The sequence below is a fragment of the Proteus sp. G2675 genome (genome assembly GCF_963886535.1).
Lineage (GTDB): Bacteria > Pseudomonadota > Gammaproteobacteria > Enterobacterales > Enterobacteriaceae > Proteus > Proteus mirabilis.
Map to the genome: position 1 here is coordinate 57,672 of NZ_CAWPCB010000009.1, position 115,343 is coordinate 173,014.

Annotated in this window: 107 protein-coding genes (1 of these 107 only partly in view); 63 read left to right on the top strand and 44 right to left on the bottom strand. The window is 38.7% G+C overall.

Annotated features, from left to right (window positions below):
- A protein-coding gene (locus AACQ49_RS01910; protein ID WP_004246679.1) for a PTS transporter subunit EIIC crosses the window boundary here: on the top strand, positions 1-362 show its 3' portion. It extends 1,195 nt beyond the left edge of the window; only the last 362 of its 1,557 coding nucleotides appear in the window; its start codon lies off the left edge, out of view; its stop codon occupies positions 360-362.
- A 13-nt stretch (positions 363-375) separates the two neighbouring features.
- The gene (locus AACQ49_RS01915; RefSeq protein ID WP_004246680.1) at positions 376-1,746 is read left to right on the top strand and encodes a class-II fumarase/aspartase family protein; all 1,371 of its coding nucleotides are present in this window, start codon (positions 376-378) and stop codon (positions 1,744-1,746) included.
- Between the two features lie 89 nt (positions 1,747-1,835).
- Here the strand turns inward: AACQ49_RS01915 and AACQ49_RS01920 are convergent, their stop codons facing one another.
- Positions 1,836-3,152, bottom strand: coding sequence for a sodium-dependent transporter (locus tag AACQ49_RS01920; protein WP_004246681.1), 1,317 nt, complete (start codon positions 3,150-3,152; stop codon positions 1,836-1,838).
- Between the two features lie 560 nt (positions 3,153-3,712).
- Here AACQ49_RS01920 and fdhF point away from each other — a divergent pair.
- From fdhF to AACQ49_RS01965, 9 genes are all read left to right on the top strand, one after another.
- On the top strand, positions 3,713-5,881 hold the full coding sequence (gene fdhF / locus AACQ49_RS01925; RefSeq protein ID WP_004249015.1) for a formate dehydrogenase subunit alpha: 2,169 nt from the start codon (positions 3,713-3,715) through the stop codon (positions 5,879-5,881).
- Between the two features lie 204 nt (positions 5,882-6,085).
- Positions 6,086-6,784 (top strand): N-acetylmannosamine-6-phosphate 2-epimerase, encoded by a 699-nt coding sequence (locus AACQ49_RS01930; protein ID WP_088206973.1) that lies wholly within the window; start codon positions 6,086-6,088, stop codon positions 6,782-6,784.
- Positions 6,781-7,650: an N-acetylmannosamine kinase gene (gene nanK, locus AACQ49_RS01935; RefSeq protein ID WP_161778864.1), complete on the top strand. Its 870-nt coding sequence runs from the start codon at positions 6,781-6,783 to the stop codon at positions 7,648-7,650. Before AACQ49_RS01930 ends, nanK begins: the two co-directional genes overlap by 4 nt.
- Positions 7,651-7,701: 51 nt before the next feature.
- The gene (locus tag AACQ49_RS01940; RefSeq protein WP_004246686.1) at positions 7,702-9,192 is read left to right on the top strand and encodes a sodium:solute symporter; all 1,491 of its coding nucleotides are present in this window, start codon (positions 7,702-7,704) and stop codon (positions 9,190-9,192) included.
- Positions 9,193-9,205: 13 nt separating this feature from the next.
- The gene (gene nanQ / locus AACQ49_RS01945) at positions 9,206-9,679 is read left to right on the top strand and encodes an N-acetylneuraminate anomerase (RefSeq protein WP_143475461.1); all 474 of its coding nucleotides are present in this window, start codon (positions 9,206-9,208) and stop codon (positions 9,677-9,679) included.
- A 190-nt stretch (positions 9,680-9,869) separates the two neighbouring features.
- The gene (locus AACQ49_RS01950; RefSeq protein ID WP_004246688.1) at positions 9,870-10,757 is read left to right on the top strand and encodes a MurR/RpiR family transcriptional regulator; all 888 of its coding nucleotides are present in this window, start codon (positions 9,870-9,872) and stop codon (positions 10,755-10,757) included.
- Positions 10,758-10,930: 173 nt separating this feature from the next.
- Positions 10,931-11,824, top strand: a complete 894-nt coding sequence (locus tag AACQ49_RS01955) for a dihydrodipicolinate synthase family protein (protein WP_020946439.1) — start codon at positions 10,931-10,933, stop codon at positions 11,822-11,824.
- 178 nt (positions 11,825-12,002) lie between these two features.
- Positions 12,003-12,698 (top strand): hypothetical protein, encoded by a 696-nt coding sequence (locus AACQ49_RS01960; protein WP_049213251.1) that lies wholly within the window; start codon positions 12,003-12,005, stop codon positions 12,696-12,698.
- A gap of 161 nt (positions 12,699-12,859) precedes the next feature.
- Entirely contained in the window at positions 12,860-13,804 is a 945-nt protein-coding gene (locus AACQ49_RS01965; protein WP_017827142.1) for a DUF3427 domain-containing protein, read from the top strand.
- A 104-nt stretch (positions 13,805-13,908) separates the two neighbouring features.
- Here AACQ49_RS01965 and AACQ49_RS01970 read toward each other — a convergent pair whose 3' ends face one another.
- The 3 genes from AACQ49_RS01970 to AACQ49_RS01980 are packed head-to-tail and all read right to left on the bottom strand — an operon-like array spanning position 13,909 to position 16,743.
- Positions 13,909-14,622, bottom strand: coding sequence for an MgtC/SapB family protein (locus tag AACQ49_RS01970; RefSeq protein WP_004246695.1), 714 nt, complete (start codon positions 14,620-14,622; stop codon positions 13,909-13,911).
- Between the two features lie 38 nt (positions 14,623-14,660).
- On the bottom strand, positions 14,661-15,908 hold the full coding sequence (locus AACQ49_RS01975; protein WP_004250018.1) for an MFS transporter: 1,248 nt from the start codon (positions 15,906-15,908) through the stop codon (positions 14,661-14,663).
- Between the two features lie 13 nt (positions 15,909-15,921).
- Positions 15,922-16,743: an MBL fold metallo-hydrolase gene (locus AACQ49_RS01980; protein WP_017827140.1), complete on the bottom strand. Its 822-nt coding sequence runs from the start codon at positions 16,741-16,743 to the stop codon at positions 15,922-15,924.
- A 344-nt stretch (positions 16,744-17,087) separates the two neighbouring features.
- On the opposite strand from AACQ49_RS01980, the gene AACQ49_RS01985 reads away from it, so the two are divergent.
- Positions 17,088-19,289: an extracellular solute-binding protein gene (locus tag AACQ49_RS01985; protein WP_017827139.1), complete on the top strand. Its 2,202-nt coding sequence runs from the start codon at positions 17,088-17,090 to the stop codon at positions 19,287-19,289.
- Positions 19,290-19,360: 71 nt separating this feature from the next.
- Here the strand turns inward: AACQ49_RS01985 and AACQ49_RS01990 are convergent, their stop codons facing one another.
- From AACQ49_RS01990 to AACQ49_RS02000, 3 genes are read right to left on the bottom strand one after another with little or no spacing between them, the layout of a single operon-like run.
- Positions 19,361-20,260 carry a dimethyl sulfoxide reductase anchor subunit family protein gene (locus AACQ49_RS01990; protein ID WP_012368569.1) on the bottom strand — a complete coding sequence of 300 codons (900 nt, stop codon included), beginning with the start codon at positions 20,258-20,260 and terminating at the stop codon, positions 19,361-19,363.
- Positions 20,257-20,898, bottom strand: a complete 642-nt coding sequence (locus tag AACQ49_RS01995) for a DMSO/selenate family reductase complex B subunit (RefSeq protein WP_017827138.1) — start codon at positions 20,896-20,898, stop codon at positions 20,257-20,259. Before AACQ49_RS01995 ends, AACQ49_RS01990 begins: the two co-directional genes overlap by 4 nt.
- Positions 20,895-23,312 carry a DMSO/selenate family reductase complex A subunit gene (locus tag AACQ49_RS02000; protein WP_049201747.1) on the bottom strand — a complete coding sequence of 806 codons (2,418 nt, stop codon included), beginning with the start codon at positions 23,310-23,312 and terminating at the stop codon, positions 20,895-20,897. The genes AACQ49_RS01995 and AACQ49_RS02000 overlap by 4 nt, the downstream gene beginning before the upstream one ends.
- A gap of 376 nt (positions 23,313-23,688) precedes the next feature.
- Between AACQ49_RS02000 and AACQ49_RS02005 the strand changes: the two genes are divergently transcribed.
- A complete protein-coding gene (locus AACQ49_RS02005) occupies positions 23,689-24,459 on the top strand; it encodes an AraC family transcriptional regulator (RefSeq protein WP_004246707.1) in 771 nt (256 codons plus the stop codon).
- Positions 24,460-24,483: 24 nt separating this feature from the next.
- On the opposite strand, the gene AACQ49_RS02010 is transcribed toward AACQ49_RS02005, so the two are convergent.
- Positions 24,484-25,983: an MFS transporter gene (locus AACQ49_RS02010; protein ID WP_004246708.1), complete on the bottom strand. Its 1,500-nt coding sequence runs from the start codon at positions 25,981-25,983 to the stop codon at positions 24,484-24,486.
- A 91-nt stretch (positions 25,984-26,074) separates the two neighbouring features.
- Here AACQ49_RS02010 and AACQ49_RS02015 point away from each other — a divergent pair, with 91 nt between their 5' ends.
- Positions 26,075-26,617 carry a TetR/AcrR family transcriptional regulator gene (locus AACQ49_RS02015; protein ID WP_161778865.1) on the top strand — a complete coding sequence of 181 codons (543 nt, stop codon included), beginning with the start codon at positions 26,075-26,077 and terminating at the stop codon, positions 26,615-26,617.
- 72 nt (positions 26,618-26,689) lie between these two features.
- On the opposite strand, the gene AACQ49_RS02020 is transcribed toward AACQ49_RS02015, so the two are convergent.
- The 4 genes from AACQ49_RS02020 to AACQ49_RS02035 are packed head-to-tail and all read right to left on the bottom strand — an operon-like array spanning position 26,690 to position 30,372.
- Positions 26,690-27,445 (bottom strand): iron ABC transporter ATP-binding protein, encoded by a 756-nt coding sequence (locus AACQ49_RS02020; protein ID WP_004246710.1) that lies wholly within the window; start codon positions 27,443-27,445, stop codon positions 26,690-26,692.
- Position 27,446: 1 nt separating this feature from the next.
- Positions 27,447-28,454: an iron chelate uptake ABC transporter family permease subunit gene (locus tag AACQ49_RS02025; protein ID WP_004249038.1), complete on the bottom strand. Its 1,008-nt coding sequence runs from the start codon at positions 28,452-28,454 to the stop codon at positions 27,447-27,449.
- Positions 28,441-29,403: an ABC transporter permease gene (locus AACQ49_RS02030; protein ID WP_004246712.1), complete on the bottom strand. Its 963-nt coding sequence runs from the start codon at positions 29,401-29,403 to the stop codon at positions 28,441-28,443. The genes AACQ49_RS02025 and AACQ49_RS02030 overlap by 14 nt, the downstream gene beginning before the upstream one ends.
- Positions 29,404-29,412: 9 nt before the next feature.
- Positions 29,413-30,372, bottom strand: a complete 960-nt coding sequence (locus tag AACQ49_RS02035; protein WP_004249039.1) for a siderophore ABC transporter substrate-binding protein — start codon at positions 30,370-30,372, stop codon at positions 29,413-29,415.
- Positions 30,373-30,825: 453 nt separating this feature from the next.
- Here AACQ49_RS02035 and AACQ49_RS02040 point away from each other — a divergent pair, with 453 nt between their 5' ends.
- From AACQ49_RS02040 to chbG, 6 genes are all read left to right on the top strand, one after another.
- Positions 30,826-31,152, top strand: a complete 327-nt coding sequence (locus AACQ49_RS02040; RefSeq protein ID WP_004246718.1) for a PTS sugar transporter subunit IIB — start codon at positions 30,826-30,828, stop codon at positions 31,150-31,152.
- A gap of 89 nt (positions 31,153-31,241) precedes the next feature.
- Positions 31,242-32,600: a PTS N,N'-diacetylchitobiose transporter subunit IIC gene (gene chbC / locus AACQ49_RS02045; protein WP_004250024.1), complete on the top strand. Its 1,359-nt coding sequence runs from the start codon at positions 31,242-31,244 to the stop codon at positions 32,598-32,600.
- A gap of 61 nt (positions 32,601-32,661) precedes the next feature.
- Complete coding sequence (chbA, locus tag AACQ49_RS02050; RefSeq protein ID WP_161778883.1) at positions 32,662-33,009, top strand: PTS N,N'-diacetylchitobiose transporter subunit IIA; 348 nt, start codon at positions 32,662-32,664, stop codon at positions 33,007-33,009.
- 8 nt (positions 33,010-33,017) lie between these two features.
- Positions 33,018-33,866 (top strand): transcriptional regulator ChbR, encoded by an 849-nt coding sequence (gene chbR / locus AACQ49_RS02055; protein WP_004246722.1) that lies wholly within the window; start codon positions 33,018-33,020, stop codon positions 33,864-33,866.
- A gap of 160 nt (positions 33,867-34,026) precedes the next feature.
- Positions 34,027-35,379, top strand: coding sequence for a 6-phospho-beta-glucosidase (locus AACQ49_RS02060; protein WP_004246723.1), 1,353 nt, complete (start codon positions 34,027-34,029; stop codon positions 35,377-35,379).
- A 37-nt stretch (positions 35,380-35,416) separates the two neighbouring features.
- The gene (gene chbG / locus AACQ49_RS02065) at positions 35,417-36,178 is read left to right on the top strand and encodes a chitin disaccharide deacetylase (RefSeq protein ID WP_161778866.1); all 762 of its coding nucleotides are present in this window, start codon (positions 35,417-35,419) and stop codon (positions 36,176-36,178) included.
- A 108-nt stretch (positions 36,179-36,286) separates the two neighbouring features.
- Here the strand turns inward: chbG and AACQ49_RS02070 are convergent, their stop codons facing one another.
- Both AACQ49_RS02070 and AACQ49_RS02075 read right to left on the bottom strand, forming a co-directional pair.
- Positions 36,287-36,853, bottom strand: coding sequence for an Ail/Lom family outer membrane beta-barrel protein (locus AACQ49_RS02070; protein WP_004246725.1), 567 nt, complete (start codon positions 36,851-36,853; stop codon positions 36,287-36,289).
- A 201-nt stretch (positions 36,854-37,054) separates the two neighbouring features.
- Positions 37,055-37,777: a hypothetical protein gene (locus tag AACQ49_RS02075; protein WP_109024018.1), complete on the bottom strand. Its 723-nt coding sequence runs from the start codon at positions 37,775-37,777 to the stop codon at positions 37,055-37,057.
- 434 nt (positions 37,778-38,211) lie between these two features.
- Here AACQ49_RS02075 and AACQ49_RS02080 point away from each other — a divergent pair, with 434 nt between their 5' ends.
- The 6 genes from AACQ49_RS02080 (at position 38,212) to AACQ49_RS02105 (ending at position 44,027) form a co-directional block, all read left to right on the top strand.
- Positions 38,212-38,991, top strand: coding sequence for a class I SAM-dependent methyltransferase (locus AACQ49_RS02080; protein ID WP_004249044.1), 780 nt, complete (start codon positions 38,212-38,214; stop codon positions 38,989-38,991).
- A 21-nt stretch (positions 38,992-39,012) separates the two neighbouring features.
- Positions 39,013-40,590, top strand: coding sequence for a nickel ABC transporter substrate-binding protein (gene nikA, locus AACQ49_RS02085; RefSeq protein WP_004246728.1), 1,578 nt, complete (start codon positions 39,013-39,015; stop codon positions 40,588-40,590).
- Between the two features lie 62 nt (positions 40,591-40,652).
- Positions 40,653-41,579 carry a nickel/cobalt ABC transporter permease gene (gene opp1B / locus AACQ49_RS02090; protein WP_004246729.1) on the top strand — a complete coding sequence of 309 codons (927 nt, stop codon included), beginning with the start codon at positions 40,653-40,655 and terminating at the stop codon, positions 41,577-41,579.
- A 2-nt stretch (positions 41,580-41,581) separates the two neighbouring features.
- A complete protein-coding gene (gene opp1C / locus AACQ49_RS02095; protein WP_004246730.1) occupies positions 41,582-42,451 on the top strand; it encodes a nickel/cobalt ABC transporter permease in 870 nt (289 codons plus the stop codon).
- Positions 42,429-43,238, top strand: coding sequence for an ABC transporter ATP-binding protein (locus tag AACQ49_RS02100; protein ID WP_004246731.1), 810 nt, complete (start codon positions 42,429-42,431; stop codon positions 43,236-43,238). Before opp1C ends, AACQ49_RS02100 begins: the two co-directional genes overlap by 23 nt.
- Before the next feature lie 36 nt (positions 43,239-43,274).
- A complete protein-coding gene (locus AACQ49_RS02105; protein WP_004246732.1) occupies positions 43,275-44,027 on the top strand; it encodes an ABC transporter ATP-binding protein in 753 nt (250 codons plus the stop codon).
- Positions 44,028-44,078: 51 nt separating this feature from the next.
- On the opposite strand, the gene AACQ49_RS02110 is transcribed toward AACQ49_RS02105, so the two are convergent.
- Positions 44,079-44,507 (bottom strand): hypothetical protein, encoded by a 429-nt coding sequence (locus AACQ49_RS02110; RefSeq protein ID WP_004249048.1) that lies wholly within the window; start codon positions 44,505-44,507, stop codon positions 44,079-44,081.
- Between the two features lie 435 nt (positions 44,508-44,942).
- Between AACQ49_RS02110 and AACQ49_RS02115 the strand changes: the two genes are divergently transcribed.
- The 9 genes from AACQ49_RS02115 to AACQ49_RS02155 all read left to right on the top strand — a co-directional run bounded on the left by AACQ49_RS02115 (position 44,943) and on the right by AACQ49_RS02155 (position 55,636).
- Positions 44,943-46,529, top strand: a complete 1,587-nt coding sequence (locus tag AACQ49_RS02115) for an FGGY-family carbohydrate kinase (RefSeq protein WP_017628631.1) — start codon at positions 44,943-44,945, stop codon at positions 46,527-46,529.
- Positions 46,530-46,579: 50 nt separating this feature from the next.
- Positions 46,580-48,226, top strand: coding sequence for a signal transduction protein (locus AACQ49_RS02120; protein WP_161778867.1), 1,647 nt, complete (start codon positions 46,580-46,582; stop codon positions 48,224-48,226).
- A 10-nt stretch (positions 48,227-48,236) separates the two neighbouring features.
- Complete coding sequence (locus AACQ49_RS02125) at positions 48,237-49,166, top strand: dihydrodipicolinate synthase family protein (protein ID WP_004249052.1); 930 nt, start codon at positions 48,237-48,239, stop codon at positions 49,164-49,166.
- A gap of 22 nt (positions 49,167-49,188) precedes the next feature.
- Positions 49,189-50,241 (top strand): sialidase family protein, encoded by a 1,053-nt coding sequence (locus AACQ49_RS02130; protein ID WP_004246737.1) that lies wholly within the window; start codon positions 49,189-49,191, stop codon positions 50,239-50,241.
- A gap of 20 nt (positions 50,242-50,261) precedes the next feature.
- Positions 50,262-51,236, top strand: coding sequence for a tripartite tricarboxylate transporter substrate binding protein (locus tag AACQ49_RS02135; protein ID WP_223293382.1), 975 nt, complete (start codon positions 50,262-50,264; stop codon positions 51,234-51,236).
- 57 nt (positions 51,237-51,293) lie between these two features.
- Positions 51,294-51,755 (top strand): tripartite tricarboxylate transporter TctB family protein, encoded by a 462-nt coding sequence (locus tag AACQ49_RS02140; protein WP_049218471.1) that lies wholly within the window; start codon positions 51,294-51,296, stop codon positions 51,753-51,755.
- Positions 51,756-51,774: 19 nt separating this feature from the next.
- Entirely contained in the window at positions 51,775-53,289 is a 1,515-nt protein-coding gene (locus tag AACQ49_RS02145) for a tripartite tricarboxylate transporter permease (RefSeq protein WP_004246740.1), read from the top strand.
- Between the two features lie 60 nt (positions 53,290-53,349).
- A complete protein-coding gene (locus AACQ49_RS02150) occupies positions 53,350-54,354 on the top strand; it encodes a LacI family DNA-binding transcriptional regulator (protein ID WP_004249055.1) in 1,005 nt (334 codons plus the stop codon).
- Between the two features lie 691 nt (positions 54,355-55,045).
- Entirely contained in the window at positions 55,046-55,636 is a 591-nt protein-coding gene (locus AACQ49_RS02155; RefSeq protein ID WP_004246743.1) for a DUF4291 domain-containing protein, read from the top strand.
- A 48-nt stretch (positions 55,637-55,684) separates the two neighbouring features.
- Here the strand turns inward: AACQ49_RS02155 and metF are convergent, their stop codons facing one another.
- The gene (gene metF / locus AACQ49_RS02160) at positions 55,685-56,584 is read right to left on the bottom strand and encodes a methylenetetrahydrofolate reductase (RefSeq protein ID WP_074923996.1); all 900 of its coding nucleotides are present in this window, start codon (positions 56,582-56,584) and stop codon (positions 55,685-55,687) included.
- A 287-nt stretch (positions 56,585-56,871) separates the two neighbouring features.
- Here metF and AACQ49_RS02165 point away from each other — a divergent pair, with 287 nt between their 5' ends.
- On the top strand, positions 56,872-57,228 hold the full coding sequence (locus AACQ49_RS02165) for a DUF488 domain-containing protein (RefSeq protein WP_004249056.1): 357 nt from the start codon (positions 56,872-56,874) through the stop codon (positions 57,226-57,228).
- A 133-nt stretch (positions 57,229-57,361) separates the two neighbouring features.
- On the opposite strand, the gene glpD is transcribed toward AACQ49_RS02165, so the two are convergent.
- The 6 genes from glpD to AACQ49_RS02195 all read right to left on the bottom strand — a co-directional run bounded on the left by glpD (position 57,362) and on the right by AACQ49_RS02195 (position 62,646).
- Positions 57,362-58,855 (bottom strand): glycerol-3-phosphate dehydrogenase, encoded by a 1,494-nt coding sequence (gene glpD, locus AACQ49_RS02170; RefSeq protein WP_004246748.1) that lies wholly within the window; start codon positions 58,853-58,855, stop codon positions 57,362-57,364.
- Positions 58,856-59,152: 297 nt separating this feature from the next.
- The gene (locus AACQ49_RS02175; RefSeq protein ID WP_004246753.1) at positions 59,153-59,911 is read right to left on the bottom strand and encodes a DeoR/GlpR family transcriptional regulator; all 759 of its coding nucleotides are present in this window, start codon (positions 59,909-59,911) and stop codon (positions 59,153-59,155) included.
- Between the two features lie 38 nt (positions 59,912-59,949).
- Positions 59,950-60,789 carry a rhomboid family intramembrane serine protease GlpG gene (gene glpG, locus AACQ49_RS02180; RefSeq protein ID WP_161778868.1) on the bottom strand — a complete coding sequence of 280 codons (840 nt, stop codon included), beginning with the start codon at positions 60,787-60,789 and terminating at the stop codon, positions 59,950-59,952.
- An 18-nt stretch (positions 60,790-60,807) separates the two neighbouring features.
- The gene (gene glpE / locus AACQ49_RS02185) at positions 60,808-61,134 is read right to left on the bottom strand and encodes a thiosulfate sulfurtransferase GlpE (RefSeq protein ID WP_004249057.1); all 327 of its coding nucleotides are present in this window, start codon (positions 61,132-61,134) and stop codon (positions 60,808-60,810) included.
- Between the two features lie 180 nt (positions 61,135-61,314).
- The gene (gene nfuA / locus AACQ49_RS02190) at positions 61,315-61,893 is read right to left on the bottom strand and encodes a Fe-S biogenesis protein NfuA (protein ID WP_004246756.1); all 579 of its coding nucleotides are present in this window, start codon (positions 61,891-61,893) and stop codon (positions 61,315-61,317) included.
- 60 nt (positions 61,894-61,953) lie between these two features.
- Positions 61,954-62,646: a DNA utilization protein GntX gene (locus AACQ49_RS02195; RefSeq protein WP_017827133.1), complete on the bottom strand. Its 693-nt coding sequence runs from the start codon at positions 62,644-62,646 to the stop codon at positions 61,954-61,956.
- A 39-nt stretch (positions 62,647-62,685) separates the two neighbouring features.
- Here AACQ49_RS02195 and bioH point away from each other — a divergent pair, with 39 nt between their 5' ends.
- Complete coding sequence (bioH, locus tag AACQ49_RS02200; protein WP_036919306.1) at positions 62,686-63,471, top strand: pimeloyl-ACP methyl ester esterase BioH; 786 nt, start codon at positions 62,686-62,688, stop codon at positions 63,469-63,471.
- A 25-nt stretch (positions 63,472-63,496) separates the two neighbouring features.
- Here the strand turns inward: bioH and AACQ49_RS02205 are convergent, their stop codons facing one another.
- From AACQ49_RS02205 to yihI, 6 genes are all read right to left on the bottom strand, one after another.
- Positions 63,497-63,943: an OsmC family protein gene (locus AACQ49_RS02205; RefSeq protein ID WP_004246759.1), complete on the bottom strand. Its 447-nt coding sequence runs from the start codon at positions 63,941-63,943 to the stop codon at positions 63,497-63,499.
- 217 nt (positions 63,944-64,160) lie between these two features.
- Positions 64,161-64,394 (bottom strand): FeoC-like transcriptional regulator, encoded by a 234-nt coding sequence (locus AACQ49_RS02210; protein WP_004246761.1) that lies wholly within the window; start codon positions 64,392-64,394, stop codon positions 64,161-64,163.
- A 20-nt stretch (positions 64,395-64,414) separates the two neighbouring features.
- Positions 64,415-66,745, bottom strand: a complete 2,331-nt coding sequence (gene feoB / locus AACQ49_RS02215; RefSeq protein WP_012368551.1) for a Fe(2+) transporter permease subunit FeoB — start codon at positions 66,743-66,745, stop codon at positions 64,415-64,417.
- Positions 66,746-66,794: 49 nt separating this feature from the next.
- Positions 66,795-67,031 carry a ferrous iron transporter A gene (gene feoA, locus AACQ49_RS02220; protein ID WP_004246763.1) on the bottom strand — a complete coding sequence of 79 codons (237 nt, stop codon included), beginning with the start codon at positions 67,029-67,031 and terminating at the stop codon, positions 66,795-66,797.
- A 392-nt stretch (positions 67,032-67,423) separates the two neighbouring features.
- A complete protein-coding gene (locus AACQ49_RS02225) occupies positions 67,424-68,872 on the bottom strand; it encodes a DUF4026 domain-containing protein (RefSeq protein ID WP_004249059.1) in 1,449 nt (482 codons plus the stop codon).
- 213 nt (positions 68,873-69,085) lie between these two features.
- Positions 69,086-69,586, bottom strand: a complete 501-nt coding sequence (gene yihI, locus AACQ49_RS02230; protein ID WP_004246765.1) for a Der GTPase-activating protein YihI — start codon at positions 69,584-69,586, stop codon at positions 69,086-69,088.
- Positions 69,587-69,775: 189 nt separating this feature from the next.
- Between yihI and AACQ49_RS02235 the strand changes: the two genes are divergently transcribed.
- A complete protein-coding gene (locus AACQ49_RS02235) occupies positions 69,776-71,251 on the top strand; it encodes a glycosyltransferase family 39 protein (RefSeq protein ID WP_004246766.1) in 1,476 nt (491 codons plus the stop codon).
- A 1-nt stretch (position 71,252) separates the two neighbouring features.
- Positions 71,253-71,801, top strand: coding sequence for a GNAT family N-acetyltransferase (locus AACQ49_RS02240; RefSeq protein WP_004246767.1), 549 nt, complete (start codon positions 71,253-71,255; stop codon positions 71,799-71,801).
- A 76-nt stretch (positions 71,802-71,877) separates the two neighbouring features.
- Here the strand turns inward: AACQ49_RS02240 and AACQ49_RS02245 are convergent, their stop codons facing one another.
- Positions 71,878-73,236, bottom strand: coding sequence for an NCS2 family permease (locus AACQ49_RS02245; protein ID WP_004249062.1), 1,359 nt, complete (start codon positions 73,234-73,236; stop codon positions 71,878-71,880).
- Positions 73,237-73,686: 450 nt separating this feature from the next.
- Here AACQ49_RS02245 and AACQ49_RS02250 point away from each other — a divergent pair, with 450 nt between their 5' ends.
- The 14 genes from AACQ49_RS02250 (at position 73,687) to AACQ49_RS02315 (ending at position 89,053) form a co-directional block, all read left to right on the top strand.
- Complete coding sequence (locus AACQ49_RS02250) at positions 73,687-76,203, top strand: two-partner secretion domain-containing protein (RefSeq protein ID WP_004246769.1); 2,517 nt, start codon at positions 73,687-73,689, stop codon at positions 76,201-76,203.
- 74 nt (positions 76,204-76,277) lie between these two features.
- The gene (gene acpS / locus AACQ49_RS02255; protein WP_004246770.1) at positions 76,278-76,646 is read left to right on the top strand and encodes a holo-ACP synthase; all 369 of its coding nucleotides are present in this window, start codon (positions 76,278-76,280) and stop codon (positions 76,644-76,646) included.
- Between the two features lie 21 nt (positions 76,647-76,667).
- Positions 76,668-77,423 carry an SDR family oxidoreductase gene (locus AACQ49_RS02260; protein ID WP_004246771.1) on the top strand — a complete coding sequence of 252 codons (756 nt, stop codon included), beginning with the start codon at positions 76,668-76,670 and terminating at the stop codon, positions 77,421-77,423.
- Between the two features lie 12 nt (positions 77,424-77,435).
- Positions 77,436-78,014: a 3-hydroxyacyl-ACP dehydratase FabZ family protein gene (locus tag AACQ49_RS02265; protein WP_012368547.1), complete on the top strand. Its 579-nt coding sequence runs from the start codon at positions 77,436-77,438 to the stop codon at positions 78,012-78,014.
- Positions 78,015-78,026: 12 nt separating this feature from the next.
- On the top strand, positions 78,027-78,347 hold the full coding sequence (locus tag AACQ49_RS02270) for an acyl carrier protein (RefSeq protein WP_004246773.1): 321 nt from the start codon (positions 78,027-78,029) through the stop codon (positions 78,345-78,347).
- A gap of 30 nt (positions 78,348-78,377) precedes the next feature.
- Complete coding sequence (locus AACQ49_RS02275; RefSeq protein ID WP_017827127.1) at positions 78,378-79,526, top strand: aminomethyltransferase family protein; 1,149 nt, start codon at positions 78,378-78,380, stop codon at positions 79,524-79,526.
- A gap of 63 nt (positions 79,527-79,589) precedes the next feature.
- Complete coding sequence (locus tag AACQ49_RS02280) at positions 79,590-82,151, top strand: beta-ketoacyl-[acyl-carrier-protein] synthase family protein (protein ID WP_004249066.1); 2,562 nt, start codon at positions 79,590-79,592, stop codon at positions 82,149-82,151.
- On the top strand, positions 82,148-83,365 hold the full coding sequence (locus AACQ49_RS02285; protein WP_161778869.1) for a beta-ketoacyl synthase N-terminal-like domain-containing protein: 1,218 nt from the start codon (positions 82,148-82,150) through the stop codon (positions 83,363-83,365). Before AACQ49_RS02280 ends, AACQ49_RS02285 begins: the two co-directional genes overlap by 4 nt.
- Entirely contained in the window at positions 83,362-84,396 is a 1,035-nt protein-coding gene (locus AACQ49_RS02290; RefSeq protein WP_161778870.1) for an ATP-binding protein, read from the top strand. The genes AACQ49_RS02285 and AACQ49_RS02290 overlap by 4 nt, the downstream gene beginning before the upstream one ends.
- A gap of 11 nt (positions 84,397-84,407) precedes the next feature.
- The gene (locus AACQ49_RS02295; RefSeq protein ID WP_012368543.1) at positions 84,408-85,115 is read left to right on the top strand and encodes an ATP-binding cassette domain-containing protein; all 708 of its coding nucleotides are present in this window, start codon (positions 84,408-84,410) and stop codon (positions 85,113-85,115) included.
- Positions 85,096-85,764 (top strand): hypothetical protein, encoded by a 669-nt coding sequence (locus tag AACQ49_RS02300; protein ID WP_036972138.1) that lies wholly within the window; start codon positions 85,096-85,098, stop codon positions 85,762-85,764. The genes AACQ49_RS02295 and AACQ49_RS02300 overlap by 20 nt, the downstream gene beginning before the upstream one ends.
- Positions 85,764-87,071 carry a hypothetical protein gene (locus AACQ49_RS02305; protein ID WP_161778871.1) on the top strand — a complete coding sequence of 436 codons (1,308 nt, stop codon included), beginning with the start codon at positions 85,764-85,766 and terminating at the stop codon, positions 87,069-87,071. The genes AACQ49_RS02300 and AACQ49_RS02305 overlap by 1 nt, the downstream gene beginning before the upstream one ends.
- An 11-nt stretch (positions 87,072-87,082) precedes the next feature.
- Complete coding sequence (locus AACQ49_RS02310) at positions 87,083-88,021, top strand: ACP S-malonyltransferase (RefSeq protein WP_049199762.1); 939 nt, start codon at positions 87,083-87,085, stop codon at positions 88,019-88,021.
- 153 nt (positions 88,022-88,174) lie between these two features.
- Positions 88,175-89,053 carry a hypothetical protein gene (locus AACQ49_RS02315; protein WP_237612793.1) on the top strand — a complete coding sequence of 293 codons (879 nt, stop codon included), beginning with the start codon at positions 88,175-88,177 and terminating at the stop codon, positions 89,051-89,053.
- 57 nt (positions 89,054-89,110) lie between these two features.
- Here AACQ49_RS02315 and AACQ49_RS02320 read toward each other — a convergent pair whose 3' ends face one another.
- The 11 genes from AACQ49_RS02320 to greB all read right to left on the bottom strand — a co-directional run bounded on the left by AACQ49_RS02320 (position 89,111) and on the right by greB (position 99,168).
- Positions 89,111-89,860 (bottom strand): amino acid ABC transporter permease, encoded by a 750-nt coding sequence (locus tag AACQ49_RS02320; RefSeq protein WP_004246783.1) that lies wholly within the window; start codon positions 89,858-89,860, stop codon positions 89,111-89,113.
- A gap of 1 nt (position 89,861) precedes the next feature.
- Positions 89,862-90,599, bottom strand: a complete 738-nt coding sequence (locus tag AACQ49_RS02325; protein ID WP_049199765.1) for an amino acid ABC transporter permease — start codon at positions 90,597-90,599, stop codon at positions 89,862-89,864.
- Positions 90,600-90,696: 97 nt separating this feature from the next.
- Positions 90,697-91,536 carry an ABC transporter substrate-binding protein gene (locus AACQ49_RS02330; RefSeq protein ID WP_004249074.1) on the bottom strand — a complete coding sequence of 280 codons (840 nt, stop codon included), beginning with the start codon at positions 91,534-91,536 and terminating at the stop codon, positions 90,697-90,699.
- 203 nt (positions 91,537-91,739) lie between these two features.
- The gene (phoU, locus tag AACQ49_RS02335) at positions 91,740-92,474 is read right to left on the bottom strand and encodes a phosphate signaling complex protein PhoU (RefSeq protein ID WP_017628646.1); all 735 of its coding nucleotides are present in this window, start codon (positions 92,472-92,474) and stop codon (positions 91,740-91,742) included.
- Positions 92,475-92,488: 14 nt separating this feature from the next.
- Positions 92,489-93,265, bottom strand: a complete 777-nt coding sequence (gene pstB, locus AACQ49_RS02340; RefSeq protein ID WP_004246787.1) for a phosphate ABC transporter ATP-binding protein PstB — start codon at positions 93,263-93,265, stop codon at positions 92,489-92,491.
- Positions 93,266-93,295: 30 nt separating this feature from the next.
- Complete coding sequence (gene pstA / locus AACQ49_RS02345) at positions 93,296-94,198, bottom strand: phosphate ABC transporter permease PstA (protein ID WP_161778873.1); 903 nt, start codon at positions 94,196-94,198, stop codon at positions 93,296-93,298.
- A gap of 1 nt (position 94,199) precedes the next feature.
- The gene (gene pstC, locus AACQ49_RS02350; RefSeq protein WP_004246789.1) at positions 94,200-95,159 is read right to left on the bottom strand and encodes a phosphate ABC transporter permease PstC; all 960 of its coding nucleotides are present in this window, start codon (positions 95,157-95,159) and stop codon (positions 94,200-94,202) included.
- A gap of 75 nt (positions 95,160-95,234) precedes the next feature.
- Positions 95,235-96,275, bottom strand: coding sequence for a phosphate ABC transporter substrate-binding protein PstS (pstS, locus tag AACQ49_RS02355; RefSeq protein ID WP_004246790.1), 1,041 nt, complete (start codon positions 96,273-96,275; stop codon positions 95,235-95,237).
- A 202-nt stretch (positions 96,276-96,477) separates the two neighbouring features.
- Entirely contained in the window at positions 96,478-97,818 is a 1,341-nt protein-coding gene (envZ, locus tag AACQ49_RS02360) for a two-component system sensor histidine kinase EnvZ (protein ID WP_004246791.1), read from the bottom strand.
- A complete protein-coding gene (ompR, locus tag AACQ49_RS02365; protein WP_004246792.1) occupies positions 97,818-98,540 on the bottom strand; it encodes an osmolarity response regulator transcription factor OmpR in 723 nt (240 codons plus the stop codon). Before ompR ends, envZ begins: the two co-directional genes overlap by 1 nt.
- Positions 98,541-98,688: 148 nt before the next feature.
- Positions 98,689-99,168 carry a transcription elongation factor GreB gene (gene greB / locus AACQ49_RS02370; protein ID WP_004246793.1) on the bottom strand — a complete coding sequence of 160 codons (480 nt, stop codon included), beginning with the start codon at positions 99,166-99,168 and terminating at the stop codon, positions 98,689-98,691.
- Positions 99,169-99,349: 181 nt separating this feature from the next.
- Here greB and AACQ49_RS02375 point away from each other — a divergent pair, with 181 nt between their 5' ends.
- From AACQ49_RS02375 to hemN, 5 genes are all read left to right on the top strand, one after another.
- Positions 99,350-101,683: a Tex family protein gene (locus AACQ49_RS02375; RefSeq protein WP_161778874.1), complete on the top strand. Its 2,334-nt coding sequence runs from the start codon at positions 99,350-99,352 to the stop codon at positions 101,681-101,683.
- 453 nt (positions 101,684-102,136) lie between these two features.
- Positions 102,137-102,817 (top strand): CsgG/HfaB family protein, encoded by a 681-nt coding sequence (locus AACQ49_RS02380; RefSeq protein ID WP_012368537.1) that lies wholly within the window; start codon positions 102,137-102,139, stop codon positions 102,815-102,817.
- A 24-nt stretch (positions 102,818-102,841) separates the two neighbouring features.
- On the top strand, positions 102,842-103,192 hold the full coding sequence (locus AACQ49_RS02385; RefSeq protein ID WP_004246796.1) for a DUF4810 domain-containing protein: 351 nt from the start codon (positions 102,842-102,844) through the stop codon (positions 103,190-103,192).
- A complete protein-coding gene (locus AACQ49_RS02390) occupies positions 103,189-103,845 on the top strand; it encodes a DUF799 domain-containing protein (protein WP_004246797.1) in 657 nt (218 codons plus the stop codon). The genes AACQ49_RS02385 and AACQ49_RS02390 overlap by 4 nt, the downstream gene beginning before the upstream one ends.
- Before the next feature lie 862 nt (positions 103,846-104,707).
- Positions 104,708-106,081 carry an oxygen-independent coproporphyrinogen III oxidase gene (hemN, locus tag AACQ49_RS02395; protein WP_004246798.1) on the top strand — a complete coding sequence of 458 codons (1,374 nt, stop codon included), beginning with the start codon at positions 104,708-104,710 and terminating at the stop codon, positions 106,079-106,081.
- Positions 106,082-106,110: 29 nt separating this feature from the next.
- Here hemN and glnG read toward each other — a convergent pair whose 3' ends face one another.
- From glnG to glnA, 3 genes are all read right to left on the bottom strand, one after another.
- Entirely contained in the window at positions 106,111-107,532 is a 1,422-nt protein-coding gene (glnG, locus tag AACQ49_RS02400) for a nitrogen regulation protein NR(I) (RefSeq protein ID WP_161778875.1), read from the bottom strand.
- 10 nt (positions 107,533-107,542) lie between these two features.
- On the bottom strand, positions 107,543-108,589 hold the full coding sequence (gene glnL / locus AACQ49_RS02405) for a nitrogen regulation protein NR(II) (RefSeq protein WP_161778876.1): 1,047 nt from the start codon (positions 108,587-108,589) through the stop codon (positions 107,543-107,545).
- Between the two features lie 179 nt (positions 108,590-108,768).
- Positions 108,769-110,178: a glutamate--ammonia ligase gene (gene glnA, locus AACQ49_RS02410; RefSeq protein ID WP_161778877.1), complete on the bottom strand. Its 1,410-nt coding sequence runs from the start codon at positions 110,176-110,178 to the stop codon at positions 108,769-108,771.
- Positions 110,179-110,537: 359 nt separating this feature from the next.
- Here glnA and typA point away from each other — a divergent pair, with 359 nt between their 5' ends.
- Complete coding sequence (gene typA / locus AACQ49_RS02415; RefSeq protein ID WP_004246802.1) at positions 110,538-112,373, top strand: ribosome-dependent GTPase TypA; 1,836 nt, start codon at positions 110,538-110,540, stop codon at positions 112,371-112,373.
- 330 nt (positions 112,374-112,703) lie between these two features.
- Here the strand turns inward: typA and AACQ49_RS02420 are convergent, their stop codons facing one another.
- Positions 112,704-112,838 carry a hypothetical protein gene (locus AACQ49_RS02420; protein ID WP_004246803.1) on the bottom strand — a complete coding sequence of 45 codons (135 nt, stop codon included), beginning with the start codon at positions 112,836-112,838 and terminating at the stop codon, positions 112,704-112,706.
- Between the two features lie 285 nt (positions 112,839-113,123).
- Between AACQ49_RS02420 and vapB the strand changes: the two genes are divergently transcribed.
- The 4 genes from vapB (at position 113,124) to AACQ49_RS02440 (ending at position 114,715) form a co-directional block, all read left to right on the top strand.
- Positions 113,124-113,357: a type II toxin-antitoxin system VapB family antitoxin gene (vapB, locus tag AACQ49_RS02425; protein WP_012368535.1), complete on the top strand. Its 234-nt coding sequence runs from the start codon at positions 113,124-113,126 to the stop codon at positions 113,355-113,357.
- Positions 113,354-113,773, top strand: coding sequence for a type II toxin-antitoxin system VapC family toxin (locus AACQ49_RS02430; RefSeq protein WP_049256512.1), 420 nt, complete (start codon positions 113,354-113,356; stop codon positions 113,771-113,773). Before vapB ends, AACQ49_RS02430 begins: the two co-directional genes overlap by 4 nt.
- 224 nt (positions 113,774-113,997) lie before the next feature.
- A complete protein-coding gene (locus AACQ49_RS02435) occupies positions 113,998-114,321 on the top strand; it encodes a hypothetical protein (RefSeq protein WP_049208253.1) in 324 nt (107 codons plus the stop codon).
- The gene (locus AACQ49_RS02440; RefSeq protein ID WP_202611289.1) at positions 114,293-114,715 is read left to right on the top strand and encodes a hypothetical protein; all 423 of its coding nucleotides are present in this window, start codon (positions 114,293-114,295) and stop codon (positions 114,713-114,715) included. Before AACQ49_RS02435 ends, AACQ49_RS02440 begins: the two co-directional genes overlap by 29 nt.
- Positions 114,716-115,343: the final 628 nt, after the last annotated feature.

Below are 115,343 nucleotides of genomic sequence, written 5' to 3' on the forward strand. Positions count from 1 at the left end.
TAGGTCTGGCGGTTGTCACTTACTTCATTTTCTACTGGGCCATTATTAAGTTTGATATCAAAACACCGGGTCGTGAAGAATCAAGCAATATGAAAAATACGCTTATTAAAGAGAAGCGTTATGGCGAAATTGCGGAGATCTTAATTCGCGCTTTAGGCGGAAAACAAAATATTCGTAACGTTGATAACTGTATTACTAGACTCCGTGTCGATATCGGTGAAGTAAATCAAATTGATAAAGAGTTAATGTTGGAATCAGGTTGTACAGCATTCTTTATTCCTGCAGCGAACCATGTCCATATTGTTTATGGGCCAAAAGTTGAGTTTGTTCGCAATGCTGTTGATGAAGCAATGAAGAAATAACAAAGGATACAAAATGAGAGCGTTATACGATTCTAAAAGTAAAACAATCGATGATCGCGGTATTAAAGCGCTGTTATCCAATGAAGCTAAATATTCAACTTGGTTGATGTTTGAGGCGATGCTCGCTCAAGCTCAAGCTGAACACGGTTTTATTCCACAGTCAGCGGCTGATGAAATTAAAGAAAAAGCGGTTATTGAGAATATCGATTTTGAAGAAATGAACCGCATTTACCAAAAAATCGGTCATGGTTTCGTGCCCTTTTTAAAAGTGTTAGTTAAGGCATGTTCCCAAGAGAGTGGTAAATATGTGCACTACGGCATTACCACGCAGAATATTCAGCAAAGTTCACAGCTTTATATGATGAAGACAGTGCACCATAAATTTATGTTGCTACTTGGGGAGATCATCGAAAATTTAGCTAACTTGGCAGAAAAAACCAAACATATGGTTATGCCCGGTAGAACACATGGCCGCCATGCTATTCCTATTACTTACGGCTATAAAGTATCGGTCTGGATCAGTGATTTTATCGACTGTTATCAGCGCATGAGAGAGTGTGAAAAACGCGTCTTTACTATCATGATGGGCGGTGCTGTGGGTGCATTTAACTCAATGCCAGAAGTGGGTATGAAGGTGCAAAAACGTGTGGCTGAATTAGTTGGCATGGAAGCGATGGAGGTGCCTTCTCGTAACCTTAGTACACATAAATTAGAGTATATGGCTAATTTGGCATTGATGGCTAATATCTGCCATAAAATTGGTGAAGAAGTTTATAGTACGACACTTGAGGAAATTGCGGAAGTTTCGGAAGGGTTTACCAAAGGTACAGTTGGCAGTAGCACTATGCCGCATAAAATTAACCCTAAACTGGCTAAAGGGATCATCGCTAACTCACAAAAACTGTATTCTTTACCCAGTGTGGGTATGTATTCTGCGGTAAGACCTTATGAAGGGGATAGTAGCTCCTATATGTTATTTGATGGGTTACTGGAAGAGGCATTAGAGCTGACAACCGAAATTCTATTAAGAACAGAAGAGCTTTCCAGAACAATAGTACCGCATGAAGAGAGAATGCTACATAACGTCATGAGAAATAAAGGATTAGATAATACAGAGTACGTTATGATGAAAATGGCAGAAAAACTAGGCAAAGATAAAGCACACTCTTTATTGTATGAAGAGGCGATCAAAACAGCGGCAGATGGCGAAGATTTCTATACTAACTTGATAAAAAATCCTGTTATCTCTGCGGCATTTAGCCCAGAAGAAATTAAAGCAATGCTTGATCCAAGAGCCTATATCGGTTTATCGGTGGAAATTGCGGAGAAAGAAGCTAAACGCGGGCATGTGGCTAGCCAAGAAATTAAACAAAACTATCAATAAGTCTATTAATAAATAAAGTTATCAAGTATCCAAACATCGGGGATAATTAGTCAGAGAGCTTCTTAAATAAGAAGCTCTCTTTTTGTTTTTTAACCAATCAAACCATGTACCAATATTATACCGATACAGATAGGGCCGATATAACGCCAAACTAATAATAAGCATTGGCGTTTTGCTCCTGTAATATTATCTGGAATAACCGCATTGGCTCTACGTGACCAGCCAAAAATTAAACACATCGCAATACCAAACAGTGGCATTAAGATATTGGAGGTTAAGTAATCCAATAAATCAAAGAGTGTTTTGCCCCCTAAAGTTACATCACTCATAGGACCAAATGATAATGAAACTGGGATACCCATTAACATAATAGAGGCTGTGACCACTAAGCCAGCTCTACGGCGAGTCCACTGAAAACGCATTTGTACATAAGCGACGATATGTTCGAGTAATGAAATTGCAGAGGTTAATGCTGCCATTAATAATAAAACAAAGAAAGTGACCGCCAAGATATTGCCACCAGGCAAGTTAGCAAAATAGACTGGCATGGTCATAAAGGTTAAGCCTGGGCCAGCATTTGGCTCTAATCCAGCAGCAGTTAACGCAGGGAAAATCATTAAGCCTGCTAAAACACACACTAAACAAGAGAGGATCACAACCCACATACTAGAGTTAGCAATAGTCTTATTATCCGCTAAATAGGCGCTATAGGTAATATGAATACCCAAACCGATAGACAGCGAGAAGAAGGCTAATCCCAACGCATCTAACACTCCTTGTGGGGTTAATTTACTAAAATCAGGATATAAGAATAATTTTAAACCTTCTGAAGAGCCGGGTAAGCTAATACCGACAATAATCAAAATAATCATGATAATAAACAGTAATGGCATCATGATCTTGACGGCTTTTTCTAATCCGCGTTGAACACCCGCTAATACGACAAAACATGTTAATCCGGCAAACACCAAGTGAGCAAGAATAGGCCATAAAGGGTCACTGATAAAACGGGTGAAGATCCCCGTTAATTCACTACTATCAGTAATATTTAATTCACCAGTAGCTGCCATAATGGTGTAACCAATGGTCCACCCCCCGACAACACTATAAAAGCTATAGATACACCATGAACTAAATACACCAATGACACCGATAATTACCCAATTACGTCCCATCATCTTTTTGAAGGCATTAACGGCTTCGGCATGGGTGCTACTACCTAAAATATTTTCAGCTAATAAAACAGCTAATCCGATAATAAAGCTAAATAACAGAAAGACGACGAGGAATGCACCACCCCCATTATTGGCGGCGACATAAGAGAACTTCCAAATTGCACCAATACCAATGGCAGAGCCAGCGGCTGCTAAAATATGGCCTACACGAGATGTCCATTGTTGGCTCATTTTGCCTCCGATTTCATTATGTTAATGATAGAAACGGTTGCCGAACAATAGTGTATTGCAAAGGTGTGATAACCCTTAATCCTTGTAGTGGAACGAGACATCATAAAAACTCCCCTAAAAACAGTTCCACCAGCAGGGTTATAAAAAAACCACCTTACTGGTGGCTTTAGCAAAAAATGAACGAGCTTGGCCACCCTAATAAAGTAGGAGTAGATGTAGGCCTAGAAGTCGATTGTTAGTGTTAATGTTCATGTTTTTGCTCTTTATTGAAATGAATTTGGTTTGTTGCACTGATTTATTGAATGCCACTGCTAACAAATAACTATTTTGTTATATCATAAAAACAAATTAATGAAAGCCCTTTTTTAAAAAAACTTGATAACGTTTTGATAACTTTTGCTCAGAAAATCTTGTCGACAAAAATGTCGATATAACCTTGGTAGCCAGTGACAGAAATACTATCTACTTATTTTTACATGGTTTTTTACTTGGCATAAATCGTGCTTAGTTGGATGTTCTTTATGACTCTTTTACTCCCTAGTTAGGGGAAAGGATATCAAATGAACAAAATCAACTCCGTCTGTCCTTATTGTGGCGCTGGCTGCAAAATCAATCTCTGTGTCGAAAATGGTCGAATAATCAAAGCTGAAGGTGCCAATGGTGTCACTAATCAAGGCGAGCTTTGTTTAAAAGGTCTCTATGGATGGGATTTTTTAAATGACAATAAATTACTGACAGCCAGAATTCATCAACCGATGATCCGCCGACAAAAAGGGGCTGATTTTGAAATTGTCAGTTGGGATGAAGCGATTGAGTTTACGGCTAAAAAGTTACTCGCAATTAAAGAGAAATACGGTGCTAAATCTATTATGTGCACCGGCTCCTCTCGGGGTACAGGTAACGAAACCAATTTTGTGATGCAAAAATTTGCTCGTGCTGTACTGGGTAATAATAATGTTGATTGCTGTGCCCGTGTTTGTCATGGCCCTTCTGTTGCTGGTTTACAAGAAACACTAGGCAATGGGGCAATGAGTAATTCCATTGCTGATATTGAAGATTCAGATTGTTTGTTGGTGTTTGGTTATAACTGTGCCGACTCTCACCCTATTGTGGCGCGTCGTGTGGTGAAAGCGAAACAAAAAGGGGCCAAAATTATTGTTTGTGATCCTCGTAAAATAGAAACAGCGAAGATTGCTAATCAATATCTTCCCTTAAAGAATGGCACCAATATGGCGTTAGTTAATGCATTTGCCTATACGCTGATTGATGAAGATCTTTATGACAAAGAATATGTGAGTCGTTACACCGAAGGTTTTGAAGAATATAAAAAACAGCTGGTGGATTATAGCCCTGAAGCAGTAGAACGTATTGTTGGGGTTTCTGCAAGCGAGATCCGCCAAGCTATGCGCACTTATGCAGCCGCAAAAACAGCCACCATTATGTGGGGAATGGGGGTAACACAATTTGGTCAAGCGGTAGATGTTGTGAAAGGGCTAGCGAGTTTAGCGTTATTGACGGGTAATTTAGGCAAACCACATGCAGGGGTTGCTCCTGTTCGCGGGCAAAATAATGTACAAGGTGCTTGTGATATGGGGGTTTTACCCAATATGTTCCCCGGCTATCAAAGTGTGACAGATGAAGGTATTCGTCAAAAATTTGCTCAAGCTTGGCATATTCCGGTTGAAAAACTCGATCCGCAAGTGGGTTATCGCATTACTGAAGTCCCTCATTTAGCCATTGAAGGTAAAGTGAAAGCTTATTACATCATGGGAGAAGATCCACTTCAAACTGAGGCAGATTTAGGTCTGGTTAGAAAAGGTTTTCAAGCGCTCGATTTTATTGTGGTTCAAGATATCTTTATGACGAAAACGGCAGAGCAAGCAGATGTCATTTTACCTTCTACCAGTTGGGGTGAGCACGGTGGTATTTTTACTTGTGCTGATAGAGGTTTTCAACGTTTTGAACAGGCAGTACAAGCACGTGGTAACGTTAAACGTGATTGGGAAATCATTAGTTTATTAGCCACGGCTATGGGCTATCCAATGTCTTATACAGATAATGAAGAAATTTGGCATGAGGTAAGAGCATTATGTCCGCTATTTTTCGGTGCGACCTATGAAAAATTAGCGGGATTAGCCCATATACAATGGCCTTGTCCTGAACTCGATCATCCGGGAACACCCTATTTATATTCAGATAATCGATTTACAACGCCATCAGGTAAAGGGCAGCTTTTTGCTACCGCATGGCGCGCCCCCGCAGAGTTGCCTGATGAAGAGTATCCAATGATTTTATCAACGGTACGTGAGGTAGGGCACTACTCTTGTCGCTCAATGACGGGTAATTGTAAAGCATTAGCATCATTAGCAGATGAACCGGGGTATGTGCAAATTCACCCTGATATTGCTAAAGCGGCAGGTATTGCTGATCAAGAAATTGTTTGGGTTGCATCTCGTCGAGGTAAGGTGTTGTCACGGTGTAATCTAAACGAAACCGTTAATAAACAAGCTATTTATATGACTTATCAATGGTGGATTGGTGCATGTAACGAACTGACACAAGATAATCTCGATCCTGTCTCAAAAACTCCAGAAACTAAATATTGTGCTGCACGAGTGGTGAAGATTGACGATCAAAAATGGGCAGAAAGCCAAGTCGCTCAAGATAATCACGCCATGAGAAGTCGTTTAATTAATTTAGTCGAGCAAGCAAAAACAGCGACACACTAAATTAATCACTCAAGAGAAATATAACAAAATCAATGGAGGCTATTTAGCCTCCATTTTTATTCTGTTTATTTATCATCATGTTATATCAATTTGGTCATTGTTTGATCTTCTTCACAGATCGTAGTTTTTCTGATTGAGAAATAAAACTCCGTAAAATAATATAATTCGGAGTTACATTTCAAAAAAGAGAGCAGTGAGTTCAACATGGCACTAATTGAAAAGATGACTAAAGATATTCAACAAAAAGGTGGGTTAATTGTTTCTTGCCAACCTGTTGATAATAGTCCAATGGATAAACCTGACATTGTAGCCGCAATGGCTCAAGCAGCAGTAAATGCAGGTGCCGTCGCAGTACGTATTGAAGGAATTGATAATTTAAAAGCAACACGTCCTCTTATTGATGTGCCAATTATTGGAATTGTAAAACGTGATTTGCCTGATAGCCCTGTCAGGATCACGCCTTGGTTAAATGATATTGAAGCATTGGCCGCAGCTGGTGCTGATATTATCGCTTTTGATGGTACTGATCGCCTACGCCCAGTTCCCGTGAAAGCATTGCTAGAGCATGTTCATCGTTTAGGAAAACTAGCGATGGCAGATTGTGCCACTTTTAATGAAGGGATGTATTGTCATCAACTCGGTACTGAATTTATTGGCTCAACGATGTCAGGTTATACCGGTGGGGAAATACCAAAATTACCCGATCTTCAACTGGTGACCGCATTAGCAGAGCAAGGATGTCGAGTGATTGCGGAAGGGCGTTATAACACACCAATGATGGCGGCAAGGGGTATGCAAGCGGGAGCTTGGGCTATCACCGTTGGCTCTGCATTAACTCGTCTTGAACATGTCTGTGAGTGGTTTACTCAGGCATTAAAGTGGCAGCAGGAGTTAGATAGATGAATACATTAGCGATTGATATTGGAGGAACCAAAATCTCGGCAGCATTAATTAGCCGAGATAACCAATTGACACAACATCGACAAATAGCAACACCAGCAAGTCCATCTCCAACACAACTTTATGAAGCATTAGTTAGCATTATTACACCATTAAAAAACCATGCCAATAGTGTTGCCGTTGCATCAACAGGGATCATTTGTAATGGCATTTTAACCGCATTAAACCCCGATAATTTAGGTGGATTAAACGATTTTCCTTTAATGGAAACACTATCAACCCTTACCGGATCACCTTGTTGGTTACTTAATGATGCCCAAGCTGCCACATGGGCTGAGTATTATCATCGTCGTGACACTATATCTGATATGGCGTTTATTACGGTCTCAACCGGCGTTGGCGGAGGCATTGTTCAGCAAGGGCAGCTACTAATAGGAAAACGTGGTCTTGCAGGCCATTTAGGTCATACCTTAGCTGATCCTCGAGGCCCTCGTTGTGGATGTGGCCGCTATGGTTGTGTTGAAGCCATCGCATCGGGGCGTGCGATTGCCTCACAGGCCGAAGGGGAACTTGCTGGTAAAGATGCTAAGGCAATTTTCAGCGCTTTTCATCAGGGAAACTTACAGGCTACCACCATTATTAAACGCTCTGCCAACACCATAGCTAATTTGATCACAAATATTAAAGCTACAACAGATGCTGATTGTGTTGTGCTTGGTGGCAGTGTGGGGCTTGCTAACGGCTATCTCGAATTGGTTCAAGTTGCTATGGCACAACAACCATTAGCATTACAAGTGCCGATTGTATCAGCTCACTATCATCATGATGCTGGATTATGGGGCGCAGCCCTATGGTCTAGAGAGCAATAAAAAAACTGTCGTAAAACTTACCTTTTACCCTACATATGGCAGGACTAAAAAATGCAATTACATGATTTTGGTTTTATTAACTATGCAGTGCTGTTTGGCTATTTGGCAGCTATGTTACTCGTGGGTGTTTATTTTTCTAAACGTCAAAAAACTGCGGATGACTATTTCCGTGGTGGAGGGCGAGTTCCTGGGTGGGCCGCTGGAGTGTCTGTATTTGCGACCACATTAAGCTCGATTACATTTATGTCCATTCCTGCTAAAGCTTATACTTCTGATTGGACCTTTATTATTGGACAGTATTTAGCTATTGCAATTTTACCTTTAGTTTTTTATTTCTATATTCCTTTTTTTAGAAAATTAAAAATCACCTCCGCTTATGAATATCTAGAAGCTCGTTTTGATGTTCGTAGTCGTTTATTTGCTAGCCTTTCATTTATGTTATTCCATATTGGGCGTGTTGCTATTATTACTTATTTAACCGTACTAGCTTTACGTCCTTTTATGGGGATTGATCCGGTCGTGTTAATCGTATTAATAAGCTTATTATGCATTATTTATACTTGGATGGGGGGCATTGAAGGCGTTATTTGGACGGATGTTATTCAAGGTTTATTACTTTCTGGTGGTGCTGTACTGATCTTTATTATGATCTGTTTTAAAGTTGATGGTGGTATTAGCGAAATTTTTACTACTACAGCACAAGCAGATAAATTCTTTCCTACCACACAATGGCGCTGGAGTTGGACAGATAGCACTATTCCTGTATTAATGATTGGGTTTTTATTTGCCAATATTCAGCAATTTACTGCTAGTCAGGATGTTGTGCAACGCTATATCGTTACCGATTCTATTAAAGAAACTAAACGTACATTGATAACTAACGCTAAATTAGTGGCTATTATTCCTATTTTCTTTTTTGCCATCGGCTCTGCATTGTTTGTTTACTACCAACAAAACCCAAGCTTATTACCCGCAGGATTTAATACGGGGGGAATTTTACCACTATTTATCGTGACGGAAATGCCTATCGGTATTGCAGGGTTAATTATTGCAGCTATTTTTGCTGCTGCACAATCAAGTATTTCTAGTAGTTTAAATAGTATTTCAAGTTGCTTTAATTCTGATATTTATACTCGTCTTAGTAAATCATCCCCTAGTCCTGAACAAAAAATGAAAGTCGCAAAGTTAGTTATTATTGTGGCAGGAATATTCAGTAGTTTAGCGGCAATTTGGTTAGTTTTATCCGATGAAGCTGAAATTTGGGATGCATTTAATAGCCTTATAGGTCTTATGGGCGGACCAATGACAGGCCTATTTATGCTGGGAATTTTTGTAAAACGTGCTAATGCCGGTAGCGCCGTTGTTGGGATCATCGTGAGTATTATTGCAGTATTGGCTGCACGTTATGGCAGTGATCTTAACTTCTTCTTCTATGGAGTCATTGGTTCAATGTCAGTGGTGATTGCAGGAACCATTACGGCACCACTTTTCGCACCAGCAAAACAGCTTTCCTTAGATGACAGTGAAACATCAGAGAACTAAGAAGGAATAATCTATGTTATTTGGACATTTATCTGATTTGGCGACTATGCCAGAAATGAATCCAGCGTTACGTCATGCAATGGAAAAAGTATTAGCCCTTGATCCCGCGTCACTTGCACCGGGCAGCTATAAAATTGATGGTGAGACGTTGTTTATGAATGTTATGACTTTTGAAACCGTGCCTCGTGAGCAAAAACAAGCCGAATTGCATCAGCGCTATATCGATATTCAGATCTTACTATCAGGTGAAGAGACAATTGATTTTGGAATACAAGGTTCGGCACAAGATGTGACACCTTATAATGAAACGGATGATTATCAGTTGACTGATAACATCATACATCGTCAAACATTATCCCTTACACCAAATATGTTCGCCATTTTTATGCCTTATGAGCCACATAAGCCAGGTATTGCGCAGAAAAATGAGGCCAGTACATTAAAGAAAGTGGTTATTAAACTAGATGTTGCCGCGTTAACTCACTAATCATTATTATTTAATAAAACGCTTTATTTCTCATGTATCAGTTAGTTGGAGTTATAGTGATACTGAGAATAAGGCGTTTTGTTATTATCACATTATTGTCTTAACAAGGCTTTTTTTAACCTGTTGGAATTGGTACTCTTGTGGGCAAAATTCTATTCTCGTGTATTTGCTGCAAGCAAGGATAATGTCCATGACAGAACAGGCAACAACTCGATTAAAGCCGGGTAAAATACTTGATACGCTAGGCGCTATGAAAAATAGCTTAACTCGCGTATCGCAACGTATTGCAGACTATATCCTGTTCCATCCTACGGAAGTGACTCAGTTGTCTATTGCCCAACTCTCTCAAGCAACCAAAGCAGGTGAAGCGACGGTTGTCCGCTTTTGTCGGACATTGGGTTATAAAGGTTTTCAAGACTTTAAAATGGATTTGGCGATTGAAATGGCAACATCAGATAATGATGAATCGCCAATCCTTGATGCAGAAGTCAGTCACCAAGATGATATCCATACTATTGGCCTAAAATTGCAAGCAACAATAAATAATGTGTTATCAGAAACATTAAATTTACTCGATATGCAGCAAGTGCAAGGGGCGGTCAATGCACTATTATCAGCAAACTATGTTTTTATCTGCGGCGTTGGCTCTTCGGGGATCACTGCGGAAGATCTGAAAAATAAACTTATGCGTATTGGTTATCGTGTTGATGCCGTAACTAATAACCACTTTATGTATATGCAAGCCTCATTATTAAAATCTGGTGATGTCGCTATCGGTATTAGTCATTCGGGTAATTCATTAGAAACGGTTCATGCATTGAAATTGGCTAAAGAAGCGGGCGCAAGCACGATTGCATTGACACATAATTTAGGCTCACAAATTATGGAATATGCAGATCATCATTTAATTAATGGTAATCGACAAGGGAAATTACAAGGCGATTCTATTGGCACAAAAACAGCACAACTTTTTGTTTTAGATTTGCTTTATACCTTGTTAGTTCAGGCTAAGCCTGAAACAGTAAAAGAGCAGAAATTACGTACTCTCAATGCGTTAAAACAGACGCATTCAGCATAAGTTTATTGCTATTTTAAAGCATCTTGAGCAGAAAGTAGCTAAAGATCACAGTTTTACCTTTCTCTTTCCTTCAGGGCTATTTTCGTTATTGCGTTATGACTAGTCGCTCTCTAATATAGAGTTAAACTCCATAAGTTAATTAATAAAGAAATTAATCTCCATAGGAAGTGATCATGAACAAACTCTCTGGACTGATTGCCGCGCCTCATACTCCTTTTGCTGCGGACGGTAGTGTTAATTACCCTGTTATTGATGATATTGCTAAGCACCTAATTGCGACTGGGGTAACAGGGGCTTATGTCTTAGGTACTACTGGTGAAGGTATACATTGCTCGGTTGAAGAGCGTAAAAAAGTCGCTGAACGTTGGGTTACAGCGAGTCAGGGACAACTTGATCTTATTATTCATACTGGTGCATTAAGTATTGCTGATACGTTAGAACTTGCTCGTCATGCTGACACATTAGATATTAAAGCCACATCAGTGATTGGCCCTTGCTTCTTTAAACCTAGTCATGTTGATGATTTAGTAGAATATTGTCGTTTAGCAGCGGCAAGTGCACCCTCAAAAGGTTTCTACTATTATCATTCCACCATGTCAGGATTAAGCATTGATATGGAAAAGTTTTTACAAGCAGCAGGTAAAGTGATCCCCAATTTATCTGGCATGAAATTTAACTCCCCTGATATGTATGAATTTCAGCGTTGCTTACGGGTAGAGGGAGGTAAATATGATATTCCATTTGGCGTTGATGAATTTATTCCGGCAGGATTAGCTTGCGGTGCATTAAGCGCTGTAGGTAGCACCTATAACTACGCTGCACCGTTATATCTTGAGTTAATTGAGAAATTTAATCAGGGTGATCACCAAGGTGTGGCAGATTGCATGGATAAAGTTATCGCTATTATTCGAGTTTTAGTCGAATACGGTGGCGTTGCTGCAGGCAAAGTAGCAATGCAATTGCATGGTATTGATGTTGGCGCTCCTCGTCGTCCTTTACGCCCACTGACAGCTGAACAAAAAGCAGATGCATTGGCGAAATTTAAGGCGGCAAATTTCTTATCATAAATTGCGTTTTGCTTAGAGCATGACATTGTAGATAAACCTATCCTTTAACATCTCCCCCATTGGATGTGACAGTGGCTTTCGCTTGAGAGCCACTTTTTTATTATCTACTTTATGACTTGATTTTAAGTACCATTCAATTCAATGTATTAATAACAATCTTCGTTACCGAGGTTTATCGATGGCCTATTCATTTTTAACCCAAGCAACAGTTAAAAAATTATCGCGCAATGAAAAGTGGTTACAACAGATTAATAATGAAGATATTATCGATTTGAGTTTAAATGCGGGGCAGCTCATTATTGATAAACCAAAGGTGGATGAGAATTTTATCCCTTTTAGCCAACAATTAGATGTTTATTGTCAGCAAATTGCTCAGCAATTTCCTTTTATAGCGGTGACTCCACAATTACAACTTCATTGCACTTTGTTGACCATTTTTAATCAACCTATAGCGTTATTTGAGCCTCAGAAATTAATGTTACTGGCTTGGTGTCAAAAAATAACGAATATCTTTAATAAGATAGGAAAGATCGAGATCCTATTTAATGATATTATTTTAACGGCTAATGGAAGCGTGATATTAATAGGTGTATCAAAAACATTAACGCAGTTTAGACAACAGGTTTACCAGCAAATCCCCATTGATCATCATCTGCATAAAAATATTATTCACATTACGCTTGGGCGCTTACAGGAAAGTGTGTCATCAGAAAAAATAACACCACTTTTTCAATTTTTAGCACATAATCGATTATCACTTCCAATCAATATTAAAACCAGCATTAACTATCCTAAATTTGTGGTGAGCAAAGGCTCACTATCATCTGAAATATTGTTGAATAAGACGATAGAGTTTAATCAACAGTGCTTCTAGAGAGCTTGGTATCTTGTATACAAGATTGTGTGATTTAACTTTGATGATGTTGAAATCATAATATATCTAAATTTTCTATAAATGTTTGCGGTCTTATTTGGATAAATAATAGTTTTTAGCTAATATAATTAGCTATGTAATTTAGCGAATAAGGCCTTATGATGAAACGGAAAGATGAAGAATTTAATTACACTAATCTAATTGTTGGAAATTCATATAGTAAAAATGAAGCTTTAGTAACAGCTAATGTAGAACCACTAAAAAATAATAAAGAGATAACAGGAATTACAAGTTTTAAAAATTGTATTGTTCTATTTGTAACTTTAGATAAAAGAAGCAAAGAAGATAGCCATAAATACAATGATGTATTTGTTGATAACGGTAAGAAATTTCATTGGGAATCACAAAATAAGAATACAACGGAAACTTCTCATATAAAAAGAATACTTACTGGTGAGACCGTTATTTTATTTGTTCGAATACATGAAAAAATTAAAAGTAGAAGTCAACCTTTTATTTATGTTGGTCGACTATCTTATATAGAATATAACAGTAACAGACCGGTTCAAGTTTTATATAATGTGCTTGATTATCAGGAGAAACCTAATAAAGAACTAAGTGCCATTTATGCTTGGGAAAAAATAGAGACTTTAGATCTTGATAACAACTTACCTTTGATATTGAAAAAAGAAAAAACAAGCTATCAAGGTCGAGTTACTGACATTAAAAAGAGAAAGGCAATAGAGCTGTATGCAATGAATAAAGCAAAAGAAGATTATAAAAAACAAGGTTTTAAAGTAATTGATACTTCTTCTAATAGTCCTTATGATTTAGAATGCCATAAAAATAATACATTTAGGCGTGTCGAGGTTAAAGGTACGACGACAGAAGGTGATGCGGTTTATGTTACTCGTAATGAGGTTTTATCCGCTCATTCAGCCGAGTGTGAAACTGATTTATATATTGTAAATAACATAGATATTTTTCTACAAAAAGATGGTAATTATTATGCTAATGGTGGTTTAGTTAATATTATTAAAAACTGGAAACCAGAAGAAAAATGTTTAGAAGCGACAGTCTATCGTTACCATCTTAGTAAAAGATAGTTTATGGATAAAATACGGACAACATAAATTAATACGCAAATAGATAAGTAAAATAAAAATAGTGTTGTCATTTAAATTAAAGTGTATTTTTGCTTTTAAATACACTAGTGATCTAGCGAAACAGAATGTACATGCTGTAATTGTTTTAATGAGCAATAAAACTCTGGTAAGGTTATTTTTTGTCGCACAAGTAGTTTTAAGTTAACTTCAACGCGCTCCTTTTTAATATCACGAATAGTCAGGTTTTCAATAACGTTTTTGTTGCTTTTTAAATAGTCAATTAAAAGAGGAACACCACTTTCATGAGTAAATAGCATTCGCACTTTAATTTTACCTAAGCGTTGATTATTCATTTGAAACAGCACTACTTGTGGGCTTAGTTTAATAGCCATAAAAAAGAGGAAAGTCACAACGATAGCATGCCAATAAAAGCCGGAGCCACAGGCGATACCCACTCCCGCAGATGCCCAAACAATGGCCGCAGTCGTTAATCCTGAAATGGCATCATCTCGTCGATGTAAAATAACACCAGCGCCGAGAAAGCCGACCCCACTGATAATTTGTGCAGCTAACCGCATGGGATCACTGCGAATATTGTCAGAAATATTGGCGTAATATTCGGCTGATTGAATAGAGACAATGGTTAATAAACAACTGGCAACAGCAATAATGACACAAGTTTTAAAACCAACTGGTTTTCCCTTTGATTCACGCTCTAAGCCAATAAGACCGCCTAAGATAAAGGCGGCCAGTAATTTAGCAATACTTGATAGTGATAATGGGCCAATAGTGTCAACAAACTGTATTAATGCATCCATGGTTTGCTCCTGACGTTGGCTTATTTTTTATTTTAAAATCAAGGTACTGTAATTCCTCGTGATGTTTCTTTATTTTCACTATTTCTTTTTTTAGAAACATCATCTTTAAAGAAGAAAATAAAGAATAGGGTTACCACCGCCGCTACAATGGCAGGATAGACCCAGAATGTTGACCATTGTGGTAATGCTGCATCACCTGTTTCAGTTACGGTTGTGTTAAAGATTTGACCACAAATAGTGGAAGCAAATAGTAAGCCGAAACCATTAGAGACAATAAAGCGTAGACCTTGTGCTTGTGCACGAATTTCAGGTTTTGCTTTGCGATCGACATAGATATCTCCTGCAGTAAAGAAGAAATCCCAACATAATCCCTGTAGCATTAATCCGATGACGATAAAGTAAAGCTCTGTATTTACTGCAGCATAAGAGAAAAACATAGAGCGTATGATCCAGCTCACGGCTCCTAGCAGTAGTGTAATTTTGAAGCCAAATTTCATTAAGAAGAATGACAAAACAAACATAAACAGAACTTCGCAAGCGATCCCTATTTGCATAATAGAAGCCGCATTATCAAAGCCTAATGCTTTAATAAAGACAGGAATATAAGCAGAATAAGCTGTTTTGGGGATCATTAAAATAAAGATGCTAAACATCAAAATAGCAAAGTAGCGATCTTTAAATAAAGACAATGCATCTAAACATAAAATATCGCGTAGTGAGAAAGGCTGGCCTTTCGCTTTAGGTGGCGTATTAGGTAATGTAAAACAATAGAAACCGAGTAATACACCAACTGCAGAAGCGATATACCAAGTCATTGTGCTACCAGAGAAGCCCATTTCACCCAATATAAAACCAATTGCCATAAAACCAAACGTACCAAATACGCGAATAATTGGGAAATATTTAACCCCATTAATATGGGAGAAACTAATGCTATTAGATAGCGCAGTGGTTGGATAAAACAATAAGCCAATAATAAAAATTAAAAATAATGTCATGCCACTGTTTTGTGCTTCAATAAATTGGGGAACACAGAGAATAACGACGGCATTAATTAAATGAAGTATCCCCATGACTTTTTGTGAAGCAAAGAAACGATCTGCGACCATACCAATAAATAAGGGGGAGATAATTGTCGCGACACCTAATAAGGCATAAGCATTACCGATAATACTTGCCATACCATAACTACTTAATACGAGTCCCATGGTCATATTCCATGCTCCTTGCATGAAATATTGCACAAACATCATAATAAGTAGGCGAGAAGTTATTTTCATATCCATTGTCGTACCCCTCTTAATTGGTTTCTAACGTTAATCCGTCGTAGGCAACACGGATATGATGAGGAGCACAAACCGTTTCTAATTCATGATGCAGTAATTTACCGCTATGTGAGATATGCGAAATGACAATCTGTGTAGCTTGATGTAAACAGCCTTGTTGTTGCAGTTTTTCTTTGGCGGCAAAAACCGTTTCTAAGCTCATATGATTATCTGTACGATCTTTTCCATTTAAGCCATAAGTACACTCAAAAACAACAATATCAAGCGGTTTGTTTTCTAACCATTGCCAAGTTAATTCTGGGAACCAACCCGAATCATGGCCATAGAAAATAGCTTTGCCGTCTTTTTCAATATGATATACATAACAAAGTTCCCATTTCGCATGATTAGCAAGCAGCGGCGTAATTTTATAACCATTTCTTTCGACCGTAACGAAAGGGATTAAGCAATGAAATGCAAATCGCTCTTTCGTATAACCTGGTAATACTTCAATACAGCCATTGATAGCGCGATCGTTACCGAAAATATGTAAAGGATGGTTAATTTCAAAACCATAGCCTTCCATTCTGCTAAATAGTTCACCAACATTAAAATGATCAGGATGAGTATGGGTAAATAGCAAACTTTCAAAATGTGTTGCGTCCATACCATCACGCATCAGTTGGTAACTAAAAGTGGGGGAGACATCGATCAACATAATGTCATCCACAATAGCAGAAGAGTGCGTTCTAATATCTTTACCGGCTAATTTTCTTGCTTTCAGACAGTGTTCACAACGGCAGAAGGGATTCGGTATGCCTTCTGAGGCAGCCGTCCCTAAAAAATGAAGCTTCATAATAAATCCCCTTATCTTATTGTTTATTAGTATTTTATTAATTTTCTGGTGTTGGCTATTTGTAGGTTACAAATAAATTTGAACGTTCCAATAATAAAATGACATGTGTTATTTGCCAATAAATGAAGATCAGATCAGTGATCTTATTCAAATATTATTTACTAATATATTGATTAGTATATATATTTATTTTAATTGGTATTGATAATTATTTATTATCTTTAATTTTTAATAGATTGATTTATCAGCTAATTGTGAGTGGAACGTTCAAATCAATTATCAGTAGTCGTGATAAATAATTCAGGTATGCTAGTGAAGGTGGAAATAGAGGTGAAAGAAGAGAAATGGCGACGATCAAGGACATTGCAAAACTAGCGGGTGTTTCGCATGGTACGGTATCTAACGTATTGAATAAACGTGGAAATGTAAGTGTTGAAAAAATTGAAGCAGTCTATCAAGCTGCTAAACAGATGGGCTATCAATTAAATACACAAGCCCAACTACTAAGAACCAATAGAAGCCATAAAATTGCGATCTTATTACCCCAACTGGTTTCTGAAAAATATGCGATCTTCTTTAATGCTTTTAGACAGTCGATCGTTAATTTCCCAGAGATCAGCTACGATCTTTTTTTAACAGATCTTCTTGAGACCACTGAGCGTGATCTGCTACAAAAAATTGCTGCAGGTGGCTATAAGCAAGTAGTTACCGTAAGTTGTCTTAAAGATGCTAAATACTATTTTGACACGTTAAAACTTCCACCTTCACAAATTATCTTTATTTATCACAAACCCCTCAATGCACAACGTTTTTTTACGTTAGATTTTGCACAAGCGGCGGAGTCAATTTGCCAGCAAGTGTCACAAACAGCTGGCAAGGTAGTGGGGATTTTTGGCGATAATCAAGATGAATTAAATAGTCAGGTTTTTGCTAATCAATTGCAAATACGGCTTTCTCAAACTGCACCCGATAAAAAATGTGTCATACTTAGCGCTTCTGATGAAGAGAGTTATAAAATTGCTTTTGATTTCTTTTCTATGGAGCAAGTCCCCGATATCTTTGTCACACAAGATATTGAGAAAGCTCGCTATTTAACACAAGCAAGCTATTTTGGCAGTTCTTCAGATTGTCCTACTATCTTTGCTCTAAGTGATAATATTCCACCGGTAATAAAAGGGTTATATTGTTTTCCAATGAACTATGCTCAGCTTGGTTTGGAAGTCGCTGAGGCACTATTAATCGCAGAGCCGCATGAGTACAAAAATAATAATGTATCTGTCGCAAATCGAAGTTCATATCTGTATACGGCAACACCAGCAGTAATGAGTGATGATAAATCACAAATTAGTCTTAATTTACTAACGTTGCCAAGCCCTTCAACAACGGCATTAAAAAAACTACTTCCTCATTTTTATCGTCAAACTGGTATCAAGGTGAATTTAGCTATTCATCCTTATGATGAAGTTTATCAAATTTTAAGCCAACTTCATTTACACCCTTATTATGATCTGTTGCGTATTGATATGGCGTGTTTTCCATGGTTTGCTGAGCGAATATTGCGACCATTAGATAAAATTGGTGATGGATTAACTGATTTATTGAGTCACTTTTCCTTACCTACGCAACAAAAATTTGGTTTGGTTAATGATGTCGCTTATGCAATGCCGTTCGATGCTAGCGCTCAATTACTGTTTTATCGTAAAGATCTGTTTGAAGATACTATTTTAAAAAGAATGTATTACGAAAAAACAGGTAATGAATTAACTGTGCCGACAACCTTTGAAGAGTACGATAATGTGACTCAGTTTTTTACTGAGTTGCATCAAGCCGGGCAAGCTCATTGTCCGATGGGAGCTTCAACCACATTAGGAAGTGCGGGATTAATCGCAACTGAATACTTATTACGTTATTACGCTAAAGGTGGGCGTTTAATCGGTAGTGATAATATTCCGCGCTTAGCGATGCCCTTGGCCGCTGAGGTATTAGCAGATTATTTGCATCAGTTGTCGATCACCGAAAATATCAACCATAAATGGTGGAGTGGCTCTGTCAGACAATTTGAGCAAGGTCATCTGGCAATGCTTATCTCTTATATGAATTTATTTAATGATGTCGCACATAGCGATATTTTACCTAAAATTGGTTTTGCTCCCGTTCCGGGTGGTGTACCACAATTAGGGGGTGGGGTACTTGGGGTGTCGCGTTACAGTAGAAAATCATCTTACGCTGAACTGTTTTATCGTTGGCTTTATTCTCCTGTTGTGATGGATCACTTAATTTTATTGGGTGGAAATAGTAACCATGAAAATTTTAGTCATAACCAAGAAATTAGCCACCGTTATCCATGGATGACACTAGCTTATCAGGAAATTAATCAAGGAATACGAGAATCATCAGTGCCGAATGGTAAATTATTTAACTTAAGGCAAGCTGAGATTATTATTGGTCAGGGTATTACTAATGTGATTAATCATATTATGACAATAGAAGAAACGATTGATTATATTAATCAACGTCTATTGATTGATACTCAGGGTGAACGATGATCTTTGATAAAAAATCAGGGGCTAATAATTCCCCTGATAATTGTCATCTTCAATAACTGTCTGATCGTGATTTAGTGAATTGAATAAAACACATAACGCAAAGCAAATTCTGCAATAATTGCCATGATACCGCCATAGACAAAAATGGACTCCGTTGATTTTTGCTGAGTTTGGCCCATCAAATATTTTACTAAACTATAGCCACACACCAATACAGCCAAAGTTGCTAAGATCCAACTGGTCATACGTAATGGGCCAATGGAGTAATAGACTTCAATAGGTGATAACGGAAAGGTTACCGATGTTTGGCTATAGAGCGTACGAGTTAAATAGTGTTCATAAAAAGGTTGATAGAGTAATCGGCCAATTAAACTAAATGCCATGATCCCCCACAATTGCCATTTCCAACGGATAGGGAAAGGGGCTGATGGTATTTCTATCCCTAATTTATTGCCTATACGCTGCAATATCTTTAGCAGCAAAAAGAATATTGTTGCCCCTAATGTGAGCATCGCGCCAAAAAACATCACATAAGTGTTGTTATCCATCCATGTTAAAATGGAAGTATGGCGATAAATGGATGCCATGCAATAAATGTCAAACAGACCAATCAGAAGGCTTGCACCAAATAGCAGCATCGAAAATTTACTGGTACGCCATAGCCATAAAAAGGTGATCCCTAAACATCCTACAAAAATGGCAGTGACAGCAACTTCGCGACTTAACCAAGCTGAAAAGACATTTCTAATGGCATTCGGAGCATTTAACGGCACGCCTAAGTGAGTAATGGAGGCAATAGAGCCTAAACCGGCTAATCCACAAATCACCAATAAGGTTAGTAACATAAAGCGATAATAGCTTTCAGCACTGAGATAATGTGCAAGACGGCGTGCAAAAAGGCCTGTTATGAGTGTTAAGCCAATAGTGGCATTCATCATAAAGGTGAAAATCAATAATGACCATTCATTCATTTTATTTCTCCTTTATTATTTATAGCGTCATTATTTGCCCCTTGGTGAGGGTTAATCACTAGGTTTGGATGGGTTATTTCAGGAGAAGGCAAACCAGTGACATAATTAACTTCACCATAGCGTTCACGTAGTTCATCAATTGGACCAAATTGAATGGCCCCAAGTGGGCAGGTCGCAACGCAGATAGGCTGTTCACCTTTTTGTTGTAAGTCGATACAAAAATCGCATTTTGACATCTGCTTGGTTTCAGGATCCATTTGCGGTGCGCCATAAGGACAAGACCACGCACAGGCGCCACAACCAACACATTTGTCAGTATCTACCATCACAATGCCATCACCTTCGCGTTTATGCATCGCGGTAGTTGGGCAGTTTTTAACACAAATGGGATCATCGCAATGATTGCAAGAGATAGATAAAGTGTAAGCAAAGACATTATTAATTAATGCACCGTTAGTATTACGGCTATAACCACCACCAGTGATTTCATATACACGGCGAAATTTGCGACCAACATCGAGGTTATTTTTATCTTTACAAGCAACCTGACACGCCTTGCAGCCCGAACAGCGAGCACTGTCGATATAAAACCCTAGCTGTTTACTGCTTACTGCGGGATAAACGATAAATTTACTCATGCTTTTACTACCTCGACCAATAAAGTTTGGTGAGCATTACCGTGTGCCATTGCGGTGCTACGGGATGAGGTTAAGACGTTGGCACATCCCCCTTGATCGATACCTTGTTTATCTGGTTGCCACCAAGCACCTGCTTGTAAGGCAACGACACCAGGCATAATGCGTTGTGTGAGTTTGACGGGAACTAAGGTGATCCCACGGTCGTTATAGACTTTGACTTTATCGCCTTGTTTGATATTTCTATCTTCGGCATCTAATGGGTTGATCCATAATTCTTGACGTTGTACTTCTTGCAGCCAAGGATTAGCAAATTGTGTTGAGTTTGCGCGGTTACGTCCTTTCCACGTGATGAGTTGTAGTGGAAATTTATCTGTTAACGTATCTTCGGGCCCTTCAATGGCAGGCACATAATGAGAAAGTGCGGGGATCTCGCTATTCTTCATCTCATATAAGCGTTTAGAGAAGATCTCAATTTTTCCTGATGGGGTTGGAAATGGATTATTTTCTATATCTTGAATATTTTTCTCAAACGCAACATTTTGGGTATGAGGGCGATGTTTTAGCAGATGACGACGTTTAACCAATAATTCATCAAAGGTAGGAATACCATCTTCAGGACGTTTAATACTGGCATCATTGACTAAATATTCAATCCAGTCGCGATCAGTGGCTTTACCTTCGCTAAATTGTTCACCGACCCCCAGTTTATCAGCCACTTCACGTAACCAATCGTAGTCGGTACGACGTTCAAACTCTGGCTCTATCACTTTTTCGGACAGAATAATATAATCGCCATAACTCCATGTGCCTCCAATATTCCAGCGCTCTAAAAAGCTGGTTTCAGGCAGTAAGATATCCGCATATTTGGCGCTAGGTGTTAAATAGAGGTCGCTACAGACGATAAATTCAACTTTTGATTCATCTTCAAGCACTTTAGCGGCATGAAGAATATCGGTATTTTGATTCACCATATAATTACCCGCCATTGAGAAAATCATCTTGATTTCAGTATCAAGTTTCTCGGCATTGAGTAAGCCATTTTGTGGTGTGACCAAATTTTTATCTTCACACGCTTGCACCCAATTGGTGATATTGATTTTTGCTTTAACGGGATTGGTCAATAAACTTGGGCCGGCAATGGTTTTACGTAACTCAGAGTTTAATGCCATGCCATAGCCTGCCGCCCAGCCACCGCGTACACCAACGTTGCCAGTAATAGTCGCTAACAGTGTCGCACCGCGTGCCGTCCGTTCACCACAAATATGACGTTGTGGCCCCCAACCTTGGATTAATGCTGCCGGTTTTGTAGAAGCATATTCACGGGCTAATTGACGAATAGTATCTGCGGGTACTTTAGTGATAGGCTCTGCCCATTCAGGGGTTTTCTTGATCCCGTCTTTTTTCCCCATTAAATAGGCAACTAAAGACTCATTTTCACCAACGCCTTCTGGCATCTGATGCTCATCGAAACCAAGGGTGTATTTGTCGATAAAGGCCTGATCATGCAGGTTTTCACTGACAATGACATACATCATGGCATCCATCATCGCGTTATCAGTGGTAGGTAACAGCGGGATCCACTGGTCAGCTAAAGAAGAGGCAGTATCGGAATAACGTGGATCAACGACAATAAATTTAGTGCCGTTTTTTTTCATTTTTTGGAAGTAATGATTGGAATGCCCAAAAATAGTTTCATTAGGATTATGTCCCCATAGAATAACTAAAGGGGTATTTGCTAATGTATCTAATGTACTTCCGCTAGCGGCTGTACCGTAAGTATAAGGGGTAACGGCAAGGGTGTTACCATTACTCACGGAGTGATAATTCTCCAGAAAGCCGCCGGTTAGGTTAAACAGACGGCGTAGCATATTAGCACCAGAAAAAATGCCACCAGTCACCCCGGTGCTTAAACTAACAAAACGTGAGGCAGGGCCATATTGCTTGGTAATGCGTTGCATATTTTGTGCAATAAGCGTCGTAGCTTCTTCCCAAGTGATGCGCTCAAATCGACCTTCACCACGCTTACCTACTCGCTTCATGGGATATTTTAATCGATCAGGATGATAGACAAATTTACGATAACCACGACCCCGTACACAGGCTCGCATGATAGGCATCTCTTCATCTAAATCGGCGTCAGGTCGAGTGCTAATACGTGTCACTTTGCCATCTTTAACGTGCGCGCGAATATCACATTTTCCGCCACAGTCAAAACTACTACAGGTAGAGACAACACGCTCACTCTCTTTGGCGTCAATCGTTTTTTCAGCTATTGCATGATCTTGTGTTGCCGCCATCGTGTTGGAGGAAAAAAAGGGCAGTGTGACTAATGCCGAACTCGCTTGAATAAAATGGCGACGACTTATATCACCGGAAATTGGCTTAATACTATGATGATCGGACTGATTGCTCATATAAATGCTACCTTAGACATAATAAGCGGAAGCCAATTTACCCGATACTTGATATAAAGATGTGTATGCGTTTTCTAGACTATTGATATGGGGATATCTGGTTTCCGCTGCATTATTATTGAATGCATACCGCGTTGCAGAGCGCCTGAAACAACCTCTGCAAGAGGGATAGTAGAGGATTAATCGCTTTCCAACATGCCAAGATCAGACAATGACATTAGAATTTCGGCCTATTTATTGACAGTGTTAATAATAAGTTTTATAGCTGTTAACGGGATAGGGTGGCTAAATAGCGAAAGGGGTTAATTCGCCATCTTGCAATGTGATAGTGACCAGATTTGCTCATCAGCAAGAAAGATAAAAAAGTAGGTTTAATGTGAGAAATGTGCCGTTAGAAAGTGTTGATCTCCTTGAGAGAGATGTGATTGCGCTGGGTACAGATTATCTGCCTAATACGCTATTAGAAACGCATCGACATCGACGAGCGCAATTTTTATATCCCGCTACCGGATTGATTGAAGTGAGCACAAATGATGGGGAATGGGTTATCCCTCCCTCTTGTGGTGTGTGGATCCCTCCTCAGACGGGGCATGAAACACGCATGTTAGATGTGAGTACCAGAAGTTTATATATTGAGCCAGCGGCAGCTCCTCGTCAGAGTCAACAGTGTGAAGTGTTAAGAGTGTCACCGCTTTTACGTCAATTACTTCTTGAAGCCGTTGATGTGCCTGCGCAATATGATAAAAAAGGGCGCGATGGTATTTTAATGCAACTTATCTTATATGAGTTAGCGAAAGCAGAACCTTTGCCTTTCTTTGTTCCTATTCCACAGGACAGTAAATTAGCTAAATTATGTCGCGATTTTATTCGTCAGCCCAAAATTGACGCTCTACCTCAGCAGTGGGCCGAGAAATTACATAAAAGTGAACGCTCGTTTAGCCGTTTTTTCCGCCAACAGACGGGAATGGCATTTTCACAATGGCGTCAGCAAGTCTGTCTTTTAAACTCACTCACGCAAATTTTATCAGGGCATAGCATTACCGCTGTGGCTTTTGATTTGGGCTATAACAGCGCTAGCTCTTTTTCTACTATGTTTAAAAAGCAGATGGGACAATCACCTTCTGATTTTGTGAGAAACGCGCCATAACGGCGCGTTTTCTATGAGCTTGAATTAGTGGCTGGGCTTGTTTTCTCTTACCGCATTACGCAAGCAATAAGGGAGTGCAATTAAGCTTATTGTAGTCACAATGGCTGTGGCGATCAGAACGATAGAAAAGGCATATTCAAACGCACTATTAGCCTGTGCGATTAAGAGGGTCGCCGCTGCTTCGGGAAGCTTTTCAGCGACAATAAGTGCTTCATCTAAACTATCATAAACGACACTATTGACGTTAAGCGTGTCCGGTAAAGTTAGTTTTAAGGTATAGAGGGTGCTCATTAAACTCCCCATAAAGGTCACGCCAATCACGCTACCCAACTCATAGGCGATATCTTCAATAGAAGCGGCCATACCTGCTTGTTTATCGTCGACACTTAGCATAATAGAGGTCGATGCGGTGGTAAAAATAATGCCTAAACCAAAGCCAATCAAAAAGAGGCTACCCATTAGCATTATCGGTGAGTTTGAAATGGCAATTAACCATAAGTTACCCATTAATGTTAGGGCGAATCCGATAATAATTAAGCGCACTGCACCTAAACGCGCTAGCCAAAACCCGGCCAAAGGAGAGGCTAATACTGAGCCGATAGGGATAGGTAAAATCACTAAAGCTGCATTCAGTGGTGTAAAGCCGGCGACTAACTGTAAGCGTTGGCTTAACAGAAATTCAATACCTACAATGATCACCATAGAAAGAGTCGACATTGCCACACCGACACTGAAATAGCGCTTTTTAAATAGGCTAAAATCAATCATTGGATGCGTTTGACGACGTTGGCGTCGCGCAAATAGTGTGAGAAAAATAATGGCAATAAGGGTGGCGATGATCACTTCATTCCATTGTGTATAAGCTTTACCTATCTCTTTTAAGGTATAAATAGCGCTGACTAAGCCAATCAAAATAAGTATTGAGCTTAAATAATCAATTTTATGCTGCCGTTGTCCCGAAAAGTGAGGAATTAACCAAATCGAGAAAGGAAGCACAAGTAGTACAATAGGGACATTGATCAAAAAGACTGAGCCCCACCAGAAATGGTTTAATAGCAATCCACCAATTAAAGGCCCTAATGCCGCGCCACCAGAAGCAACAGCAGACCAAATACCTATGGCGACGGCACGCTCTTGTGGATGAGTAAATACTTGTCTCACAATAGACAACGTTGCAGGCATGCTCATAGCAGCACCGATGGCCAAGAAACCACGAGAAATAATTAAGCTGGTGGCACTAGGGGAATAAGCCGCACATAATGAGGCGATGGCAAAAAGGGGTAATCCGCTAATAAATAACGTCTTATGACCTATTCTATCAGTAAGCATACCTGCTGCTGGCAACAGCCCTGCGACAATCAGCGGATAGGCATTCATGATCCATAGTTTTTCTGAGGCGCTCGCATTGAGATCATGAGTTAAACGCGGTAGTGCGGTATAAAGTACGGTAACATCAACAACAATTAGAAACAGCATACTTGATACTAAAAGTAAGACTATCCAACGCTTATAATCTTTTATCATATAAAGTCTCAGTGGTTATCTTAGGTGTTATATTTAGCTAGGAATAATAATTTTAAATCCATACGGTCGTATTGAAAAGAGGTTTTTTTAAATGGGACGCCAAAGAACGATTGATAGAGAAAAGTTACTTGAGGCTATTTTTGACATCGTGATGGAGCAAGGGGCTGCCGCTCTGACTATCGATACGGTGGCCAAAAAAATGGGGATTTCTAAAGGTGGTGTCCAATATTGCTTTAATAGTAAAGAAGCGATGATTGATGCCATGTTTGAACATTGGGAAGGAGGATATGAAGCGCGATTTAATCAGGTGGTTGCCAATGATAACTCAGCCAATAATCGCGTTAGAGCACATATTCATGCAACTCATGATCACGATAAGCTCTCTTTTGCCAAAGGAGCCAGCTTAATGGCTGCGTTACTGCAAACGCCAGAATATTTGCAAAGTACTAAAGCGTGGTATCAGCAAAGATTAGCGGGTGTCGATACCACAACAGTAGAGGGAAAACGGGCGAGACTGGCTTTTTTAGCCACCGAGGGGGCTTTCTTGCTACGTTATTTTGGTTTAATGGATATTGATGATAATGAGTGGGAAGAGAGATTTTTAGCGATATCGATTCTGAACTGGTTACAGTGACTACGAAGTAATTAAACAGCATATTGTTTAAAAGTAACAATATGCTGTTTGGCTTTTGGTGAAATAGCAATATTAGTAATACATCGCGATAAGCTTATCATCCAACTCTTTAACGTCGACGGGAGTATCGAAAATATCTTCGATAATATCGGATTTCATGATCTCTTTAGGTGAGCCATGATAGTAAAGTTGCCCGTTGCGCATGGCTAAAATATAGTCGGAATACACAGAGGCGAAATTGATATCATGAATGACGATGATAATGGTTTTTCCTAGCTCATCGGCGGCTTTACGCAGTAATTTCATCATAATGACCGCGTGTTTCATATCAAGATTGTTAAGCGGTTCATCAAGCATCACGTATTCAGTATCTTGACATAATACCATTGCGACATAAGTACGCTGGCGTTGCCCTCCGGATAATTCATCAAGATAACGGTGACGAAATTCAGTCAAATTAAGAAAATCGAGTGATTCATCAATCACTTTCTTATCTTCTAGCGTTAAGCGTCCTTTACTATAAGGGTAGCGACCAAAACCGACTAACTCTTCAACAGTTAAGCGACTCACAAACTGATTTTCTTGGCGTAGTATGGAAAGGTTTTTGGCTAATACATCACTCTCTGTAGCCGCAACATCCATGCCATTTACACTGACCATACCGCTTTCTGGCATCAGTAGACGGCCTATTACAGAAAGTAAGGTGGATTTACCCGCACCATTGGGTCCGATGATTGAAGTAATACCGCCACGTTGAATGGTTGTTGTAATATTATCGAGCACCGTTGTGTCTTGATAACGTTTTGATATCTTACTGATTTCAATCATATTAAAGTCTTCTTAATACCAAATAAATAAAGAACATACCACCAATAAACTCAATCACAACAGAGAGAGTACCTGTCATTTTTAAGCCATACTCTAAAATCAATTGTCCGCCAATCAGTGCGATAGTGCCTAATAAGAATGCCACAGGCATTAAAAAGCGGTGCTGACTGCTACCACTAATATGATAAGCCAGATTAGCAACAATTAAGCCTAAAAATGTCAACGGCCCTACTAATGCTGTTGATACCGCAACCAGAACAGAAATAAGTAATAGAATATAAGTCGTTTGCTTACGATAATTAATACCAAGATTAATCGCATTCGCCTGGCCTAAGGCCATCACATCAAAACTATAACGCATACGCCAAAGTAATACGCCGACGACGACAATAATGGCTAATGCACATAAGATAAGATCAGGAGTGGCTCGAGTAAATGTCGCAAACATACGGCTTTGTAAGACAGAAAACTCATTTGGGTCCATGAGGCGTTGTAATAGCGTTGCACTGCTACGAAATAGGGTGCCTAAAATAATACCAATCATAAGGACTAAATTGATATTAAAGCGCACTGAACTAAATAGCCAACGATATAGAACCACCGAAAATAACACTAATAAGGCCGACTCTAAAAAGAACTTCGTCAGATTGGCCATCCAAGAGGCGGGCATATCCCCTTCAAAAAAGATAAAGAGCGTTTGTAGCAATACAAACAGAGCTTCTAAGCCCATTAATGAAGGAGTAAGAATGCGGTTATTGGCGATAGTCTGAAACAGTATAGTAGAAACGCCTGCCGCAAAGGCGACGATGATCATCGTCAGAATAATATAAGCGCGGTGTGTCAGAATATAAGAGATATTACCGTTTAGGTTGATCGTCATAAACAGCACAATGGCTAATAATGAGACGCCAAGTAAGAGCCAAATACGCGCCATAGGTGAGAGGCGCACTTTCTTAGGTTGAACAGCGCCAGTATATTTGCTAATCATGGATGAATTAACTTTTTGCATAACGTTGCTGCTTCAGTAGTAAGAAAAGGAAGATCACAGCACCTACCGCCCCTAAAATGACACTTGCGGGGATCTCAAATGGATAACGGATCAGGCGACCAATCACATCACAGAGTAAAACAATGGCTCCACCGCTTAAGCATACCCACGGGATGGTTTTGCGAATATTATCTCCCATCACTAGGCTAACTAAATTTGGCACGATCAAACCAAGGAAAGGTAGAGCACCAACAACAGACACCACCACACCACTAATTAAAGCGATAATAGATAAACCGATAATCATCACTTTACGATAGTTAAGTCCAACGTTGATGGAAAATTCACGTCCCATACCTGCCACGGTAAAGCTATCCGCGACCCAACACGCCATTAATGCAAGGGCACCGACAAGCCATAGCAGCTCATAACGACCTTGTAAGACACTGGAGAAGTCTCCGCTAGTCCACGCATCTAGTGATTGTAGTAAATCAAAATAGACGGCAAGAAAGATGGTTAGAGCACCTATCACTGCACTTAGCATAATACCGACAAGTGGCACGATTAATGCGGTCTTTAAGGCAATTCTCTGTAGCAACAACATAAATAACACAGTGCCTAAAAGTGCAAAAACAGTGGCTACCATCATTTTGGTGAAAATGCCTGCCGCGGGGAAAAGCAACATCACGACTAATAAACCGAGACTGGCTGATTGTGTTGTACCTGCAAGAGAAGGCTCAACAAAGCGGTTTTGTGTGAGCAGTTGCATGATTAAACCAGCAACACTAATTGCGCCCCCAGCAAGTAATAATGACAGGGTTCTTGGTACGCGACTAATAAAGAAGATATCGCGCATATCGGGATCAGTAAAAAGCGAAGCAGGAGTGATATCTCCTGCGCCGATAAATAGACTGATCATTGAGAGGATAGCGATAAGTCCTATCCCCAATGATAAATGGAACGTTTTCATTCAGTTACTTTATTTTTTTTGATCCAACGCCTGATTAATTGTATCCATTAAGCGAGAGTAAGTTTGTATCCCACCTGAGATATAAATCGAGCTGGCATCAAGATAGATAATTTGGTCTTTATTCCATGCATTAACCTTTCTAACTAGGGCATTATCAAGCACTTGTTTTGCAGGTTGTGAATCTTCACGACCAATTGCTGCATCACGGTCAATGACAAACATCCAGTCTGGATTAAGTTTTAGCAGTAGTTCTGAGTTAACAATATTACCGTGAGAGCCTGGGCTATCGAAAGTATATGCAGGTTCAAAGCCCAATACATCGTAGATAAAACCAAAGCGAGAGCCTGGGCCATAAGCGGAAATTTTACCGCCACTGACTAATACGACCATTGCTTTACCCGCATCTGGGGTTTTTGCTTTTACCGTATCAATTTTGCTATTGAAGTCAGCTAATAATTTTTTAGCTTGTTCTTCTTTACCAAAAATTTGACCTAAAGTCGTTGTACGCTCAGTGAGACTGTCAATAAAGCGTGTGCTGTCGATATCCATAGAAATGGATGGTGCGATTTCACTTAATTTGGCATATGCATCGCGAGCACGACTACCCGTTAAAATCAGATCAGGGGCAGTAGTACTGAGTTTTTCGTAGTTTGGTTCAAACAGGCCACCTTCGTTGATGTACTCATTTTCGTTGGTGTATTTCTCTAGAAATTTAGGTAGGTGGACGTTTGTTTGTGGTAGGCCAACAACAGGTACGCCAAGAGCATCAACAATATCAAGTGTTTCCATGTTCATCACAACCACTTTTTGTGGGTGAGCAGGGATCTCAGTGGTGCCTTGAGCATGTTCGATAGTGAGAGTTTGTTTCTCTGTGGATTGCGTTGTTGAGGTATCTTGTGCGTTATCACAACCTGCGATAACCAGAGAAGACAGCAATAAGAACAGTGGGCTTAATGATTTTTTAAACATTCTCTTTCCCATATTGTTGCGATATGAAATAGCACAGTTTACTAGCTGTGACCTAATAATGAGCTTCACAAAGGAAACAATGATTATACCAAAAAACTAAAGAGTAATGATACTAATTCACATTCTCACAATAATAAAGGATTAACTTATATTATTGTGCTGAATCTTTGCATCAGATCATGTGAAGAGAAGAATGGACAAATTTTGTAACGCGAAACAATGCTAAAGATTTTTTGCTTAATTTGTGAAGAGGGTCAATACGCTAGGTCAATCAGAGACAATTATGAGTCAGTAAAAAATATCGTTAGTGAGTATCATTGCGTATACTTTATTCAATCAGAAACAATCTTAATTGCTAAATTTTACTTTAATTCTGTACTGACATCTTAATCAATGCACATGAGAAAGTAGCATTATCTCTAGGGCAGAGTGTGGCCAATTTGAGAGGGTTTTATGCAAAAGAAATATATTTATCTATTTTGTTCTGCTGGCATGTCAACATCTCTGTTAGTGACAAAAATGCGTGCACAAGCAGAAAAATATGATGTACCCGTTATTATTGAAGCTTTTCCAGAAACATTAGCAGAGCAAAAAGGCCAAGAAGCGGATGTCGTTTTATTGGGGCCACAAATTGGTTGGATGCTCGCTGATATTCAAAAATTATTACCCAATAAACCTGTCGAAGTCATTGATTCATTGTTATATGGGAAAGTGGATGGATTAGGTGTATTAAAAGCAGCAGTAGCTGCCATTAAGAAAGCATCAGCAACAACTAATTAATTTTTTTATTGTTATTTTTATTTATTCCAGTCAAAGAGTGAATTTTTCAGCTAGCCGAGCAATTAGCGGCATTTTAAGGGTATTTTTCTATGAGTAAGGTCATTGGTTCACTTGAAAAGGTACTCCTTCCTTTTGCGGTTAAAATTGGAAAGCAACCTCATGTTAATGCGATAAAAAATGGTTTTATCCGTTTAATGCCATTAACACTTGCCGGGGCAATGTTTGTACTTATCAATAATGTTTTTCTCAGTTTTGGTGAGGGCTCCTTTTTTTACTCCCTTGGTATTCGTTTAGATGCCTCAACAATTGAAACACTTAATGGTTTAAAAGCCATAGGTGGTAATGTCTATAACGGTACGTTGGGAATAATGTCATTGATGGCGCCGTTCTTTATTGGTATGGCGTTGGCGGAAGAGAGAAAAGTCGACCCTATTGCGGCGGGATTACTTTCTATCGCCGCCTTTATGACGGTAACACCTTATGACGCTGGTGGCGCTTATGCTGTGGGGGCGAACTGGTTAGGAGGTGCCAATATTATTTCAGGGATTATTATTGGCCTTGTGGTTGCCGAAATGTTTACCTTTATAGTGCGTCGTAATTGGGTTATCCGTTTGCCCGATAGTGTACCTGCCTCCGTTTCGCGCTCTTTTTCTGCCTTAATTCCTGGTTTTATTATTTTATCAATTATGGGAATTATCTCTTGGGGATTAGCGCATTACGGTACACATTTCCATCAAATCATTTTAGATTCTATTTCAACGCCATTGGCTTCGTTAGGATCAGTTGTTGGGTGGGCTTACGTTATTTTTACCTCTTTGCTGTGGTTCTTTGGTATTCATGGTTCACTGGCGCTGGCGGCACTTGATAGCGGTATTATGACACCTTGGGCATTAGAAAACGTCTCTATTTATACCGAGTATGGTTCAGTTGAGGCGGCACTTGCAGCAGGCAAAACGTTCCATCTTTGGGCAAAACCGATGCTAGATTCGTTTATCTTCTTAGGAGGAACAGGGGCGACGTTAGGTCTGATATTAGCTATCTTTATTGCATCGCGTCGAGCAGATCACCGTCAAGTGGCGAAGTTAGCATTACCTGCAGGTCTATTCCAAATTAATGAACCTATTATTTTTGGTTTACCTGTGATTATGAATCCCGTGATGTTTATTCCTTTTATTCTTATTCAGCCAATCCTTGCTGCTATTACCGTAACCGCTTATTACCTTGGGATTATTCCGCCGGTCACAAATATTGCACCTTGGACGATGCCAACAGGGTTAGGGGCATTTTTTAATACCAATGGCAGTATTGCCGCACTGTTATTAGCACTCTTTAACTTAGCTGTTGCAACACTGATTTATCTGCCTTTTGTGATTATTTCGAATAAAGCACAAACCGAAATTGATAAAGAAGAAAGTGAAGAAGATATTGCTAATGCATTGAAATTTTAACGAATAGACAATGGCTGTGCAGTGCTTATTTTGCACAGCTAAGCACCAAAGAGGGGGAATGATGTTAGATATTGAGAATTGCGTTGATAGCTCAGCGACAGATGATGAATTTGAAGAAATTATCATGGGGTTAATTATTAATTCAGGGCAAGCACGGAGTATCGCTTATGCAGCGTTAAAAAAAGCGAAGCAAGGTGATTTTGCACAAGCCAAGAAAATGATGGAACAATCTCGAGCAGCATTAAATGAAGCTCATAAAATACAGACCCGCTTAATTGGTGATGATCAAGGATTGGGTAAAACGAAAGTGAGCTTGGTACTGGTGCATGCTCAAGATCATTTAATGACATCTATGTTAGCCAGAGAGCTTGTCACAGAGCTTATCGAGTTACATGAAAAAATAGAGTAAGGCGAATGATGATGCACTCATTAAAAGCGCAAGCTGAAATACGCATGGTATATGAAAACCAATTATTTAATGGTAAGAATTTTCATGTGTTTATTTATAACAAAACAGAAAGCGTCAGTGGGTTGCATCAGCATGATTATTATGAATTTACTATTGTTTTAACAGGGCGCTATTATCAAGAAATTAACGGTAAAAAGGTGTTATTAGAGCGTGGTGATTTTGTCTTTATTCCTATTGGCTCGCATCATCAAAGTTTTTATGACTTTGGTGTAACTCGTATTTTAAATGTGGGAATAAGCAAAGCTTTTTTTGATAAACATTATCTTCCTTTATTGCCCGCTTATTTTGTTGCTTCTCAAGTTTATGCATTAAAAAATGAGTTTCTTTCTTATATTGAATCCGTGATTAGCTCATTAAATTTCAGACATACAGAATTTAATGAATTTATTGAAATTGTCACCTTTAATGTGGTGAATAGATTACGACATTATAGAGATGATGGTATTGAAGATGATATTCCCTTATGGCTAAAAGACGCCATTGATGGAATGCATGATAAAAGCCGATTTGGGGAGAATGCATTAGCAAATATGGTGCAATTATCAGGAAAATCGCAAGAGTATTTAACTCGAGCAACTCGCCGTTATTATGATAAAACGCCGATGCAAATTATTCATGATATTCGAATTAATTTTGCTAAAAAACAATTAGAAATTACGAATTACTCCGTTACCGATATTGCTTTTGATGCAGGTTATAGTAGCCCGAGCTTATTTATTAAGACTTTTAAGAAGATAACATCGCTGACACCAAATAGTTATAGAAAGAATTTATACAGTATTAAAGAGACTAACTAATTTATAATTAAGCGTAAAAAGCAATCAATAATATCAATTGATTTTTATTAAATAGAGAGAGAAAGAAGAAAATAACGTTATTTTCTTTAGGGATTTTTACGCCTTAATTTTGCCATTAATAGACAAATAACAGCATGATTGTGCTGTATGGGAGTATTTTATGAGTCATAAGTTAAAAGTGGTCACCATTGGTGGAGGAAGTAGTTATACACCTGAATTATTAGAAGGATTTATTAAACGTTATCATGAATTGCCGATCACGGAATTATGGTTGGTTGATGTTGAAGAAGGCAAAGAAAAACTGGATATTATTTTTGCGCTTTGCCAACGTATGATAAAAAAAGCGGGTATCCCTTTAACCATTTATAAAACACTTGATCGTCGTGAGGCATTAAAAGAGGCTGATTTCGTCACAACACAGTTGCGAGTTGGTCAATTAAAAGCAAGAGAATTGGATGAAGCCATTCCGTTAAGCCATGGTTATTTAGGTCAAGAGACCAATGGTGCCGGTGGGCTATTTAAAGGATTACGTACTATTCCGGTTATTTTTGACATTATTAAAGATGTTGAAGAAATTTGCCCTAATGCGTGGATCATAAACTTTACTAACCCTGCAGGTATGGTGACGGAAGCGGTTTATCGCCATACCAATTTTAAGAAGTTTATTGGTGTTTGTAATATTCCTATCGGTATGAAAATGTTTATTACTGATGTGCTTAAGCTAACGGAGCAAGATACGCTTTCTATTGATCTGTTTGGCTTAAATCATATGGTGTTTATTAAAGATGTGATTGTTAACGGTCAATCTCGTTTCCCTGAGTTATTAGAAGGAGTCGCTTCGGGGACGTTAACCGCAGGATCGGTGAAAAATATTTTTGATTTACCTTTTAGTGAGGGGTTAATTCGTTCTCTTAATCTGTTGCCATGCTCTTATTTACTCTACTACTTTAAACAAAAAGAGATGTTAGCCATTGAAATGGGGGAATACTATAAAGGTGGCGCTAGGGCTAAGGTTGTTCAGCAAGTCGAAAAACAACTGTTTGAATTGTATAAAGATCCACATTTAAATATTAAACCTAAAGAGTTGGAATTACGTGGAGGGGCTTATTATTCTGATGCCGCTTGTGAAGTGATTAATGCGATTTATAACGATAAACAGGCGGAACATTACGTCAATATTCCTCATCACGGCCATATTGATAATATCCCTGCAGACTGGGCAATTGAAGTGACGGCTATTTTAGGTAAAGACGGAGCCAAGCCACATCCACGTTTAACCCATTTTGATGAAAAAGTGCTGGGGCTTATTCATACTATCAAAGGGTTTGAGATCGCAGCCAGTCAAGCGGCTATTAGTGGTGAGTTTAATGATGCATTACTTGCGATGAATTTAACGCCGCTGGTACTTTCCGATAAAGATGCTGAAGTACTGACTCGTGAGATGTTATTAGCACACAAAGCGCACTTACCTAATTTTGCTCATGCGATTGCCCAATTAGCAGCATCAAACTAAGTGATTTAGACTCAATAAATCATAAAAAGGAGACAGAATGGCACATTTGTTAATTGTCAATGCCGATGATTTTGGGCTGAGTAGAGGGCAAAATTATGGCATTGTTGAATGTCATCGTCATGGCATAGTGACATCAACGACAGCGTTGGTGAATGCTGAAGGTATTGAGCATGCTGCACAATTATGCAAGGAGCTACCTCATCTTGGTGTCGGGCTTCATTTTACATTGACTATGGGACAGCCGCTGTCTCCTATCCCTTCTTTAACGCGTAATGGGGTATTAGGTAAATGGCTATGGCAAATGGCAGAGCAAGAGCTGTTACCTTTAGATGAGATACGAGTGGAGCTTAATGCACAATATCAGCGCTTTGTTGAGTTGTTTGGTTGTCCCCCCGACCATATAGACAGCCATCATCACGTGCATATGTTTAAACAAATTTTCCCCATCGTGGCAGAGTTTGCACAACAAAAAGCATTACCGATACGTGTTGATAGACTGTTGGCACAAAAAGAAAGTCTTAATACTCAAGGGGTTATTAGTAGTGATGGTTTTGATAGTCAATTCTATGGTGATGAAATCAGCCAAGCCTTGTTTTTAAAGACACTGGATGACGCTAAAGCACGTGGTGAACAATCACTTGAAGTGATGACACATCCTGCTTTTATTGATAATCCTTTACATGCGAGTGGTTACTGTTTCCAACGTTTAACGGAATTAGAGGTGTTGACGCAATCATCGTTAAAACAAGCGATTGCTGAGCGTGGATATCAATTAGGTACTTATCAAGATTTAATTTAATAATATTATCTCGTATTTTAAAAATATCCCAGAGTGTGTCTGTGAAATAATTTGCCTCTGTTATTGATAATGACAGAGGCTTTTTTTATAATTTAATTAAATCAATAATTAGAAGCTATAACCAATATTTGCAATAAAGCCATCAATAATTAATTTATTATCACTTAATTTATTCATTTTATAACGGCTGTTTTCATAGCCAACGGAAACAGAAAGCATATCGATAGGGTTAATGGTAACACCGGCTCCCCAGCTAAAAGCATTTTTCTTGATTATACTTTCAGGTACTTGTCTAGTATCTAAACCTTTAAATTCGATTTGAGCCATACCTGCCACACCATATACACTAATATAGTCATTGAGGCGTAGGGTTGGCCCCGCCATCACTGAATAATAGCGGGCATCAACATCTTTTATTAATTGTTTTAAAGGCTTATTTAAATCATATTCATTTTGCGCATAGGTAGCAATTGCCATAATACCTAGCTGTTGATTGAATTCTTGACGTATAGAGAGATTACCACCGCGCATAATGCCTGATTGGCCGGCAATTTTTATTTGTGCATAACCTGCAGAAATTGTTGTTTTATCTAATGAGGTATTTTCATGTGCTTGAACGGTAGAAATAGAAAATATTCCACTGATAAATAATGCTGATAATAGTTGTTTTTTCATTTTTAATATCCCATTTGCTTACTATTTAGAATGGTGAATTATAGTAATGACAATTGTTTAAATTGGAATAAAAAAAGATAAATGAGATAAAATAGGTTTTTTTTATATAAAAATAATAATTTATTGGCGTGTTTGTTTTTATAAATAAATAGCGTTTATATCAATATAAAACGCTATTTTTTATTTTATTTAATACCTAAGTTATTTATTTGTTGTTAGGTTATCTTGCTTATTAGTCGTATTAGTCGTATTAGTCGTATTAGTCGTATTAGTTGTAGCTGTCATCGTTGAGGTAGAGTGAGTTGCGACAGCGGTCGCTGAAGTATTATTGATAGAAGGCGTTGTATTGATATCAAAACATCCTCTTAACCATGAGACTAAGGCAATTAAAACCAATAATAATACCAGTAACCAACGTAACCAACGGTGGCGAGTTTTTGGTGATATTTTTGCAAGCGCCGCTCCGGCAGCCGCTGCACTAGAGCCAGCAGTGACTTGTGCAACAGTCGGCGCTAAAGGTGTGGTACGAGGCCACCAAGTAATAATGGGTTTTCCATTAATGATATAGATGCTCTCTGCATCGGGTAGGGTTGAGGCGGTATCAAGCAGATGGCGCTCTTCATCGGTAATGCGTTGCTGTGAAGCAAGTAATGCCGTTTGCTCTTTAAGATTTTTTAAATCATCATCGAGAGCATCTCTTATCTCTTGGCGTTGTTGCTCTGACAATGCATTTAATGCCACTGGCTGACCGGATAATTCACCATACCATTCAATAGTATCTTCTGCGGTTTTTTGCGGGGTTGCAAACAAGGTGTGATATTTAGCAGGAAAGTGTTGTATCAGTAACTGTATTAATTGCTGTTGATGAGCTAAGGCAAAATCAGCACGAGTGGTATTGGTTGTTAATCGTGAAATGAGATCCATATGAGAGTGCCTTTATTGATAGCGAAAAGAAAATTATCAATCAACATGACTATCTAATCACTATAGCGCTTTTGTGTGCAAGAAGAAATCAAGGCCGCTATTTTTTATCCTTAATAAGAACACTATTTGGGCGACGTAATAGCGGTTATTAAGCTATCTGCGCAAATTGTTTCTAGATCTTCTCTATCGTCAGTATTAGCCTAAATTCTGTTTGCTTGGTATCCATTTTACACCTTACGATAACGCGTTTCGGTAAAAATCGATGTGAGTCAACGAAAGCCAGCTTGCCTTTGGAGAGCTAAAAATCATTGATATAGCACATGGAGGATCTCGAAACTAAAAGGTAAGGTGGCTGACGAAGACACACAATCCCCTTCTTTTTCTCGTTTAGGGAATTTTTACCTCTCTTATGTTGATACAACAGCAGGTTTTTGATGACAAATAAAATCGATAATAACCAATTACTTCATGATGTGACCCGTTACTGGAATATCCGCGCTGAAAGCTATAGTGCTGCCAACCAGCAAGAGTTATTAAGTGAAAAACAGCAAAAATGGCGTCAGTTATTGTTAAGCCATGTCAAAGAAGGGGAGACATTAAAGGTTCTTGATATCGGTACGGGGCCGGGATTCTTTGCTATTTTATTAGCGTTGTCGGGCCACCAAGTCACTGCAATTGACGCCACGCCTGGGATGTTGCTTGAGGCTAAAAATAACGCCAGCCAACATAATGTTTCTATTAACTTTGTTTGTGGTGATGTGCAAGATCTTCCCTTTGGCGATGAACAATTTGATTTGGTCGTCAGCCGTAATGTGACATGGAATTTAAAATCACCCTGTGAGGCTTATCAAGAGTGGTTTCGCGTATTAAAACCTGGGGGAAGCTTAATTAATTTTGATGCCAATTGGTATTTACATCTGTTTGATGATGAATATTGGCAAGGTTTTCTTGCTGATAGAGAGCGAGCGGCGCAAAAGCAAGTTGCTGATCACTATGTTAATACTGATACAAAAGAGATGGAAAGAATTGCTCGCCAATTACCATTAAGCCAAGTTAAGCGTCCACAGTGGGATATTAATACACTACTAGATATCGGTTTTATTCGTTATAGCGTGGATATTCGTATTGGTGATCACGTTTGGGATGAAGAAGAAAAAATTAATTACGGCTCAACCCCTATGTTTATGATCCATGCTCAGAAAAATAATCGATGAGAATGATAAAAGGAAAATAATGTGAAACCTCTATTTACAGTTATTCCTACACTATTATTAACATTGGCGTGCGTATTTCCTGCTTTTGCCAATCAAAGTAATAATATATTGGATTATGCCAGTACAAAAGATATCCGTGATATTAACCCCCATCTTTATTCCGGTGAAATGGCCGCACAAAACATGGTATTTGAACCTTTGGTTTTAAATACCGATAAGGGGGTTGCACCTTATTTAGCACAACGCTGGGAAATTTCTCCTGATGGTAAAAGTTATACCTTTTTCTTGCGCCAAGACGTTACATTTAGTGATGGCGAACCTTTTAATGCGCAAGCGGTAAAACTTAATATTGAGGCTGTATTAGATAATTATCAGCGTCATGCATGGCTAGAATTGGTACGTCAAATCGACAGTGTCGAGGTTATCGATCAGTATACTGTTAAGCTAAATTTAAAAAATCCCTATTATCCAACCTTAACTGAACTTGGCTTAACTCGCCCATTTCGTTTTATTTCACCTAAATCATTTATTAACGGTAAAACTAAAACAGGGGTGAGTCATTATATTGGTACGGGGCCTTGGGTGCTCACGGAACATAAGAAAGATCAATATGCTGAATTTAAGGTTAACCCTCATTATTGGGGGCAAAAACCAGCATTAACTGGGGTGATGTGGCGAGTGATCCCCGATAGACAGACAATGCTATTATCCTTACAAAAAGGAGATATTCAGCTAATTTTTGGTGCAGATGGCGACATGTTAGATATGGACTCTTTTGACGCATTAATGGCATCTGATAAATTTAAAACACAAATGAGTGCACCTATTGCTTCTCGTGCTATTGTGCTCAACAGTAGTCGCCCTATTACTTCAAGCCAAAAAGTACGCCAAGCATTAGAGTATGCCGTTGATAAAGAAGGGATTGCTCAAGGTATTTTAGCGGGAAGTGAAAAAGTCGCTGATACATTAATGGCAAGAAGTGTACCTTATTGCGATTTTGATTCACCAACTTATATTTATCAACCGGAAAAAGCTGCCTCGTTATTAGAAGAGGAAGGCTGGCTATTACCTGCGGGTAAAACAGTGCGTGAAAAACAGGGAAAACCGTTGCAGTTATTGCTCTCTTATAATGTGAATAATGCGGTTGAAAAAGAGATAGCCGAACTATTGCAAGATGATTTTAAGAAAATTGGCGTTGCACTGACGGTATTAGGGGAAGAGAAACAGGCCTTTTTAGATAGACAGAAAAGTGGTGATTTCGATTTACAGTATTCTCTTTCGTGGGGAACACCTTACGATCCCGCCTCTTTTGTCTCATCCTTTAGAATTCCAGCTCATGCTGATTACCAGGGACAGAAAGGGTTAGCCAATAAAGCACAATTAGATGCGATGATTGGCGAGTTGTTGATTACGCCAGATGAACATCGCCGTCAGACATTATATCAACGCTTATTTACCTCATTAGCGGAGCAAGCCGTCTATATACCATTAACCTATTCGCGTACTAAAGCGATTTACCGTAGTGAATTGGAAAACGTTGGTTTTAATCCATCTCAATATGAAATACCTTTTGAAAAGATGCGTTTTAAAGCCGAATAACCGATTAATTTAAGAGGTTACTTCAATATGGCACTGATCCGGTGCCATATTGGTTAAAGCAGATGTTACGTTATCTATGTTGGCGCCTATTGGCGATATTGCCACTAGTGTTGATTATTTCGTTTATTGCCTTTGTTTTGCTGAATTTAGCACCGTCTGATCCGGCAGAAGTGGCTTTGCGTGTTAACGAAATTGTACCGACGCCCGAAGCGATTGAAGGTATGCGCCGTGAGCTTGGTTTAGATAAGCCTTTTTTCACACGCTACTTTTTATGGCTTTTAGCGGGATTTCAACTGGATTTTGGCACCTCTTTTTTGACCCGAAAACCGGTGATACAAGAGATGTTAACTGCTCTCCCCCCCACGCTTTGGTTAGCGGCTACCGCATTATTATTTACGCTTATTATCGCGTTACCTTTAGCCTTATGGTGTGTGGCAAAACCACATAGCTTGATAGACAAAAGTATTCGGCTGATTGTTTTTGTGTTAACCGCAATTCCTAATTATTGGTTAGGGTTGTTGTTAATTTGGGCGGTGGCGGTTCATTTAGATTGGTTACCTGTCAGTGGTATGTTGACACCACAATCGGTCATTTTACCGGCATTTGCACTCTCTTTAGGTTATATCGGCACTTATTTACGTTTGTTACGGGGCGCAATGCTTAATCAATGGCATCAGCCTTATGTATTTTATGCCCGAACAAGAGGATTACCTGATAAGCTGATTTTGCGTCGCCATATATTACGTAATTCACTCGCTTCTGCGCTGACGGCGCTAGGAATGAGTATTCCGAAACTTATCGCGGGCACGGTCGTGATCGAGAATATTTTTGCATGGCCTGGGGTGGGGCGACTGTGTATTAGTGCCATATTTGGACGCGATTATCCGATGATACAAGCTTATATTTTAATGATGTCATTGTTATTTCTCTTTTTTAATTTTCTGATAGATATCATTCAGATGAAAGTCGATCCTCGTCTAAGGCGGTAACAATGTGGCGGTTATTCTGGCAACGACTTGCGCAAGATAAAAGTGCACAACTCTGTTTATTGGTGATAGTGATGATTACCATCGCCGGAATAGGCGCACCTTGGTTTGCACCTCATGATCCCACTTTAACATCGATACGCTTAAAATTTCAGCCAATCAGCTTTCACTATCCACTGGGGACAGATAATTTAGGGCGTTGTGTGTTTTCACGTTTACTCTTTGGTATTCGAACCACCGTTTTTTATGCCATATATGCGATGGGTATAACACTGCTGATCGGTTGGCTAATGGGGATGTTGGCGGGCTATTTTCACGGTAAAACGGATACAGTGATTATGCGTTTATGTGATGTGGTATTGTCATTTCCTGCGGAAATTATGATCTTAGCCTTAGTGGGCATAATGGGGCCTGGAATAGGTAACATCTTGATTGCGGTGATCTTGGTTAAATGGGCTTGGTACGCCAGAATGATACGAGGCATTGTTCGACAATATTCACATCGTCACTATATTGCTTATGCTCAAGTGATTGGCGCACCACCAACACATATTTTACGACGCCATTTATTACCCGTGACATTAGCTGAAACTATCGTTTTAGCCTCAAGTGATATTGGTAGTGTTATTTTAATGATCTCTGCTCTTTCATTTCTGGGGTTAGGGGTACAGCCACCCACCCCAGAATGGGGTAATATGCTGAGTGAAGCAAAAAATGTCATGGTATTACATCCCGAACAAATGCTACCTGCGGGGATAGCGATTACGGTTGTTGTTACTGCATTTAACTTTTGGGGCGATTTTTTACGCGATGTGTTCGACCCCGATAATCGTCAATCAGTCGGGGATAAATATGAACAATTTACTGACGCTTAATCAAGTCTCAATCTATGATCCTCACAGCGAAAAAAAGCGGGTAGATAATCTCTCCTTTAGCCTTAAACAGGGGCGAACGTTAGCTATTGTCGGTGAGAGTGGTAGTGGTAAAAGCTTAATCAGTAAAGCCATTATTGGCTTACTTCCAAGTACACTTGCACTATCGGGAGAAATTTTTTTTGATGAAAAGCCCCTTCATTTATATTCAGAGCAACAACGGCGTGCTCTATTAGGGACATCGCTAGGTATGATTGTGCAAAACGGCATGAGTGCTTTTGATCCGTTGATAAAAATAGGCAAGCAAGTTAGCCAAACTTTAATTTACCATTTTTCTTATACTAAATTACAAGCATTCAATGCCACTAAACAAGCATTGGATGAGGTGTTTGAGCATCAATCTTTAATGATTATGCAGGCATTTCCTCACCAATTAAGTGGGGGGCAATTACAACGTGTGATGATTGCCATGGCTTTGGCGTTATCACCAAGGTTATTAATTGCTGATGAACCTACTACCGCATTAGACGCTCCCTTGCGCAGAGAAATATTACAGCTATTGCAACGTATCACGATATCTAAAAACACCACCTTAATTTTTATCTCCCATGATCTAGGATTAGTCAGTCAGATTGCTGATGATATTTTAGTGATGAAAGAGGGAAAATTAATCGAGTTTGGTGACAAAAACAGCGTATTAGATACACCTAAGCAAGCCTATACCCGTTATTTAATTGAGGCTAGAGCTAAGCTTTCCCAACGTTTTGCACAGGTGCTTTATGCTCGGTGATCAGCATGAAACGGCGATAAATAACAAGAGGATCGAATGCTATTACGAGTAGATAACGTCAGCAAATATTATTATCAAAAAGGGGCGCGCTTTTTTAAAGAAAAAGTGACTATTCTCGATGCGCTCTCTTTTAATATACAAAAGGGTGAAGCTTTCGGGTTAGTTGGAGAAAGTGGCAGTGGAAAAAGTACCCTTGCACGGTTAATCAGTGGCTTAGAATTACCTGATCAAGGGGCTATTTATTTAAATGATAAGCCAGTGACGAAACGATGTTATCGACAAGGGGTAATAAGTATTGTGTTTCAGGATCATATCGCTTCAGTCAATCCGACTTTTACAGTGGGTGAAATGATTGCTGAACCTATTAAACTGATTAATCCGACTCTCCGTCATAACGAGTTAGAAACAATTATTTTTTCTTTTTTAGAGAAGGTGCAATTACCTAAAAGTTGTTATCAGCGTTATATTTTTGAATTGTCTGGTGGGCAAGCTCAACGAGTTTGCTTATGTCGTGCGTTAGCATCTTACCCACAACTAATTATTTTAGATGAGGCAATAAGCTCTCTCGATATACCTACACAAGTTGAAATATTGGATTTATTAAAATTATTAAAAGAGGAACTCCAATTATCCTATCTTTTTATTAGTCATGATATTCAAACAGTGACTTATTTTTGCGATAAAGTCATGTTTATTTTACAAGGTCAACAAATTGAATTATGCGAGATAAATAAATTAAGTACTGTTACTCATCCTTATGCTAAAAAATTAATTCAATCTGTTATTTAATCAACAAGCAATAATGTATTATCGCATCATTGCTTGCTGTATTTACTCTATTTAGAGATTATTCATTAAATGCGTTTGAATAGCGTTGGCATCATTTGCAGCATTAAAATCAATACCAAAATTCAGTGTCCCATCTTTAAGTTCAATACTACGAGGTGACGCTTTAGAGCAGGTAATATTCTGTATTTTCTCTTTTACGGTTTCTTGTGCTATTTTCGAGCTTTCACAGGTATTAATGACACCTTTTAACCCTTCACTGCAATAACCATCAATACCTGTTGTTTTTAGATCCTCAACAGTAAATGCCGACCAATCAAACGCAACTTTTATATTAGCATCACAGCTTTTATTTAAGTCTACAACACGGGATTGAATATTTTCTTCAAATTTCTGTTGTAATTCTCTTTCTGCCAGTGTGGCTGAAAAAGCCGAAGAAGTGATAAGAAGTAAAGAAAGACTGATAGCAATATTTTTCAACATAATTTAATACTCCAAAAATGAATATATAACTAAAGATTAGTCTATTAAAAATAAATGATTGAATATGATAAAAATAGAAAAATGGTTATTTTTAATATATTACTCTTTTTAAAAATAAATTTTACTATTAGTTAGGTATATTTTAATAACATCCTATATTGATAGTGATATTAATATGTTAACCACGGTTTTTATTCTCATTGATAGCTAAATGTTCGTTTGTTTTATAACGAACATAATCGTTTCAGTTCGCTATTAAAATGGTGAACAAAGTGAAATAAATAAATTTCTTTCTAAATCAATGTATTAAATTATTGATGTAGATCTGCATCACAAACCAATCCTATTGTGATTGTTTTTTCTCCATGCTCGAATTAACTTGCTAACTCGAAGTAGCAAAAATTAGCATAGCGTTAGCAAATGATGAGGGTTCGCATGGAACAACAATATTTTATTGGCGTTGATGTTGGCTCAGCCAGTGTCCGTGCAGCAGTATTTGATAGCTTTGGAAAGCGTCTGGGCTTTTCAGTGCGTCCAATTGCACAATTTCGCCCGAAAACGGATTTTGTCGAGCAATCTTCCGCTGATATTTGGCAACAAGTATGCACCACTGTAAAAGAGTCGGTGAAATTATCAGCCATCGATCCTCTCCATGTGAAGTCTATTGGTTTTGATGCCACCTGCTCTTTAGTGGCCGTTGGTAAAGAAGGGCAAGCACTTTCGGTTTCACCCAGTAATAAACCTGAGCAGGATATTATTATGTGGATGGATCACCGGGCAGTACAAGAAACAGTGACCATTAATCTGACTAACGATCCCGTTTTGCGGTATGTCGGGGGCGAAGTGAGCATTGAAATGGAATTGCCTAAAATTCTATGGTTAAAAAATCACTATCCGGAGCGTTATAAACATGTCTGGCGATTCTTTGACTTAGCTGATTTTTTAGTGTGGAAAGCAACCACTGCTGATGTTGCCAGTATCTGTACATTAACGTGTAAATGGAACTATTTGGCACACCAAGGGCATTTTAGTGAAAGCTTGTTAGCTGATGTAGGTTTGGATGAATTATTAGAAAAAGTACCACAAACCATTTTGGCTTTAGGTGAATCGGCCGGATGTTTAACGACCTCTGTGGCTGAGGCTTTTGGATTACATACTGGCGTCATAGTTGCTAGTGGCATTATTGATGCTCATGCGGGTGGGTTGGCGTTAACCGCATCACAACCTGAGGGAAGTTTGGCCATCATCAGTGGTACATCTAACTGCCATATGATTGTCAGCCAATACCCGATTATGGTGCCTGGGGTGTGGGGGCCTTACTTTGGCGCAATGTTACCAGAGTTGTGGCTAAACGAAGGGGGGCAAAGTGCTGCCGGTGCGCTCGTTGAATGGTCTATCCGCCGCCATGAGTCATGGGCTGACTTAGAACAAGAAGCGAAAGAAAAAGGTGTTAGTTACTATACCTTATTAAACCAAGCTGTCGCTGAATTGGAAGAAAATGAACCTTATCCAACAGCACAATTTCATGTTTTAGCTGACCATCATGGCAATCGCTCTCCACGTGCTAATCCTGCCGCCAAAGGAATGGTCAGTGGATTAACCCTTGAAAGTGGTCGGGTTGCCTTGGCTCGTTATTATCTTGCGACATTGCAGTCTATTGCCTATGGCACTCGCCATATTATTGACACCCTTGAAGATGCAGGGCACCAAATTAATCGCCTTGTTATGTGTGGGGGAGCGACCAAAAATCCACTGTGGTTACGTGAATATGCCAATGCAACAGGTCGTGAGATCCATTTAGCGCAAGAAGAAGATGCGGTGAATCTAGGCGCTGCTTTATTAGGCGCCGTGGCATGTAAAGCCTTTGATAATTTTTCTCAAGCAGCAAATACCATGGTACGAGAAGGCGGCGTTATTACACCCGATAGTGACACCTTTGCTTTCCATCAAGCGAAATACCAAGTTTATTTACAGATGTATCAAGATCAGCAGCGCTATAACGACATGATGGCAGATTGCTGACCATAAATTTTTCCGATTATGAATCGAGTTTACCTTACCAGGGATATCTTATGTTGAACTTAAATCTACCAAAATTACCGGACGTTATCAGTGCAGAAGCTAATGAGATCCTGATGGTTACTAACGCAGACTTACGTGAGCCTGCAAACGTAACATGCTGGCCTGTGCAGAAAAAATTTGAAGATAAGCTAGCCGCTGCATTAAAAGCACAAGGTTACACCATGAAACGTGCACATAAAATTGATGAAGCACGAGGCCATGGTTTTATCAGTAGTCAGCGTGAAGGTTGCGATATGTTTGCGGCTATCGATCCTGATGCACCCGTTATTGTGCTATTAACCGCATGGCAATACTCACACCATATTGCCTCTTCATTAGCGCATCATCGCGGGCCAATTCTGTTGCTGGCTAATTTTGATGGTACATGGCCGGGGCTAGTTGGCATGTTGTGTTTAGCGGGGACGTTAACCAGTTTAGGTAGAAATTATTCACGCTTATGGTCAGAAAATTTTGACGATACATTTTTTATTGATGGCTTAGCAACATGGTTGAAATATGGTTATGTAAATCATCAGCTTAGCTATCTTAAAGAAGTTGCGCCAACACACAGGGTAATGGCGACAGAAGCTGGCAAAGTGGGTCGAAAAGTCGGCGAATATATAATTAAAAATAAAGAAATAATAGGTTTGTTCGATACATTCTGTATGGGAATGATTAATGGGGTCTTCCCACAACAGGCAATGATCGATATTGGTATGCCCATTGAATCACTCTCTCAATCTGCATTATTGGTCGAAATGGCAAAAGTACCTGATGCATTAAGAGAAGAGTGTGTGCAATGGTACGAAAATAATGGCATGACGTTTAAGTTTGGTACAGATGATAAAACTGAACTGACTCGTGAACAGGTGAAAGAGCAGTGTGCCATGATGATTGCAATGGCGCGTTTCGTTAAACGCTTTGGCTTAACCGCTGTAGGCGTGCAATATCAGCAAGGATTAAAAGATTGTTGTCCTGCCTCTGATTTTGCCGAAGGTGCAATTGGGTCAACGGCACGCTTCCCGTTACCGGATGAAAATGGCGACATTATCAGCCCTAACACACCGATCCCTTGTATCAACGAAGTCGATATGGGTACAGCTATTCCACAAACGATGTTATGGCGTTTATTAACCTCGTTAGGCTTGCCTGCAGAAACAACATTACACGATATTCGTTGGGGGAGTGAGTATCAGGGAACCTTCTACTGGGATATGGAAATTTCCGGCTCTGTGCCTTTTGAACACCTTAAAGGTGGGATCAAAGGCGCAACAGGTTACCGTCAGCCACCTATGTTTTTCCCTAAAGGGGGATCAACTATAGCGGGTCAAGGTAAAGCAGGGCGTTTGTTATGGGCACGTGCACACTATCAAGGTACAGATGTGATTATGCATATTGGTACAGGTATGGCGGTGGAATTACCGGAGGCAGAGTTTGAACGTCGCCGTCGAGCCACTAACTACGAATGGCCATTACTCAACTGTACTTTAGATGGTGTAACTCGTGATGATCTTATGGCGGGACATCAAAGTAACCATATTACAGTGGCTTATGTTGATGACGATAAATTGGCGTTTGTGCTACAAGCCTTTGTTGCTCAAGCACTGACTCAAGGTATTCAAGTGAAAGTGGCAGGTGATGCCATTAACTTACTGTAAGGAATTTATAATGAGTCAGCAAAAATACGTTGGTGTTTGGCCTGTGATGCTCACTCCTTTTGATACTAAAGGAGAGATTGATTGGGCGTCATTAGAGCGCCTTGTCGATTGGTATATCGATGCGGGCGTACATGGGTTATTTGCCGCCTGTCAATCAAGCGAAATGTTTTATTTGAGTGATGAAGAAACACAAGCACTCACCCGCTTTATCGTTGAAAAAGCGGATGGAAGAGTACCTGTTGTTGCTTCTGGCCATACGGCAACGGCCTTAAGCCAGCAAAAAGAACAACTGCAGGCAATGGCGAGTACCGGCGTTGATGGCGTTATTATGATCAGTAATCGCTTAGCGCAAGTGGGTGAGTCTGATGATAAGGCGCTGGAAACACTACAATCCTTAACCCATGCTGTACCTAAAGAGATTGATTTGGGTATTTATGAATGCCCTTATCCTTACAAACGCTTGTTATCTGAAGAGATAGTAGAATGGTGCGCACAAAGTAATCGCTTTACTTTTATTAAAGATACTTGCTGTTCTCTTCCTCTCATAGAACGTCGCTTAGCATTATCAAAAGGAAGTCGTTTGCATCTAGCCAATGCTAATAGTCAAACCTTATTAGCGTCATTTCAAGCAGGATGCCAAGCATATAGTGGTGTTATGGCTAACTTCCACCCCGAACTTTATGTCTGGCTGTATGAAAATTGGCAGGATAAACCAGAGCAAGCTGCGCTATTAGCTGATTATTTATCAACAGCTGCGATGACTGAAACGCTGGATTATCCTGCCTGCGCTAAATATCATCAGCGCCTGATCGGCAATTTCGCGACACTGGTTTGCCGCTCTCGTAATAGTAGTCAGTTTGAAAACTCATTTTTCCCTTCTGCTGTTAATAGCATGACGGCATTGGGTGAAAATATGAAGAAGTGGCTTTCGTTAAATTAATTTAGGACACAGGAGTAGGAATATGCCTTTCGTGATGAAGGAAACCCAGTTTGTGCTGGATAATGCACATTCACTTTTTAATCACTGCCATGCTTCAACGATTGTGCGTGTGCCTAACTCTGAGCGTTTATTAACCGCTTTTTTTGCTGGCGATAAAGAAGGTAGCGGTAATACCGCTATCTGGTTGGCGATAAAAGAGGGAAATGATTGGCAACCCGCTCAACCTGTGGTTAAAAATCCAGGTGTTGCGCACTGGAATCCAGTTTTACATGTTGACCCATCAACAGGTAATATCTGGCTGTTTTATAAAACGGGTCCTGATGTACATAGTTGGACGACCCAATACGTTATCTCGAAGGATGGCGGAAATAGCTGGAGTTTACCAAGTGAATTGGTTTCGGGTGATGTAACACCTAGAGGTCCTGTGAAAAACAAAGTATTAGTGATGTCAAACGGCGAGTGGTTAGCACCGGGGTCGGTGGAGGATGATCGATACTGGGATGCGTTTGTCGATATTTCTAGCGACAATGGTCAACACTGGCAGCGAGTGGATATTCCGATTGCCCATCATCAAGGAGGGCAAGCGGAGCATGAAATCTGGCAAGGGCTAAAGGACGATGCCTTGTGGGAGACTGATCTACAACGTGTTTTTCAATGGGATGGCGTGATACAACCAACACTATGGGGATCTCAGCCTGGACATGTGCATGCCATGATGCGCAGTACGCGCGGTAAAATTTATCGTAGCGATTCAACGGATTATGGGCGCAGTTGGTGTCCGGCTTATGCAACAACCTTACCAAATAATAATAGCGGCATTGATGTCGTCTCCTTCGCAGATGGTCTGTTGGCATTGGTATATAACCCGAATTCAGGCAACTGGAGTCGTCGTTATCCTATCTCTGTCAGTCTTTCATCCGATAATGGCAGTACTTGGTCTGAACCATTCGATTTACTCGATGGGGAAGGCGAATTTTCATATCCGGCTATTATTGCTGAAAACAATACCCTACATGTGACTTTTACTTGGAACAGAAAAAACATTGTTTATCAGCAGTTAATAGCTACTCAATAAAAATGTGGAGAAAGGGTTTTATGAAAAAGAGTCTACTCGCAGCGTTGGCGCTTACGATGACATTGGGCATGGGGAATGCTGTAGCCCAACAGTTAACGTATCCTACTAAAAATATTGATGTGGTTATCCCAAAAAACCCGGGGGGAGGTACTGATACTTCTGCACGGACTATCATTGAATTTGCTAAAGATGTGATGCCAGCAGGGCGTATCTTTGTACCGGTTAATAAACCCGCAGGTAATGGTTTAACTGGGTTAATTGAAGTGGCAAATGCGCGTCCTGATGGCACTAAATTAGTCATGACGACGGTTGAATTAGCGATGTTCCCACATCAAGGTAAGTCACCCGTGACCTATAAAGACTTTACCCCGATTGCGACAACGATTGCTGATCCGGTTGTGCTCGTGGTGAATGCTAATTCGCCTTATAAAACATTGGAAGAATTTATTGCTGGGGCAAAAGCGAACCCCGGTAAATTAAAGATTGGTAACTCAGGTATGGGGGCTATTTATCACCTCGCGGGGGTGAATATCGAACGTACTACGGGAACTAAGTTTAATCATATTCCTTATAACGAAGGTACAGGCCCCTCTATTGCGGCATTAGTGGGCGATCATATCGATGGCGTATTAACCACACCCGGTGCGGTTAAATCACAGGTTGATGCGGGTATTTTGCGCATTCTCGGTGTGATGGATGAACGTCGCTTCCCACTTATTCCGGATGTTCCAACCTTTAAAGAAGCCTTAAATCTCGATACCAACGTGAAAATGCGCGCATGGGCTGTATTAGCCACAACAGCAGGTGTGCCTGATAACGTTAAAAATGAATTAGTAGGGGCATTTTCAGAAGTGGTTCAAAAACCAGAATATCAAGAAGCATTGAAAAAACAAGGTATTATGCCAGTATTTATCGTCGGTGACGATGCGTATCAAATGATGAAAGAAGATCATGAGATGTATGCTGAATTAATCTCAGCCACCCTAAAAAAATAACCTTTCTATAATAAACCACCCTATCCGCAAGTCGGATAGGGTCGGGGAGATCCCGACATGACTAAAATCAATACAATCATCGGTGCGATTTCAGTAGCTTTTGGGCTACTTATTATCTATCTCTCCCGTAATATGAGTATGTTTGATGAATATGGTGTACCTGGGGAGCGTTTTTGGCCTTACGGTTTAGCCATCTTATTTATTTTACTGGGGATTTTTCAATGGATAGGTGTCGTGGTTGATAAAATTAAACATGTACACCAGTCCGTAGATTTAAGTTCGACCGCAGTTAAGCGTGCTTATGGCTTAGGCATTTTTATGCTGCTATATGCAACAGGTTTATATCTATTTGGCTTTATTGTTCCATCATTGCTTCTTATCCCAATCATTATGTGGTTGATGAATGAGAGGAAACCTATTGCCATGGTGGTGATCCCAATTGTGATTGTAGCCGCGGTTTATGTTTTCTTTGACATTATTTTTAATTCACCTCTGCCAACCTCTGTCTTTTTTGAGTAAGCGGTAAAGGAGCCTTGGTATGGAAATTTTAGATGCTTTAATGGTCGTTTTTAGTTTAGAAACGATAACAATGATCCTGTTAGGGGTTTTCGCGGGGATTATTATCGGCGCATTACCGGGTTTAACAGTGAATATGGGCATTGCACTGTTACTCCCACTGACTTACTCCTTTCAAGGAATGACGGGGATCTTATTATTATTGGGAATGTATTGTGGGGCTGTTTATGGTGGCTCCATTACCGCGATATTAATTAGTACACCGGGCACACCTGCATCTGCAGCCACCGTCTTAGATGGCTATCCGATGGCTAAAAAAGGTGAAGCAGGGCGAGCATTAGGCTTATCAACCATGGGGTCGATGTTTGGTGGTGTATTTAGTACTATCGCTTTAATTGTTATTGCTCCTCAATTGGCAAAAGTGGCGACGGGATTCTCTGCTGCTGAATATTTTGCTCTTGCGGTATTTGGCATAAGTATTATTACCAGTGTATCATCGCAATCGATTGTGAAAGGATTAATGGGGGGCGCGATTGGTCTTGCAATTGCCACTATCGGGCTTGATCCTATGACAGCAGGGCCACGTTTTACGTTTGATACCGTGTATCTTATGGGGGGCGTCTCGTTTATTCCAATCCTCGTGGGACTCTTTGCATTTTCTCAAGGCTTGATTAGCTTTGAAGAAGAGTATCGTGAGCGCAAGCAGAAGAAAAGCGAGAAAATTAATGCCCGTATTCATCGTGTATTACCTACGTGGCTCGATTTTAAACGTGTTTTACCTACCTATTTTCGTTCATCAGCGATAGGAACGGCTATTGGTGCTATTCCTGGGACTGGGGGAGATATTTCATCTTTTATCTCGTATAACGAAGCAAAACGTTGGTCAAAACACCCTGAAGAATTTGGAAAAGGATCACCCGAAGGGGTTTCAGCACCGGAAGCGGGGGCTAACTCGGTGACGGGTGGCACCATGGTACCTCTAATGACTTTAGGTATTCCCGGTGATGGCGCAACGGCGATTATTATGGGGGCTTTTATGGTGCAAGGATTAGCGCTAGGGCCACAGTTATTTACGGATAATCCCGTTGAAGTGAACAGTATTTTTATCGGCTTAATGATGGCGAATATTTTTCTCGGTATCTTAGGCTTCTTGTGTATGAAACTGTTTGTACGTGTGATGGATGTACCAAGAAGAGTATTAGTACCCATTATCTTTGTGTTGTGTAGTGTGGGGGCTTATTCAGTTAACCATAGCATCATTGATGTTTTTGTGATGATGGGGGCAGGATTACTGGCTTATATTATGATTAAGCTCGATTTTTCGATGTCTCCGGTGGTGATAGGTATTATCCTTGGGCCGATGGCAGAATCTAACTTACGCCGTGCTTTAATGATGTCTCAAGGAGATTTATCGATTCTCTATACACGACCTATTACTGCGACATTCCTCGCTATTGCACTATTAACACTGCTGTTACCTATTGTCGGGCCTGGGTTAAAATCAATGTGGAAAAAATGGCGTAGTCAATCTGCTTAATAAAGGTTAATCCGCCCTCATTGTTAGCAAAATGAGGGCAATATCAATGACGGAACATTAATGGCAAAAACAGTTGAACAAATTGCAAATGATCTGAATTTATCTATCACCACAGTACGATTAGTACTCAATGGTAAAGGTGATCAATATCGGATCAGTGCAAAAACCCAGAAAAAAATTGCTGATTATGTCGAAGTTTTTGGTTATACCGTTAACCATGCGGCAAGAAGCTTAAAACTCAATAAAACAGATACCTATGGTCTGGTTATTCCTCGGCTGTCCAACCCCTTCTTTGCTGCTTTAGCGGAAAAGTTAGAGATGCATTGTCACCAAATTGGTTGCCAGCTGATGATAAGTTGTACCTATGGTGATATTAAAAATGAAAATAAGCTCGTAAAGTCTATGGATGAGCGTAATGTTGATGGGATTTTTATTGTTTCAGCGAGTCGAAAAAATCAGCAACATCACGTTAAACATCGTCAAAAGCCTTTAGTGTTCTTAGATAGAGATTTTTCTGTTAGTAATGCAATTTGCGTGGCGTCTGATAACTGTGATAGTGGTGCACAATTAACGAAAGCGATGATACAGCAAGATGCGCCAATCCACTTTTTTGCCGGTGATGCTCTTCTTCCTACTATTGCAGCTCGTTTGCGCGGTTATGTTCAGGCGATCAAAGCCCATTATGGTGATGAAAGCCATGTAACCGTTTCCTATGCAGAACATAACACCACCAAAGATGGTGAACAGATGATGAAGCAATATCTTGAACAACATCGGCAGATCCCCAGTCATTTTATTGCCTCATCACTACCCATTTTAGAAGGCGTATTAAGTGCTATTCGCCAAACAGAAGGTGTTATTCCCGCACATATCAATATAGGTACTTTTGATGATCACGTTATGTTAAGTTTTTTACCTAATAATGTCTGGTCAATGAAGCAAGATGAAACCTTATTGGTAGAAAAAGCCTTTGAAATCATGACTGCTAAGATAGCAGGTAACGTAGTGAAAGCGCCTCCATTAATTAAAACACAACTTATCAAACGCCTAATTGCAGGAGCATGAGTCAAATATCGTGATTATTCGCCTCACTTTGTGAGTAGAATAAGCTTTCTATTCGCCTCATTGGGGGGATATATGTGGTTAATGGCTACCCATTCTCTTCTGATATGATGAATGTTATATCATCAGATATGCGACTTTAATATAGGCTATGTATGAAAAAAATATTTTCTTTTTTTTTAAAAAGACCTTAAACAATCTTTAATATTAAGCATTATTGCTATTTTTTTGTCCTTTATAGTGTTTTGATTGTTCGGTTTTTTCCCTATTTCTATGGTCGAATACTATTAGTATCATTTGTGATTATTTGCTTAATATTTTCCTTTCTTCCTATAAAGAAAGAAGGAAAGAGAAAATAATTATTTAGTCAGCGCTAGTGATCAGAAAATAAAAGAGAACTTAATATAAATTTCGTGATCGAGTCGTTTTGATAATCAGTACAATGTATTGAGCGCCTTTGGCGCTGGTGGACGTAGTGTAAGATATATTTTGCAAGATTAAATTTTTTATTATTGCAGCGATAATGGCCATTTTAATTTATGCGCTTTATGATCATTCTTTTGTATGGCTTGTCACGGTGTCATATTCTATTAAATCCCTAATGAAAATAGGGACTCTTGATTATCTCTGGTTAGAGGCTCATAATTTAAGCAGATAGCTCCATTTTATTAATATAAAAGGATATTAAAGAAAGATGAACGATGATGTTGACCGATGTCCTGAGTGTCAAGTAAGGGCATACTATACGGATGATTTTGTCCGTGTTTACCAAGCCTATTCTACTACTATCGCTCAGAGCGCAGTCGCAAATGGTACTTTTGTTTCTCCCCCTTTTAGTATGACCCGCATGACTTGGGTAAAACCCTCCTTTCTTTGGATGATGTATCGCTCAGGGTGGGGGCGCAAAGATCCCAATCAAGCGTCTATTTTGGCTGTTGATATTACCCATGAAGGCTTTCAACAGATGCTAACACAAGGTGTGGTCAGTCATTTCGATCCAGACCACTATGTGAGTGCCAAAGAATGGCAAGAAGCAACAGAAACCAGTGATATTCGTATTCAGTGGGATCCTGAACGAGATATTTATCTTAATCGCTTAAGTTATCGCACTATTCAAATAGGGTTACGTAATCAAGCAGTAGAAAAATATTGCAATGAGTGGATTGTTAATATTACCGATATTACTGATAAAGTGCGTAAAATAGATACTTGTATTACTAATGGCGATCTAGATACTGCATATAGCTTACTTCCTATCGAGCAACCTTATCATTTTGCAAAATAATCTCGCCTAGAAAAACCCCGCCAATAGACTATGGGCGGGGTGATAAGACTAAACCTTCGCAAGTTGTGGGCGAACACCTAATGTATGGCAAATGGCGTAGGTCAATTCAGAGCGGTTAAGAGTGTAAAAATGGAAATCTTTCACGCCCTCACGGCTTAAAATTTTCACCATATCAATAGCGATAGAAGCCCCAACCAGTGCGCGAGTTTCTGGATCGTTATCTAAGCCATCAAACATTTTATGCATCCAACCGGGGATCTTCACATTGGTTAATCCGGCAAAACGTTTTAACTGTTTAAAATTGGTGACAGGTAAAATACCCGGAACAATTTCTACATCAATACCCGTTGAAACACAGCGATCACGAAAGCGTAAGTAACTTTCTACATCAAAGAAAAATTGTGTAATGGCTCGATTAGCGCCCGCATCCACTTTCTTTTTTAAATTAATAAGATCAGCCTGTGCGCTTTTAGCTTCGGGATGCACTTCTGGATAAGCAGCAACCGAAATATCAAAATCTCCTATATCTTTCAGTAAATGAACCAGATCAACGGCATACATATCTGGCTTCTGGCTGTTATCAGGTAAATCTCCCCGTAGCGCCACAATATGACGAATGCCACTTTGCCAATAGTCTTGGGCAATGTGCTGTAATTCTTCACGACAGGCATCAATGCAGGTTAAATGTGGTGCTGCCTCAAGGCCTGTACGCTCTTTTATATCTTTAATAATGGCATGTGTTCTATCTCGTTCACCTGAATTTGCACCATAAGTGACCGAAACAAAGCTAGGTTTTAAGGTATTTAGACGAGCCAGTGATTGCCAGAGTGTATTTTCCATCTCTTGTGTGCGAGGAGGAAAAAACTCAAAAGAAACTTGGATCTGGCCATCTAATTCAGCAAGATTTTGATTAAGCGCTTCATGCTGGCTTGCGTGATAAAAGCTCATACCTATACCTCATCAATCGTTGTGTCACATGTTGTTATTGTTATTCCGTTAAGTATCGCTACTTATTTACCCATCTAACCATTTAGACGTCTAGATGTAGATTCTCTTAATTCGGTTATTTAGTCAACAGTTATTCACCTTAGTTTCAATGAGGATAATTCAATCGGAAGAGGAGAAAATTTCATGTTGCACGATGACAACCTTAAATAACGTAAAGTCGCAGAAGGGATACGTTTGAAGATTTTCTTCTATAATAAAATTAACTCATTGATTGAATGGGAGTAGAAATGATCACTTGTAAACGTGTCTATGATGATAAAGACGGTAAGCATGAAGGTTATCGTGTATTAGTGGATAGATTATGGCCTAGAGGGGTGAAAAAGAGCGATTTTCATTATGATGAATGGAATAAAGCGCTCGCGCCTTCTACTGAATTAAGAAAATGGTTTCATGAAAATGGCGATTTCACACAATTTACGGCTCGCTATATAAAAGAATTAGAAGCAATACCGGAAAGTTGGCAACCACTATTGAAGGTAGCCAAAGAAAAACCATTAGTATTACTGTATTCCGCTAAAGATGAAAAACAGAATAATGCTGTGGTTTTAATGGAATTTTTGCAAAAACAGTGCAAAACCAGCTGAAGCAATTATTGATGGGTTTGTCAGGTGTAATGTCAATAGCATCATATGCGGCAATAAAAAAAGTGGCGCTATTATCGCGCCACAAAAATTGCTAATAAGAACATTGAACAGAGTCAGAGAATATTTTACTGCATTATGCTGTGTGCGTATTTGCCTCTAACCATTGCGTAATACGTTGTTTTTGTTCATCATTAAGCCACATACCAAGTTTGGTACGACGCCAAATAGCATCATCAAGCTCAATCACCCACTCATGTTTAACTAAATAACGTAATTCAGCTTCGTAAAGATTATGACCGAAATTTTCGCCCATTCCGGCTAAATCAGTAATTCCTTCTAGCAACACTTCAGTATTGCTACCATAAGTGCGAGCAAAACGTAGTGCTAATGCTTCTGGTAACCAAGGATGACGTTGGCGAATAAGACGTGAATAGCCATCACGATCGTAACCTTCTAAGTTCCCTCCCGGTAATTGACCCTCTTTTGTCCACGCTTGACCCATATTAGGGAAATAAGCATTTAGCTTATCAACCGCGTGTTCACCGAGTTTACGATAAGTCGTTAATTTACCACCAAACACAGAGAGTAGTGGTGTTTTACCATTATCATCATGTACATCTAAGGTATAGTCACGAGTGATAGCTTGTGGCGAATCGGATTCGTCATCACACAATGGACGCACCCCTGAATAATTCCAGACGATATCGTCTTTGGTCAGTTGTTTCTTAAAGTGGTCGTTATAGACTTTTAATAAGTACTCAACTTCATTGTTATCAATAGCCACATCTTTTGGATCACCTTTGTATTCAACATCAGTGGTACCAATAATAGAGAACTCATCCATCCAAGGGATCACGAATACAATGCGATTATCTTCATTTTGTAAGATATAGGCTTGGGGTTCATCGTGAGCACGTGGGATCACAATATGGCTACCTTTGATTAAGCGAATACCATAAGGTGATTTTAATTTTAACCCTTCATCGAATAATGTTTTAACCCAAGGACCGGCTGCATTCACTAATGCTTTTGCTTGGTAGCGAGAAGTTTCTCCGGTGCGTAAATCTTGTGCTTCCACCATCCATAAATCGTTTTCACGCCAAGCGCGCGTCACTTTGGTACGAGTACGAACTTCACCGCCACGACGAACGATCTCTTGCGCATTTAATACTACTAAACGAGCATCATCTACCCAACAGTCGGAATATTCAAAACCACGAGTTAATTCAGGTTTTAAGACAGAGTTAGCCCCGAATTTAATACTTTTACTGCCCGGTAAACTGACACGTTTGCCTAGGTGATCATAGAGGAATAAACCAATGCGGATCATCCATGCTGGGCGTAGATGGGGTTGATGCGGTAAACGGAAACGCATCGGAAATGCGATATGAGGCGCCAAACGCAATAAAACTTCACGTTCAGCCAATGCTTCACTGACTAAACGGAATTCGTAATGCTCTAAATAGCGTAAGCCACCATGAATTAATTTTGAGCTAGCAGAAGATGTTGCACTGGCTAAGTCTTGAGCTTCCAGCATTAATACTGAAAGGCCTCGGCCTGCTGCATCCGCCGCAATTCCAGCGCCGTTTATTCCGCCGCCGATGACAATCAAGTCTTTAGTTTCCATAACATCCTCCTAAGAATGCGCGAAACAATTCTTTAATGTTCGTTTTCGCTCATAATTGTAATGAATTTTGTTGGAAATGCCAACTATATAACCGATAAAAAACATTACTGCGTGATATAAATAACAATTTATTATCATATCCCTACATTTAGTGTGCTTATTAACTGAAAAGAACAAATGATGTTATTGATAAGAATAGGAAAGGGAATGGGGTTTGACAAAAGAATAAATAGGTAAAAAAAGCGGAAAATTTTAGGAAAAAGTACCTCGAAAGGTACTTTTTAATAGAGGGTTATCCTAGCAAAGCTCAAGCTGAACGTTATGTTGTTCAATAATTTTTTGAATGCCTGATGGTGGCTCTTGGTCGGTGAAAAGGTAATCAATCAGATTCATATTACCAAGATTGACCATCGCGTTACGGCCAAATTTAGAGTGGTCGGTCACTAGCATAACACAACGAGAATTTTCGATTATGGCACGTTTAGTGCGGACTTCATGGTAGTCAAATTCCAACAAAGATCCGTCCATATCAATACCACTTATCCCTAAGATGCCGTAATCAAGGCGGAATTGAGAGATAAAATCCAGGGTGGCTTCACCGACAATACCACCATCACGGGTACGCACTTCGCCACCCGCTAAGATCAAGCGAAAGTCTTCTTTATCCATCAATAAAGTGGCGACATTCAGATTATTAGTGACGATACGCAGATTTTTATGGTTAATCAGTGCATGGGCTACGGCTTCAGGGGTAGTACCAATATCAATAAATAGTGTTGCACCATCAGGAATTAAGCTAGCAACACGTTGGGCAATACGTGATTTTTCATCAGACCACATGATCTTACGGTCGTGGTAAGCGGCATTCACAGAGCTAGATGGTAATGCAGCGCCTCCATGATGACGTTGGATTTTGTTCTTTTCCGCTAATTCATTTAAATCACGTCGGATAGTCTGTGGGCTGACCTCAAAATGTTCCACCAATTCTTCGGTGCTGACATAGCCTTGTAAGCGTACCAGTTCGATGATGGCATCATGCCGTTGTGTTTGCTTCACAGGTGTCCCCTAAAGTTAAAAATATCATGTTAATTTTATTATGATTGACGAGATAATTGATGTCGATTATCCCACAAAGCCATCAATAAGCCGATAAGGAAGCCGGCAAAATGTGCAGCATTTCCGATAGAATCACCTAAAACGCCCATATAACCCGCGATTATCCACAATATGGAAAAAACAATTAAGCCGGTAGGAACACCGATCCCTTTTTCTGGAGCCCGCAAACCTGTTAAGCCAACATAGCTAATTAGCGCGTAAACAACACCAGAAAGTCCACCAAAGTTGGATCCTGCAAACAGTGATTGTGCCCAATTACTAAATAGCGCAGAAATGAGCATAATGACAAATAATTTGCCTGTACCCAGTTGTTTTTCTGTTTGGCTGGCTAAATACCACCACATCGCTAAATTAAAGGCGATATGCATGAGCGAAAAGTGAACAAATGCTGGGGTGATATAACGCCATAGTTCAAAATCGAGACTAGCATCGTATGGCCATGCAAGGTGTAACATGACATTGTAATCGCCCACTATTTGCTGCCAGATAAAGACGAGCACACATAAGATTATGGTCAAAACCGTTAAAGGGCCTGATTGTTGCACCATGCTTTTGATTGAAAAAGCCGGGCGATATTGTAGACCCGTACGTTGAGGCGCACCTGTTTGCCAACTTGCCGCTTGGTAACGAGGGTGAAAAGGTTCACGAAGAAAGGTTTTTAGCTCACTTTCAACCTGATTGAGTTGTTGTTCGTTTTCCAACCAAAGGCTGACTTGTTGATTTTCTGTTTTTGCGTGGATCCGAACACCTTTTGTCGCCATATAATTGACGAACATATCAGCAAGTTGTGGGTTAGATAGTGTGATAATGTGGATCATTGAGAAACTCATCTGTAATTATTGCAGAGAAGTTATCGCTTGAGGAAACTCTCTTAGCCATGCTTCAAAACCGCCATTAATACTATATACGGTTTCAAAGCCCATATTGACCAGATATTGTGCTGCGCCTTGGCTACTATGACCGTGATAACACATCACCATCACAGGAACATCAAAATCCGCATCTTGTAGAAATTGGTTAAGCGTATCATTTGTTAAATGAAAAGCGCCAGTGGCATGACCAAGACGATAACTTTGCGGATCTCTTACATCAACTAAAATAGCCGATTGAGATACCCAAAATTGATAGGCTTGTTCAACACTAAGAAATTGAAAACTATCCATAATTGTCTTATTTATTATATTGTTAATTACATTGTTATGTTCTGAGCGAGAGAACGATATCACTATAATAACGTCAAATCAGTAAAGATGGCGTTACCTTTTGTAAATGATAATGGCATATACACAAATCCCCTAGGATATCTGTGCAGGTGAATATCAAAGGGGATTTGTAATAGAGGATCAGTAGTAGGAGTGATCACCACGTTGGTGTTCGGTTAAATCTTTCACGCCTTTTAACTCTTCTGGGAACAGGTTAAGTAGCTCTTTTTCGATACCATCTTTTAAAGTGACATCAATCATGGAGCAGCCATTACAACCACCACCGAATTGTAAGATAGCATAGCCATCTTCAGTGATTTCCATCAAGCTTACGCGGCCACCGTGACTCGCTAACTGTGGGTTGATTTGTGATTGCAGTACATATTCAACACGTTCAATTAAAGGCGCATCGTCAGCCACTTTACGCATTTTTGCATTAGGTGCTTTTAATGTTAATTGTGAGCCTAATTGGTCTGTGACAAAGTCAATTTCTGCATCTTCTAAGAAAGGTGCACTGATGTCATCAACATAAGCAGAAAGTTTTTCAAATTTAATTTCTGTGTCGTTCGGCTCTACTGCATCGGGTGGACAGTAAGAAACGCCACACTCAGCGTTAGGTGTTCCTGGGTTAATGACAAAAACACGGATTTGAGTATTGGGTTCTTGATTAGCCAATAGTTTGGCGAAGTGTGCCTGTGCGGCATCAGTAATAGTAATCATATCGTCTTGCTCAATAGTTGACTGTTCTGGTTGGTTATCATACGCCCAATTGACGGTTAACTACAAGGTTCGGCAAATAGCCCATACCTCAACAGAGCGTGCTCCAGCACGAAATAGCAAAGGTACAATAGCATTGAGCGTCGCGCTTGTGGTGATAACATCATCAATCAGTGCCAGATCCTTGCCTGCCACTGACACTGTGCGATTTACGATAAAGGCATTATCTAAATTTTGTTGCCTTTGTTTGGCATTAAGATGTGTTTGTGCCAGTGTAGCACGAGTTCTTATCAAGGTATTAGGGTGATAAGGACAATTTAACCATCTTGCCAAAGGTTTAGCGATAGCCTCAACTTGGTCGAAGCCTCTACGCCAACGACGATGTCGATGTAGCGGTACGCTAATAATTTGCTCTGGCTTGCGAACTAAATTCTCGCGACGATGAGCAAGCCACCGTAATAAAAAAAGTTTCGCAAGACATAATGCTATCTGAGGGCGAGGATGATATTTATAAAGGTGTAATAATTTATTAAGCGGTGGGCGATAGTCAGTGACTGTCAACATCTGTTTCCAGCGTGGTGGTGATCGCAAACACCGTCCACACAATATCATTGAGTGGGTAGAGGGATACAAACATCCCGGACAACGATTATTTTGTTGTGGCAGATGACGAATACAACTTGAACAAATGCTGTGGTTACCATAACGCAATGGTTGACGACATAACCAGCAATATCCTGCTATTGTTATCAGCATAGTGAACATCCCTGTAAAATAAGAGAAGAGAGCATAACAATGAATAAATTGTATTGGCAGACTTTAGGTGAAGGAAAAACGCATCTTGTGCTGTTGCACGGATGGGGCTTGAATGCTCAGGTTTGGCAATCAATCATTACGCGATTAAGCTCGCATTTTACCCTGCATCTGGTTGATTTACCGGGATATGGCAGAAGCCAAGGTTTTCCTGTGCTAACGCTTAAAGAGATGGCTGATATTGTTTTTTCACAGGCACCTGAAAAAAAAGCCATTTGGCTAGGATGGTCATTAGGGGGATTAGTGGCAAGCCGTATTGCACTTGATAATCCTAATAATGTACGGGCGTTAATTACCGTTGCCTCTTCCCCCTGTTTTGCTGCTCATGAAACATGGCCAGGAATTAAGCCAGACGTGTTAAAAGGTTTCGAGCAACAATTGAGTGATAACTTTCATCGAACGGTTGAGCGCTTTTTAGCCTTGCAAACACTCGGTACTCAAAGTGCTCGTGAAGATACTAAGGCCTTGAAAGCGGTCGTGTTGGCACAACCTTTGCCTTCCGTTGAAACATTAAACGGCGGGCTGGAAATTTTACGTACAGAAGATTTGCGAGAACAGCTTACTACCTTATGTTGTCCTTTTATTCGGCTTTATGGTTATTTAGATGGTTTAGTACCAAGAAAAGTCGCAGCTTTATTAGATGCTCGTTATCCTGACTCTCCTTCGGTTATTTTTCGCCATGCCGCACATGCTCCCTTTATTTCTCATCCGGATGAATTTAGTGAAACCTTGTTAAAGCAGTGTGAGGCCTTATCAATTCTGGCATGAATGAAGAGGTTATAACGCTAATAGACTATTCAAGATGATATAGCGTTTCGCATTCTGGTGGGTTGGTTATGGTATCTAATATAGGGCAGGTTCGTTCAATAAAGGCGATAAAAGCTTCTATTTCTGTTTTACTATTATCTGCTTGGATATAGAAATGCGTCGTTATCTTACTAAAGCCGATTTTAGCCTGTTTATTCTTTCCCATAAAGCCATCGATATCTAGCTCGCCTTTTACCTCAATACGAATATTATGGAGATTAATATGGTGTAGGCGGGCGAAGCTCTTAGCAACAATGCATTTACAAGCACCAAGTGTGCCAAGTAGCGCTTCAACGGGGGTCATCGCGGTGTCGTTTCCACCCAATGAAATAGGCTCATCAAGTAATAATTGAAATTGGCGAGAAGCACATTGCATCTGCAACCCACCTTGTGTACCCGTAGAGATAATGGATGAGAATTCAGTAATCGGCATAATTTATTATCCTAATAAAGGTAAATGTATATAATTTCATTTTGGACATTTAGATGTCTTTATGGCTATTTAAGGATTGGATTATGCGCAGATGGTGGGAAAAGTAAAATGAAGAATAACCAGCAAAAGTTGAAAAAAATTCATTTTGATTATCAGAAAAACCCCCTGTGAGATAGCAGGGGGATATGGAAGGTATATGTTTAAAAGAGACAGTGAGTTAGGAGCGTAACTGATAAACTTTAGTCTGACATGCGGTGGCTTCAGGGCAGCTTTTACAGCTACCCACCAAGCACTCTTCTACATCGACCTCTTGTAATTTACCCATTAACGTAAGCCGCTCTAACATCGCCTTTACCATAGGTTCAGGCATATTAAGCTGATGGCTGACAAGACGAGCATCAGCCCGACCGTTAAGCGCGACACAATCACGAACTTGCATCAAACTTGCCATCTTATTTTTCCTTTTGTGACTTAGTGACAGCTACCTTGTTTACCACAGCACTGTTTCGCTAATGAGCGTTTGTTACTTAAATTAAAACTGAGACGATGACGAGATTTACGTAATAGTACAAAGACAATTAAGTTAAATATCAATACAGCAGCAATGGTGATGGTACTACTTTGTGGATGTTCGCTAAATGTCGCTGTTTGGTAGAATAACGCGGCAAGTGAGTAAGCAATATTTAATCCCCAAAGAATAGAGAATGTCATCCAACCACGACTGGTTTCACGAGCAATAGCCCCCATTACGGAGACACAAGGCACATATAGTAGAACGAAAATTAAGTAGCTATAGGCCGCTATTGCACTACCAAATTTGCTGCCCATGGTACCCATAGTCCCCGTATCCATTTCACCATCACCTTTACTTGCCTCAATAGGGTTGGAAAGCGCGGCGAATGTAAAGGTTTCTTTTAAGCTATCCCAAGTTTCAGCAAAGGCGTCACCAATTTCGCCCCATAGATCAAACTCTTCAGGAACGAAAGGTTCATTAACAATACTTTCTGCGGTGTACAGTGTATTTAATGTTCCCACAACCACTTCTTTTGCCATTGCCCCAGTGACTAAACCAACGGTAGCTTGCCAGTTATCGTTATGCACACCAATAGGTTGCAATAACGGAGTGATCACTTTACTGACGGAAGCGAGGGCAGAATCATTAATACTATCAGCCGCTTTACCGGAAAAAGTGAAGCTATTTAATGCACCAATAAACATACTGGCGATGATAATCACTTTACCCGCGCGGATAACAAAGCCTTTTAAACGTTGCCAAGTTTGTATTAATAAGGTTTTGATATGGGGAACGTGATAAACCGGCAACTCCATGACAAAAGGAGAAGCTTCACCTCGCATAATGGTATGTTTGAGTAGTAAACCCGTCAAAATAGCAACAAGGATCCCTAATAAATAAAGTGAAAAAACCACGCTGGCGCCATTTTTACCAAAGAATGCGGCAGCAAAAACAGCAAATATGGCTAAACGTGCGCCACAAGACATAAAGGGAGCCATTAAGATAGTAATTAATCGCTCTCTTGGGGCGTCTAGAGTACGTGCCCCCATAATGGATGGGACGTTACAACCAAATCCAACAATCAGCGGTACAAAGGATTTACCGGGCAATCCTAGCGCTTGCATTAATCTATCCATCACGAAAGCAGCACGTGCCATATAGCCAGAGTCTTCAAGGATAGATAAAAAGAGATACATCATGCCGATTTGTGGTACCAGAGGGAGTACAGTATTAATACCACCACCAACACCTTGAGCAAGGAAAATAGTTAACCATTCAGGGAAATTGAATGTTGCACCTAGCCATTGGATCCCATGTATAAAGATAGCTTCAGAGCCACCTTCAAAAGCAGGCTGCAATGCTCCACCAATATTGATGGCAAGCACAAACATTAAATACATGACAAACAAGAAGATAGGAACACCTAACCAGCGATTTAATATCACTTTATCGATATTTTGTGTGAGCTGATTGGGCTTGATGGACTCCATATTAATGACTGCATGGCAAATACGCTCAATGTTTTGATAACGTGCATCGGCAATCACTAATTCTGGCTCATTACTATGCTCAGTTTGAATGCGCTGACGAATGGCTTTTATCTCTTGTGAGGTAATTTCAGCACGTTGATGAGTATAGATATCCCCTTCTAAACATTGTAATGCCATCCAACGGCGTTGCTGTAAATTGAATTCATCGTGATTAATTTTTTCAGCTAAAGATTCAACTTCGTTTAATAACCATGTTGGATAAGAAGTTAGTAACTCTTCGGGTTTTCTTTTGGTGGCTGGAAAGCTATCAATAGTGTCTTTCAGTTTATCAATCCCTGATGCCTTGGTTGATACCATAGGGATCACCGGACAACCGAGTTGTTCAGAAAGTGCTTGAATATCAATTTGCATATTTTGGTGTTCAGCAATATCAAGCATATTCAGTGCCACGATACAGGGAATACCGAGTTCAAGCAGTTGTAATGTGAGATAAAGATTACGTTCAAGATTGGAAGCATCTACAACGTTAATCAACATATCCGCTTCATTACTTAAGATGAAGTGACAAGCAATTTGCTCATCCAGAGAGGTCTGTTCTGAAATTGTTGTTAAAGAATAAGTGCCCGGTAAGTCAACTAATTCAATTTTATGATTTTTGGTTGTAAAGCGACCTACCTTACGTTCAACAGTAACACCCGCCCAGTTACCGACACGTTGACGAGAGCCTGTTAACTGATTAAAAAGCGTTGTTTTACCCGCATTAGGATTACCGATAAGACCAATAGTAAGAGGAGTCATAATAGTGATGCCAGTAGTTGTATTGCCTGAGTAGTTGATAAATAAGCTGTTATTTTTCGTTATGAGCGATTTCGCTAAGATTTATCAAAGCGAGATCTTTTTTACGCAAAATTAAAGAGACCCGATGAGTTTCAATTTGGATAGGATCACCTAAAGGTGCGATACGGATCACATTGAAAATAGCGCCTGGCAGCATCCCTAATGATAATAGCTTCTGCCGATAGGCAGGGCTAATTTGCGGGGAATAGCTGAGGATCTTGTAGCTATGATTTGGAATGAGAGACATAAAACGTCCTTCCACTAATTATATTGATACAAAAAATAATGATACTGATAATTATTAACGCATTTAAAAAGAAAACGCACAAGAAAAATAGGGTGATTAGGTAAATATTTAATGCAAATGAGAATTATAACCATCTTTATTGAGTATAATTTAGCCCACAATGGCTATGTGTTCTCTTGATGTACATCAATTTAATTTATAATAATGGTCGAAAAGCTATCAGATAAATGCCGTGAAGGCTGTATTGTTATTCATCAAAAAACAAACTGTAACAGTTAGAGATAATTGCGCATCATTAGTGTAACAATCAGTGAATGCTATTAACGGGATCTATCATCAAGGTCATACTGACAGATCCCGTTGCAGAGAATAGTGCTAGTTAATTAGTGGGATTAGTGAGTCTGCTGGTGGCTAAAAAGTTGATAAATCGTATTAGGGGTATAACTATAACCTTCATAAGAGATAACCCAATCAGTGATGAACGCAATATCAATGGGATAAATGCCACCTTCTTCCATTTCTTGTACATAGAATGGTACGTTAAGTAACTTAGCATAAATTCGGTCACCTTCTCGAGACTGAGGGATAAACCACATGTGCTCAAGCTCTTTTTCTTCCTTATCACCATAAGGAATACCAAACTTAATCATAAATTGCCATGGGCTCTCAGTTTCTTCATTGCTCTCTTTACTACCTAATAATTTTGCCAAGAAACCGGTTTTTTTCTCTACGGGGGGCTGATGGTAGTTATCAAACATGGAGAGAAAATATTGCCAACGCCTTTTGGCCTTTTCTGCCATTTCGTAGGTTTCTTCGTTACTGCGTAGTAGCATCATGGCTTGTTGTTCTTCATAACCTTTAAAGAAAGTTTCTAAAATAGGGTTTTCTTCATTAGTTCTAAATAACATCGATGATGGGTGCTGATGATATTCGTCTCTATCAGCCATATCGCCCAGAAATACGCCATGTGGTGCCCCTTGAGTGTTATAACGCATCTCTTCTAATGGTCTAAGACTATCTAAAGGTGTGGACTGATTAACGTGACGTATACCTTCTTCAAAGGGCAGCGCGACTAAATATTCTAATCCTGACGAAGTTTGTCCACAAAGCATCGGCTCGCCAAATTCAATTTGGCGGTTGTTAATACTGTTATTGACGAAGCAACGGAAAAGATCAGGAATACCGTAGTAAGATTCCAACATGCTTGGGATCACTAAATCAACTTCAGTTAAGCCACAACGTTGCAAGCCATGGGTATGAAACCAGAACATGGTTGGTGGATCATTTTCTGTATCGTAAACTGCATGAATAACATACAAACTTTCTACTTCAGGATAGAGATCGGGTGTCTCCAATTGAAAGCGTATCCATTCGGGAGTTAATCCTTTACCTGCGGCAGATTCATCCAGTGCGAGGATCATTTCTGGCGCAATTATGTTCAGTAGATTGAGCTGATGGCGATAACTCGCTAAAGGATGTAGGGTGTCAGAGAACATCGTTTCTAATAAGATGTCTTGAGTGGTGGCATTGGCATGGGCTAATAGCTCAGGAGTCATCTCATCTGTCGCATACATAGGACGTATTTGATAATCTTCTGATCGTGGTAGCAGACAGATAAAAAAATGGAGCTCATCATCGCCATGTTGGCAATGATAGAAAAAACCTTCATCAAGATCATCACTAAGATAGCTTATCTCACCATCTGTGTATTCGGTCTGTTCTTCTAGGCGTTGTTCTATCAATGCATAGTTTAGTGGCTGTGCAGGGAATGCCACTATACGAGAGGGCTCTTTTTTTCCTTGCCCTGCGGCGATATCTAAATAGTGTTGTTTATTATCCATACTTATTATTACTCGTATATTAAAAGAAGAAAAATAGAATATCAGGGTTAATTAATAAGAAATAGATAGAGTTGTCTGAGCTTTTATTTAAAAAATAAATTTAAATAAAAAATCATAATTTCTAATTATGACTCTCTAAAATAGAGAGAAAGGAAATGAACAGATACCAATATATATTTGGTATCTGTCAGATTAAGATAGGGTAACGATAAATTACTTACCTTTTAATAACTGCATAATATCTTCTGTTTTTTCTTCATCGTCATCTTCTTCAAACTCAATGCCTAATTCCGCCATTAACGCATCGATGCGATCAAGGGTTTTTTCAGTATAAGCTTGCTCTTCTGGATTGAGTTTACCCCCTTCTTCCAGACGAGAGAGTAATTCATCTAAACGAGTATCATTCTCTAAGAGTGCTAACTCTTCTTCTAACGATAAGCGCATAGGCTCCATTTTTGCTGGCGCGGATTTTTTCTTATCTACTTTAGGCGCCTGATTATCCACGATGAGTGGAATTGGTTTTTTACTACCAATACGTGGATCTTTCTGTTCATTGGTTTGCGCTTGCTCTTTTTTCATCGCTTCCTGCTGACGGTTACCAGCAGGATTGCCACGATGCTTTTTCTGGCGCTTACGTTCACGTCCTTCTGCATTTAGCTCTTCACGTGTTTTTTTACGCGTTTTAGCTGCGGGTTTTCTTTTAATCATATTCATAATGGTAACTCGATTTGTGATCTTATTGGTTGCGCAATCTATCAGAAACTATTTTGCGATAAAAGCACGAATTTAAGACAATTTAATATTTACTCACGTACAATGTAGCGCTCGGTTTACTATACTTTACTGTATTGTGATAGCAATTAACTATAAATTTAAACTAATTAACTTAACATTCTGTTTATTATGACATTATCATTTGCTCGATTACGCAAACCAGTTTATTGGTGGATAATTGGTTATGCGGTTTTATGGATTATCGTCAGCTATTTATTTGATCCCACCGTACCTTATGATGCCGTAGAAGCGGTTAACTGGGGTACTAATGGCGGTTGGGGCTCACCTAAAAACCCTTGGTTTGTTGGTTTTATTATGTGGCCAGCCATTTATGGTGGTATTGATTTTAGCTTTTATTGGTATTTTATCCACTTTGTGATGATAGCCATCGGCTTATTAGGTGTTTGGAATTTAGCCTATAAGTTAACCAAAAATTATCACCTAGCTTGGTTTGCCATGTTAGGTTTAAATTTATCAGGAATTATTAATTTCGATATCATTCCTTATAACGATAATTATATTTTAGTGGGTTGCTGGCCTTGGGCGCTCTATTTCTTTTTATGCGCTATCAATGACAACCCCAAATATTGGTGTGGATTCGCTGTAGTGATGGGAGTGGCTACTATGGGGAAATACTCCTCATTAGCCCTGATTGGTGCGGTATTCTTATTAAGCGTATTAGTACCTAAAGTTCGTCAAAGCTATCGCTCCCCTTATTTTTACTTTGCGATAGCTATCTGGTTGGCGTTTGTCATACCTAATTTTATTTGGTTGTGGCAAAACGACTTTGCCGCCTTTAAATGGGTCGACTCACAAATAGAAGCACGTTTTAATTTACGTACGTTACGTGCCGCTTTAACGGTTTTCTATCCAGTGCTACTAATGTGGGGAATTGTACGTCTTTATGGTGGGCGAGTTAGTTGGCGTACTTCTCAAGATAGTCAATTATTGAATTTTATTTTGCTATTCCCATTAGCGATTATTTTTATTTGGTTTAGTTTCCATGAAGGGGGACGCATCACTGAGTGGTTACAACCTTTTATGTCAGTGGCTACCGCTCTTTTTGTCGGCTCAATTAGTGTCATACCTAAGCGTTCATTACGTGGTGTGTTATATGGTTTAGCGGTTTTTGGTATGTTAGTGGTATCTGGTTATACGGTAGTACAAGCTGCTAATGTGCGTAATGCGGGTCAAAAGTTTATTGGTGTTAAAACCTTTGTACAAGATGTCGAGAATGCTTGGCATCAGCATTATCATCAGCCTTTATCTTATGTAGGGGGTGAGTATATGCATGAGTGGGTCACTTTTTATGGCAAAGATAGACCGCTATCAGCCCAACCCTGGATTGTCGAGAAAGATGTTCAGCCCCCTAATATTTATAACCGTCATATTACGTTGGCGCAATTAGAGGACAAAGGTGTCTTATTGATTGGCCCGGTGGGGTATTACTGTGATAAAGCCCATTTCGATGCGGGATTACAATATTGGCCGAGTTTAAAAATAGCAGATACTCAAGAAGTCATGTTTCGCTCTGAGCCCGATGCACTGGCAGAGCCGGTATGTATCGCTTTTGTCTCGCCTAAACAGCAATCAGAGAAGTTGTAAAATGCGTTATGCTGATATTCGTATTGAAACAGAGCGATTATTATTACGCTCTTTTGCCATGAAGGATGCTCAAGAGTGGTTCCAGATTATGAGCTCTCCTGAGGTTACTCGTTATTGGAGCCATCTTCCTTGGCAAAATATACAACAAGCGAAGGAAGATATTATTCAGGATATTACGCATATGGAGCGTAAGGAATATCTGCGTTTAGCCATTATTGATAAAGCAACAGATAAACTTATTGGCATGTGTGTATTCTTCAATCATCATCTCCATTCTTGCCGTGGTGAAATTGGTTATTGTCTTGATAACGCCTTTCAAGGAAAAGGGTTGATGTATGAGGCAATGATTGCTTTTATTGATTATTTAAGAACACATCTATCAATACGCCGTTTAGAAGCGGATATACATCCCGATAACCAAGCCTCTAGGGCATTATTAACCAAGCTTGGTTTTGAGCAAGAAGGCTATTTAAAGCAACGCTGGATTGTCGGTGATGAAGTGTCTGATTCCGCTATTTTTGGTTTGTTGCTACCAACTTATATTAAGTAATTTAAGATAATAAAAAGCACCAGTAATGAATATTATTGGTGCTTTTTTTATTATCAATAAATTAATTTATTAAATATTAAAATAAATTATTTAAATCAATGACGTGAGTATCAATTAATAATATTTTTAGAATAAATAACAGTGAAACGATCACCACACAGAGATTAATTTCTTTCCAGCGTAGAGTACCCACTTTCATCACACAATAGGCGATAAAGCCAAGGGCGATACCTTCGGTGATAGAAAAGCTAAATGGCATCATCACGGCGGTAATAAACGCTGGTACGGATTCAGTTAAATCATCCCATTTTACGCGCGTTAAGCTGGAGGTCATCAGCACCCCGACGTAAATTAATGCCCCTGCGGTAGCGTAGCTTGGCACCATGCCAGCCAGTGGTGATAAGAAAATGGCGAGTAAGAAAAGAATACCGACCACAACTGCAGTTAATCCGGTACGACCACCAACAGAAACACCAGAGGTACTTTCAATAAATGCGGTAACAGATGATGTCCCCATGGCGGAGCCTGCGACAGAGCTTAAACTATCTACATAGAGCGCTTGTTTCATTCGTGGGAATTTACCTTTATCGTCTGTTAAACCTGCCTTATCGGTGACACCAATTAATGTACCGGATGAGTCAAATAAGTTAACCAACATAAAAGCAAAGATAACCCCAGACAAGCCAATATCTAATGCGCCAACAATATCAACCTGCCCTACAACGGGAGCAATAGAAGGGGGGATATCAAAGATACCTTGATATTGAACATCCCCTAATAACAGGCCAATCACCGTAGTGATAATAATCGATATTAAGATTGCCGCATGAATATTACGAGCTGCAAGGATGGCGATAATAAAAAAGCCTAGAGCACCTAATAACACATTGTGGGAGGCAAAATTACCGATAGTCACAATGGTGTCGTTGTTAGGAATAATGATCCCAGAGTTTTTTAGGCCCATCATGGCAATAAACAGACCGATACCGCTGGTGATCCCAACACGTAAACTAAGCGGAATATGCGCTATTATCCAATAGCGTATACGAAAGAGAGTAAGCAAAAAGAGACCTACTGCGCCCCAAAAAATAGCGCCCATGGCCACTTGCCATGAATACCCCATCGCTCCTACTACGACAAAGGCAAAAAAGGCATTTAGACCCATCGCGGGTGCGACGGCGATAGGTAGATTAGCCACCAGTCCCATTAAAATACTACCGAACGCGGCAATTAAGCAGGTAGTAACAAACACTGCTTTAATATCCATATGGGCTGCAGCAAGAATTTGTGGGTTAACAAAGATAATGTAAACCATAGTTAAAAAAGTGGTGACACCGGCGATCAGTTCTGTGCGAACCGTGGTGCCGTGTTCCTGAAGTTTAAACAGGCGTTGGAGCAAACTCTGCGGAGCAGAATTTGGTGATGACATGCTCATAGACAAAAGATCCCAAAAAAAATGTTTTTCGCTTTATCCTACACAAATAAATTAGAAACTGCACCTAAAAAGTAATCGATTGCGTTTTAAGACGAACATATCACGAAAAAGTGTTGTAGAGATAAAGGAGGTATAGGTTTTAATTAAGCATTAATACCTATAGTAATAATGCTTGTTATTAGAAATAAAATGATATCTCTATTGGTATTATTTTTATCAGAGTAATTATTTATATTGTTTTCATTTTATTTAGTTCGGGATCTAATTAATTATGAATATGCTTTCCTATTGCCAAATAAATATATTTCTCTAAAGTTAACTCACCAGTAAATTTCAATCGATTTTTTGTTTTATATTTTATTTGTCACCTGTTAGTGCTTAATAGATCTTTTAAATAAAGAGAGATCTTATTATTTAATTAACTTTTGTGCTTAATATAAGGTAATTATAATGAATAGGAAAAAAATTGTTTCTTTTAAAATTAATTTATTAGTTTTCTCTGTATTATCAACGTTAAATATGGCGACTGTAGTACAGGCGGATCCGTCTGCTCATATTGTTGTGCAACAACAGCAAAAAAATAGTAGTGTTGATATTCTTAATATTGCCGCAGCGATTAATGGCTATTCCAGTAATTCATTAACCAGTTTTGATGTTTCTGAAGCAGGATTAATATTAAATAATAGTCCTGATGGTGCTGATACTCAATTATCGGGGCATATTGACGGTAATAGTAATTTATCTAGCGGTGCGGCAAAAGAGATTACTCTTGAGGTTAACGCTAAAAAAGCCATTACGTTAAATGGTCCTGTTGAGGTGGCCGGAACAAAAGCACGGGTGATTTTATCTAATCCTGCTGGAATTATTTGTAGTAGCTGTAACTTTCTTAGTGCTGACCGTGTTGTGTTGACTACTGGGAAAGTGAATACACAAAATGATACCGTTGATAGTTATAAAGTGGAAAAAGGGAATATTACTGTTAAAGGTAATGCCACTTTTGATAAAAGTGCGCAACAGATTGATTTAATTGCCCGCAATGTTTCTATTGAATCGCCTCTTGATGCATCTGGTATTAATGTGAATGTGATAACTGGCGCTAATGAAGTTAAAGCACAAGATAATACGGTGGTTGCACAAAAGCCAACAGGCGTTGCTAGTAAATATAGTTTGCAGATAGTCAAGAATGCAGGAGTGAGAAGCTCATCGCTAAAATTTATAGGTACTGAAGCTAACTCACCACTGAAAAATAATGGTAATGTTGAAACTGCTGGGGGAGGGATCGAGCTTATTCATAGCGGTGCACTTGATAATAATAAAGGTAACTTCTTATCTGAGGGGGATATCTATTTTGCTTTCGATAAAGGTGTTACAAATAGTACTGGTGAAATACAAAGTACTAAAACTATCTCAATAGAAACCAAAGAAGCGAAAGTTGATAATATCTCTGGTGGTAATATTTCTGCTGATGGAAATGTAATCATCAATAGTGGTGAATTTAAAAACAATGCCTCCTATATTGCAAGTAAAGATAAATTAGATATTCAGACAAACGGTAAACCAATAACGAATACTGCAACGGTCGGTGAAGGCGTCGGTATTTCTGCTACTAATGGTATTAAAATTAATAGTGGCTTATTTAATAATAAAGAGGGTCAAATTAATTCTAAAAGTGTCATTGATATTAATACTAACCTAAAAGATTTCAATAATATTGATGCTTATATTGATGCGTCAGGGGATATTAGTATTAATAGTGGCGCAATGAATAATACCCATAGTCGCCTACGCTCAGTTACTCGTGTTGAAATTGATACTAATGGTAAGGCACTGAAAAATACCGGTATGACTGCAGATACTGCTAGCGATGATTCATTAGGTATTCTTAGTGGTCTGGATGGTATGACAGTTAATATTGCTGGACTGAATAATGACCAAGGGATTATTGCCACCGATGGCGATATGAACTTCACTAATAAAGGCGACATTACCAATAAATGGGGACATATAAAATCAGGGGGGTACTTGACATTTAGTAGTGATAAGATCAAAAACCTCTATGGTGGCTTAGCATCTAAAACCGGTGCTAATGTGACTTTCTCCCAGACATTAGATAATAACTTTGGTGTTTTTTACTTAGAAGGCGATAGTGTCACCATCAGTGCGCCTTATATAAATAATAATAAAGGTGTTATTAAAGGAGACGCTATTTATTTTAAAACAGATAAATTTAATAACACATCAGGATTTGTGATCACTGAACAGAAATTAGAGATTGATACACCAGAACTGACGAATAACAGCAGTTTAGATTTCAAAACAGAAATGGGCTTTTATCTGGGGCAACCTGATCAGAAAGGGGGATTAATTAGTAAAGGAGAAATGAAATTAAGCGGTAATAAATTAGTGAGTAATAAAGGACGTATTGTAACAGAAAATGGGGATATGGAGCTTAAATTCACCTCTGTTGATAATACCAGTGGTACTATTGCATCACATAAAAATGCTTCTGTAGTGACAAGCACCTTTACCAATTCACAAGGCACATTGTTTGGCCAGGATAAATTAACACTGCAAACCGATACACTGAAAAATAACAGTACAGGTTCGGTTGAAAGTAATACCTTAAAAGGTGTTATTGCGTCGAGTGGTGATACTGAAGTGACGGTTAATCGTGATTTTGAAAACAATGGCGTCATTTCTGGTGTAGAACATTTACGTGTAAATATAAATGGTAAATATACCAATGCCAGCAATAGTATTATGTCAGGTAAAAATAGTTTCGAATTAGGTGTGACAGGAAATATTATTAATCGCGGTATTCTTAATTCAATAAAAGACACGACTATTTCTGGTGAGAATATTACTAATGAAAAATCAGGTATTATTGTTGGTAGAGAAAGTATTACTATCGATAATAAAGGCACTTTTACTAATAAAGGTAAAGTTGTCGGGCCGTTAAATAAATAACATTTTAGCCTATCTATGAGCGATATTTTGTCGCTCATAGATCAAAGGATACACCATCTTGAGTATGAAATAATATGGGAATAGGAACTGATATTATAGAAATAAAAAAGGTGGCTATTGCAATATGTAGAAGTGGTGAACCGTTAACTCAGCGATTATTAACTGAATATGAAAGAAACAGTATCGGTAGAATTCATGAAAATTATCATCGTGTTGCAGGGTTTTGGGCTGCTAAAGAAGCCGCTGTAAAAGCAATAGGTACAGGATTTCGTTTGGGAATTTTATTTCATGATATTGAAATAAGGCATGATGAATATGGCGCACCTTGTTATTTTTTTACAGGCCATTTTTCTAATTTATTAAAGCAGAAAAAAATAACCCAATCATTATTAAGTATTTCTCATTGTGATCATTATGCTGTCGCTGTTGCAATTTTTAATTGATGCTTTTATAGGTGTTTTATTATGTTTATATATTCTGATCTAAAGAATAAGAATGTGATTGTTACAGGAGCTAATGGTGATATAGGTATTGCAATTTGCCAGAAATACCTTGAACAGCAGTGTCATGTTTATGCATTATATCACCAAAATAGAAATAACTTAGATAAGCTAAAAAAAGAGAGTGAATATTGTCACCGCTTACATATATTACAATGTGATATCAATAATGATAAATCAATTCATGATTTTTTAGATAAACTAAAGGCATATGCTAGTGTTATTCATATATTAATCAACAATGCAGGTGTGATTAAAGATGAATTATTTTCTGCTATAAATATAAGTGAATTTGAATATGTTATTAAAACCAATTTATTAGGAACTTGTCAATTTACTAAACAGTTATTGCTTTTATTAAGATCGGCAGAAAAAGCGACCATTATTAATGTTGCTTCTATTGCAGGGATTGTTCCAAGTATTGGTCAAAGTAACTATAGCGCCGCTAAGGCTGGAATTATAGGTTTTACTCATACGTTGGCTGCAGAGTTGGCAGGTAAAGGAATTCGAGTCAATGCGGTGGCACCGGGTATGATTGAGTCTGACATGGTCAAAAAAGTGTCACGCCAAGTCGTCCGTCATATTAAATCGGTTATTCCATTACAACGATTGGGAGCAAGTGCTGAAGTTGCCAATACCATTGTATTTTTAAGCTCCGAGGCATCGAGCTATATTGTTGGGCAAACATTAATCGTTGATGGTGGGATGGTGATGCGATGAGAGGTAACCCTTATGAGTCTCTATAATCAATCGTTATTGCCTCCTACACTATTTTTAAAATTAGGGGCATGGCGACAACCGACCATTATGGTTGATAGGATTGTCGATTTTGTCCCTAGTGAAAAACCTATTATCAAAACGATTAAACATGTCACCTTTAATGATCCCTATTTATTAGGACATTTTCCAACCGATCCTGTTATGCCAGGGGTTATGGTGGCGGAAATCTTTGGTCAAACGAGTGAGTATTTATCTTTTATTGATGATTTTTGTTCAATTTATAAAATAGAACACAATATTGAATTAACTACATTTAAAGAAATAGCCAAAGCCCTTAATGAGCCGAGATCAGAACGAATTTTAATTCAGCATCGAAGAAAGGTTTCCGGTGTATTGGCCTCACAAAATTTAAGGTATAAAAATGCTGCTTACCCAGGGGATACCATAGAGATAACAAGCATTCTATTATTTTCTGATAAAAGCAATTTTAAACACTATTCTGTTGAGGCAAGAGTGGGAAAGAAAATCATTGCTAATGGCACCATAGTTAATTTCAGAGAATATAATCACTCTGAACAAAATAAAAATTAGGATATTAATAGTATGGAAAATGACGATAAGTTAAATGAAAAAATTGAACAAAGAAAAAAAATGTTAAAGCGAGTCAAAGAAGGGCTTATTGAACGACTCAATTTAAATAAGAGTATTAATCAAATTGATGATGATACTCCGTTATTTGGTAGTGGTTTAAAATTAGATTCTGTTGATGCCACAGAGATAATTGTCTTTCTTAATGATGAATTTAATATTCAAGTTACAGAAGGTGATGATCCTTCTTATATGAGAACAATAAATAGCCTAACAACCTTTATTTTAAATAAACAGCGAGAAAAACAAGAAAAAAATGAGAGTAATAATAATTAAGTTATATCATTTTTATTTATTGGAGATGTTATGAAATACTTTGAAATGGAAAATAAAGCGAATGTATTATTCGGTGAATATAATGGAGTGACACTTCCCAAACGTTATACTAATGAACATGAGGCTTATTTCTCGGTAAGAAATAGCATATTAATGACAGACTTTTCTCATTATGGCATGGTGAAAATTTCTGGTGAAGATGCTTGGCGGTTACTCAATTATCTTATTTCTGCAGACATTTCATCTATTCGTGATGAACAACTACTTTATACATTGTTGCTAGATAAAGAAGGGAAAATAATAAGTGATGCCTATGTACTATGTGATAATGAACACTATTTTTTAATTTCAGAGTGGATGAATAGTGATGCCATATGCCAGCAGATAAAAAAAGTATTAGATAAGCAAGATGAACGGGGTGAATGCTACCAAATTGATGCTATCGCTTCTCTTACTCCAGATTGGCGTATGATCTGTCTAGAAGGCCCCTATGCTTGGGAAATTTTATCTGAAATCGTCGGTATGGATATTATTGGATTACCTTTTCATGAGTTTATGTATGTTGATGAAGATGTCATTACTATGCGTGTTGGTAAACACGGTGAATATTGTTATCACATTATGGGAGATGAAGAGAAGTTAATGTCTATTTGGCGACATTTATGCACTTTATCTGAGAAATTTGATTTAAAGATTGGCGGGGTTGATGATTTAAAAAATATACGACTAGAAAACCCTTGTTGGGAGCCTCAAGTGATTAATCCTTTTAGTCGCTGTCCTATTGAGTTACAAATGCAATGGGCGATTAGTTACGATAAAGATGCATTTATTGGTCAAGATGCAATAAAACAACGTGCTGATAATGGGGTAGATCAGAAAATAGTGGGCGCAAGAATAATTAATATGCCTCAGAATGCTGCAATTTTACAAGGCGATGCAATCTATTACCAAAATGAACAAATAGGCGTAGTTATTCAAGTGGGATACTCTTTTATATTAAAAGAACACATTGCCAGAATATTATTAAAACGAGAATTTGCTTACGTTGATATTGATGACTATAAAATAAAAACGGCTTATGGTGATATTGATTTTATCACAACGAGTATTCCCTTTGTTAATAATTTAAGTTTAATAATTAATCCAACCGAAGATAGTTATCTTGAAAGACATCAATAATGAAAGATTAAATTTATAGCAAAAATATTTATTAAAAATAATAAATATTATATAGGAATTAACATGAATAGTAGACGCCGTCGGGTTGTAATAACCGGAATGGGGGTTTTATCATCTTTAGCTAAAGATGTGCCTCAATTTAAACAGGTTCTTTTTAATAGACAATGTAATATTAAGCCCAGCCAACGTTATTTAAAATGGTTTAAAAATGCCAATGCATCTGAGATTGAGATGGCATTAGATTATTCAGATATACCGCAGCATATCGCTCGATCACTAGATAATGCGGCATTATGGGCATATCGAGTCTGCAATGAGGCATTACAACAAGCAAACTTAATAGATAATCAGTCTATTTTAGATAATACCGCGATGATCGTGGGCGTCTCTTCAGCAGGAACGGAAGCCTTTCTGCCATTATTTGAACAACATATTGATGATTTTTCGATAAAAAAAGCCATTTTATCCGGTGGATTTTCATCATGTTGTTCGAGTGTATCAAGTCTACTTGGCTTACGTGGTGGCCTTGAATTAGTGGCGACGGCCTGTACCGCAAGCCCTAACGCGATAGGTATGGGGTATGATTATATCCAAAATGGCAAAAATCCTGTTGTGCTAGCGGTCGGAACAGAACCCATTTATCTTCCTACCTTTGCGGGTTTTTATGCCCTTAATGTGATGAAAACAACACCAACTTCCCCATTTTCAGGTACTCCTGGTATGTCTATTGGTGAAGGTGCTGGGGCGTTAGTATTAGAAGATTATCAACATGCGGTTGAACGTGGTGCGACAATATATGGTGAAATTGTCTCTTACGCGACATCTTGTGATGCTTACCATGAAACTAGCCCTGATCCTCGAGGAAATGGTGCAGTGCAAGTTATGTATAAAGCACTGGATAATGCGGGTATTACTCCTAATGATATTGATTATATAAATGTGCATGGTACAGGTACTGAAGCAAATGATCGCATTGAAACCATGTCGATGAAAAAAGTATTTCCTAATATTTATCATATCCCATTAAGTTCAACAAAATCTTATGTTGGTCATAATATTGGTGCTGCGGGTATTGTTGAAATCATCGCATGTTTTATTTGTTTAGCCGAAGATAAACTTCCCCCCACATTAAATTTCACTCAGCCAAGGCATAGCTGTGATTTAAATTATGTACCGAATTTCTTTCAAGATAAAAAAGTAAAATTTTTTATGAAGAATAATTATGCTTTTGGAGGAAATAACTGCTCTATTATCGCAAGCCCTTATATTACAGATAAAACACCGACGGAATATAAAGCTAAAAAAGTGGTTATTACCGGGGTGGGGGCGATTACGTCTATTGGCAATAATATAATGGAGATAATAACAGCGATTTTGGCAGGAGATAAAACAGGTACATTAAAACCTATCGTATTTGCGAGTGATGTGCAGAAAGATATCGACAACTTGATGTCTGTTGTCATAAAAGATAATGATTTTGAGCAATCGTTAGGACATCCTTATTTTGATCTCGACATTGATCATCGCTTAAAAAATAACGCCTGTTATCATGCTATCACTGACGTTAATCCGAAAAAAACATTACGTTATTATGATCCAAGAAAAGCTATTCCTAGCGGGACTTATGCCTTATTCGCTTTAAATGAAGCACTTGCTAATGCTGGACGCAAAATTAAACGTGATGGTGATAACTTAGGTTTTATTGTTGGAATGTCAAAAGGGCCACAAAGTACCGTTAATCGTTATTTACAAAGTTTAATTCCTGATCCGCAAAAAGTAAGAACATCAGAATTTCCTGGTACTTTAATGAATGCAGTACCGACATTTTGTGCCATCACAGAGGGAATAAAAGGTTATACCACGACATTGGCAACAGGGGTTAATGCTGCATTAGGAGCGTTAACTTATGGTTATGAAATTATCAGGCAAGATCTACAACCTCAGGTAATTGTCGGAGGGGCAGATGAGCACTTCAGTTCTATTTCACTCTATTTTCAAGCGATGAGTAAGAAAGTTAATCTGACCAAGAATGCGACAGATTATCAGGTTTATTCTAATGCAAGTGCCGGCTATATCCCCGGAGAAGGGGCAGGGATGTTATTTCTTGAAGATAAAGAGTATGCCAAGCAACGAGGCGCTAAAATTTATGCTGAAATTATTGGCTACGGTAAAGCGAATGATAATACTTTTTTAGTAGACGAAAATATTACTGATAGAGTGGCCGCCTTATGTAAGGCTATCCAACAAGCATTATCTGAGGCGCAACTCAGTTGCCAAGATATTGATATTATCTGTGGTACCAGTGATGGTAATAAAGAGAATGATGAAGTTGAAATCCGTGCGATTCGGCAACTATTTTATCAAGCGGCAAATCATGTACCAGTAGTTAATTACAATGCCTTTTTTGGTTTAGTTGAATCATGCGCTGGGATATTGGCGATCTCTTTAGTGATTCATATGATGCAAAGCAACACGATAATACCTATTCCTTATACAAAAAGTTTTATAGCTGATGATATTCATTTTGTTACCCAACCGATTAATAAGCAGATAGAAACTGCTTTAGTTCTTGGTTCATCAGAAGGATGTAACCACTATGCAATTATCATCAGGAAACCGTTATGAAAAATGTTGCGATAAGTGGATGGGAACTTAATTTACCTTCAATAGTAAATTTTGAACAACTTTCTGAACAACTCTTATTAAAAAGAACAATTAAAACAGAGAAATACTTCTCTGATGATTATTTTGTAGAATATTTTAAATTTAATCATAATCCGGCGGTGATCGCCTATCAAAATATTCCCAATGATCATTTTGAAATATTAACGCGATTAATTCATAACAGTTTAAAACGGGCTAATATCACCCTAGAAAAGCTTCGCGCTTCACGTACCATAATGTATCTTGCAGGTCACGGGCCTAGAGCCGATTTTATGGATTACCAAGGGTTTTATGATAAAAACGATGCCGAAGATGTTCAATATTCTCCGCAGATAAAATCACTCCATGCAGCCTCTTTTGCACAGGATGAATTAGCGAATAAATTGTGGGCTGAATATCAGTTAGATTTTCCACCTATTCCTATCTATTGTGCCAGTAATTCTGCGTTAATGGCTGTGCATATAGGACATAATGAAATAAGCCAAGATATGGCGGATATTGTAATAGTATTGTCGTGGAATAGCTTACTTTTACAAGATATAGCCTTTATGGATAGCCAAGGCATGTTAGTTGAAGCGCACGCTCAACCTTTGAGTAAATACAGTGATGGGGTCACCTTATCAGACGGTTATGCCGTGATGATTTTAGAAAGCCAACAACAGATAAACTCGAGACAATATCTTGCACCTGCTTATATCTATCATTCCGTTTTTATGCAAAGTAATGCTGAACGGACAATGGGAGGCACATTATTTAATTTTTATACGATATCAAAAGTGATTTCTCAGCTTCTCGAGCTTAGTCATTATTTACCAAGTGATATTGGTGCTATTTTTATTCATGGTAATGGTTCGATTATTAGTGATAAAGCTGAGACGGTAGCTATTACTAACATCTTTAAACAACCCATTCCTATTATTAGCTATAAAGGGCAGATAGGTTATATTTCTAATTGCTCTGGTATTATTGATTTAATGATTATAGCTGATTCATTAAAAAATAATCGATTGATCCCCTCAACTACACATTATCCAATAGATGATGGAATGGAGGTTAATTTCCTCACTAATCAAGAGTGTGTGAACTATAGCGCTAAACCTATTTTAAAAATCGGCTTAGGTATGGATGGCTCTATTATTGCCATGTTATTAATCGCAAATGGAGAGCAAGGATGAGGCGATTATTACCCACTGGTGCTATTAATTTAGCCGCTTATGCTTTTTTTGAGCCACAAGAGCCACTGATCCCTTTTATTCCTTCATGGTATAACGTATGGGAATCTCATATGTTACGTTTAGCGGGTAAAAAAAGCGCAGGAAAAAGTTGGAGTTTTCAACGCTATGGGGTCAATCATGATATGTATCTACGTGAAGGAATAAGAAAAACAAATTGTCGTCCTTACCTATCTGCAATAGAGCATGTGGTCGATCATGCTGTTGGTCAATTAGATACAAAATCACAATTCCTCTTAAAAAAAGAGCGAAATGGACTGATTTATATTGATGCATGGGGAGAGCTAACGGCTTTCGAGCAGATAGATAGTTTAAGAGATGTGTTCACTCTTAATATTATTCCTAGAAATATCGTAAAAAAATACAGTATAAAAAATTTCTCTTGCAAAATAAGAGGTGAACGTAATGGTATGATGTCGGCACTATTATTAGCACAAAAACTTATTAATAGTGATTTACTTGATAATATATTTATTTGTGGTGGTTTTCGGGCTGTACCAATTTTATCTTTTAGTGAAATAGAAAGACAACCGATAACCCTTTTTTTCAAGCCTAACTCTTTGGAAAATATAAATAGTATTGAAAGAGTCGCCTGCATTATTATCAATAAAAAACAGTGTTCAGATATTTTGATTTCTATCAATCATTATTTTTCTATGAGTCAAAATAGAAAAAAAGCAATAAAGCAATTAGTTAAAAATTGGCACCGTTGTATTAATAAACAGACGGGTTCAATTTATATAACTGCGTTACTGACTTATAAATATATTTCTATACTTGAAACCGCATTCACAGCATTACCTGTTAATCTTAATTGCTATTTTTTAAATCGTCTTTATGGTGATAGTGGGTTTATCACACCGGCTCTTATGTTCGATCATTTACAAAAAGCAGCAGATAGTGCCTCTCATTACCTTTTGAGTGCGTTTGATGGAGAAAATGGTGTTTGGCTGGTTGATTGTTGGAAACAATAATAAGGTATTTTATGTATGGAATAACAAAAGCACGCCAATTAGCACTATTTTCACTAACAAATATTAATAAATTTAATCATGATAAAAGCAACGCTGAAATAATTTTTAAAAATCTTACATTCGATATTAATAATGAGCATTTTACATTAATAAAATATCAACAAGAGAATGAAAAGAATGCATTGATTGATATTATTTCAGGAGTTGATATTCAATATGCTGGTTATACTTATTTTTTAGGTAATTATATAAATATTCTAGATGAAAAGCAGCGAGCTTTATTAAGGAATAGAATGATCGGTTTTGTTTTCAAAGAAAATTACTTTTTTAATCATTGTAATGTATTTGATAATATTTATTATTCAGTAGTCGATCATAAAGATAAAAAAAAGCTAAAGAATAATATTATAAATACACTTAAATCTATGGGCATAGAAAAACTCTATAATAAAACCCCAAAATCGTTATCAACAGATCAATTGCTAAAGGTTGCCTTTAGCAGAGCTTTAGTGAAAAAACCTAAGTGTATCATTGCTAATTATAATAATGATTGTTTCAGTCAGAATAACTTTGATTATTTTATCCAATTATTATCACAAGTACATAAAGATTTATCTATACCAATATTATTAATCACTAATTGTAATCATCTAAACATGACTGTAGATAAAATTATAACGCTTAAACATGGAGAGTTATATGATGGGGAGAAAACTTAATTGTATCGGTATTATTTTAATAATAATTTCTCTATTGCTATCGCAAGTAGAGAGTAAAATAGACATTAAAAATAGTGATAAACGTTTTTTATTATTTATATCACTGAATACATTTACTGCCAGTGATAAATTGACCTCATTAATTTCAGAGTTAGAATACAGTATAAAACAAGGTGATCATCCATTTGATAAAGTCATTTATGGTTATGTTAGTGTATTTTTATCCGCTTATTATCATAAAAATAAAGCTTATTCTCAGGCTGCACAGACAATAAAAAAGGCCTTTTTTTATCTTGATGAAGTTGTTGAACAAAACCCAACTAATTGGCGGTTGATCTATCTAAGATTAAGAATGGATGCTTTTACACCTCGTTATTTAGGGCGCTGTGTGGTGGCTAAAAAAGACAGTCAGCAATTACTTGAGAATATTAATATCAATAGTGAACTTATACCCATGATTAACTATATGTATGCGCGTGCATTATTTAGTTGTGATCAAGTGACACAAGCAAAAAAGATCATGGCTCAATTACTTCAAGAAAATGAAGCGAGTAAAAAAATTGCTCGATATAGTTTCACTAGCGTTCCTCCTTGGTTATCTATTGAAAAGACCGCGGTTATTCAACCAATAACATTAGAGAGTGATTAATGGAAAATATTATTATATTCATCTCAATATTTATTTTGATAGTATTACTTTCTAGTTCATTATCTTGGTTTTATATCAAATACACATTAGGGTTACTTTATATAACCCTTAGCCATTTTTATCGAAATTTATGTTTTATCGTTTTACTCTGTGTCGCCATCTCGATTTTGGAGGGTTTTTATCATCACCTCACGCTACTGCTCAAAGAGCAAGTAGCATATTCCAATTTAGGGCATATCGAAATTTATAAAAAAGATAATAAACAGGATATTACTGATAAGAAAGATTATTTGGAAATAACCAATGCTGAAGAAATCATCCATTTATTAACTTATGATAAGCAGTTATTAGAAAAAATTCAGGTAATTTCACCACAAATTATTTTTTCAGGCATGATAGAAAATGTTATCAATAAAAAAACAGCATTGTTTTCTGGCCTAGCTATCGAGCCTAAGTCATTATTAACCATAGGAGCATACGATCTAACTGTTTCAGGGAGTGAATTGTCTCATGTCAGAAGAACAGAAATCACGATAGATAAGTTTATTGCTGATGCTATAAATATAAACTATGGGGATTTAGTTAATGTTGTATTTATTCATAATAATGAAAAAATGGTATTACCAACTTATGTACGTGGTATTTTTAACACACAAATAAATAGTTATCCTTATGCCATGATCAAAATTCCATTAGAAACACTACAATATATAAAAAAAAGTAAAAGTGTCTCAAAAATAAATATTCTATTAAAAAATGTGCATGATATGGATAGCGTAATAACTAAAATAACAAGGATTAATAAAGAAAAATCTTTAAATTTGCAAGTGATCCCTGTTATTGAGAGACAAAGTTATATTATTTCTATTGTGACATTCTTTAAGTGGTCAATGCTATTATTGTATAGCATTATTGCTATTTATTATTATTTTTTAGTGAATAAAATCATTATCATCACTATCAAAAAAGCTATTGGTGATCTGTTCGAATTTAATCGATTAGGTATTTGGCGAGGTAGTTTTTCTCGATTATTTATTTTATTGGCTATTTTTATGACTATAACAATTTCTATAACGATATTATTAATTAATCAGCTATTATCTTGGTTGATTAATTTGAAACAAATCAATATTTCTTTATCTGATAATAATAGCTATTCATTAATGATCCCTTGGCTATGGCAATATGATGCTATGTTTAAAATCCCTCTATTATTATTTTTTTCCGCAACAATCGCTTCGTGTAACTCTATTTTTAAAGTTAGCCACTATTTACAAAAATATCAAAAAAATAATATTACTATTTAGGAGTATGGTCTATGCCATTGAGAGAGAAAAAGTATCACCAAAATCAAGAGAGCATTTTATTTTTTCCAGGTCAGGGTAGGCCTTATTTAGGTATGGGAAATAGGGTATATCGTGACGTTCCATCAATAAAAGAAGTGTGGAATTGTGCGAGTGAAATAGCAGGGTTCGATGTAAGGACTGTTTGTTTAAAAGGGCCCATGAATAAATTGGTACAAACCTGTTATCAGCAAGTGGCGTTAACAACTATCAATATTGCTTCTCTTTATTTACTGCGTGAGCATTGTTGTGTGAATGAGGCGGGTTATTCAGGGCACAGCGCTGGAGAATATTCAGCGTTATTTGCGGCGAACGTACTGGAACTTGAATCTGTCTTTAAGTTAATTAGTTATCGCGCATCTATCATGCAACAGCTCGCTAAGAATAACAAAGGGGTAATGTATGTTGTTAAAAATTGCTCTTATCAGACGTTATCAACATTGATTGACCAGCAAGATCTCGCAACAAAGGTGAATATTTGCTGTGATAACAGTGAACTTCACCAAGTTATTGGGGGGGAGTATGCAAGTGTACGTAAGGTTGTTAATCAATTAGCTAATATGAAAATAGAAACGAATAAATTAGCCGTTAATGGTGCTTGGCACACTGAATTGATGAGCGAAGGGAAAAATTTACTTGCTCACTTTTTACAGACAATCCCTTTTTCAATCCCAGATAAATCCCTAGTGATGAATGTTTCTGCTGAGATTGTTAGCGATATTGAGACAATTAAACAGAATTTAGTTAATCAACTCACAGAAACCGTAAGATGGACAGCAACTATGGCGCTATGGTGTCATTTAGGCTATCACAATTTTATTGAACTTGGTGATAGCAAGTCATTGTATTATTTAGCGAAAAATTCACATACGCTAAAAGATAAAAATATATTGCATGTTAATGATTATATTTAATTATCTTATATAGGAGCAATTATGTTGCCTAATTATCATTATTATATGCAAGCGCATCATCATACTATGCTAACACCTATTTATATCGCCTCGATAGTATTAAGTTTATGCTTTATTAATAATTATAATGAGTTAAGTTTTTGGTTATTATTTATGGGTAACTTTGCTATTTTTATTGTCATCTTACTCAGTGCAATGATGAATGAGCGAATATATTGGCGATACTGTCTCTTTTCTGAAAAGTTTTATTTAAAAAATAATAATAAAAGTGAGATAAAAAGGACGATAATATCACGTTATTTTACTGTTTTTTCGTTAAGCTATATAATTGGGGTTATAATAATATTTCTTGTTACCTCTTATTTAATCGAGATTGTTTTTGATAGCCAAATATATATTATTATTTTTCTTGGTTTTTTCTTGTCACCATTAATGATATGGTTTTTTATGTATTTTTTGATCAAGTTTTATGTCAGTTGTTCAATTCATTATTTGAATAACTTTTCTTTATATAGCCGTGAGAAGAAAAAATTTAACATATCCTATCTTATTGTTAATGAGGTTTTTTTAAGTTTAATTGTTAATTTTCCTATTGTCTTTCCGCTCCAGAACAGTACTGCTTTCTCGTTAGAGCAAGGTTATCTTAATATTGAGTTTATTATTGCATTAATCATTCTTTTATATAGTGTTCTGTTTGTTATGCTTTTTTTATCGAAGGCGAGTAAAATTAATTACCTAATGGGGATGATTATCTGTTATAGCTTTGAAGAAGATTTTGCTGAGGTAAAAAAAAGAGGCCTGTTTTGCCGTGTATTATGGTTTCTGATTTTGATCCCTTTAGGTACATTGTTACTCTGTTTATTATTCTATTTGCTGAATATAAAAGAGAATTTCTTTTTAATTTATTCGGTGAGTTTATCTTTAGTTATTTATCTCTATTTTATTGAGCGGAGAAATAAACTCTATCAGGAATTTATATTAGCATTTGATATGATCTTACGTTTAAAAGCACTAAAAAATTTTAAGGAGTAAGACATTGTGATGGTTATTATTTAATCCCCTAATCAATATTATTAGGGGATGAATAAGTTAAATAATTTTTTCACTCAGTGAAGGCTTTTTATTAGGGATAACATATTGCCAAAAAGAGCGTTTTTCTTTTTGGGGGGTAAATAATTTCCCCACTCGATTGGCAATTAACTCTAATGAAAAACAGAGCACAAAGTAAATAAAGGCAACAAATAAAAAAACTTCCATCGGGTACACCATGCTGCGATTATTAACTTGTGTTGCTAAGAATGAGAGTTCACCGACACCTACAACATAAGCGAGGGAAGTATCTTTAATTAAGGCTATCCATTGATTGATAAAAGAGGGCACCATCATACGTAATGCTTGTGGTAACACGATATACCAAAGCGTCTGCCAGCGATTAAATCCTAACGATAAACCTGCTTGCCATTGCCCTTTGCCAATAGCGAGAATACCGGCTTTAACACCATGAGCGATATAAGAGGAGGTAATAAGTGCTAGAGCACAGATCACGGTGGTTATCTCAGGAATTTCCATTCCTAATACCACGGGTAATAGAAAATAGAGCCAAAAAATCAACATAATGACCGGAATAGCACGGAAAAAACCTAAAAAAGCGGCAAATAAGTTAACCCATACCCCTTTAAGCATGGCGAGAGCGATCCCCCCAAGCGTCCCTAATATAATAGATACAATACCGGCGATCACACTAATAAATATGGTTAAAGCCGCACCTTCTAATGGCCCATCAGGATACGCGCCAAAAAGTAGATACTGCCAATTATCAGCAATAACAGTAAAGTCCATATCAATATCCTTGCGCTAATTTTCGTTGCTGATGCCATTGCCCCCAAGCTTCCATTAATGCAATGGCAGCGATATACAGTATGGTGGCGACGCCGAACGCTTCAAAAGTACGTAATGATTCAGTTTCAACTTGCCTTGAAGCATAAGAAAGCTCTGCGACACCTATGGCCATAGTGAGAGAGGAGTTTTTGATAATATTCATATATTGACCCAACAATGGCGGAAGGGCGATACGAAAAGCTTGCGGTAAAATGACATAACGCATGGATTGCCAGTGGGTTAATCCTAACGCTAAAGCTGCATATTTTTGGCCTTGTCTGACTCCCTGTATTCCTGCTCTTAGCTCTTGGGCAATAAAAGGTACAGAGTAAAAGGTAAGCCCAATAATACCGGCTAAAAATTCAAAAGAGGGCCAAGAGAGCGTTAAGCCAAATAAAGAAAGTTCATGTGGGGTGTTAAGCCATATCATGGCCGTTTGTGGCAATAGTTCACCAGAAGCAAAATACCAAAAGAAGAGCTGAACCAATAATGGGGTATTACGAAAGAGTGAAGTATAAAGGGTCGCACACCAACGTAATGGCGCGATATGGCTATCATAGGCAGCACTGAGAAGAAAACCTAGTAATGTGGCAATAATGATAGTCCAGAAAGAGATAAGCAAGGTGATTAAAAAACCTTGCCACAGCCAACTTAAGTAGTGAGGCTCAAGAAGATAGTGAGAAAGAAACTGCGCAAACATAATTATTACCTATTGCAGACGCCAAACCCCGCAGTAGCGGGGTTGGTGTTTTATCAATAAATCATCGCGATGAATTAAATCGTTATTTGCTCTACCATTAGGATTGAGGCGCTTGCTCAGAAAGTGGGGCAAACTTAAAGTCACCACGAGGTTGAGCGGACTTAGTATCTGGGCCAAACCAACGATTATAAATTTCGTCTGCTTTGCCTTCTTTCTCTAATCTTAATAGCGTGTTATTAATCTCGTTAATTAAACGCTGTTCACCTTTAGCTGCGGCAACGGCTTGATATTCTCGTGTAATACTAAAGGGCGATATTTCAAAATCAGCTTTGATTTTCTCAGGTAAATTAGCTAATAACCCTACTAATTTAGCATCATCTTGGGTTATAGCTTGTACATTGCCATTGCGTAATGCGGCAAACGCAAGAGGGGTATCGTCATAGGAGATGACTTTAGTTTCAGGATAGCGTTCACGTAAGGTAATTTCCTGTACGGTGCCTTTGTCAGCCCCAATGCGTAATGACGCAATTTGCTCAGGGCTGGTTAATACGCCTTTGCGCGCGATAAATTTCTGTCCAGTAGCAAAATAAGGTACAGAGAAATCGACTTGTTTTGCTCGCTCTTCGGTAATGGTGAAGTTGGCGGCAATTAAATCGACTTTTTTGGCGCTAAGTAGTGGAATACGGTTAGCTGGGTTAGTTGGACGTAATTCCAATTTTACCCCGAGATCTTTGGCAATTTCATTCGCAATATCTGCATCATAACCTGCCAATTTTTTGGTTTGTGGATCGATAAAACCAAACGGTGGATTACTATCAAAAATAGCAATGCGTACCACACCTGCCTGTTTTATATCGTCTAATTTATCGGCTTTTGCCAGACCAGAAAAAAGCACTGAGCCAGCAATTAATGCCGTTGCCAAAACACGTAATTTCATTATTCACCCCAAAAAAAGTATTCTCATTGTTATGTTGGCTATCACGCTATCAAGTTGTTCTAAGTTCATAAAATAATAAAAAATGATATGGATATGCTTTTATAGAATAAGTTAAGGAGAGATAGTGACTTTATAAACATAAATAAAAAAACAGAGGCAAATAATGCCTCTGTTTCAGAGCGTAAAGAGAGTGAATAAATTATTTAATTAGCAGAATGACTATCATCATTTTTTGTCAGCATTCTTTCTACTTGGTCACCCCCTAAATGACGGAAGTCATGACCCTTGACGTAGTAGAAGATAAACTCACAGATATTCTGGCAACGATCGCCAATACGTTCGATAGAACGAGCACAGAATAATGCCGTCAGTACGCTCGGGATAGTGCGAGGATCTTCCATCATATAAGTCATTAATTGACGAACAATACCTTCATATTCGTTATCAATTTTTGCATCTTCACGATAGATACGAATAGCTTCTTCTAAGTCCATACGAGCGAAAGCATCAAGAACATCATGGAGCATTTGTATCGCATGTTGGCCTAAGGACTCTAAACTGACTAGCAGTGGTTGATGTTGATGTGAAAATTTCTCAAGGGCCGTTTTACAGATTTTTTCTGCCACATCACCAATACGCTCTAATTCGGCGATAGTTTTAGAAATCGCCATAATAAGGCGTAAATCACTGGCGGTGGGCTGACGTTTGGCAATGATACGCATACAGGCATCATCAATGGCAACCTCCATCATATTGACTTTTTGATCACCTTCAATCACTTCATTGGCTAATGCTTGGTCTTGGTTATGCATTGCGGTAATAGCTTTTTTTAATTGCTCTTCAACTAAGCCACCCATGACCATCAGTTCTGTACGGATATGCTCTAACTCAGCGTTAAATTGACCAGAAATATGTTTATTGTGGTTTAAATTATCCATGATTTGCCTCGTTATCAGCCATAACGCCCAGTGATGTAATCTTCAGTTTGCTTCTTCGCTGGACGAGTAAATAATGTATCCGTATCACTGAACTCGATTAATTCACCCAAATACATAAATGCAGTGTAATCAGAACAACGTGCAGCTTGCTGCATATTGTGGGTGACGATCACCACGGTATATTCGGATTTTAGTTCACTGATAAGCTCTTCAATACGACCTGTAGAGATAGGATCGAGTGCAGAGCATGGCTCATCCAGTAATAATACTTCAGGACGGATAGCAATACCGCGTGCGATACATAAACGTTGCTGCTGTCCCCCAGAAAGACTATAGCCACTTTGATGTAATTTATCTTTGGTTTCATTCCATAATGCGGCTTTGGTCAGCGCCCACTGAACGCGTTCGTCCATTTCAGCACGAGACAGTTTTTCAAATAAGCGTACACCAAAAGCGATATTGTCATAAATCGACATTGGAAATGGTGTAGGTTTTTGGAATACCATGCCTACTTTTGCGCGTAATAGCGCAATATCTTGTTTATCTGTCAGAATATTGTTGCCATCTAACAAGATTTCACCTTCAGCACGCTGTTCGCCATAAAGCTCATACATTTTATTAAAAGTACGCAGTAAAGTGGATTTACCACAGCCAGAAGGGCCGATAAATGCCGTTACTTTATTTTTGGCAATATCTAATGAGATATTTTTCAGCGCATGGAACTTACCATAGTAGAAGTTCAAGTCACGAACTTGGATTTTGTTTCCAGCGTTATCATTAGCCATAGTCATTCAACGTTCTCTCTTGCTTAACTTTCTGCGTTAGCCATGCTTATTTTTAGCAAACAGCACGCGCGCGATAATATTGATAAATAGAACACAGAGGGTGATCAGTAATACGCCAGCCCAAGCAAGCTCTTGCCATTGTGAGAAAGGGCTCATGGCGAATTTAAAGATAGTCACAGGTAAGTTGGCTATCGGTTCGTTTAGATCTGTGCTCCAGAATTGGTTAGATAGTGAAGTAAATAGCAGTGGTGCTGTTTCACCCGCAATACGTGCAATCGCTAATAATACGCCCGTGATAATACCTGATACGGAGGCTTTTAACGTGATTTTAGCAATCATCTTCCACTTGGGCGTCCCTAATGCATAAGCCGCTTCCCGTAAGCTATCAGGGACTAACTTCAACATATTTTCCGTGGTGCGAATAACAATAGGTATTTGTAATAACGCTAATGCCACAATACCCGCCCAACCAGAGAAGTGCTGCATTTGTGCCACCACAATGGTATACACAAACAGTCCAACAACAATCGATGGGGCTGATAATAAAATATCGTTGATAAAGCGTATGACTTCCGCTAACCATGAACGGCGTCCATACTCAGCAAGGTAGATACCCGCTAAGATCCCCAAAGGAGTACCAATGACCGTCGCCCATAAAATAAGTAGACCACTACCCACAATGGCGTTAGCTAATCCGCCACCATTGGTGTTAGGGGGCGGCGTCATTTCTGTGAATAAGGCCCAAGACATGCCATCAAAGCCTTTGGTTACTGTAGAAAACAAGATCCACATTAACCAGAACAGACCAAATGCCATGGTAGAGACAGATAAAAACAGTGCGATACGGTTTTTTTGACGACGCCAAAGTTGGCGTTTATGGCGTATATGCAGTTCTTTTTCTGTTTGAACTTGTAATGAAGAAGAGGATGTTTTAGCCATCTTAACGTGCTCCTTCATTCTTAGATAAACGTAGTGTCATAAACTTAGAAATCGCAAGGACGATAAAGGTAATGACAAATAAAATCAGACCTAATTCCATTAATGCAGCGGTATGAAGGCCCGTTTCTGCTTCGGCAAATTCGTTGGCTAATGCAGAGGTAATACTATTGCCCGGCATAAAGAGTGATGCAGAGTCTAACTGGTAGGTATTACCGATAATAAAGGTCACTGCCATAGTTTCCCCGAGCGCACGACCTAATCCAAGCATCACACCACCTATCACACCGTTTCGGGTATAAGGTAAAACGATATTCCAAATCACTTCCCATGTGGTACAGCCGATACCGTAAGCGGATTCTTTCATCATCACCGGGGTCTGTTCAAATACATCACGCATTACAGACGCGATATAAGGGATGATCATAATTGCGAGGATAACCCCTGCTGCTAATATACCGATACCAAACGCAGGGCCAGAGAATAACTCACCGACAATAGGGACTGATGAGAGCACGTTGCCAACAGGCTCTTGGAAGTATGTGGCAAAGAGCGGCGCAAAGATAAAGAGTCCCCACATACCATAAACGATACTTGGAATAGCGGCTAATAACTCAATAGCGATACCCAATGGGCGCTTTAGCCAATTGGGTGCCAGTTCTGTTAAAAAGAGTGCAATACCAAAACTCACCGGAACCGCAATGATCAGGGCAATAATTGAGGTAACGACAGTACCGTAAATTGGTACTAAAGCACCGAATTCCTGTGCGGGTGGATCCCACTCTTTCGTCCACAAGAATGACAGACCAAATTGTTGAATACTTGGCCATGAGGCGAAAATCAGTGAAACAATGATACCTGCTAAAAGCAAAAGTGTAATTAACGCAGCTAGTCGAACTAGTGCGCTAAAAATAACGTCCCCTCGTTTACTCGGGGCCTTTATTACCGTTGTATGCTCGGCCATAAAGCCTCTTTAATTTATTACCCCCTGTGTTGCAGGGGGTGAACGTTAATCTATTTTTTAATGGTAACCCTTTGGTTAGTAAATTGGTTTACCATTACTGTCTTTGATGCTTGTTTTCCAAGCGGCACGAATTTGTTCTACCACTTCTTTTGGTAATACGGCGTAATCAAGATTTTTCGCTTCATCATTGCCTTTTTCATATGCCCAGTTAAAGAAATTCAGTACTTCTTTTCCTTTAGCCGCATCTTTTTGCGTTTGATGCACTAAAATGAAGGTAGTAGAAGTAATTGGCCAGGCATTTTCGCCTTTTTGATTCGTTAGGTCTTGTGCAAAGCTCTTACTCCAATCAATTTTTCTCGCTGCTGCGCTAAAACTATCGGCAGTAGGAGGAATAACTTCGCCATCTGCAGTGACTAATTGAGTATATGCAAGATTGTTTTGTTTTGCGTAAGCGTATTCAACATAACCAATTGAGCCTGGTAGACGTTGAACAAAGGCTGCGATGCCATCATTTCCCTTACCACCTAAGCCAGTAGGCCATTTAACGGTAGAGCCTGCGCCTACTTCATCTTTCCATGCGCTATTTACTTTAGATAAGTAGCTAGTAAAAACGAATGATGTGCCTGAACCATCAGCACGACGAACAACAGCAATGTTTTGGTCAGGTAGATTGAGTTTTGGATTTAGTTTAGCTATAGCAGGATCATTCCATTTTTGGATCTTGCCTAAGTAGATATTCCCGATAGTCTCACCGTCTAAGACAAGCTCACCGGATTTAATACCTGAGATATTGACTGCCATCACCACACCACCGATGACAGTTGGAAATTGGAATAAACCGTCAGCCTTGAGTTTTTCATCAGCTAATGGTGCATCAGAAGCACCAAAATCGACAGTATTAGCAATGATCTGTTTTACACCACCAGAAGAGCCTATGCCTTGGTAGTTAACTTTGTTGCCAGTTTCTTTTTGATAGCTATCTGCCCATTTTGCATAAACTGGAGCAGGGAACGTTGCGCCAGCACCAGTCAGTGAGGTCGTTGCCTGTGCAGAAAGAGCCGTCATTGAAAGTGCAGCGGCAATGACACTGGTCAGGGTGGTACGCATCAGTTTCATAATCCCTCCTGTGGGATAGGTAGAATAACTTTTCGACATCTATCAACTTCGGTTACGGTACGCACAGACAATAGGTTAGTTAGATGACAATTAAATGTCTTAATTGTGACAGTTTTATGACAAAGCAGAAAAAGAGTGAAAATAATGCATAAAAATAGGTGAGAAAGAATAAGAAGGGCGTTAACGTTAAAAAGTGAGGATATTAATCATCTTCGTCTTCTTGTACTTTTAACGGAAAGTTGGCACGGATAAGTAACCCGCCTTTCGTGCTATCGCCGAGTTCGACAAAGCCACCATGGGCATCCATGATCCGACGAATAATAGATAGACCTAAACCCGCACCGGTTGAACTTCGTGCTTGTTCCCCTTGAACAAAGGGTTGGAATAAACGTTGTCTATCTTCTTTGGCAATGCCTGGACCATCGTCTTCAACTTGAAACCAAGCATATTCTTCATTTTGATTACTTGTGATGCTTATCCAACCATGTCCGTAGCGTGTGGCATTAACAATCATATTGGTAAGCGCCCGTTTGACGGCAATTGGGTTTGCTGTGATATTGATAGGATAAGGGTATAAATGCTCTTCGCTGACTTTGCCTGAGTTAGATTCAGCGCAGATCACTTCACGCAATAGACCATTCATATCACATAATTCTAAAGACATCTCTTTGCCTGTGCGCATATAGTCTAAAAATTGACCGATAATGGCATCGCAATCTTCAATATCTTTATTGATAGAATCAGCAAGATAACTATCTTCAGGACTCATCATTTCTGTAGCAAGACGAATACGCGTTAACGGAGTGCGTAAATCATGGCTTACCCCTGCCATCACCAGTGTTCTATCATTATCTAATGAGCGAATATCTGATGACATTTGATTAAATGCTCGAATAATTGAACGCATTTCAGCAGTGCCAGATTCAGGTATTGGCGGAGGGATCACCCCTTTACCAATGCGTCGTGCTGCATATTCAACTTCATGCAATGGACGATTTTGAAAACGGTTATATAACCAGAAAAATGCCACTACGATGATGATAAAAATAATGGCTTGCCGATAAACGGGTAATAAGAAATTTTGCCCTAATTCGGTAAGTGGTACGCGTATCCATAGCGTGGGTGAGAGTTGGGTATTAATCCATAAAATAGGATACTCTAGGGTGTTTTCTAGCCAAATCGTCGTATCACTATTGAGATAATCCGTCATCTGCTGGCTAAGTTCTAAATCTTCTCTTGCCCACTCTAAACCGGCTTTTAAAGCGGCGTCTTTATCAAAAAATGAGATACCTAACTCGTTGTAAATTTTATTACGTAGAGCGGGAGAAATTTTAAGTGGGGTGCCATCGACTAAGATCAGTTCTTCTGGTACTAGCGTACGAATTTCATACGCTAATACTTTATTAAATTGCTGGAGGCTTGGCCCGACAATAAGATGCTGTACAACAACATAACTGGCTATCAAGCTAAAAAAAAGTAATAAGATAACCAGAAATAGAGAGCGAGTGAGCTTATTGTGGGGTGAAAGCCTCAGCCTTCTCATTATGATACGCTCGTTCCATCAGGTACAAAGACATAACCCAGTCCCCAAACCGTTTGAATATAGCGAGGATGGGTGGGATCTTCTTCAATCATGCGACGTAAACGAGAAATTTGCACATCAATAGAACGCTCCATCGCACTATATTCACGACCTCGCGCCAGACTCATTAATTTATCACGTGATAATGGCTCTCGGGGATGTGAAACAAGGACTTTTAATACGGCAAATTCACCACTGGTCAAAGGCATATGTTGATCTTCGTGGAACATTTCCCGCGTACCGAGGTTAAGCTTAAATTTACCAAATGAGACAATCGCATTGTCTTGTGAAGGTGCTCCCGGTAGTTCGTTGGCTTGGCGACGAAGCACCGCACGAATACGGGCTAATAGCTCTCTTGGGTTAAATGGTTTTGAGATATAATCATCAGCACCAATTTCAAGTCCGACAATTCTGTCAACTTCTTCCCCTTTGGCAGTCACCATAATAATAGGGATAGGATTGTTTTGGCTTCTCAAGCGACGACAAATAGATAAGCCATCTTCGCCAGGAAGCATTAAGTCGAGGACAATAAGATGGATAGATTCGCGAGTAAGTAAACGATCCATTTGATCGGAGTTTGCCGCGGTGCGGATTTGAAAACCCTGCTCTGTCAAATAGCGCTCTAATAGTGAACGTAGACGTAAATCATCATCCACAATCAGCACTTTATAACTGTCTTGCATCTTTAAGCTCCCGAAGTGCAAATGCTTTTATTAGCGAATTCTATCATTGATAAGAATATTAAACCAAAAACAAAGAATAAATATTAATGATTTATAGGCAAAACTTGTTCTGACTTTGTATCTTAGAATATCACACTATTTATTTATCTTATTCCGAATAATATTTGATAGATAATACGCAGTAATTAACGATGCCACCTGGCGTTTGCACGCTAACTTCATCATCCACTTTTTTACCGATCAGCGCTCTCGCGACAGGGGAATCAATAGAAATCCACTGTTTTGCTGGGTCAAATTCATCAGGGCCGACTAGTCTAAATGTCTTAATGTTTTCATCATCGTCTTCAAGGGTTACCCAAGCGCCAAAATACACTTTTCCTTCTTGACGAGGATCTGGGTCAACAATTTTTAATTCATCAAGACGTTTGGATAAAAAACGAACTCGTCGGTCTATTTCACGTAATCTTTTTTTACCATAGATATATTCAGCATTTTCCGAACGGTCACCTTGAGCCGCTGCTTCAGAGACCGATTGAGTGACGCGAGGACGCTCTTCTTTCCAAAGATATTTTAGCTCTTTATCCAAGGCATGCCAGCCATCACGAGTAATATAGTTACTTTTTGCCATTACCAATAAATACGATCATCAACATTGAATTTCATACAGATACTATAGCGCGAATCACAGAATAATCTGTTATTTTCCTCATAAATGTCATGCTTGGCCTATAATAAGCGGAATTTTTTTCTTATTGCGCGTGTATAATAGCCATCTTTTTTAACCACTCCTCTCGGTAGGTAAATATATTATGAATGAATCATTAAGCCGAATTATTGCACAAGAGCTATCAGTAAAGCCCCAGCAAGTACTTTCGGCCATTACGTTACTGGATGAAGGGAATACGGTGCCTTTTGTGGCCCGTTACCGAAAAGAGGTAACTGGTGGGTTAGATGATACTCAGCTTCGTCAATTGGAAACCCGCCTGAGTTACTTACGGGAACTCAATGATCGTCGCCAAACTATTTTAAAATCAATTGAAGAGCAGGGGAAACTCACAGAAGAATTACGCTCTTCGATTAATGAGACGCAAAGTAAAACAGAACTTGAAGATCTCTACCTTCCTTATAAACCGAAACGTCGTACTCGTGGGCAAATTGCAATTGAAAATGGCTTAGAGCCATTAGCTGATTTGTTATGGAATGAACCACAACATACTCCTGAAGACGCAGCAAGTGCATATATCAACCCTGAAAAAGGAATAGATGATAGTAAAGCAGCCTTAGATGGGGCTCGCTATATCTTAATGGAACGCTTTGCAGAAGATGCTGGATTATTAGCTAAAGTTCGCCAATATTTATGGAAAAATGCGCATCTTGTTAGCAAAGTTGTTGACGGAAAAGAAGCAGAAGGCGCTAAATTTAGCGATTATTTTGATACTCATGAGCCGATTGCTCATGTACCTTCTCACCGTGCATTAGCGATGTTTCGTGGTCGTAATGAAGGTATTTTGCAGTTATCACTTAATCCTGATCCACAATTCGAAGAAGCCCCCAAAGAGAGCTATGGCGAACAGTTGATTACGGAGCATTTAGGTTTACATCTTAATAATCAACCCGCGGATAGTTGGCGTAAAGCCGTTGTCAGTTGGACTTGGCGTATAAAAGTGTTAATGCATCTTGAAACTGAGTTAATGGGTCAGTTACGTGAGAAAGCGGAAGATGAAGCCATTAATGTGTTTGCACGTAACCTAAAAGATCTCTTAATGGCCGCACCTGCAGGTATGCGAGCTACGATGGGGCTAGATCCTGGTTTACGTACTGGGGTTAAAGTCGCGGTGGTGGATAGTACCGGTAAGCTGATTGCGACAGATACTATTTATCCTCATACCGGACAAGCGGATAAAGCCGCTGCTAGTGTAGCGGCATTATGTATTAAGCATAATGTAGAATTAGTGGCGATTGGTAACGGTACTGCATCACGTGAAACAGAGCGCTTTTTTGCTGATACAGTAAAACGCTACCCAGAAGTTAAAGCACAAAAAGTGATCGTGAGCGAAGCGGGGGCATCGGTTTATTCGGCATCAGAGCTGGCAGCGAAAGAATTTCCGGATCTGGATGTTTCTCTTCGTGGCGCTGTTTCTATCGCTCGTCGCTTACAAGATCCATTGGCGGAATTGGTAAAAATTGACCCTAAATCTATCGGGGTGGGTCAATATCAGCATGATGTGAGCCAAATATTATTGGCAAAAAAATTAGACACTGTTGTTGAAGACTGTGTAAATGGTGTCGGTGTTGATTTAAATACAGCTTCTGTACCGCTATTGACGCGAGTGGCGGGGCTTAGCCAATCTATTGCTCAAAATATTATTGCTTGGCGTGATGAAAATGGCCGTTTTGTGGATAGAAAACAGTTACTCAAAGTGGCGCGCTTAGGGCCTAAAGCGTTTGAGCAGTGTGCGGGATTTTTACGTATTCGTGATGGTAAAAATCCACTTGATGCCTCAACGGTTCACCCTGAAGCCTATCCTATTGTTGAAAATATCTTGCAATCAATACATCAAAAAATTGATCAAGTCATGGGCAATAGTGCATTACTTTCACAAATCAATGCCAGAGAATTTGTCACCGAGCAGTTCGGTTTACCTACCATTAATGACATCTTAAAGGAGCTTGCTAAACCGGGGCGTGATCCTCGTCCTGAGTTTAAAACAGCCACCTTTGCCGAAGGTGTTGAAACAATGAATGATTTAGTCAGTGGTATGATATTGGAAGGTACTGTAACTAATGTGACTAATTTTGGTGCCTTTGTAGATATTGGGGTACACCAAGATGGATTAGTGCATATTTCATCACTGTCGGATAGATTTGTTGAAGATCCCCATACTGTGGTAAAAACCGGCGATATTGTGAAGGTAAAAGTCCTTGAAGTCGATTTACCGCGTAAACGTATTGCGTTAACCATGCGTTTAGATGAAGTGGCTGCTGATAGTGATCATAAACGCCAGTCAGTGACTAAGGATAATGCTTCTAAACATAGTCGCGGGCAAAAACCGACCAGAAACCGCCAATCAAATACGGGTAACAATGCAGGTAATAGTGCGATGAGCGATGCATTGGCCGCAGCATTTGGTAAAAAACGCTAATATCTTACAGGTAGCCATCAATATCAACGTGAAGTAATAAATTTTATTACTTCACGTTTCATAACTATTCACTCAGTCTATGGTTTGGTGAATAAAAAGCCAAAAGTAATCAGCAATTAAATTATTTTGTTAATATAAAATATACTTTTAGTCTTTTGTCTGAGTCTGCTTTTATCTAACTTAAGGTATATTGCTAATATAATAGATAGAATATGACGTATTTTATCTTTATATTCATTTGTTGTTTCTTTTATCAACATTTTTCTATTTTCCCTATGGGTGATTAATTTTATATTAAAAATAAGTTGATCCCATTATTAACCTTACTACTGTTATGGTTTAATGGTGGGTAAAATAGAAACGTAAATTAAAATTTATCTTATTTTATTGTTCGTCATAGGATTTGCACAACAAAAATCAATGACGATAGGTTTATTTCACCGATATTGGATGATGAAAATGACATTTAATAAATTATCATTAGGGGTAGTTTTACTTTCTGCTTCATTACTAGCAGGTTGTGCCTCAGAATCTTCTCGCTCTTTAGAGGTTGCTAAAGTGGCTACCTATAATACGACTTACTCAGGACCTAAGAGTGCCATTGCTATTGGTAAGTTTGATAACCGTTCTAATTACATGAATGGTATTTTTTCTGATGGTGTGGATAGATTGGGTAATCAATCTAAAACGATTTTAATTACACATTTACAACAAACAGGCCGTTTTAATGTTTTAGATCGCGCTAACTTAACGGAGTTAACACAAGAAGCGAAGATTAAAGGCCAAAGTCAGCAATTAAAAGGCGCAACTTACGTTATTACTGGTGATGTGACAGAGTTTGGTCGCAAAGAAGTAGGTGATCGCCAACTATTTGGTATCTTAGGACGTGGAAAAACCCAAGTTGCTTATGCCAAAGTGAACTTAAATGTTGTGAATGTGAATACCTCTGAAGTGGTGTTCTCTACGCAAGGTGCGGGGGAATACGAGCTTTCTAATCGTGAGATTGTTGGTTTTGGTGGCACAGCAAGTTATGACTCAACACTTAATGGTAAAGTGCTTGATTTAGCCATTCGTGAAGCGGTGAATAATTTAGTTGCAGGGATTGAAAGCCATGCTTGGCAGCCTGAGCAGTAACCCCAATTTTATAAGGATATAAAAATGTCAAAATCATTGCTGGGGTTGCTATTTGCCTCGTTGTTATTGGTTGGGTGCCAAGCGCCAAAGCCTCTTTATAACTGGGATAGTTATCAAACGGTGGTATATCAATATTATCAACAAAGTGAAAGTGATCCTCATGCGCAAATCGATGCATTGAAAAAAAGCATCGAGGTTGCCCGAGCGAAATCATTAGGCGTTCCACCGGGGTTACATGCACATTTGGGCATGTTATATGTGACCACTGGCGCATTAGACTTAGCCATGAGTGAGTTTGATCAGGAGAAAACCCTTTATCCTGAATCAGCAAAGTTTATGGATTTTCTGATGAAAAATAAGGGAGCACAAAAATGAATCGCATTTTAACGTTAGTTTTTGTGGCATTTGCTTTTGTGTTATCAGGATGTGCAGAGCCAGTCAAAACAGACTATACCGCCTTTAAAGCAAGTAAACCAAAAAGCATTTTAGTGCTGTTACCTAAAAATCAGACTCCAGAAGTAGAAGCTGCCCATAGTTTTTTATCTCAAGTGACTTATCCTTTGGCGGAAGCTGGCTATTATGTTTTTCCTGTCGCCGTTGTTGAAGAGACCTTTAAACAAAATGGTTTGTCAACAGGAAGCGATATCCAAGCGGTGAGTCCTAGTAAGTTACGTGAGATTTTTGGTGCGGATTCTGTGCTCTATTTGGATGTCACCCAATATGGTACTTCTTATCAAGTGATCGCCAGTGAGACGCGTGTCAGTGCCAGTGCTAAATTGGTTGATTTACGTAATGGTGCCTTACTGTGGAGTGGACATGCCAGTGCATCGAGTGCAGAAGGGGATACAGCATCGAATGGTTTGGTGGGCATGTTAGTTTCTGCAGTAGTGACTCAAATTGTTGATACTATTGCAGATAAAAGTCACGAAATTGCAGGAGTAGCAAGTGTGCGTTTACTCTCTGCTGGACATGCCAATGGGATCTTATATGGTCCTCGCTCTCCCCACTATGAAAAAGAGGGACAATAACAGTTTGTTATAGTGATTACTCTTTTAAAAGACGCGGTTTATATTGTAAATATAAGCCGCGTTTTTATTTATCTATTATAAATAATAATTATTCTTATTTATATTGGGCGATTTTATCTGCATTTTATATAAACAGCGTGCGACTACTGATTTGAGAGTGAAACATTAAGGGGGGGAAATGATATATCGCAGAGAACTAACCATCCTTGGTTGATTGTCCATTTCCTTCCGTGGCGCATAATCCTTAATTCGGAATATATAAAGAGACGATTAAATAAGAGAAATATCAGAATGAATGCGAAAAGGTAATGGGGAGTGCTATCTTTCCTTGTAATATAGCGACCTTTATTCTTTTACTGAGCCTCAAATTTAAATCAAAACACGACTTAATTGGATATTAATCAATGTTTAAATATAGAGTATGTAATATTATAAATTAGGTAAAGGGCTAATTATCATTATAATTATAACTATCGAATTATGAGAGAATAAAAATATAATAAAATTAATAAAACGATATATTTATTTATTTTAAAGTGTATTTTGAGTAATATATTTTTTTTAATGTGTTATAAAAATAATCGAAAAAAGATGTGTCATTAAAATGCGCTACTAACATATTGAATAAACTTAATTTATTCATAAATAAATTTTAACAGTAATACTATTTCCGTTTAATGTGATCTATATCATATTTTTTACTTGAGTGATTATTTACAGATAGAGTGAAAAGATCAAAAACAGGATCTTTTTTTCTCTCGTGTTCAGTTAAGCATTTATTGGTTACACTATTATTTCTGGTGGTCATAATGTCTGTTGGCTGGTATGGCACATCGGCGGTTCACTTTTGGAAGGTAGAAGCATGTCAGAACAAACAATTATTTGGGATCTTGACCTGATCCATAAGTATAACTATTCAGGTCCGCGCTACACATCATACCCAACGGCATTGGAATTTAATCAGCAATATAGTGATGCGGATTTCGAACAAGCAACAAAGCGTTATCCCGAACGACCTCTGTCACTGTATATTCACATTCCTTTCTGCCATAAGTTATGTTATTTCTGCGGTTGTAATAAAATTATCACGCGCCATAAACATAAAGCTGATGAATATCTTGATGTTTTAGAAAAAGAAATTATTAATCGCGCTCGCTATTTTAAAAATAGAAAAGTGACCCAAATGCATTGGGGGGGCGGTACTCCCACTTTTCTTGATAAACAGCAAATTAGTCGCTTAGTCGCTTTATTAAGACAACATTTTCATTTTGTGGAAAATGCTGAGCTCTCTATTGAAATTGATCCCCGTGAGATTGAGTTAGATGTTATTGATCATTTACACAATGAGGGATTTAACCGCCTAAGTATGGGGGTGCAAGATTTTAATAAAGAGGTACAACAAAAAGTTAATCGTGAACAAGATGAAGCATTTATCTTTTCATTAGTAGCAAGAGCGCGTGAAGTGGGCTTTCATTCTACCAGTATTGATTTGATCTATGGGCTACCTAAACAGACTAAAGAAAGTTTTGCTTTTACGTTAAAAAAAGTGATTGAATTGTCCCCTGATCGCTTAAGTGTGTTCAATTATGCCCATTTACCTAATTTATTTGCCGCACAACGTAAAATTAAAGATGAAGATTTACCACTTGCAGAAGAAAAGTTAGAGATCTTGCAAGAGACTATCACCACACTCACCACAAATGGTTATCAGTTTATTGGTATGGATCACTTTGCTAAGCCTGATGATGAATTAGCGGTTGCACAACGCCAAGGTATTCTACATCGTAATTTCCAAGGATATACCACTCATGAAGAGTGTGACTTATTGGGAATGGGCGTTTCAGCTATCAGTATGCTGGGTGATCACTATGCGCAGAACGAAAAAGTGCTAAAAGAGTATTATGCTCGCGTAAATAGCGAAGGGCATGCGTTGTGGCGTGGACTCTCTCTAACTCATGATGATTGTATTCGTCGCGATGTTATTAAGACCTTGATTTGTAATTTCCATCTTAACTTTACTGAGATTGAAAATCTATATCAGCTTGATTTCCAAGATTATTTTAAAGAAGACTTAGCATTGCTTGCACCAATGGCAGAAGATGGATTGGTGGAGATCAGCGCAGAAAAAATTCAGGTCACTCCAAGAGGACGTTTATTGATCCGTAATATTTGTATGTGTTTTGATACTTATTTACGTAATCAAATGCGCCAACGCCAATTCTCTCGAGTGATTTAGTGGGCAAAAATAAAAGGGAGGGGAGTGACTTAAAACTCCTCTATACCTAACTCTTTTAATTTACGTGTCAGCGTATTTCTTCCCCATCCTAATAAACGAGCAGCATCTTGTTTATGGCCTTTTGTATAGGAAAGCGCACTGAGTAGTAAGGTGCGCTCAAATTGCGGTAGAGCGTCATTAAGAATATTTTCTTTGCCTTCACTGAATACCTCATCCGCCCATAATGAAAGATGTTGTGACCAATGTTGAGAGGAGACTCGAGGTATCGATTTGCTCTTCTCATCTGATTGGCGGATCTCTTGAGGTAAATCTTGCGGCATAATCTCTTGGCTAGCGGTCATAACCGTTAACCAACGACATACGTTTTCTAATTGTCTGACGTTACCTGACCAGTGGTATTCCATCATGCAATGTAAACTTTGCTGGTGGAGCACTTTGGTTTCAACACCAAGCTCTCGAGCGGTTTTTTGGAGAAAATAACGCGCTAAGCTTGGAATATCTTCTGTTCTATCACGCAGTGGGGGCAATTGAATACGTATTACATTGAGTCGATGGTAGAGATCTTCACGAAAATCACCTTCCATTACGCGTTTTTCTAAGTCTTGATGAGTCGCGGCAATAATACGCACATCGACTTTCACAGGGGCATAACCGCCAACACGATAAAATTGTCCTTCAGCCAAGACGCGTAATAAGCGGGTTTGAATATCCAGTGGCATATCGCCAATTTCATCAAGAAAGAGGGAACCGCCATTTGCTTGTTCAAAACGGCCTTGGCGTACTTGAGATGCACCAGTAAATGCCCCTTTTTCATGACCAAAAAGTTCTGATTCAATTAAGTCTTTGGGAATAGCCGCCATATTGAGTGCAATAAAAGGGGCTTGTGCTCTCGGACTATGGCGATGAAGAGCATGTGCAACTAATTCTTTACCAGTACCCGACTCGCCATTGATAAGCACACTAATTGATGAGCGAGAAAGGCGACCAATAATGCGATAAACCTCTTGCATCGCAGGGGCTTCGCCAATCATGTCAGAGACAGATTGAAGGTTAGTTTCTGTTGTATTAGGTTGTTTTTGCTCTCGATAGTGCGTAATAGCACGATGAATGAGTGCAAGTGTATCATCAATATCAAAAGGCTTGGGGAGATAATCAAATGCCCCTTGCTGATAAGCATTTACCGCGGCATCAAGATCAGAATGCGCTGTCATGATAATAACCGGCAACGTAGAGTGTTGCTCTTTAACGCTTTTTAATAGAGATAAACCATCAATATCAGGCATACGAATATCTGATAATAATACATCGGGAAGTTCACTATTGAGTGCACTGAGGACGTCATTAGCGTGTTCGAAGGTTTTACATGTAAGGCCTTCTCGTGTAATAGCTCGCTCAAGCACCCAGCGAATAGAGCTATCATCATCGACAACCCATATATTTCCTTTTTGCATTGGTTATCTCCTATTTTATTGGCAAGTAAATAGAAAACTCGGTATTTCCCGGCCAACTGGTAAACTCAATTTTACCGGCGTGTTGGTCGACTAAGCTACGTGCAATGGATAAACCAAGGCCATTTCCGCCTTCTCTGCCACTGACCATCGGGTAAAAAAGCGTGTCTTGTAGATGAGGAGGAATACCCGCACCAGTATCAATCACATCAATGCGAGCCACCAGTCGATGACGTTCACCCTGCAGTGTGACTTGGAACGCTGTTCGGGTTCGCAAAATAATAGTTCCCCCAGTTTTCTCCACTGCCTGTAATGCATTGCGGGTGATATTTAACAAGACCTGCTCAATCTGATCCGGATAGTGTGAAAGCTCAGGTAGACTAGGATCGTAATCTTTGAGTAAGGTGACATTTTCAGGGCATTCTAATGTGATAAGTTGTGCAACACGCTCTACAACATGATGAATACTCTGAAAGGTTTTGGTGCCGGGATGTTGTGGGCCGAGTAACCTATCCACAAGCGCTCTTAGGCGATCGGCTTGTTCAATAATGACTTGGGTATACTCAGTCAGCGCAGGATCAGGTAATGATTTTGCTAATAATTGAGCCGCCCCTCGTAATCCACCGAGTGGATTTTTAATTTCATGTGCCAGTCCCCTAACCAATTCCCTCGCTGCCATTTGTTGTGCTTGTTGTATCTGCTCTTGGCTTAACCGGCGTTGACTATCCATAGGCGCCAGCTCCAACAAAATGTGTTGTTCGGAAATAGGCTGGGCACTGAGCGACATAGTGTGTGATTGGTTATTAATAACCAAAATCACTTCGTTATCAGTGAAGCTTTGCCCATTTGCTAATGTTTCACGCATTAACTGTTCATCAAAAGAGGAATAACTAAACAGTGAGCTAAAAGGGGTTTCAAATAATTTGCGACGACTTTGAGCCAGTAATTGCAATGCAGCATGGTTTGCATAGCAAATAATAAACTCTTGGTTGATAACCAATACTGAGTGGATTAATGAATCCAAAATAAGTGTGTTATCAGGTAAATCCGCCGTTTCCATATTGAATACTCCCATTGCACCATTTTAGTGCATCTTACCTTTTTTTTCATAAATGAACAGATGCGTAATTTATTAACAGATGCCTCATTAGAGAGAAAAGAGCCCATCCGAAGATGGGCAAAATAGCTTCACGGCAACAAAAAAATCATAAGCAAAGTAAGTACGTTAACTATTGTGCGTTACGCACTGTAATACATTTCAAATTCAAGTGGGTGTGGTGCCATACGAACACGCTGCACATCAGTACGTAATAGCTCAAGATAAGCGTCTAAAGCATCATCAGTGAATACACCGCCACGGGTTAAGAATTCACGGTCATTATCAAGAGCATTAAGCGCCTCTTCTAATGAACCTGCCACTGTTGGGATCTCTTTAGCTTCTTCTGGGGGTAAGTCATAGAGGTTTTTATCCATGGCATCACCTGGGTGAATTTTATTGATAATACCATCAAGACCCGCCATTAATTGAGCTGCAAATGCAAGGTAAGGGTTAGCTAAAGGATCTGGGAAACGCACTTCGATACGGCGTGCTTTCATGCTAGCGACTACTGGAATACGAATAGATGCTGAGCGGTTACGGGCAGAATAAGCCAGCATAACAGGGGCTTCAAATCCCGGCACTAAGCGTTTATATGAGTTAGTGGTTGGGTTAGTAAATGCGTTTAATGCACGAGCATGTTTGATAATACCACCGATGTAATACAGCGCTATTTCAGATAATCCGCCATATTTATCACCAGCAAATAAATTGACACCATTTTTAGACAGTGACATGTGGCAGTGCATACCTGAGCCATTATCACCCACTAAAGGTTTTGGCATAAAGGTCGCGGTTTTACCAAATACGTTAGCGACGTTTTGTACTACGTATTTATAAATTTGAGTTTCATCTGCTTTTTTGGTCATGGTATTAAAGCGGGTTGCCACTTCATTTTGACCTGCAGTTGCGACTTCGTGGTGGTGTGCTTCAACCACTAAGCCCATCTCTTCCATGATATTACACATGGTCGAGCGAATATCTTGTGAGGAATCAACCGGAGGGAGAGGGAAGTAACCTCCTTTTACCATTGGGCGATGACCTTTGTTACCTTCTTCATATTGTGTATTGGTATTCCATGCTGCTTCAATATCATTGATGGCATAAGAAGCACCAGAGATATCATTTTTAAAACGAATATCATCAAAAAGGAAGAATTCAGGTTCAGGGCCAAATAGGACGGTGTCAGCGATACCACTTGATTTTAAGTAGTCTTCTGCACGTTTTGAGATAGAGCGCGGGTCACGATCGTAACCTTGCATAGTGCCTGGCTCTAAAACATCACAACGAATAATTAATGTTGGATCTTGGAAAAATGGGTCAAGCATCGCTGTTGTAGCATCAGGCATTAGCACCATATCTGATTCATTAATGCCTTTCCAACCACCAATAGAGGAGCCGTCGAACATTTTTCCTTCTTCAAAGAAATCATCGTTAACTTGATGCGCCGGAATAGTAATATGTTGTTCTTTACCGCGGGTATCAGTGAAACGTAAGTCAATATATCTAACTTTATGTTCTTCAATCATGGATAACACATGTTCAAGGGACATAGTAACTCTCCTGGCGAATGGTTTTATTAAGTGCAGTGGCCTTACACATTTTTCGGTGAATTTTTTGCTCACCTAAACTCTATTGCGAAAAGCATGCCAACTTATCTAAAAAGGGATATATACTGTATTGATGAAGTTTAGTGTAGAATATCCCCCGTGATTTTTTAATTATTGCACAAATTTGGTGCAAATTAAGTCTGAATAGTTGCACAATTTTGGTGCGATCGGTTCAAGACGACTTATTTCTGAGGCGTGAAAAGGATCACAATTCAATTAATTGCATATTGTTAAGCAATCATTATTGTGATCTTGTTTAGTCTCTCGTCTAAAGCGTGTACAATAACACGCTTATTTCTACAATGCCTGAGGCAAATTTTGTGATCGAAAACTTGCGTAATATCGCCATCATCGCCCACGTTGACCATGGTAAAACTACTATTGTCGATAAATTACTACAGCAATCTGGCACGTTCGGTGAACGTGAAACCGTTGCTGAGCGCGTGATGGACTCTAATGATCTCGAAAGAGAGCGCGGAATTACTATTCTTGCGAAAAATACAGCGATTAAATGGAATGACTATCGTATTAATATCGTAGATACCCCAGGACACGCCGACTTCGGTGGTGAGGTAGAACGCGTTATGTCTATGGTAGACAGCGTTCTATTGCTGGTTGACGCGATGGATGGCCCAATGCCACAAACTCGCTTTGTGACACAAAAAGCGTTTGCTAACAACTTAAAACCTATTGTTGTTATCAACAAAGTTGACCGTCCAGGTGCACGCCCTGACTGGGTTGTTGATCAGGTCTTTGATCTGTTTGTTAACTTAGGTGCGACTGACGAACAACTGGATTTCCCAATTATCTATGCATCAGCATTAAATGGTATTGCGGGAACAGATTATAATGACATGGCTGATGATATGACTCCATTATATGAAGCTATCGTCAAATATGTAGAGCCGCCAAAAGTCGATCTGGAGGGGACCTTCCAGATGCAGATTTCTCAGTTAGATTATAATAACTATCTGGGTGTTATCGGTATTGGCCGTATTAAGCGCGGTAAAGTAAAACCTAATCAACAAGTGACTATCATCGATAGCGAAGGTAATACCCGCAACGGTAAAGTAGGTAAAGTATTAGGTCATTTAGGCTTAGAGCGTATCGATGTTGACGTTGCAGAAGCTGGCGACATCATTGCGATTACAGGTTTAGGTGAATTAAATATTTCTGATACGATTTGCGAAGTAGGTGCTGTGGAAGCATTACCTGCATTAGCCGTTGATGAGCCTACTGTTAGCATGTATTTCTGTGTTAATACATCACCATTCTGTGGTCGTGAAGGTAAGTTTGTTACTTCTCGTCAGATTTTAGATCGTCTGAAAAAAGAGTTAGTTCATAACGTAGCACTGCGTGTTGAAGAGACTGAAGATCCAGATGCATTCCGTGTATCAGGTCGTGGTGAATTACACCTATCAGTACTGATTGAAAATATGCGCCGTGAAGGTTACGAATTAGCCGTATCTCGTCCGAAAGTTATCTTCCGCGAGATTGATGGTCGTAAACAAGAGCCTTTCGAACAAGTCACTATCGATATTGAAGAACAGCACCAAGGTGATGTGATGCAAGCGATGGGTGAGCGTAAAGGTGAAATGCGCGACATGCAACCAGATGGTAAAGGACGTGTACGTTTAGACTACATTATCCCTAGCCGTGGTTTAATTGGCTTCCGTACTGAGTTTATGACGATGACATCAGGTACTGGTTTACTGTACGCAACATTCAGTCATTATGACGATGTGCGCCCAGGTGAAATCGGTCGTCGTAATAATGGTGTGATGATCTCTAATGGTCAGGGTAAAGCCGTTGCTTACGCGCTATATAGCTTACAAGATCGTGGTAAGTTATTTGTTACTCATGGTGCAGAAGTTTATGAAGGCCAAGTTATTGGTATTCATACTCGCTCTAATGACTTAACAGTAAACTGCTTAACAGGTAAAAAACTGACAAATATGCGTGCTTCTGGTACGGATGAAGCGACAACGCTGACGCCACATATCAAGCAAACATTAGAACAAGCATTAGAGTTTATTGATGATGATGAATTAGTGGAAGTGACTCCACAATCTATTCGTTTACGTAAACGTCATCTCTCAGAAAACGATCGTCGTCGTGCTTATCGTAGCAAAGACTAATTTGTTATTCTGATAATATAATTCTTAGGGCGCGTTAAGCGCCCTGAGTTTATAAAACCCCGTTACTTCTGTGAAGTGATCCCAGCTCTACCCTTGCGGTATCGAAAAATTACAGTGCGTACCTGATAAGAGCACCAATTAACGGACTAGGGATTTCTTGGATTGCACCATCGAAAGAAGCCCAACCTAACCAGAAGTATCCAACTTAGCTAGTTGCACGAGCTAAGGCACAATAACCGATCATGGAGAAAAGCAAAGACAAGAAGATGTTGTCGCTTCGTTCTGTTTTGATTAGTACCACATTGAGGCATTAGGTTTTTATGTTAAACGTTATAAGTCTTTCATATGACGTTTTATCGCCTCTTCACTTTCAGTAAGCCAGGCATCTCGTTGTTCTTGGTCTTCTTGCTCCTTTTTCCATAGTTCTATTTGCGCCGGACTAAACCGATTTTTCCTTTTGACCATTTGGTTGAGCCTTTTTCATTTGCGCATCTCAGTCTCGGGTTTTACTTTTTTCGCTTTCATCCGATATCTCATAAATCATTGACTACTTTTAAAAACGTTAATCGCATTTTTAAGTTTAAAAAAGAGATGTTAAAAATGCCATTGAACAGCACAGAAACCGTTCTAAACTTTCAGTATGGTTTTGGGTGTTTGATCGGGTACTCGGGTCTTACATACCATGCATATGTTGACATATGTCACACGAAGGCATATATTTGGCATATGCTAACGTAAGAGGTATCTAATATGAGAACGAGAACTGTAGCTGTATTTAAAAACGGAAGTAACCGAGCCATTCGCTTACCTAAAGATTTCGATTTTGATGGTGTCAATGAACTCGAGATAAGCCGAGATGGGGATTGTATTATTTTACGCCCTGTAAAACCTAACTGGATTTCATTACAAAACGAAGAAAAAGCCGACAGTGATTTCTTGCTTGAACGCGATGATGTTATTGAAGAAGGACGAGTTATTCTGTGAAAAAAGTCTATATGCTTGATACAAACATTTGTTCTTTTATCATGCGTGAGCAACCTATTTCTTTGCTCGAAAAACTTCAGAAATGTGTAATGAACCACGATACTATTGTCATATCAACGATTACTTATTCAGAGATGCGCTTTGGAGCAATAGGAAAAAAAGCATCACCTAAACACAATCGTTTGGTTGATGCTTTCTGTGAACGCGTTGACGCGATTTTGGCATGGGATAAAGCGGCGGTAGACGCAACTACCGTGATAAAAAAATGCTTATCTGATGTGGGATTGCCCATAGGAAATAATGATAGCGCGATTGCTGGTCATGCTGTCGCGGTTAATGCAATATTGGTAACAAATAATACCCGTGAATTTTCACGAGTTGAAGGACTAAAAATAGAGGACTGGACTCATGTTTGATATTTTTGGGATGCGTTGCCGTTTTTATTTTTATAACACTAAAAAGCCAGTAATTTACTGGCTTTTTTAACATAATACGGTCTTATCTAAAACTAAAATGTAATAACAAAAGATAAGTGATAATGACAAAAAGATCAGATATTGATAGAGGCAGACTTATCTATACTAAATAAATTGGATGGATAGATAAAGGTCATGCAAAAGGTGAAGATGCATCCACTTTAATGGGTGTTCTAACCGCAGGAGACTATGTTAGTGACGTAGACCCAATGACATATTTAACAGTATTAAGTAAAGAAGAGGCTTATCATCGCTGGGATTATTATGGCTCTATTGGTAAATATAAAAATAAGCTTTTCAAACCGTTAATTTTTCCTGATCCTGCTATTTATCCAAATAATGCAAGACCTTACTTCGTTTCATTACCATGCTATTTGGATCGCGTAAAACCGATAGAAGATATTAGAAATAATAGTATTTTAATTCATGTAAAAGATACAACAGGAATAAACATTGGAGATGAAAGTGAATGGATTAAAATTGAATAAATTTTTTGTTTTTCCAATATTATTGGTTTTATCTTTAATGACGACCATCATTTTACTGATGTTTCCTGGTGACAGAGAATATACCAAGCTAAATTTTGTTTATTATTACCTATACACTTTTGATGAGGTGAAAAAAATAGATTTTATATCAGATGAATATATCATTATCTATAGACCCATCGATGGAAATTCAAATGAGTCCAATGATGTTATTTTTTTTAATATAAAACCTGAAAAGAACATAGCTCTTATTGATAATCTATCTAAAAATGGATTCACCTTGACATATGATGATTTCTATAAAGAAGAGCTATGGGTTAAAGATAATATACATATAAAAATATCTATTGATGAAAAATCAAGAACCACATCACTTTTTGTTGAGAAATCTTAAATGTTTTGACTAATACTATCACCTGACATTCCTGCACAAATGTGATCCCAAGATATACTCTCATATCTAATAGTAATATCTTCATATGGTTGTGCATTAGCATGGATAAGTGAGTTCGGATAATACGCTGATATACCTATAATGCTAGCTTATTAAGAGTATTAGAAGGACTAGATTTAGAGTTATCAATTAAGGCTAAAAATTCTAATTATAAACCCTATGATTGCAAGTACTGTGATAGCGAATAAAAGCGAAATTGATTTGAAAGATGATGGGGATGATCTCGACTTTTGGTTTAAAACAGAGGAATAAGGTATGAATAAACAAATCGAGAAAGTGGAAGGCCTTAATATTCAGCTACATGGCATTTTAAATGCTTGATGAGCATAAAGAGAAATTAGTATTACATTGGGCACAGTTGCATGATGATTTTAAAATCATAGGAAAATAAATGGGGAGAGAGTACCTTATCATCACATGGCAATTCCTTTATAGATAAGGATGCTTCTCGTCTTATTTTTCGTCTCTTCCCCTTCTGGTTTTATGTTTTTCAAAAAATTAGGTGTGAATTTGGTATTTTTTATCGTTTAAGCCTATTCACTCAAGCAATTTATGATTAAAGTAAAAC

Coding starts and splice junctions, on each gene's coding strand:
- AACQ49_RS02030 (WP_004246712.1), bottom strand. CDS start 29,403: ATGAAAACGTTCCATTTATCATTGGGGATAGGACTTATCGCTATCCTC.
- chbC (WP_004250024.1), top strand. CDS start 31,242: ATGAGTAAGGTCATTGGTTCACTTGAAAAGGTACTCCTTCCTTTTGCG.
- AACQ49_RS01970 (WP_004246695.1), bottom strand. CDS start 14,622: ATGGATGCATTAATACAGTTTGTTGACACTATTGGCCCATTATCACTA.
- feoB (WP_012368551.1), bottom strand. CDS start 66,745: ATGACTCCTCTTACTATTGGTCTTATCGGTAATCCTAATGCGGGTAAA.
- AACQ49_RS02035 (WP_004249039.1), bottom strand. CDS start 30,372: ATGTTTAAAAAATCATTAAGCCCACTGTTCTTATTGCTGTCTTCTCTG.
- AACQ49_RS02155 (WP_004246743.1), top strand. CDS start 55,046: ATGAACGATGATGTTGACCGATGTCCTGAGTGTCAAGTAAGGGCATAC.
- metF (WP_074923996.1), bottom strand. CDS start 56,584: ATGAGCTTTTATCACGCAAGCCAGCATGAAGCGCTTAATCAAAATCTT.
- AACQ49_RS02275 (WP_017827127.1), top strand. CDS start 78,378: ATGAAATACTTTGAAATGGAAAATAAAGCGAATGTATTATTCGGTGAA.
- pstB (WP_004246787.1), bottom strand. CDS start 93,265: ATGACTATGGCTAATGATAACGCTGGAAACAAAATCCAAGTTCGTGAC.
- AACQ49_RS02100 (WP_004246731.1), top strand. CDS start 42,429: ATGAACAATTTACTGACGCTTAATCAAGTCTCAATCTATGATCCTCAC.
- AACQ49_RS01920 (WP_004246681.1), bottom strand. CDS start 3,152: ATGAGCCAACAATGGACATCTCGTGTAGGCCATATTTTAGCAGCCGCT.
- AACQ49_RS02165 (WP_004249056.1), top strand. CDS start 56,872: ATGATCACTTGTAAACGTGTCTATGATGATAAAGACGGTAAGCATGAA.
- opp1C (WP_004246730.1), top strand. CDS start 41,582: ATGTGGCGGTTATTCTGGCAACGACTTGCGCAAGATAAAAGTGCACAA.
- AACQ49_RS02210 (WP_004246761.1), bottom strand. CDS start 64,394: ATGGCAAGTTTGATGCAAGTTCGTGATTGTGTCGCGCTTAACGGTCGG.
- AACQ49_RS02205 (WP_004246759.1), bottom strand. CDS start 63,943: ATGCCGATTACTGAATTCTCATCCATTATCTCTACGGGTACACAAGGT.
- pstC (WP_004246789.1), bottom strand. CDS start 95,159: ATGGCCGAGCATACAACGGTAATAAAGGCCCCGAGTAAACGAGGGGAC.
- phoU (WP_017628646.1), bottom strand. CDS start 92,474: ATGGATAATTTAAACCACAATAAACATATTTCTGGTCAATTTAACGCT.
- AACQ49_RS02280 (WP_004249066.1), top strand. CDS start 79,590: ATGAATAGTAGACGCCGTCGGGTTGTAATAACCGGAATGGGGGTTTTA.
- AACQ49_RS02135 (WP_223293382.1), top strand. CDS start 50,262: ATGAAAAAGAGTCTACTCGCAGCGTTGGCGCTTACGATGACATTGGGC.
- AACQ49_RS02110 (WP_004249048.1), bottom strand. CDS start 44,507: ATGTTGAAAAATATTGCTATCAGTCTTTCTTTACTTCTTATCACTTCT.
- AACQ49_RS02150 (WP_004249055.1), top strand. CDS start 53,350: ATGGCAAAAACAGTTGAACAAATTGCAAATGATCTGAATTTATCTATC.
- AACQ49_RS02125 (WP_004249052.1), top strand. CDS start 48,237: ATGAGTCAGCAAAAATACGTTGGTGTTTGGCCTGTGATGCTCACTCCT.
- AACQ49_RS02240 (WP_004246767.1), top strand. CDS start 71,253: ATGCGTTATGCTGATATTCGTATTGAAACAGAGCGATTATTATTACGC.
- AACQ49_RS02375 (WP_161778874.1), top strand. CDS start 99,350: ATGAATGAATCATTAAGCCGAATTATTGCACAAGAGCTATCAGTAAAG.
- pstA (WP_161778873.1), bottom strand. CDS start 94,198: ATGGCTAAAACATCCTCTTCTTCATTACAAGTTCAAACAGAAAAAGAA.
- acpS (WP_004246770.1), top strand. CDS start 76,278: ATGGGAATAGGAACTGATATTATAGAAATAAAAAAGGTGGCTATTGCA.
- AACQ49_RS02020 (WP_004246710.1), bottom strand. CDS start 27,445: ATGATTGAAATCAGTAAGATATCAAAACGTTATCAAGACACAACGGTG.
- AACQ49_RS01990 (WP_012368569.1), bottom strand. CDS start 20,260: ATGAATGAATGGTCATTATTGATTTTCACCTTTATGATGAATGCCACT.
- AACQ49_RS02295 (WP_012368543.1), top strand. CDS start 84,408: ATGTATGGAATAACAAAAGCACGCCAATTAGCACTATTTTCACTAACA.
- glnG (WP_161778875.1), bottom strand. CDS start 107,532: ATGCAAAAAGGAAATATATGGGTTGTCGATGATGATAGCTCTATTCGC.
- AACQ49_RS02385 (WP_004246796.1), top strand. CDS start 102,842: ATGTCAAAATCATTGCTGGGGTTGCTATTTGCCTCGTTGTTATTGGTT.
- nfuA (WP_004246756.1), bottom strand. CDS start 61,893: ATGATTACTATTACTGATGCCGCACAGGCACACTTCGCCAAACTATTG.
- AACQ49_RS02265 (WP_012368547.1), top strand. CDS start 77,436: ATGAGTCTCTATAATCAATCGTTATTGCCTCCTACACTATTTTTAAAA.
- glpG (WP_161778868.1), bottom strand. CDS start 60,789: ATGATCCACATTATCACACTATCTAACCCACAACTTGCTGATATGTTC.
- AACQ49_RS02145 (WP_004246740.1), top strand. CDS start 51,775: ATGGAAATTTTAGATGCTTTAATGGTCGTTTTTAGTTTAGAAACGATA.
- AACQ49_RS02420 (WP_004246803.1), bottom strand. CDS start 112,838: ATGGTCAAAAGGAAAAATCGGTTTAGTCCGGCGCAAATAGAACTATGG.
- AACQ49_RS01995 (WP_017827138.1), bottom strand. CDS start 20,898: ATGAGTAAATTTATCGTTTATCCCGCAGTAAGCAGTAAACAGCTAGGG.
- AACQ49_RS02435 (WP_049208253.1), top strand. CDS start 113,998: ATGGGTGTTCTAACCGCAGGAGACTATGTTAGTGACGTAGACCCAATG.
- bioH (WP_036919306.1), top strand. CDS start 62,686: ATGAATAAATTGTATTGGCAGACTTTAGGTGAAGGAAAAACGCATCTT.
- glnA (WP_161778877.1), bottom strand. CDS start 110,178: ATGTCCCTTGAACATGTGTTATCCATGATTGAAGAACATAAAGTTAGA.
- glpD (WP_004246748.1), bottom strand. CDS start 58,855: ATGGAAACTAAAGACTTGATTGTCATCGGCGGCGGAATAAACGGCGCT.
- AACQ49_RS02140 (WP_049218471.1), top strand. CDS start 51,294: ATGACTAAAATCAATACAATCATCGGTGCGATTTCAGTAGCTTTTGGG.
- AACQ49_RS01975 (WP_004250018.1), bottom strand. CDS start 15,908: ATGGATATGAAAATAACTTCTCGCCTACTTATTATGATGTTTGTGCAA.
- nanQ (WP_143475461.1), top strand. CDS start 9,206: ATGTTATTTGGACATTTATCTGATTTGGCGACTATGCCAGAAATGAAT.
- AACQ49_RS02260 (WP_004246771.1), top strand. CDS start 76,668: ATGTTTATATATTCTGATCTAAAGAATAAGAATGTGATTGTTACAGGA.
- AACQ49_RS02225 (WP_004249059.1), bottom strand. CDS start 68,872: ATGGATAATAAACAACACTATTTAGATATCGCCGCAGGGCAAGGAAAA.
- chbG (WP_161778866.1), top strand. CDS start 35,417: ATGGCACATTTGTTAATTGTCAATGCCGATGATTTTGGGCTGAGTAGA.
- AACQ49_RS02320 (WP_004246783.1), bottom strand. CDS start 89,860: ATGGACTTTACTGTTATTGCTGATAATTGGCAGTATCTACTTTTTGGC.
- AACQ49_RS02010 (WP_004246708.1), bottom strand. CDS start 25,983: ATGATAAAAGATTATAAGCGTTGGATAGTCTTACTTTTAGTATCAAGT.
- AACQ49_RS01940 (WP_004246686.1), top strand. CDS start 7,702: ATGCAATTACATGATTTTGGTTTTATTAACTATGCAGTGCTGTTTGGC.
- AACQ49_RS02330 (WP_004249074.1), bottom strand. CDS start 91,536: ATGAAATTACGTGTTTTGGCAACGGCATTAATTGCTGGCTCAGTGCTT.
- vapB (WP_012368535.1), top strand. CDS start 113,124: ATGAGAACGAGAACTGTAGCTGTATTTAAAAACGGAAGTAACCGAGCC.
- AACQ49_RS02290 (WP_161778870.1), top strand. CDS start 83,362: ATGAGGCGATTATTACCCACTGGTGCTATTAATTTAGCCGCTTATGCT.
- nanK (WP_161778864.1), top strand. CDS start 6,781: ATGAATACATTAGCGATTGATATTGGAGGAACCAAAATCTCGGCAGCA.
- AACQ49_RS02380 (WP_012368537.1), top strand. CDS start 102,137: ATGAAAATGACATTTAATAAATTATCATTAGGGGTAGTTTTACTTTCT.
- glnL (WP_161778876.1), bottom strand. CDS start 108,589: ATGGAAACGGCGGATTTACCTGATAACACACTTATTTTGGATTCATTA.
- glpE (WP_004249057.1), bottom strand. CDS start 61,134: ATGGATAGTTTTCAATTTCTTAGTGTTGAACAAGCCTATCAATTTTGG.
- AACQ49_RS02235 (WP_004246766.1), top strand. CDS start 69,776: ATGACATTATCATTTGCTCGATTACGCAAACCAGTTTATTGGTGGATA.
- chbR (WP_004246722.1), top strand. CDS start 33,018: ATGATGCACTCATTAAAAGCGCAAGCTGAAATACGCATGGTATATGAA.
- AACQ49_RS02195 (WP_017827133.1), bottom strand. CDS start 62,646: ATGCTGATAACAATAGCAGGATATTGCTGGTTATGTCGTCAACCATTG.
- AACQ49_RS02120 (WP_161778867.1), top strand. CDS start 46,580: ATGTTGAACTTAAATCTACCAAAATTACCGGACGTTATCAGTGCAGAA.
- feoA (WP_004246763.1), bottom strand. CDS start 67,031: ATGTCTCTCATTCCAAATCATAGCTACAAGATCCTCAGCTATTCCCCG.
- AACQ49_RS01930 (WP_088206973.1), top strand. CDS start 6,086: ATGGCACTAATTGAAAAGATGACTAAAGATATTCAACAAAAAGGTGGG.
- AACQ49_RS02075 (WP_109024018.1), bottom strand. CDS start 37,777: ATGGATCTCATTTCACGATTAACAACCAATACCACTCGTGCTGATTTT.
- AACQ49_RS02000 (WP_049201747.1), bottom strand. CDS start 23,312: ATGAGCAATCAGTCCGATCATCATAGTATTAAGCCAATTTCCGGTGAT.
- AACQ49_RS02310 (WP_049199762.1), top strand. CDS start 87,083: ATGCCATTGAGAGAGAAAAAGTATCACCAAAATCAAGAGAGCATTTTA.
- ompR (WP_004246792.1), bottom strand. CDS start 98,540: ATGCAAGACAGTTATAAAGTGCTGATTGTGGATGATGATTTACGTCTA.
- AACQ49_RS02245 (WP_004249062.1), bottom strand. CDS start 73,236: ATGAGCATGTCATCACCAAATTCTGCTCCGCAGAGTTTGCTCCAACGC.
- AACQ49_RS02070 (WP_004246725.1), bottom strand. CDS start 36,853: ATGAAAAAACAACTATTATCAGCATTATTTATCAGTGGAATATTTTCT.
- yihI (WP_004246765.1), bottom strand. CDS start 69,586: ATGAATATGATTAAAAGAAAACCCGCAGCTAAAACGCGTAAAAAAACA.
- AACQ49_RS02440 (WP_202611289.1), top strand. CDS start 114,293: ATGAAAGTGAATGGATTAAAATTGAATAAATTTTTTGTTTTTCCAATA.
- AACQ49_RS01960 (WP_049213251.1), top strand. CDS start 12,003: ATGGCCTATTCATTTTTAACCCAAGCAACAGTTAAAAAATTATCGCGC.
- typA (WP_004246802.1), top strand. CDS start 110,538: ATGCCTGAGGCAAATTTTGTGATCGAAAACTTGCGTAATATCGCCATC.
- AACQ49_RS02040 (WP_004246718.1), top strand. CDS start 30,826: ATGCAAAAGAAATATATTTATCTATTTTGTTCTGCTGGCATGTCAACA.
- AACQ49_RS01980 (WP_017827140.1), bottom strand. CDS start 16,743: ATGAAGCTTCATTTTTTAGGGACGGCTGCCTCAGAAGGCATACCGAAT.
- envZ (WP_004246791.1), bottom strand. CDS start 97,818: ATGAGAAGGCTGAGGCTTTCACCCCACAATAAGCTCACTCGCTCTCTA.
- AACQ49_RS02015 (WP_161778865.1), top strand. CDS start 26,075: ATGGGACGCCAAAGAACGATTGATAGAGAAAAGTTACTTGAGGCTATT.
- AACQ49_RS01950 (WP_004246688.1), top strand. CDS start 9,870: ATGACAGAACAGGCAACAACTCGATTAAAGCCGGGTAAAATACTTGAT.
- AACQ49_RS02060 (WP_004246723.1), top strand. CDS start 34,027: ATGAGTCATAAGTTAAAAGTGGTCACCATTGGTGGAGGAAGTAGTTAT.
- AACQ49_RS02115 (WP_017628631.1), top strand. CDS start 44,943: ATGGAACAACAATATTTTATTGGCGTTGATGTTGGCTCAGCCAGTGTC.
- AACQ49_RS02325 (WP_049199765.1), bottom strand. CDS start 90,599: ATGTTTGCGCAGTTTCTTTCTCACTATCTTCTTGAGCCTCACTACTTA.
- AACQ49_RS01985 (WP_017827139.1), top strand. CDS start 17,088: ATGGCGACGATCAAGGACATTGCAAAACTAGCGGGTGTTTCGCATGGT.
- pstS (WP_004246790.1), bottom strand. CDS start 96,275: ATGAAACTGATGCGTACCACCCTGACCAGTGTCATTGCCGCTGCACTT.
- AACQ49_RS01915 (WP_004246680.1), top strand. CDS start 376: ATGAGAGCGTTATACGATTCTAAAAGTAAAACAATCGATGATCGCGGT.
- AACQ49_RS02305 (WP_161778871.1), top strand. CDS start 85,764: ATGGAAAATATTATTATATTCATCTCAATATTTATTTTGATAGTATTA.
- AACQ49_RS02025 (WP_004249038.1), bottom strand. CDS start 28,454: ATGCAAAAAGTTAATTCATCCATGATTAGCAAATATACTGGCGCTGTT.
- hemN (WP_004246798.1), top strand. CDS start 104,708: ATGTCAGAACAAACAATTATTTGGGATCTTGACCTGATCCATAAGTAT.
- AACQ49_RS01965 (WP_017827142.1), top strand. CDS start 12,860: ATGAAACGGAAAGATGAAGAATTTAATTACACTAATCTAATTGTTGGA.
- fdhF (WP_004249015.1), top strand. CDS start 3,713: ATGAACAAAATCAACTCCGTCTGTCCTTATTGTGGCGCTGGCTGCAAA.
- chbA (WP_161778883.1), top strand. CDS start 32,662: ATGTTAGATATTGAGAATTGCGTTGATAGCTCAGCGACAGATGATGAA.
- AACQ49_RS02080 (WP_004249044.1), top strand. CDS start 38,212: ATGACAAATAAAATCGATAATAACCAATTACTTCATGATGTGACCCGT.
- AACQ49_RS02315 (WP_237612793.1), top strand. CDS start 88,175: ATGGGTAACTTTGCTATTTTTATTGTCATCTTACTCAGTGCAATGATG.
- AACQ49_RS02250 (WP_004246769.1), top strand. CDS start 73,687: ATGAATAGGAAAAAAATTGTTTCTTTTAAAATTAATTTATTAGTTTTC.
- AACQ49_RS02390 (WP_004246797.1), top strand. CDS start 103,189: ATGAATCGCATTTTAACGTTAGTTTTTGTGGCATTTGCTTTTGTGTTA.
- AACQ49_RS02285 (WP_161778869.1), top strand. CDS start 82,148: ATGAAAAATGTTGCGATAAGTGGATGGGAACTTAATTTACCTTCAATA.
- AACQ49_RS02130 (WP_004246737.1), top strand. CDS start 49,189: ATGCCTTTCGTGATGAAGGAAACCCAGTTTGTGCTGGATAATGCACAT.
- AACQ49_RS02270 (WP_004246773.1), top strand. CDS start 78,027: ATGGAAAATGACGATAAGTTAAATGAAAAAATTGAACAAAGAAAAAAA.
- AACQ49_RS02300 (WP_036972138.1), top strand. CDS start 85,096: ATGATGGGGAGAAAACTTAATTGTATCGGTATTATTTTAATAATAATT.
- greB (WP_004246793.1), bottom strand. CDS start 99,168: ATGGCAAAAAGTAACTATATTACTCGTGATGGCTGGCATGCCTTGGAT.
- AACQ49_RS01955 (WP_020946439.1), top strand. CDS start 10,931: ATGAACAAACTCTCTGGACTGATTGCCGCGCCTCATACTCCTTTTGCT.
- AACQ49_RS02105 (WP_004246732.1), top strand. CDS start 43,275: ATGCTATTACGAGTAGATAACGTCAGCAAATATTATTATCAAAAAGGG.
- opp1B (WP_004246729.1), top strand. CDS start 40,653: ATGTTACGTTATCTATGTTGGCGCCTATTGGCGATATTGCCACTAGTG.